General features: G+C 42.2%; 110 protein-coding genes and 1 riboswitch (1 of these 111 running past the window's edge). Of the genes, 37 read left to right on the top strand and 73 right to left on the bottom strand.

Annotated features, from left to right (window positions below):
- Positions 1 to 541: the 5' portion of a type II secretion system protein GspC gene (gspC, locus tag J8L86_RS19075; RefSeq protein ID WP_211031294.1), read on the bottom strand. 380 nt of this gene lie to the left of the window's left edge; 541 of the gene's 921 nt are visible here — the first part of the coding sequence; its start codon is at positions 539 to 541; the stop codon falls past the left edge of the window.
- Positions 542 to 789: 248 nt separating this feature from the next.
- On the opposite strand from gspC, the gene hslR reads away from it, so the two are divergent.
- The 4 genes from hslR (at position 790) to J8L86_RS19055 (ending at position 5,914) form a co-directional block, all read left to right on the top strand.
- Positions 790 to 1,188 carry a ribosome-associated heat shock protein Hsp15 gene (gene hslR, locus J8L86_RS19070; protein ID WP_065110535.1) on the top strand — a complete coding sequence of 133 codons (399 nt, stop codon included), beginning with the start codon at positions 790 to 792 and terminating at the stop codon, positions 1,186 to 1,188.
- A gap of 32 nt (positions 1,189 to 1,220) precedes the next feature.
- Positions 1,221 to 2,081: an Hsp33 family molecular chaperone HslO gene (gene hslO, locus J8L86_RS19065; protein ID WP_211031293.1), complete on the top strand. Its 861-nt coding sequence runs from the start codon at positions 1,221 to 1,223 to the stop codon at positions 2,079 to 2,081.
- 256 nt (positions 2,082 to 2,337) lie between these two features.
- The gene (locus J8L86_RS19060; RefSeq protein ID WP_055024194.1) at positions 2,338 to 3,879 is read left to right on the top strand and encodes a phosphoenolpyruvate carboxykinase; all 1,542 of its coding nucleotides are present in this window, start codon (positions 2,338 to 2,340) and stop codon (positions 3,877 to 3,879) included.
- 175 nt (positions 3,880 to 4,054) lie between these two features.
- The gene (locus J8L86_RS19055) at positions 4,055 to 5,914 is read left to right on the top strand and encodes a M14 family metallopeptidase (RefSeq protein ID WP_211031292.1); all 1,860 of its coding nucleotides are present in this window, start codon (positions 4,055 to 4,057) and stop codon (positions 5,912 to 5,914) included.
- A gap of 66 nt (positions 5,915 to 5,980) precedes the next feature.
- Here J8L86_RS19055 and J8L86_RS19050 read toward each other — a convergent pair whose 3' ends face one another.
- Positions 5,981 to 6,319 carry a GIY-YIG nuclease family protein gene (locus tag J8L86_RS19050; protein ID WP_211031291.1) on the bottom strand — a complete coding sequence of 113 codons (339 nt, stop codon included), beginning with the start codon at positions 6,317 to 6,319 and terminating at the stop codon, positions 5,981 to 5,983.
- Positions 6,320 to 6,454: 135 nt separating this feature from the next.
- Between J8L86_RS19050 and glp the strand changes: the two genes are divergently transcribed.
- The 3 genes from glp to J8L86_RS19035 all read left to right on the top strand — a co-directional run bounded on the left by glp (position 6,455) and on the right by J8L86_RS19035 (position 8,867).
- On the top strand, positions 6,455 to 7,705 hold the full coding sequence (glp, locus tag J8L86_RS19045) for a gephyrin-like molybdotransferase Glp (protein WP_065110531.1): 1,251 nt from the start codon (positions 6,455 to 6,457) through the stop codon (positions 7,703 to 7,705).
- A gap of 9 nt (positions 7,706 to 7,714) precedes the next feature.
- Positions 7,715 to 8,497 (top strand): molybdopterin-synthase adenylyltransferase MoeB, encoded by a 783-nt coding sequence (gene moeB / locus J8L86_RS19040; protein WP_065110530.1) that lies wholly within the window; start codon positions 7,715 to 7,717, stop codon positions 8,495 to 8,497.
- Positions 8,498 to 8,570: 73 nt separating this feature from the next.
- On the top strand, positions 8,571 to 8,867 hold the full coding sequence (locus tag J8L86_RS19035) for a DUF333 domain-containing protein (RefSeq protein ID WP_082972481.1): 297 nt from the start codon (positions 8,571 to 8,573) through the stop codon (positions 8,865 to 8,867).
- Between the two features lie 21 nt (positions 8,868 to 8,888).
- Here the strand turns inward: J8L86_RS19035 and J8L86_RS19030 are convergent, their stop codons facing one another.
- Complete coding sequence (locus J8L86_RS19030; protein ID WP_055024189.1) at positions 8,889 to 9,098, bottom strand: DUF2986 domain-containing protein; 210 nt, start codon at positions 9,096 to 9,098, stop codon at positions 8,889 to 8,891.
- 201 nt (positions 9,099 to 9,299) lie between these two features.
- Positions 9,300 to 9,467 (bottom strand): YqaE/Pmp3 family membrane protein, encoded by a 168-nt coding sequence (locus J8L86_RS19025; RefSeq protein WP_065110529.1) that lies wholly within the window; start codon positions 9,465 to 9,467, stop codon positions 9,300 to 9,302.
- A 153-nt stretch (positions 9,468 to 9,620) separates the two neighbouring features.
- On the opposite strand from J8L86_RS19025, the gene J8L86_RS19020 reads away from it, so the two are divergent.
- Positions 9,621 to 10,787: a GGDEF domain-containing protein gene (locus J8L86_RS19020; RefSeq protein ID WP_211031290.1), complete on the top strand. Its 1,167-nt coding sequence runs from the start codon at positions 9,621 to 9,623 to the stop codon at positions 10,785 to 10,787.
- Between the two features lie 42 nt (positions 10,788 to 10,829).
- Here the strand turns inward: J8L86_RS19020 and J8L86_RS19015 are convergent, their stop codons facing one another.
- From J8L86_RS19015 to moaA, 11 genes are all read right to left on the bottom strand, one after another.
- Complete coding sequence (locus J8L86_RS19015; RefSeq protein WP_211031289.1) at positions 10,830 to 11,525, bottom strand: TIGR01621 family pseudouridine synthase; 696 nt, start codon at positions 11,523 to 11,525, stop codon at positions 10,830 to 10,832.
- Between the two features lie 54 nt (positions 11,526 to 11,579).
- Positions 11,580 to 12,854, bottom strand: coding sequence for a HAMP domain-containing sensor histidine kinase (locus J8L86_RS19010; protein WP_225442287.1), 1,275 nt, complete (start codon positions 12,852 to 12,854; stop codon positions 11,580 to 11,582).
- A 31-nt stretch (positions 12,855 to 12,885) separates the two neighbouring features.
- Positions 12,886 to 13,563, bottom strand: coding sequence for a response regulator transcription factor (locus J8L86_RS19005; RefSeq protein ID WP_065110526.1), 678 nt, complete (start codon positions 13,561 to 13,563; stop codon positions 12,886 to 12,888).
- 42 nt (positions 13,564 to 13,605) lie between these two features.
- Entirely contained in the window at positions 13,606 to 14,130 is a 525-nt protein-coding gene (locus J8L86_RS19000) for a hypothetical protein (RefSeq protein WP_055024185.1), read from the bottom strand.
- A gap of 84 nt (positions 14,131 to 14,214) precedes the next feature.
- Entirely contained in the window at positions 14,215 to 15,321 is a 1,107-nt protein-coding gene (locus J8L86_RS18995) for an ABC transporter ATP-binding protein (protein WP_065110525.1), read from the bottom strand.
- Positions 15,302 to 15,982 carry a molybdate ABC transporter permease subunit gene (gene modB, locus J8L86_RS18990; protein ID WP_065110524.1) on the bottom strand — a complete coding sequence of 227 codons (681 nt, stop codon included), beginning with the start codon at positions 15,980 to 15,982 and terminating at the stop codon, positions 15,302 to 15,304. The genes J8L86_RS18995 and modB overlap by 20 nt, the downstream gene beginning before the upstream one ends.
- A 3-nt stretch (positions 15,983 to 15,985) precedes the next feature.
- On the bottom strand, positions 15,986 to 16,861 hold the full coding sequence (gene modA, locus J8L86_RS18985; protein ID WP_211031288.1) for a molybdate ABC transporter substrate-binding protein: 876 nt from the start codon (positions 16,859 to 16,861) through the stop codon (positions 15,986 to 15,988).
- A 17-nt stretch (positions 16,862 to 16,878) separates the two neighbouring features.
- Positions 16,879 to 17,364 carry a molybdopterin synthase catalytic subunit MoaE gene (gene moaE, locus J8L86_RS18980; protein ID WP_065110522.1) on the bottom strand — a complete coding sequence of 162 codons (486 nt, stop codon included), beginning with the start codon at positions 17,362 to 17,364 and terminating at the stop codon, positions 16,879 to 16,881.
- 1 nt (position 17,365) lies between these two features.
- Complete coding sequence (gene moaD / locus J8L86_RS18975) at positions 17,366 to 17,614, bottom strand: molybdopterin synthase sulfur carrier subunit (protein ID WP_055024180.1); 249 nt, start codon at positions 17,612 to 17,614, stop codon at positions 17,366 to 17,368.
- A gap of 39 nt (positions 17,615 to 17,653) precedes the next feature.
- On the bottom strand, positions 17,654 to 18,136 hold the full coding sequence (moaC, locus tag J8L86_RS18970; RefSeq protein ID WP_211031287.1) for a cyclic pyranopterin monophosphate synthase MoaC: 483 nt from the start codon (positions 18,134 to 18,136) through the stop codon (positions 17,654 to 17,656).
- Between the two features lie 57 nt (positions 18,137 to 18,193).
- A complete protein-coding gene (gene moaA / locus J8L86_RS18965) occupies positions 18,194 to 19,174 on the bottom strand; it encodes a GTP 3',8-cyclase MoaA (RefSeq protein WP_211031286.1) in 981 nt (326 codons plus the stop codon).
- A riboswitch (molybdenum cofactor riboswitch) is annotated at positions 19,162 to 19,295 on the bottom strand. It overlaps the preceding gene by 13 nt.
- 208 nt (positions 19,296 to 19,503) lie before the next feature.
- Here moaA and J8L86_RS18960 point away from each other — a divergent pair.
- Positions 19,504 to 21,153: an electron transfer flavoprotein-ubiquinone oxidoreductase gene (locus J8L86_RS18960; protein WP_119969476.1), complete on the top strand. Its 1,650-nt coding sequence runs from the start codon at positions 19,504 to 19,506 to the stop codon at positions 21,151 to 21,153.
- Positions 21,154 to 21,335: 182 nt separating this feature from the next.
- Positions 21,336 to 23,258 carry a methyl-accepting chemotaxis protein gene (locus J8L86_RS18955; protein ID WP_211031285.1) on the top strand — a complete coding sequence of 641 codons (1,923 nt, stop codon included), beginning with the start codon at positions 21,336 to 21,338 and terminating at the stop codon, positions 23,256 to 23,258.
- A gap of 80 nt (positions 23,259 to 23,338) precedes the next feature.
- Here the strand turns inward: J8L86_RS18955 and J8L86_RS18950 are convergent, their stop codons facing one another.
- The 16 genes from J8L86_RS18950 to J8L86_RS18875 all read right to left on the bottom strand — a co-directional run bounded on the left by J8L86_RS18950 (position 23,339) and on the right by J8L86_RS18875 (position 42,639).
- Positions 23,339 to 24,046 carry an MOSC domain-containing protein gene (locus J8L86_RS18950; protein WP_211031284.1) on the bottom strand — a complete coding sequence of 236 codons (708 nt, stop codon included), beginning with the start codon at positions 24,044 to 24,046 and terminating at the stop codon, positions 23,339 to 23,341.
- A gap of 29 nt (positions 24,047 to 24,075) precedes the next feature.
- On the bottom strand, positions 24,076 to 25,533 hold the full coding sequence (locus J8L86_RS18945) for a sensor domain-containing diguanylate cyclase (protein WP_055024222.1): 1,458 nt from the start codon (positions 25,531 to 25,533) through the stop codon (positions 24,076 to 24,078).
- A gap of 401 nt (positions 25,534 to 25,934) precedes the next feature.
- Complete coding sequence (locus J8L86_RS18940; RefSeq protein WP_211031283.1) at positions 25,935 to 26,786, bottom strand: PfkB family carbohydrate kinase; 852 nt, start codon at positions 26,784 to 26,786, stop codon at positions 25,935 to 25,937.
- 172 nt (positions 26,787 to 26,958) lie between these two features.
- Positions 26,959 to 28,296 carry a coproporphyrinogen III oxidase family protein gene (locus J8L86_RS18935; protein ID WP_055024173.1) on the bottom strand — a complete coding sequence of 446 codons (1,338 nt, stop codon included), beginning with the start codon at positions 28,294 to 28,296 and terminating at the stop codon, positions 26,959 to 26,961.
- A 306-nt stretch (positions 28,297 to 28,602) separates the two neighbouring features.
- Complete coding sequence (locus J8L86_RS18930; protein ID WP_065110516.1) at positions 28,603 to 29,592, bottom strand: formate dehydrogenase subunit gamma; 990 nt, start codon at positions 29,590 to 29,592, stop codon at positions 28,603 to 28,605.
- A gap of 74 nt (positions 29,593 to 29,666) precedes the next feature.
- Complete coding sequence (gene fdh3B, locus J8L86_RS18925) at positions 29,667 to 30,236, bottom strand: formate dehydrogenase FDH3 subunit beta (RefSeq protein WP_065110515.1); 570 nt, start codon at positions 30,234 to 30,236, stop codon at positions 29,667 to 29,669.
- Positions 30,237 to 30,264: 28 nt separating this feature from the next.
- Positions 30,265 to 33,120 (bottom strand): formate dehydrogenase subunit alpha, encoded by a 2,856-nt coding sequence (locus J8L86_RS18920; RefSeq protein WP_211031282.1) that lies wholly within the window; start codon positions 33,118 to 33,120, stop codon positions 30,265 to 30,267.
- Between the two features lie 17 nt (positions 33,121 to 33,137).
- Entirely contained in the window at positions 33,138 to 33,335 is a 198-nt protein-coding gene (locus J8L86_RS18915) for a twin-arginine translocation signal domain-containing protein (RefSeq protein WP_055024169.1), read from the bottom strand.
- Positions 33,336 to 34,135: 800 nt separating this feature from the next.
- Complete coding sequence (locus tag J8L86_RS18910) at positions 34,136 to 35,146, bottom strand: formate dehydrogenase subunit gamma (RefSeq protein WP_055024168.1); 1,011 nt, start codon at positions 35,144 to 35,146, stop codon at positions 34,136 to 34,138.
- Between the two features lie 50 nt (positions 35,147 to 35,196).
- Positions 35,197 to 35,793, bottom strand: a complete 597-nt coding sequence (gene fdh3B / locus J8L86_RS18905; RefSeq protein ID WP_055024167.1) for a formate dehydrogenase FDH3 subunit beta — start codon at positions 35,791 to 35,793, stop codon at positions 35,197 to 35,199.
- Positions 35,794 to 35,819: 26 nt separating this feature from the next.
- Positions 35,820 to 38,669, bottom strand: coding sequence for a formate dehydrogenase subunit alpha (locus J8L86_RS18900; RefSeq protein ID WP_211031281.1), 2,850 nt, complete (start codon positions 38,667 to 38,669; stop codon positions 35,820 to 35,822).
- Between the two features lie 17 nt (positions 38,670 to 38,686).
- Positions 38,687 to 38,887: a twin-arginine translocation signal domain-containing protein gene (locus J8L86_RS18895; protein WP_055024165.1), complete on the bottom strand. Its 201-nt coding sequence runs from the start codon at positions 38,885 to 38,887 to the stop codon at positions 38,687 to 38,689.
- Positions 38,888 to 39,018: 131 nt separating this feature from the next.
- Positions 39,019 to 39,708 carry a molecular chaperone TorD family protein gene (locus J8L86_RS18890; protein WP_055024164.1) on the bottom strand — a complete coding sequence of 230 codons (690 nt, stop codon included), beginning with the start codon at positions 39,706 to 39,708 and terminating at the stop codon, positions 39,019 to 39,021.
- A 10-nt stretch (positions 39,709 to 39,718) separates the two neighbouring features.
- Positions 39,719 to 41,392 (bottom strand): 4Fe-4S binding protein, encoded by a 1,674-nt coding sequence (locus tag J8L86_RS18885; protein ID WP_055024163.1) that lies wholly within the window; start codon positions 41,390 to 41,392, stop codon positions 39,719 to 39,721.
- Between the two features lie 164 nt (positions 41,393 to 41,556).
- On the bottom strand, positions 41,557 to 42,174 hold the full coding sequence (locus J8L86_RS18880; RefSeq protein ID WP_065110511.1) for a DUF3306 domain-containing protein: 618 nt from the start codon (positions 42,172 to 42,174) through the stop codon (positions 41,557 to 41,559).
- Positions 42,175 to 42,639, bottom strand: a complete 465-nt coding sequence (locus J8L86_RS18875; RefSeq protein ID WP_065110510.1) for a DUF3305 domain-containing protein — start codon at positions 42,637 to 42,639, stop codon at positions 42,175 to 42,177. It lies immediately after the preceding gene.
- A gap of 420 nt (positions 42,640 to 43,059) precedes the next feature.
- Here J8L86_RS18875 and J8L86_RS18870 point away from each other — a divergent pair, with 420 nt between their 5' ends.
- Positions 43,060 to 43,908: a formate dehydrogenase accessory sulfurtransferase FdhD gene (locus J8L86_RS18870; RefSeq protein WP_055024160.1), complete on the top strand. Its 849-nt coding sequence runs from the start codon at positions 43,060 to 43,062 to the stop codon at positions 43,906 to 43,908.
- 135 nt (positions 43,909 to 44,043) lie between these two features.
- Here the strand turns inward: J8L86_RS18870 and rlmF are convergent, their stop codons facing one another.
- On the bottom strand, positions 44,044 to 45,183 hold the full coding sequence (gene rlmF, locus J8L86_RS18865; protein WP_211031280.1) for a 23S rRNA (adenine(1618)-N(6))-methyltransferase RlmF: 1,140 nt from the start codon (positions 45,181 to 45,183) through the stop codon (positions 44,044 to 44,046).
- A gap of 16 nt (positions 45,184 to 45,199) precedes the next feature.
- Positions 45,200 to 45,556, bottom strand: coding sequence for a flagellar basal body-associated protein FliL (locus J8L86_RS18860; RefSeq protein WP_231919234.1), 357 nt, complete (start codon positions 45,554 to 45,556; stop codon positions 45,200 to 45,202).
- Positions 45,557 to 45,679: 123 nt separating this feature from the next.
- Here J8L86_RS18860 and J8L86_RS18855 point away from each other — a divergent pair, with 123 nt between their 5' ends.
- A complete protein-coding gene (locus J8L86_RS18855; RefSeq protein WP_055024157.1) occupies positions 45,680 to 46,270 on the top strand; it encodes a chorismate lyase in 591 nt (196 codons plus the stop codon).
- Positions 46,271 to 46,340: 70 nt separating this feature from the next.
- Here the strand turns inward: J8L86_RS18855 and J8L86_RS18850 are convergent, their stop codons facing one another.
- The 3 genes from J8L86_RS18850 to J8L86_RS18840 form a co-directional block, all read right to left on the bottom strand.
- Positions 46,341 to 49,205: an immune inhibitor A domain-containing protein gene (locus J8L86_RS18850; RefSeq protein WP_247663540.1), complete on the bottom strand. Its 2,865-nt coding sequence runs from the start codon at positions 49,203 to 49,205 to the stop codon at positions 46,341 to 46,343.
- On the bottom strand, positions 49,205 to 49,489 hold the full coding sequence (locus J8L86_RS18845; RefSeq protein WP_211031278.1) for a hypothetical protein: 285 nt from the start codon (positions 49,487 to 49,489) through the stop codon (positions 49,205 to 49,207). Before J8L86_RS18845 ends, J8L86_RS18850 begins: the two co-directional genes overlap by 1 nt.
- A gap of 242 nt (positions 49,490 to 49,731) precedes the next feature.
- Positions 49,732 to 50,325, bottom strand: coding sequence for a YhgN family NAAT transporter (locus tag J8L86_RS18840; protein ID WP_055024154.1), 594 nt, complete (start codon positions 50,323 to 50,325; stop codon positions 49,732 to 49,734).
- Between the two features lie 225 nt (positions 50,326 to 50,550).
- Here J8L86_RS18840 and J8L86_RS18835 point away from each other — a divergent pair, with 225 nt between their 5' ends.
- Both J8L86_RS18835 and J8L86_RS18830 read left to right on the top strand, forming a co-directional pair.
- Complete coding sequence (locus J8L86_RS18835; RefSeq protein WP_211031277.1) at positions 50,551 to 52,140, top strand: metal transporter; 1,590 nt, start codon at positions 50,551 to 50,553, stop codon at positions 52,138 to 52,140.
- A 161-nt stretch (positions 52,141 to 52,301) separates the two neighbouring features.
- Positions 52,302 to 53,063, top strand: a complete 762-nt coding sequence (locus J8L86_RS18830) for an NRDE family protein (RefSeq protein WP_065110504.1) — start codon at positions 52,302 to 52,304, stop codon at positions 53,061 to 53,063.
- A gap of 668 nt (positions 53,064 to 53,731) precedes the next feature.
- Here the strand turns inward: J8L86_RS18830 and J8L86_RS21240 are convergent.
- The gene (locus J8L86_RS21240) at positions 53,732 to 54,154 is read right to left on the bottom strand and encodes an SgcJ/EcaC family oxidoreductase (protein WP_065110551.1); all 423 of its coding nucleotides are present in this window, start codon (positions 54,152 to 54,154) and stop codon (positions 53,732 to 53,734) included.
- Positions 54,155 to 54,728: 574 nt separating this feature from the next.
- Here J8L86_RS21240 and J8L86_RS18820 point away from each other — a divergent pair.
- The gene (locus J8L86_RS18820) at positions 54,729 to 55,301 is read left to right on the top strand and encodes a lysophospholipid acyltransferase family protein (protein WP_211031276.1); all 573 of its coding nucleotides are present in this window, start codon (positions 54,729 to 54,731) and stop codon (positions 55,299 to 55,301) included.
- A gap of 27 nt (positions 55,302 to 55,328) precedes the next feature.
- Here J8L86_RS18820 and J8L86_RS18815 read toward each other — a convergent pair whose 3' ends face one another.
- Complete coding sequence (locus tag J8L86_RS18815; RefSeq protein WP_065110502.1) at positions 55,329 to 56,597, bottom strand: mechanosensitive ion channel domain-containing protein; 1,269 nt, start codon at positions 56,595 to 56,597, stop codon at positions 55,329 to 55,331.
- 227 nt (positions 56,598 to 56,824) lie between these two features.
- Here J8L86_RS18815 and J8L86_RS18810 point away from each other — a divergent pair, with 227 nt between their 5' ends.
- A complete protein-coding gene (locus tag J8L86_RS18810) occupies positions 56,825 to 57,364 on the top strand; it encodes a TonB-dependent receptor (protein ID WP_065110501.1) in 540 nt (179 codons plus the stop codon).
- A 104-nt stretch (positions 57,365 to 57,468) separates the two neighbouring features.
- Here J8L86_RS18810 and hutH read toward each other — a convergent pair whose 3' ends face one another.
- From hutH to hutC, 3 genes are all read right to left on the bottom strand, one after another.
- The gene (gene hutH / locus J8L86_RS18805) at positions 57,469 to 59,010 is read right to left on the bottom strand and encodes a histidine ammonia-lyase (protein ID WP_065110500.1); all 1,542 of its coding nucleotides are present in this window, start codon (positions 59,008 to 59,010) and stop codon (positions 57,469 to 57,471) included.
- The gene (gene hutU, locus J8L86_RS18800) at positions 59,010 to 60,683 is read right to left on the bottom strand and encodes a urocanate hydratase (RefSeq protein ID WP_065110499.1); all 1,674 of its coding nucleotides are present in this window, start codon (positions 60,681 to 60,683) and stop codon (positions 59,010 to 59,012) included. The genes hutH and hutU overlap by 1 nt, the downstream gene beginning before the upstream one ends.
- Before the next feature lie 79 nt (positions 60,684 to 60,762).
- A complete protein-coding gene (hutC, locus tag J8L86_RS18795) occupies positions 60,763 to 61,470 on the bottom strand; it encodes a histidine utilization repressor (RefSeq protein ID WP_211031301.1) in 708 nt (235 codons plus the stop codon).
- 226 nt (positions 61,471 to 61,696) lie between these two features.
- Here hutC and hutI point away from each other — a divergent pair, with 226 nt between their 5' ends.
- On the top strand, positions 61,697 to 62,923 hold the full coding sequence (gene hutI / locus J8L86_RS18790) for an imidazolonepropionase (RefSeq protein WP_211031275.1): 1,227 nt from the start codon (positions 61,697 to 61,699) through the stop codon (positions 62,921 to 62,923).
- 136 nt (positions 62,924 to 63,059) lie between these two features.
- On the opposite strand, the gene J8L86_RS18785 is transcribed toward hutI, so the two are convergent.
- Entirely contained in the window at positions 63,060 to 63,512 is a 453-nt protein-coding gene (locus J8L86_RS18785) for a cytidine/deoxycytidylate deaminase family protein (RefSeq protein WP_065110497.1), read from the bottom strand.
- A 206-nt stretch (positions 63,513 to 63,718) separates the two neighbouring features.
- On the opposite strand from J8L86_RS18785, the gene mtnC reads away from it, so the two are divergent.
- Positions 63,719 to 64,402 (top strand): acireductone synthase, encoded by a 684-nt coding sequence (gene mtnC / locus J8L86_RS18780; protein WP_055024141.1) that lies wholly within the window; start codon positions 63,719 to 63,721, stop codon positions 64,400 to 64,402.
- Between the two features lie 98 nt (positions 64,403 to 64,500).
- On the opposite strand, the gene J8L86_RS18775 is transcribed toward mtnC, so the two are convergent.
- Entirely contained in the window at positions 64,501 to 65,520 is a 1,020-nt protein-coding gene (locus J8L86_RS18775) for a Solitary outer membrane autotransporter beta-barrel domain (protein WP_211031274.1), read from the bottom strand.
- 2 nt (positions 65,521 to 65,522) lie between these two features.
- Positions 65,523 to 66,752 (bottom strand): hypothetical protein, encoded by a 1,230-nt coding sequence (locus J8L86_RS18770; protein WP_211031273.1) that lies wholly within the window; start codon positions 66,750 to 66,752, stop codon positions 65,523 to 65,525.
- 153 nt (positions 66,753 to 66,905) lie between these two features.
- On the opposite strand from J8L86_RS18770, the gene J8L86_RS18765 reads away from it, so the two are divergent.
- On the top strand, positions 66,906 to 67,340 hold the full coding sequence (locus J8L86_RS18765) for a thioesterase family protein (protein WP_055024138.1): 435 nt from the start codon (positions 66,906 to 66,908) through the stop codon (positions 67,338 to 67,340).
- Positions 67,341 to 67,582: 242 nt separating this feature from the next.
- Here J8L86_RS18765 and J8L86_RS18760 read toward each other — a convergent pair whose 3' ends face one another.
- The 7 genes from J8L86_RS18760 to J8L86_RS18730 form a co-directional block, all read right to left on the bottom strand.
- The gene (locus tag J8L86_RS18760) at positions 67,583 to 67,987 is read right to left on the bottom strand and encodes a thioesterase family protein (RefSeq protein WP_211031272.1); all 405 of its coding nucleotides are present in this window, start codon (positions 67,985 to 67,987) and stop codon (positions 67,583 to 67,585) included.
- Positions 67,988 to 68,090: 103 nt separating this feature from the next.
- Positions 68,091 to 68,879, bottom strand: a complete 789-nt coding sequence (locus tag J8L86_RS18755) for an Mbeg1-like protein (protein WP_211031271.1) — start codon at positions 68,877 to 68,879, stop codon at positions 68,091 to 68,093.
- 211 nt (positions 68,880 to 69,090) lie between these two features.
- Positions 69,091 to 69,963 (bottom strand): hypothetical protein, encoded by an 873-nt coding sequence (locus tag J8L86_RS18750; protein WP_211031270.1) that lies wholly within the window; start codon positions 69,961 to 69,963, stop codon positions 69,091 to 69,093.
- Between the two features lie 203 nt (positions 69,964 to 70,166).
- Positions 70,167 to 71,960 carry a long-chain fatty acid--CoA ligase gene (locus tag J8L86_RS18745; protein WP_211031269.1) on the bottom strand — a complete coding sequence of 598 codons (1,794 nt, stop codon included), beginning with the start codon at positions 71,958 to 71,960 and terminating at the stop codon, positions 70,167 to 70,169.
- 117 nt (positions 71,961 to 72,077) lie between these two features.
- Complete coding sequence (locus J8L86_RS18740; protein ID WP_211031268.1) at positions 72,078 to 73,403, bottom strand: hypothetical protein; 1,326 nt, start codon at positions 73,401 to 73,403, stop codon at positions 72,078 to 72,080.
- Entirely contained in the window at positions 73,400 to 74,245 is an 846-nt protein-coding gene (locus tag J8L86_RS18735) for an ABC transporter ATP-binding protein (protein ID WP_211031267.1), read from the bottom strand. The genes J8L86_RS18740 and J8L86_RS18735 overlap by 4 nt, the downstream gene beginning before the upstream one ends.
- A gap of 42 nt (positions 74,246 to 74,287) precedes the next feature.
- Entirely contained in the window at positions 74,288 to 74,662 is a 375-nt protein-coding gene (locus J8L86_RS18730) for a GntR family transcriptional regulator (RefSeq protein WP_055024132.1), read from the bottom strand.
- 110 nt (positions 74,663 to 74,772) lie between these two features.
- On the opposite strand from J8L86_RS18730, the gene J8L86_RS18725 reads away from it, so the two are divergent.
- The 4 genes from J8L86_RS18725 (at position 74,773) to J8L86_RS18710 (ending at position 78,553) form a co-directional block, all read left to right on the top strand.
- Positions 74,773 to 76,305: an alpha/beta hydrolase gene (locus J8L86_RS18725; RefSeq protein WP_211031300.1), complete on the top strand. Its 1,533-nt coding sequence runs from the start codon at positions 74,773 to 74,775 to the stop codon at positions 76,303 to 76,305.
- A 2-nt stretch (positions 76,306 to 76,307) separates the two neighbouring features.
- The gene (locus J8L86_RS18720) at positions 76,308 to 77,042 is read left to right on the top strand and encodes an ATP-binding cassette domain-containing protein (protein ID WP_055024131.1); all 735 of its coding nucleotides are present in this window, start codon (positions 76,308 to 76,310) and stop codon (positions 77,040 to 77,042) included.
- Entirely contained in the window at positions 77,042 to 78,190 is a 1,149-nt protein-coding gene (locus tag J8L86_RS18715; RefSeq protein WP_065110488.1) for an ABC transporter permease, read from the top strand. Before J8L86_RS18720 ends, J8L86_RS18715 begins: the two co-directional genes overlap by 1 nt.
- 126 nt (positions 78,191 to 78,316) lie before the next feature.
- Positions 78,317 to 78,553 carry a hypothetical protein gene (locus J8L86_RS18710; RefSeq protein WP_065110487.1) on the top strand — a complete coding sequence of 79 codons (237 nt, stop codon included), beginning with the start codon at positions 78,317 to 78,319 and terminating at the stop codon, positions 78,551 to 78,553.
- A 27-nt stretch (positions 78,554 to 78,580) separates the two neighbouring features.
- Here the strand turns inward: J8L86_RS18710 and J8L86_RS18705 are convergent, their stop codons facing one another.
- From J8L86_RS18705 to J8L86_RS18695, 3 genes are all read right to left on the bottom strand, one after another.
- Entirely contained in the window at positions 78,581 to 79,588 is a 1,008-nt protein-coding gene (locus J8L86_RS18705) for a helix-turn-helix domain-containing protein (protein ID WP_211031266.1), read from the bottom strand.
- A gap of 409 nt (positions 79,589 to 79,997) precedes the next feature.
- Positions 79,998 to 80,531 carry a molybdopterin adenylyltransferase gene (gene mog / locus J8L86_RS18700; RefSeq protein WP_055024127.1) on the bottom strand — a complete coding sequence of 178 codons (534 nt, stop codon included), beginning with the start codon at positions 80,529 to 80,531 and terminating at the stop codon, positions 79,998 to 80,000.
- Positions 80,532 to 80,662: 131 nt separating this feature from the next.
- Positions 80,663 to 81,151: an NlpC/P60 family protein gene (locus J8L86_RS18695; RefSeq protein WP_065110485.1), complete on the bottom strand. Its 489-nt coding sequence runs from the start codon at positions 81,149 to 81,151 to the stop codon at positions 80,663 to 80,665.
- Between the two features lie 368 nt (positions 81,152 to 81,519).
- Between J8L86_RS18695 and J8L86_RS18690 the strand changes: the two genes are divergently transcribed.
- A complete protein-coding gene (locus J8L86_RS18690; RefSeq protein ID WP_211031265.1) occupies positions 81,520 to 82,539 on the top strand; it encodes a LysR family transcriptional regulator in 1,020 nt (339 codons plus the stop codon).
- A 112-nt stretch (positions 82,540 to 82,651) separates the two neighbouring features.
- Here J8L86_RS18690 and J8L86_RS18685 read toward each other — a convergent pair whose 3' ends face one another.
- Positions 82,652 to 83,617, bottom strand: a complete 966-nt coding sequence (locus tag J8L86_RS18685; protein WP_211031264.1) for a LysR family transcriptional regulator — start codon at positions 83,615 to 83,617, stop codon at positions 82,652 to 82,654.
- Positions 83,618 to 84,136: 519 nt separating this feature from the next.
- Between J8L86_RS18685 and J8L86_RS18680 the strand changes: the two genes are divergently transcribed.
- The 5 genes from J8L86_RS18680 (at position 84,137) to J8L86_RS18660 (ending at position 87,146) form a co-directional block, all read left to right on the top strand.
- On the top strand, positions 84,137 to 84,634 hold the full coding sequence (locus J8L86_RS18680; protein WP_055024123.1) for a DUF2726 domain-containing protein: 498 nt from the start codon (positions 84,137 to 84,139) through the stop codon (positions 84,632 to 84,634).
- Between the two features lie 83 nt (positions 84,635 to 84,717).
- The gene (locus J8L86_RS18675) at positions 84,718 to 85,191 is read left to right on the top strand and encodes a nitrite reductase (protein ID WP_055024122.1); all 474 of its coding nucleotides are present in this window, start codon (positions 84,718 to 84,720) and stop codon (positions 85,189 to 85,191) included.
- Positions 85,192 to 85,207: 16 nt separating this feature from the next.
- The gene (locus tag J8L86_RS18670) at positions 85,208 to 85,897 is read left to right on the top strand and encodes a 4Fe-4S dicluster domain-containing protein (protein WP_065110482.1); all 690 of its coding nucleotides are present in this window, start codon (positions 85,208 to 85,210) and stop codon (positions 85,895 to 85,897) included.
- Positions 85,894 to 86,835, top strand: a complete 942-nt coding sequence (gene nrfD / locus J8L86_RS18665; RefSeq protein WP_211031263.1) for a cytochrome c nitrite reductase subunit NrfD — start codon at positions 85,894 to 85,896, stop codon at positions 86,833 to 86,835. The genes J8L86_RS18670 and nrfD overlap by 4 nt, the downstream gene beginning before the upstream one ends.
- A 20-nt stretch (positions 86,836 to 86,855) precedes the next feature.
- Positions 86,856 to 87,146 carry a cytochrome c3 family protein gene (locus J8L86_RS18660; protein ID WP_055024119.1) on the top strand — a complete coding sequence of 97 codons (291 nt, stop codon included), beginning with the start codon at positions 86,856 to 86,858 and terminating at the stop codon, positions 87,144 to 87,146.
- Between the two features lie 365 nt (positions 87,147 to 87,511).
- Here J8L86_RS18660 and J8L86_RS18655 read toward each other — a convergent pair whose 3' ends face one another.
- The 4 genes from J8L86_RS18655 to J8L86_RS18640 are packed head-to-tail and all read right to left on the bottom strand — an operon-like array spanning position 87,512 to position 91,659.
- Positions 87,512 to 88,381 carry a DUF4198 domain-containing protein gene (locus J8L86_RS18655; RefSeq protein ID WP_211031262.1) on the bottom strand — a complete coding sequence of 290 codons (870 nt, stop codon included), beginning with the start codon at positions 88,379 to 88,381 and terminating at the stop codon, positions 87,512 to 87,514.
- A gap of 10 nt (positions 88,382 to 88,391) precedes the next feature.
- Entirely contained in the window at positions 88,392 to 88,916 is a 525-nt protein-coding gene (locus J8L86_RS18650) for a DUF2271 domain-containing protein (RefSeq protein ID WP_211031261.1), read from the bottom strand.
- Positions 88,917 to 88,936: 20 nt separating this feature from the next.
- Positions 88,937 to 89,548, bottom strand: coding sequence for a PepSY-associated TM helix domain-containing protein (locus J8L86_RS18645; protein WP_211031260.1), 612 nt, complete (start codon positions 89,546 to 89,548; stop codon positions 88,937 to 88,939).
- The gene (locus tag J8L86_RS18640) at positions 89,548 to 91,659 is read right to left on the bottom strand and encodes a TonB-dependent receptor (RefSeq protein WP_065110478.1); all 2,112 of its coding nucleotides are present in this window, start codon (positions 91,657 to 91,659) and stop codon (positions 89,548 to 89,550) included. Before J8L86_RS18640 ends, J8L86_RS18645 begins: the two co-directional genes overlap by 1 nt.
- Before the next feature lie 158 nt (positions 91,660 to 91,817).
- Between J8L86_RS18640 and J8L86_RS18635 the strand changes: the two genes are divergently transcribed.
- Positions 91,818 to 92,813 carry an AraC family transcriptional regulator gene (locus tag J8L86_RS18635; protein WP_211031259.1) on the top strand — a complete coding sequence of 332 codons (996 nt, stop codon included), beginning with the start codon at positions 91,818 to 91,820 and terminating at the stop codon, positions 92,811 to 92,813.
- Between the two features lie 6 nt (positions 92,814 to 92,819).
- On the opposite strand, the gene J8L86_RS18630 is transcribed toward J8L86_RS18635, so the two are convergent.
- The 7 genes from J8L86_RS18630 to J8L86_RS18600 form a co-directional block, all read right to left on the bottom strand.
- The gene (locus J8L86_RS18630; protein ID WP_080917260.1) at positions 92,820 to 93,863 is read right to left on the bottom strand and encodes an inorganic phosphate transporter; all 1,044 of its coding nucleotides are present in this window, start codon (positions 93,861 to 93,863) and stop codon (positions 92,820 to 92,822) included.
- Positions 93,864 to 93,872: 9 nt separating this feature from the next.
- A complete protein-coding gene (locus J8L86_RS18625) occupies positions 93,873 to 94,541 on the bottom strand; it encodes a DUF47 family protein (RefSeq protein WP_055024112.1) in 669 nt (222 codons plus the stop codon).
- 107 nt (positions 94,542 to 94,648) lie between these two features.
- Positions 94,649 to 95,473: a hypothetical protein gene (locus J8L86_RS18620; protein ID WP_211031258.1), complete on the bottom strand. Its 825-nt coding sequence runs from the start codon at positions 95,471 to 95,473 to the stop codon at positions 94,649 to 94,651.
- 17 nt (positions 95,474 to 95,490) lie between these two features.
- Positions 95,491 to 96,837, bottom strand: a complete 1,347-nt coding sequence (locus J8L86_RS18615; protein ID WP_055024110.1) for a porin — start codon at positions 96,835 to 96,837, stop codon at positions 95,491 to 95,493.
- 329 nt (positions 96,838 to 97,166) lie between these two features.
- Positions 97,167 to 98,534 (bottom strand): hypothetical protein, encoded by a 1,368-nt coding sequence (locus tag J8L86_RS18610; protein ID WP_055024109.1) that lies wholly within the window; start codon positions 98,532 to 98,534, stop codon positions 97,167 to 97,169.
- Between the two features lie 10 nt (positions 98,535 to 98,544).
- Complete coding sequence (locus tag J8L86_RS18605) at positions 98,545 to 99,015, bottom strand: CYTH domain-containing protein (RefSeq protein ID WP_055024108.1); 471 nt, start codon at positions 99,013 to 99,015, stop codon at positions 98,545 to 98,547.
- Between the two features lie 67 nt (positions 99,016 to 99,082).
- Entirely contained in the window at positions 99,083 to 99,718 is a 636-nt protein-coding gene (locus J8L86_RS18600) for a hypothetical protein (protein WP_065110473.1), read from the bottom strand.
- Positions 99,719 to 100,039: 321 nt separating this feature from the next.
- On the opposite strand from J8L86_RS18600, the gene J8L86_RS18595 reads away from it, so the two are divergent.
- From J8L86_RS18595 to gltS, 3 genes are all read left to right on the top strand, one after another.
- Positions 100,040 to 101,641 carry a DASS family sodium-coupled anion symporter gene (locus tag J8L86_RS18595; protein ID WP_211031257.1) on the top strand — a complete coding sequence of 534 codons (1,602 nt, stop codon included), beginning with the start codon at positions 100,040 to 100,042 and terminating at the stop codon, positions 101,639 to 101,641.
- 41 nt (positions 101,642 to 101,682) lie between these two features.
- On the top strand, positions 101,683 to 102,699 hold the full coding sequence (locus J8L86_RS18590; RefSeq protein ID WP_055024105.1) for a helix-turn-helix domain-containing protein: 1,017 nt from the start codon (positions 101,683 to 101,685) through the stop codon (positions 102,697 to 102,699).
- A 284-nt stretch (positions 102,700 to 102,983) separates the two neighbouring features.
- Positions 102,984 to 104,213, top strand: coding sequence for a sodium/glutamate symporter (gene gltS, locus J8L86_RS18585; RefSeq protein ID WP_055024104.1), 1,230 nt, complete (start codon positions 102,984 to 102,986; stop codon positions 104,211 to 104,213).
- 146 nt (positions 104,214 to 104,359) lie between these two features.
- Here the strand turns inward: gltS and J8L86_RS18580 are convergent, their stop codons facing one another.
- From J8L86_RS18580 to J8L86_RS18560, 5 genes are all read right to left on the bottom strand, one after another.
- A complete protein-coding gene (locus J8L86_RS18580; RefSeq protein ID WP_065110470.1) occupies positions 104,360 to 105,163 on the bottom strand; it encodes a PhzF family phenazine biosynthesis protein in 804 nt (267 codons plus the stop codon).
- A gap of 572 nt (positions 105,164 to 105,735) precedes the next feature.
- The gene (locus tag J8L86_RS18575) at positions 105,736 to 106,920 is read right to left on the bottom strand and encodes an NAD(P)/FAD-dependent oxidoreductase (protein WP_080917269.1); all 1,185 of its coding nucleotides are present in this window, start codon (positions 106,918 to 106,920) and stop codon (positions 105,736 to 105,738) included.
- A 161-nt stretch (positions 106,921 to 107,081) separates the two neighbouring features.
- Complete coding sequence (gpsA, locus tag J8L86_RS18570) at positions 107,082 to 108,098, bottom strand: NAD(P)H-dependent glycerol-3-phosphate dehydrogenase (RefSeq protein WP_211031256.1); 1,017 nt, start codon at positions 108,096 to 108,098, stop codon at positions 107,082 to 107,084.
- Positions 108,099 to 108,103: 5 nt separating this feature from the next.
- The gene (gene secB / locus J8L86_RS18565; protein WP_055024080.1) at positions 108,104 to 108,589 is read right to left on the bottom strand and encodes a protein-export chaperone SecB; all 486 of its coding nucleotides are present in this window, start codon (positions 108,587 to 108,589) and stop codon (positions 108,104 to 108,106) included.
- A gap of 206 nt (positions 108,590 to 108,795) precedes the next feature.
- Positions 108,796 to 109,230: a rhodanese-like domain-containing protein gene (locus J8L86_RS18560; RefSeq protein WP_065110467.1), complete on the bottom strand. Its 435-nt coding sequence runs from the start codon at positions 109,228 to 109,230 to the stop codon at positions 108,796 to 108,798.
- Between the two features lie 369 nt (positions 109,231 to 109,599).
- On the opposite strand from J8L86_RS18560, the gene gpmM reads away from it, so the two are divergent.
- The 4 genes from gpmM to J8L86_RS18540 all read left to right on the top strand — a co-directional run bounded on the left by gpmM (position 109,600) and on the right by J8L86_RS18540 (position 114,319).
- Positions 109,600 to 111,132, top strand: a complete 1,533-nt coding sequence (gene gpmM, locus J8L86_RS18555; RefSeq protein WP_211031255.1) for a 2,3-bisphosphoglycerate-independent phosphoglycerate mutase — start codon at positions 109,600 to 109,602, stop codon at positions 111,130 to 111,132.
- A gap of 10 nt (positions 111,133 to 111,142) precedes the next feature.
- The gene (locus tag J8L86_RS18550) at positions 111,143 to 112,276 is read left to right on the top strand and encodes a peptidoglycan DD-metalloendopeptidase family protein (protein WP_055024077.1); all 1,134 of its coding nucleotides are present in this window, start codon (positions 111,143 to 111,145) and stop codon (positions 112,274 to 112,276) included.
- A 75-nt stretch (positions 112,277 to 112,351) separates the two neighbouring features.
- Positions 112,352 to 113,554 carry a S41 family peptidase gene (locus J8L86_RS18545; RefSeq protein ID WP_055024076.1) on the top strand — a complete coding sequence of 401 codons (1,203 nt, stop codon included), beginning with the start codon at positions 112,352 to 112,354 and terminating at the stop codon, positions 113,552 to 113,554.
- 12 nt (positions 113,555 to 113,566) lie between these two features.
- Positions 113,567 to 114,319, top strand: a complete 753-nt coding sequence (locus J8L86_RS18540) for a divergent polysaccharide deacetylase family protein (protein WP_211031254.1) — start codon at positions 113,567 to 113,569, stop codon at positions 114,317 to 114,319.
- Here the strand turns inward: J8L86_RS18540 and J8L86_RS18535 are convergent.
- Positions 114,294 to 114,749, bottom strand: a complete 456-nt coding sequence (locus J8L86_RS18535; RefSeq protein WP_055024074.1) for an Rrf2 family transcriptional regulator — start codon at positions 114,747 to 114,749, stop codon at positions 114,294 to 114,296. The two genes, J8L86_RS18540 and J8L86_RS18535, sit on opposite strands and share 26 nt — an antisense overlap.
- Positions 114,750 to 114,777: 28 nt before the next feature.
- Complete coding sequence (locus tag J8L86_RS18530) at positions 114,778 to 115,029, bottom strand: YkgJ family cysteine cluster protein (protein WP_211031253.1); 252 nt, start codon at positions 115,027 to 115,029, stop codon at positions 114,778 to 114,780.
- Positions 115,030 to 115,343: the final 314 nt, after the last annotated feature.

The raw sequence follows: 115,343 nt of genomic DNA, 5'->3' as shown, positions 1-115,343 counted from the left end.
ATTGGTTTGCCTGGCTTTGTGTGGTGTAGCTTAAGCCGTCTAGCATTAAGGTTTCGTAACGCCCAGCGTTAGTGATAATAATTCGGTCTGCATAGACTTCTTTTAATGAGGCCGATGTGCCTTTAATTTTATCGCCAAGACTATAGGTTTCTTGACTACCTTTCGATTCAATGACAGCAAGGCCATTGGTATCGGAAGTCGATGCAACCACACCAGTTAATAGAATAGACAGATTGGTTTTAGGGGCATCGGTAATTTGTTCGACGGGTGCAGGCTTTTTAGGACGGCCATCGTCACTGGCATCTTTCTCACCAAATAATGACAACTTCTGAACACTACTTAGCTCCACTCGCTTCGCACTCGCAACGGATGTAGGTGAAGGTTGCCAAGCAACAGCTTGGCTATTAACTGGTATTAATTTCCAAGTAATCTGTGCTGTCAGTAATAGCACAATCACTAATCCCAACCAGAATACAGCGGTGCTTAACGGCTTTTGCGGTATCGCTGAAGCCTTCGTTATAATTTTATCTAATACATCCATATTCGGCTTGGACCCTCTATGCAGGTCGCTGTTCTAATTCTGTTAATTTAGGAAATACTGCATCATGCTAACCTACCCAGCTTATTGCAACAAGCCCGTAGCATATCGATTGGCGAAATTGCACCGAATATGCTACATTTGCGCGCCTAAAAACGCTGTGAGAAACACCGTTATTTGTGCGCTTTCCTACATTTTAAATATTAAAAATGTCAACCTTGTGAACTCATACCACTTTTGGGGGTGTTTAGATGGGCCAAGCTTCATCATCAGCAACATCAGTCAGACTCGATAAATGGCTATGGGCGGCACGCTTTTATAAAACACGCTCACTTGCAAAAGAGATGATCAATGGTGGAAAAGTACACTATAACGGTCAACGTACAAAATCCAGCAAGCAAGCTGAAGTCGGTGCCAAGATTCGTTTACGACAAGGCCACGACGATAAGGAAATAATTATTGCTCAATTGTCAGAACATCGACAAGGAGCGGCTATAGCACAGACGCTATATGAAGAAACAGCCGAAAGCATGAGTAAAAGAGAATTTAATGCCGAAGCCAGACGCTTAAATATTTTGAATAATCCTGCACCAGAAACCAAGCCGGATAAAAAACAGCGTCGTCAACTTATTCGCTTTAAAGATCTATAAAGACGATTAAAGCACAACAAACGAGAGTGAACATGAGCAAAGATATTTTACATCGCTACTTATTTGATAATGCCGATGTTCGTGGTGAGATGGTACAACTTGAAAAAAGCTATCAAGAGATTCTATCTGCCAATGAATACCCATTCGCATTGCAGCAACTATTGGGTCAATTAATGGCGGCAACGTCGTTATTAACAGCCACAATCAAGTTTAGTGGTGACATTAGTGTGCAGCTTCAAGGTGATGGTCCTGTTTCGTTAGCCGTTATCAATGGCACTAATTTACAAGCGCTTCGTGGTGTTGCACGCTGGAAAGGTGAGTTAGCTGACGATGCATCCCTAACTGATCTAATGGGTAAAGGCGTAATGGTTATCACGCTGACGCCTGACGAAGGTGAGCGTTACCAAGGTATCGTTTCACTTGAAAACGAAAGCTTAGCAGCTTGCCTAGAAGAATATTTCAGCCAGTCAGAGCAATTACCTACTCGCATCACCTTATTTGCTGATGGCAAACAAGCTGCAGGTATGTTGCTACAAGTATTACCGACTCAAACCGATGAAAACGAAGACTTCAACCATTTAATGGCCCTTACTGAAACCATCAAACAAGAAGAGCTTTTCACTTTAGATGCTGAAGAGATTTTACATCGTTTATATCATCAAGAAGAGGTTCGCCTTTTCGATCCGGTTGATGTCACATTCAAGTGCACCTGCTCAAAAGAACGAAGTGCTAAGGCGCTAGCGACATTAGCACAAAACGAAGTAGAAACCATTTTGGCTGAAGAAGGTAAAATTGAAATGGGCTGTGAATATTGCCCAGCGGTTTACACTTTTGACAGCATCGATATTGCTGCAATTTTTGCAGGTAATTTTGAATCTACCACACAGCAATAACTGATCGATACAACACCAAAACTTTCACAAAAAAGCGCATTTAGCGCTTTTTTTGTGTAAAAAATCTATCTTAAAACTAAAAAAACACCCCAAATTACAAAAAAGTTACCAAACTGTTGGTTACCTGTATTGTTTATTACGTTACAATGACATCGCTAAATTAGCTTCAACCTAAGCAAGCGATAACGTAAGTCATCCTAAATATAAATCGGCAACATAGACCGATAAACGACCTATTTACGACGGAGAAGACCCGATGACAGATGGAACAAACAGCGTACACTTCAACCTGACAAGCGCTGAATTAATTGAACTTGCTTTACAACGTAACGAAGGACAATTAACAGCCAATGGCGCATTAGTCGCTAAAACCGGTGAACGTACTGGTCGCTCACCAAATGATCGCTTTATCGTTCAAGAAGCCAATACCCAAGATGATATTGATTGGGGTTCTGTTAACAAAGGTATAGCTGCCGATACTTTCGATGCCCTTTGGGGAAGAGTTGAAGCTTACCTTTCTGAAAAAGACATTTTTGTCTCAGAACTGGAAGTAGGTGCCGATGATGAGCATTATCTTCCTGTGCGTGTCACCACTGAATACGCTTGGCATCAAGTATTTGCACGTAACCTATTTATCACTCCAACACATTTCAACCGTGGTAATAAAGACGTATGGCAAATAATGAACGCCCCAGAGTTTGTCTGTGACCCCGCTCGTGACGGTACTCACTCTGATGCGGTTGTGATGATCAACTTCGCCGATAAAAAAGTATTGCTAGCAGGGCTTAAGTACGCTGGCGAAATGAAAAAGTCGATGTTCTCTGTCCAAAACTTCTTATTGCCAGCTAAAGGTGTACTGCCAATGCACTGTTCTGCCAATGTCGGCCATGATGGTGATACAACCTTATTCTTCGGCTTATCAGGCACAGGTAAAACAACCTTATCAGCCGATCCAAAACGTTTTTTAATTGGCGATGACGAACATGGCTGGGCTCCGGGTGGCGTTTTCAATATTGAGGGCGGCTGTTATGCCAAGTGCATCGACTTAAGCCAAAAAAATGAACCCGTTATTTGGGATGCGATTCGTTTTGGTACCGTACTTGAAAACGTCATGCTAGACGAAAATAGAGTGCCTGATTACACCAATACTGAACTAACCGAAAACAGTCGTGCAGCTTATCCACTTGAACATATTGCCCAACGTAAAGAAGAAAACCGCGGTGCAGAGCCTAATTCGGTCGTATTCCTAACATGCGATGTTTCAGGTGTCCTTCCGCCAGTTTCTGTGCTTACAAAAGAACAAGCAGCTTATCATTTCTTATCGGGTTATACCGCTAAGGTGGGGTCAACTGAAATGGGGTCAACATCTGCCATTCAATCGACATTCTCGACTTGTTTTGGAGCACCATTCTTCCCTCGTCCAGCAGGTGTTTATGCTGAACTATTGATGAAGCGAATCGAGTCTTTCGGTAGCCGAGTTTATCTGGTTAACACGGGCTGGACAGGTGGTCCACATGGCGTAGGTAAACGTTTTGATATTCCAACAACTCGCGCTATTGTCGACGCGATTGTCAGTGGTGAGCTTAAAGATGTGGAAACACAGCATATCGATAAGCTGAACTTAGCGGTACCCGTCGCTGTTTCTGGTGTTGATACTCAACTATTGAATCCAATTAACACTTGGGCAGATAAAGCTGAGTACAACAAATATGCACAGCAATTGGCAGAAGAGTTTACTGCTAACTTTGCCAAATATCAGGTATCTGATGCAATTAAAGCAGCAGGGCCCAATAGTTAGGTATTGCTAACTTTCATATTGTTTTATCTGCACTAAGCCTCAAATGACATTGAGGCTTTTTTATTTGTTACATTTTAAACAACAAACAAAGCAACAACCTGCCCTTAACCTCTTGTCTCAATGTTGAAATAATTTATGATAAAACAACACACTTGCTCATTTTGTAGGGATATCTATGCGCCGCGTTTTACTTGCCAGCTGCATCATAAACTCACTTATTTCTTTTTCTAGCGTGGCGACACAGATCACTCCTCCTTCAGCAGGCTCTTTGCAGCTTAGTTCGGAATTTGCCAAACCGGTTTTTATTAACGATGTTATCTTGCCTCCCATTAAGCCTTGGAGTGGTTCAAGTGAAACGTTACTGCGATCTGCTGATCAATCTTGGTCAACGCCATTTGAACAAAACGGATTAACCACCAGCCCAAACTATGATGAAACTCATCAATGGATAACTAACCTTGTCGATAATAGTGAATTACTAACACAAGTTTCGATTGGGAAAAGTCCACAAGGGCGAGATATTTGGATGGTGGTTGCCTCAGAAACGGGGGCAACAACCGCCGCAGAATTATCACAAAGTAATAAGCCTACTGTGCTAGTACAAGCTGGGATACATTCTGGAGAAATCGACGGTAAAGATGCTGGGATGATGTTACTTAGAGACATCACTCAAGGTAATAAGGAACAATTACTGGATAAAGTTAACCTTCTGTTCGTGCCTATTCTGAGTGTCGATGCCCATGAACGCAGCAGTGAGTTCAATCGTGTTAATCAGCGGGGTCCTGTTGATATGGGCTGGCGTACTAATGCACGCAACCTTAATCTTAATCGTGACTACGCAAAGTTAGACACCCTAGAACTACAGCATATGATACGAGCCATTAATATTTGGCAACCTGATTTATATATCGATGTGCATGTCACCGATGGCATAGATTATCAATACGATGTCACCTTTGGATATAACGTTAAAGAAGGCTACAGCCCAGCAAGTTTTGAATGGCTTGAAACCTATTACCGTCCTGAAATTGAGTCGGCATTATCAGCTCAAGGGCACATTCCTGGTAAGCTAATATTTGCAATTGATAATACAGATTTATCAAAAGGCCTTTCTTATTGGAACCCAAGCCCACGGTTTTCTAATGGTTACGGTGATGCCCGACATTTACCCACTATTTTAATTGAGAACCATAGTTTAAAACCCTTTAAACAGCGTGTTTTAGGCACTTATGTCATGTTAGAGCAAACCTTGAAAACGGTAGCTAAGCATGGAACTAAACTCAAAGCCGCTATATATGAAGATAAATATCAGCATCCACAACGTATCCCCTTAACATGGGAAACCGTTGAGCAGCCTGGTTGGGACTTTAAAGGAATAGGGTACTCTTTAGAACAAAGTGAGATTAGCGGTAATGAGGTTGTTCGTTGGGATGGTCAACCAAAGTTATACCCAAATTTAACTGTCATGGGGAATACGCAGCCTGCGATTAATACCCTACGCCCCAAATATTATTACGTCCCAGCACAGTGGCAACAAGTCATAGAAAGGCTATCAATCCACGGGGTGAGAATGACCACACTGACCAAGGCGAAAACAGTAAAAGTCGCGCAATATCAATTTTCCAATCCCGTATTTAATACAAAAGACTACGAGGGTCGCCAACGTGTAAATGCCACCAGCAATAAAGTTAAGTTTGAAACTACACTCCCTGTCGGCACGGTTGAGATTTCGACCAATCAACCACTGGGCGATTTAGCAATATTATTGCTTGAGCCACAATCAGCAGATTCATTTTTCCAGTGGGGATTTTTCAATAGTATCTTTACTCGAACAGAATACATTGAAGATTATGCGGTAGAGCCAATGGCAGCCAGTATGCTAGCAGAGAATGAAGCTTTAGCGAGTGAGTTTGCCCTTGCATTACAAGATGAAGACTTTGCCAACGATCCTAAAGCCAGATTACGCTGGTTTTACGAAAGAAGTCCTTACTACGACAATCAATATATGAAGTACCCAGTATTACGTTCAAATTAGTCTTGGTAGGCTAAAATAGCGATACATTGCGTGCAAAAGGTAATTGTCACAGCGCTTTGTATCGCTTTATTTCGGTTGATAGCTTGCAACTAATGCCAGCTTTTTTGTTCGAGACAGTTTTTTTACCGCAAGTTCACGTTTAGTGGCAGCACTGCGGTTGGCCACGGATTCTTGATACACTAAATGAAGTGGCCCCTTACCACGTAAAAATTTAGCACCTTTTACCCCCTTTTCATGCTCACTAAAGCGGCGAGCAACATCTGTGGTAATCCCTGTATATAACTGCCCATCTCGACATTGAATCATATAAAGATACCAATTCGCTCCTTTCGCTTGCGACTTATCTACAGGCTTAGTTAACTGTGACGTTGACCCAATTGAGTCATCAGCTTGATTACTGCTCATCGATATAAAAAACCTTCGTTCGGATCATAGTTATCTGTGGCTATCATGGCATAATGCGGTATCAAAAATAAATCTTATGTTCTAAGCCTACCTTAGACAAACCACAACATGATGAACGTCATGTGAGGAGCAACGATGTCAACAAAATCTGATGCCTGTGCACAACCAGGCTTAATGGCACCCCAAGATGCAATTAACGCGCTTTTAGCACAAGTCAGTGTCATTGAAGATAGCGAGATGGTGGGCTTAAATGATGCTGTTGGGCGGATTTTGTCTGAAGATTTAGCATCATGTATTGATTTACCACCTTTTGACAATTCTTCTATGGATGGTTATGCCTTCCGTTATGACGATTTAACAGGCGAGACAGCAACAACACTGACACAGGTCGGTACTTCTTTTGCGGGTCACCCATACACAGGGCCTATTAAACCCAACACTTGCATTCGAATCATGACTGGCGCCCCTGTGCCTGCTGGCTATGACACAGTACAGATGCAAGAAAAGACTCAAGCGGATGGTGAAAGCATCACTATCGAACACCCTAGCGCCAAAGGCAATAGTATTCGCTATCGTGGTGAAGAGTTACTGGCAGGAACCAATGTATTAAAAAGCGGTACTCAAATTCGTGCTGCCGAAATGGGCGTACTGGCGACTATCGGAATTAGCCAAGTGCGAGTAAAGCGTCGCTTAACGGTTGCCTTCTTTTCAACAGGCGATGAACTCCGCCCTGTTGGTAGCGAGTTAGCACCAGGACAAATTTATGACTCTAACCGTTATTCAATTCAAGGATTGCTAACTCAAGCAAATGTTGAATGGATAGACTTAGGTGTTATTGAGGATGATAAAGAAGCCATTCGTGGCGCTTTTAAAGAAGCGGCAGACAGAGCAGATATGGTCCTTACCTCTGGCGGCGTGTCAGTTGGCGATGCTGATTACACTAAGCAAATTTTATCAGAAGTAGGTGAAATTACCTTTTGGCGTTTAGCCATCAAACCAGGTAAACCTTTTGCATTTGGTAAACTTGGCAACGCCGTATTCTGTGGTTTACCGGGTAACCCTGTTTCTTCAATGGTAACTTTCTATAAACTCGTTTGGCCAATCATCAATAAAATGCAAGGGTTAACCCCTAAGCCAGCCTTAGTGGTCAATGCAACCCTATCAACGCCTATCCGTAAACAACCTGGCCGAGCCGAATATCAACGTGGTATTTTAAGCCGCAATGAGAACGGTGAACTTATTGTTGCTTCTACAGGTGGCCAAGGCTCAGGTATGTTGACCTCAATGAGTTTGGCAAATTGCTTTATTAACTTAGATCAAGACCAAGGGGATATTGCCGCTGGTGCAACCGTTCACGTCGAGCCATTTACCAGTGTGCTGTGCTAAGGAAATATCATGACTCAGATACCTAAAGATAATGAAGTCGATATTTTAACTGACAATGAAATGCTGCGTTATAGCCGTCAGATCTCCATTAAAGCAATGGATATTGAAGGCCAAGAAAAGCTTAAACAAGCAAAAGTGTTAGTCATTGGAGCCGGTGGTCTTGGGTGCACGGTGACACAATACCTCGCTGTCGCGGGTGTAGGTGAAATGACCATTGTCGATTTTGACACTGTAGAGTTATCCAATCTACAGCGCCAAGTCTTACATCAAGATGCCAATATTGGCCAAGCAAAAGTCGACTCTGCCAAGCAAACACTTGCTCAATTGAACCCGCTCATCACTATCAATACCATCAATCAATTTTTGGATGAGGATCGTATTGATGCGTTGGTTGCTGAACATGGGTTAGTACTCGATTGCACCGACAATGTTCAAGTCAGAGAGCAACTAAATCAAAGCTGCTTTAAACATAAAGTCAGCTTTATCTCAGCTGCCGCGATCAGAATGGAAGGCACTGTCACTGTTTTTGATTATCAAGCCAGCTCTCCTTGCTATCACTGTTACAGCAGTTTGTTTGGAGAACAGCAGTTGACCTGCGTCGAGTCTGGTATTCTAGCGCCAGTTGTTGGTCTCGTCGGCTGCATTCAAGCAACTGAAGCTATCAAAGCCATTAGCCAGTTTGGTCAAGGCTTAAATGGACGCATTTTAATGATTGATGCGATGACAATGGAGTTTCGAGAGATGAAGCTACCAAAGCAAACTAATTGCTCTGTTTGTGGTGGAGAAAAGTAACAAAAACGGCAATTTGTGGTTATCTTGTCTATAGTTAAATAATGAAAAATAGCAGCGTAATCAGGATGCTAAAATGTTCATTGATTTAAAGATAACCACTGTATTATCTTGCTTCAAAAAACACTGTGAGTTAATAAGCCCGCTTAGCTTGGCAATTTACAGTGTCATTTTAGGTAGCTTAACAGCCTGTTCAGGCGATGACATAACGCCGCTACATTCAACTAATCCTGCTTCGAATTATTGTTTAGATAACGATGGGACACTTGAAACCATAAAACACATCAATGGCGATATCTTGTTATGCACTTTACCTGACGGAGAAGTCATCGAAACTTGGGAATTATTTAGACGGGATCACCAAAAAACCTAATCAATTTATAAGTGGTTAAACTTAATTTATGCCACTTTCAGCAAGCTTTACATCCTCAACACCTTGCAAATCTGCCGTTTCAGCACTAAGTAGTGCTTTAGCTGCTTGTTCCTCTACTGCCCTATCCGCTTTTGAAATATATTTAGGTTTATTACTCGCGCCAGCCTTTTTCGCATTGGCTTTTTTAGCTTTACCTTTTAGGGTTTGATTAATTTTTTTACGTCGGTTCATCTTAGTATTACCCTAAAGTACATATGGAAAAGCGGTTTCATTACAGCTCTGTCAGTCGAGGGGGGATTTTACAATCTATACACCAAAATACCAATTCAAAATCGCTTCAACCATCGACGCAATTAAGAATTGGCCTTTCTGTTACAGCTACTCACTCATAAAAAGTGCTTGTTGCTCATCCCCGCAGTTCTCGCTAAATGCCTATTCTTGTATTACAACCCAAATGGCATGGAGCAAACCAGGAATGAAAAATAACAGGCACAAGATAACGTTAATAAGTAAGTCTTTCCCCACACCTTTTTTCAAAAAAACCGCAACCGGTGGCAATAAAATAGCAATGATAATGAGTAATAGTTTATTTGTATCCATAAGTGTTTAATCCTTTATTTGTAAGTGAATCAATTTAATTACAGCTCAACTGCAACAATTTGTTAAACAGTTCAAATATCATTATGATGATTAATAAATACAATTTATTCTTGATTTTTAATCATTTAAGCTAATTACTATGTAGAAGGTGCGATGATAGAAAACAGTAGCCTTATTCTCGTTCAAGTTATTTGCCTATTAAGCTTCGCAGCGACAATAGCTTGGACAGTTATGGTCACCCCAATGCGAGTTGCGCCTAGCGCAAGTTGGCGATTCGCATTAGCTAATTTTTCTATCTTGATAGGTATGTTGCTGTATACCCAGCGCACATTTGAACCCAGTTACCTGCATTGGCTCGTTGCAGATAATATTATTCTAGTCGGTTTTTGCTTATTGCGCTGGGGAGCCCAGCGTTTATATCATCTCAATTCCAGTTATCAGTTTGATATTGGCGTATTACTGGTCACCTGCGGCTTCATGCTCATGGTACAACCCCAAGCAGAAAATGCGTCCTATCTCATGATCATCTTATCCTTGGCCGCCTCGGTGTTATTTTTCATGTTAGCCAAAGATCATTACACCGCTTTCAAAGCTAACTTTACCGCTTTTGCCACTTACTGGCTGGTTGTCCCTATTTTCTTGATTGGTTTATTGTTCTTTATCCGCTCGGTAATTTTAATTATCTATCCAGAAAAAGTAGCCACCTATGCAGCTTTTAACACTGAACAATCCATCCCTGTTCTTTGGACTTACATCGTCCTTATTTTAGTCGTCAACATTCTCATTATTGGCAACACCATTAATCGCCTAGTCGTTAAAATAATGACGCTTGCTAACAAAGATCCTTTAACAGATCTTTGGAATCGAAATGCATTACAGAAAAAGTTAACCGCTGAACATGAGCGCTGGCTACGAGATAAAGTGATGTATAGCGTCGTGTTAATCGACATAGACCACTTCAAACAAATTAATGACACTCACGGGCATACCGCAGGGGATGAAGTATTAAAGCTGACCGCTAAACGGCTTAGTAAAGTGACCAGAAAAATAGACTTTTTGTGCCGTTTTGGCGGAGAAGAGTTTGTACTAATTTTACCTAACACCACTGAGCAACAAGTTCTTTGTGTTGCAGATAAGCTGCAACAGACGCTAGCAGAGATTGACTTTGAATGGCAAGGTACACCGATTCAAATACAAGCGAGTATTGGCTGTGTCACCATCACGGAATCACTAGCAGTAGATTCGCTATTACAGTTGGCAGATAAAGCGATGTATGAAGCAAAAGCCAGTGGTCGTAACTGTATCAAAAGTGCTAATTAGCCATACAGTCTCGGACATCAAGCTTAATTTTCCAACTCATGCCTAAATCGCTGAAGGTTTAGTTTTGGCTTTCGGCCAATCTAGTGCTGCCGGAGTCTTCCAATCACCTTGTAATTGCTTAATGACCTTTTCATTTGAAAAGATCTCACCAGAGACTGGAAGTTGGTTTATGTGATAATGCTGCCCTTTGTAATAAAAATCTAATGCCATAGCATGCAAATAACAACGATCGCTTTGTTCGGCGCCATAAAGCGTGTCTCCAACTATCGGAACGCCAATACTGACCAAGGCAACTCGTAACTGATGGGTTTTACCACTTAACGGTTTTAATAGGTACAGTCGCAAGCCGTTTTCTAGCGAGTAAGAGAAAAACTGAGTGATAGCAGGATTCTCTTTGCTGCGAAGCAATTTATACATACTGCGCCGAGATTTACTCATGTCACCGATAACCCAACCTTGCTTTTTTTTCGGTTTACCCTGAGCAATGGCGACATAGTATTTTTGAATACGATGCTCAGTAAACAACGCAGTAAACTCCGCTGCAGCTTGGGCAGATTTGGCTAAAATAAGCAGCCCCGAGGTTGGTGTATCTAAACGATGAACACTAAATAGCTTAATACCTAAATCAGCCTCAACTTGAGCAACCACTCCTGCACTGCCATCTTGGCTGTGGAAATGCACATTAGGCGATTTATTGATCACAATAAAGTCAGGGTGTTGTTCAACGATTTGATACATAGACTGATTTCTGTTGGGGAAAATGAGTAAGGTTTATCTGTTTTACCAGCTGGCTTAAAACTGAATGTCGACAATCAAACCCGGGTGATTATCTTTAAGTTCAATAGTAGCATGATGACGCGATAAAATCGCTTTCACCATTGATAAACCAAGCCCAGTCCCCTTGTGGTGACGACTTGGATCAAGCCTCACAAGACGCTCAAATACTCGCTCTTTGTCTTCGTCGCTGATCCCGGGGCCGTTATCAATAATCTGCACAGTGCGACCAGTTTGAACAATTTTAATCTCGGCATCTTCAGGCGCATATTTAATAGCGTTATCAACTAAGTTAAACAGCGCTTGGAATAACAAATATTTATCGCCTGAAATGGTCACATCATTAGCCACACTTAGTGACAAGGTTTGCTGCTTCGACTCCGCAACCACCTCTGCCATTTCAAACAAGTCTTCACATAATAACTGCAAACTCACAGGCTGTTTATCTAACGTCTGCTGGCCTTCTTCAATGCGTGTTAATGACAGCATCGCATCAAAAGTCGCTAAACAATGATCCAGTTCTTCAAGTAGCATAGCCGTGAGTTCTGGCACCTGTTCAGCTGGTTTACTCGGTAACTGCTCAATGCCTATGCGCAAATGTGATAAAGGTGTTCGTAAGTCATGGGCAATATTATCGGTCACGCCTCGCACTGACATTAAATTATGCTCAAGCGTATCTAACACTCGGTTAAATTGTCCGGCTAGCATGTCAAATTCATCTTGATTATGACTAACGGGCAAACGGGTGTCGTACTCGCCTTGTTCAATTTTCTCACTGAGTAAATTGTACTGTACCAATCGTCTTAAAATGGCCTTGGAAAACACAAAACCAACCGCAAGAGTGATGCCCAAAGTAAACGCAACCGCCCAAAAAGCAGCATTGATAAACTTCTCAATTAAGGCTGACAAATTATCGGTTCGGGTTGCAATCAGCACAGGCCCGTAATGGGTCATGACGATTCCGCCAGTGAGGATATGTAGCTTATCAGGGCCACCCGTCAAAATCGGAAAGTCACGGGTTTTAGGCAATAGCGGCATGTTGTCTGGCACAAAACTTAATGCACCAACCATATCTACACTGTTACGCCATGCTATGAGCGCAGTTTTGGGATCCGCTGCGCGTATTTGGGCTGCAAAGCTGCGACGGTCAACCGTTAAGGCTAACTGCTGATAACGTTGCATTTCTGTGGCAAGGTGCTGCTCGACTTGGTTTTCCTGTTCAATCACCAATTGCCGATAGAGCCCAAACACCAGTAACACAATGAGTAAGGTTACCAGTGTTGAGAAAATCAGCGTTATTCGCCAAGCACTACTTTGGTAGGGTTTAATTCCCTTTGCAAAGGCGATATCCAGCCCCTCGAACCGTTTCAATGATTTCAGGGTGGCCTAACTCTTCAAACTTACGACGTAATTTAGCAATGTGCACATCGATGACATTGGTGCGAGGATCAAAGTGATAATCCCATACTGCTTCAAATAACAATGTGCGACTGATAACTTGATTAGGGTGTTCCATCAGATACTTAAGCAACTGAAACTCTTTAGGTTGTAACAATAACTCATGTTCATCAAGTGTCACTTTACGAGTCAACAACTCCATTTTTAAGTTGCCCACTTCCAAGTCTGTATTGGCTGCAGACGGAGCGTTACGCTGAATAAGCTTCTCTGCACGCACTTGTAACTCAGCAAAAGCAAATGGCTTGGTCATATAGTCATCACCACCAGCACGTAAACCTTTTACACGCTCATCCACATGGCTTAGTGCCGAAAGGATTAATACTGGAGTCTGGTTACCGTTATTACGTAATGCCGTAAGTAATGTAAGTCCATCAAGCTGAGGTAACATGCGATCTAAAATGATAATGTCATATTGATTATGTTTAGCTTGGTGCAAGCCATCATGGCCGTTTGTCGCGGTATCGACTTGATATTGTTGAGCGGTAAAACCTTCAGCAACATATTGTAGCGTGGTTGCGTCATCTTCAACGATTAATACTCGCATAGTGCTATTCCTTCGTTTTACAGCATGAAATTCATTGTGAGTTTAGTCCCACTGCAATAATGGCAATGGGCGTAATTCTTCAATATCAAACGCTATCGTATGCTTACTAGAGACGTTCAGCAGTTTTAGCTCAAGATAGCTGATGGCAAGGTCGTGATCTAACTCAGCTTCAATTAAATACCCAGACTGATTTTCTTTTGCCAACTTAACTAATTCGGTAAAAGTCATGCCTTTTGAAATTAATACCTTGGCAGCCTTCACCTGATCTAAATCATCGGACTCAAGCGTCGTTAATTTCTTTTTCATCAAGGCGCCATCAACAGCAAAAAAAGACAGCTCAGTGATTTCACTGTCTTCAAGGTTGAGTACATCCACTTCATAGATTAACTGACCATTTTCCACATCCATATCAAATGAAGAAACAATACCGCGATAATCTAATTCAATTTGTTCAATCACAGTTATCGGTTGCACGTATCCACCTTCAGACAACAAAGTATGCATACTCGGGGTTGCCATCACCATTGACGGGAACACAACTAGCAACGACAAAACGATACGGAACATGAAAGCCTCAATAAAGAGAATTGGAATAGTGATACTTTACCTAAGCCCGACAAAAGACCCAAGCTTTGTAAGATTAATAATTGATCATGATTCTAGTATATGAACTTGTTCAGATTTAAGCGCGATAGTCGTCTCTAATCCCGGTTTCAAGTTCAATTTAGTGGCCAAGTGAGAAGGAACATCCATATTAAAGGTCTCTTTCACATCCCGCATAGAGGCCTTAACACGCACAGATTCTCCCATGACCAAAATCGAATCGATGACGATATCCAGTTTATTAATGCTACGACATAATCGCCCACTGGAAATGGCATTAAAGCGAATGCCTTGGTTTGGAATGACCCAACGTACCTGTTGGCCTATCGCCAACTCTGGCGCACTATCACTGGCGATGATCTGTTCGCCCATTTTAAGCCATGTGATATTGGCTTCCTCATCTCGCCCACTGACTTCGGCGTGAAATATATTACGCAGCCCCATTTGCCTTGCGACGGTTTCATTACGGGGATGGGACAATACTTCAAACGGCTCCCCTTGCTGAAGCATATTTCCCTGACTGATAAGAATCATTTTATCGGCCAGCAACAAGGCTTCATTCATATCATGGGTCACCATGATAACGGGTATAGATAATTGCGATTTGAGCCGTGCAAGCTCGATATATAATCGCTCACGGGTTTCCCTATCTACGGCAGAGAAGGGCTCATCAAGTAATAACACCGAAGGCTCACGGGCTAATGCCCTCGCTAAAGCCACACGTTGACGCTGACCACCAGATAATTGCGCAGGCAACCTAGCAGGCAGTCCATGTAAGTTAACGCGCTCAAGCCAGTCTAGAGCCCTCGCTTTACGTTCGCTCTTAGGGATATGGTCTAAACCAGAAATGACATTATCAAGGGCTGTTAAATGTGGGAACAAGCCAAAATGCTGCGGCACATAGCCGATATGACGCTGTTGAGGCGATAAATGCAACTTAGGCTCACTCGCATACCAGTCTTGTCCGCCACATTGAATGGTGCCCTTTTCAGGCGAACTCAGACCAGCAATCATCCGCAATAAGGTGGTTTTACCTCCACCAGACGGCCCTACTACAGCCAAGACTTCGCCAGCCTTACAATCGAATTTGGCCGATAAAGGAATAGGAAGTTGCTGCGAAATATCGCAATGTAAATCAGCGTTGCGGGTTGGCATGCTGCCCCCCAATACGCTTTGATAAACTGGTAGTGATTGCCAGTACACTAATGGCAAAGACAAGCAGCACTAACGACATCGTACCCGCCGCTTCAAAGTCAAAGGCTTGCACACTGTCATAAATGGCAATTGAAATGGTTTTCGTTTCACCAGCGATATTGCCGCCTAACATCAATACCACACCAAACTCACCTAATACGTGGGAAAAACATAATACCACCGCAGTTAAAATCCCGGGCCAGATCATCGGTAATTCGATTTTGAGAAATATGCGCCACCAGCTCATACCACAGCATGCTGCGGCATCTGGAATATCATGGGGGATAGTTTCAAAAGCACGTTGAATTGGCTGAACAGCGAAGGGAATATTGACCAAGATAGACGCAATAACCAATCCGGAAAAATTAAACACTAATTGTGCACCAGTAAATTGCTCAACCCATTGCCCAATAAGGCTTTGGCTGCCTAAGCCAACCAATAAGTAATAACCAATAACAGTCGGCGGCAACACAAGTGGCACCATAATCAAGGCTTCAACCCAAGACTTGCCTTTAAACTGGCGGTAAGCCAAAAAACGGCCAACAAATACCGCCATTGGGACTAAAATTAATACGGTTACACTGCTTAACTTGGCCGATAGCCACAATGACTGCCAATCCATAAATTACTCTTCCGCCACTTGCTGTCTTGGTTGTGGTGCACGAAGTTTAGGTTGATGCAAATGATGCTTGTCTGTCAGTGAGTCTGGAAAACCAAAACCGTAATTTTCTAATACGTCATGAGCCGCACTCGACTTCATGTATTCATAAAACGCTTTGGTGGTATCACCAGCTTTAGGGGTCATCACCATGCGTTGATTAATCGGTTGATATAAAGACTGCGGGATTTCAACATAGCGTCCCATTTTGCTGAACTGCGGCGCAGAAGCTAATGATAACGCCACAATACCACCTTGAGCAGAACCGCTTAGGGCAAATTGAGCCGCCTGAGAGACATTTTCACCCATAATGATGGTTGACTGCAGTGCTTCCCAAAGGCCTTTGTCTGTTAATAGCGCTTGAGCACGTTCGCCGTAGGGAGCGTGAGCCGGATTAGCAATCACAAAACGTTTAATTTCGCCTTGCTCAATTGCCGCTTCAAGACCTGCAAGTTGTGGATCAAGGTTTAAAGAAGAGTTATTAGGCGCAACAAGGGCAAGTTTACCAATGGCATAAATATCACCATCAGAGTCAGTTTTACCGACTTTATGTAACTGCTGTACATAAAACTCATCAGCGCTAAGCAGCATTTCAAAAGGCGCACCATGTTGAATCTGCGCCACAAAATTACCAGAAGAACCGTAAGACACTCTAAGCTTCAGGCCCGTTTCAGCGGTAAAGTTCGCCACAATTTCATCTAAGGCAAACTTCACATTCGATGCTGCAGCAATCGCAGGGGGGTTGGCTGCTTGTGCCGAGAATGACACTAAGGTCACCAAACCAATGACCCCACTCAACACTAAAGCTTGAATACCCTGCGACAAACGGCAACTCACGGTCATAAACTTAGTGTCCTTATTTACTTAACATCATTCCACATTGATGCAGCTTGTTCGTCCGAGTCGCGTGCTTCAACCCAGTTATTGCCTTCTTCACCGGCTTCTAATTTCCAAAATGGCGCTTTGGTTTTTAAGAAATCGATTAAGAATTCACACGCTGCAAATGCCGCTTTACGATGCATACTGGTGACACCGATAAACACGATTTGCTCGCCTAGTTCCATACGACCTACGCGGTGAATAATCGTGACATAGTTTAGCGGCCAGCGCTCATAAGCTTGCTCCGCTAATTGGACTAATACCGCTTCTGTCATACCAGGATAATGCTCAAGGGTCAGATCCGTTACCGCACTGCCATCATTAAAATCACGCACTTTACCGGCAAAGGTCACCACAGCGCCGTCACTGTTGTCAGCCGCAATAGCAGCGTATTCATCGGCGACATTAAAATCGGCCGTCTGAACACGGACGACTTGTTTTGGGTTTGTTTCTTTACTGGCCGTCATATTAACCGCCTGTCACTGGAGGGAAAAAAGCAACTTCATCACCATCAGCAACCGCAGCATCCCATGCGCTCATGGTTTGATTCACGGCAACAAGTAGTTTGTCTGAAGACAAGACTTTTGCCCATTTCTCATCAGTCGATGCCAATGCTTGGCGTAACTGCTCAGTGTTTGTGATCCCTTCAGCTGAGATTTCTGTTTTGGCTGTACCCAGTAACTCTCTAACTTGTGCAAAAAATAAAACCTGAATCATGACAATGTCTCTTTAAATATTTTGGATGCCAGCGAAAAATTAATCTTCAGCTTGGAAGTGACCTGATTTACCACCACGCTTTTCGAGTAAACGTACTTGGGAAATAATCATGTCTTTTTGAACCGCTTTACACATGTCGTAAATCGTTAACGCCGCCGTTGCTGCAGCCGTTAATGCTTCCATCTCAACACCGGTTTTACCAGAAAGTTTACATAAACTGGTAATACGAACGCGGTTGTGTTCTGGTTGAGCTTCTAAGTCCACTTCAACTTTCGTCAACATGAGTGGATGACATAGCGGGATTAAATCTGAGGTTTTTTTAGCAGCTTGAATACCTGCAATACGGGCTGTCGCAAACACATCACCTTTGTGATGGCTGCCACTCATGATCATTTCTAACGTACTTGGCGCCATCTCAATGAATGCTTCAGCACGCGCTTCACGTTCAGTAATGTTTTTCTCTGTCACATCGACCATGTGCGCATTGCCATCGGCATTGATATGGGTAAAACAATTGCTCATGCTAACTTGCCTTATAAAATCTAGATGTCAGTTAGGGATTGAATTTAGCAACCAAGATTAGCCACCAATTGATGCTAAATGTTTGGTTACGCCTGTTATCCCTTGATGTAAATAATGGGTTTCTTCTTTTTGCGCTAACTGACTGTGTAAACGCTCAATTAACTCTGCTCGTTGAGATTCGTGTTGCAATAAATCTCGTAAGTCCAAACCATTTTCTGTAAATAGACACAAGTGCAATTTACCTTTGGCTGAGACTCGCAGGCGATTACAGCTAGCGCAAAAGTTTTTGGCGTACGGCATAATCAATCCGATACGGCCTTGATAATCTGGATGACTAAAGTTTTGTGCAGGACCATCATCTACGCTAGGTAAGTCATATAACCAGCCTTCTGACTCAAGTTTTAACTTGATATCAAGGCCCGCTAAATGGTGTGCGTTAAAATAATCATGACCCAAGCCCGTTTCCATGAGTTCAATAAAGCGCAAATCAATCGGTGTGCTTTTGATCCAATGTAAAAAACGTGGCAAATCTTTGTCATTTAAGCCTTTTAACAATACGGCGTTAATTTTAATTCGCTCAAATCCAGCATCCAATGCTGCATCGATTCCGCGCATGACCTCATCAAATTTGTTTTCACCAGTAATTTGGTAAAACATCTTAGGATCAAGGCTATCAACTGAAACATTAATGCGTCGCAAGCCTGCGTCGTACCATTCTTTAGCATGTTTTTCGAGACGATAACCGTTGGTTGTCATTGCAACAGTATTAATGTTGTCATTGTCGGCAACAATACGAACGATATCGGTAAAATCTTTTCTTAGTGTCGGCTCACCACCGGTAATGCGGATTTTTTGCGTACCGACCTCGCCAAACGCTTCCACTAAATTTTCTATTTCATTTAGCGCAAGGAACTTAGGCTTGCCATCAGGCTTGTAGCCATCAGGGAGGCAATAGGTACATTTGAAATTACAAACGTCAGTGACTGACATCCGCAGATAGTGAAATCTTCGACCAAAGCTGTCTTGTAGTTGGGACATGTTAACCTTTCCAAGTGTGGGAGGTAAGCGCATTTCTTTACTCACCCCGGTGGCATTATTACCACGGCTAAATACCCGTATCTGTGGACGTAGGATATAGAGCTCGGAGAACCGTCAACCTTGATTATAGGCCTAAAATCACTCGGATCAGTACCTTTTTATGACAATTTGTCCCAGTTTGAGCAAAATCTGTAAAGATTTGCGAGCTAGCTCACGAGCTCAAAATCGCAGTTGCTACTGTGACCTAAGTCATTTTTGAGGTAAGGTGAGTAAAACAAAAAAACAACAAACCCGCCATAAACCGGGAAACGAAGATCAAAGGTGAGATGATGGAACGCGAATCTATGGAATTCGATGTAGTAATAGTCGGTGCAGGACCTGCCGGACTCGCTACTGCATGTCGATTAATGCAAATATCACAAGATGCAGATAAAGAAATGACCGTCTGTGTGGTTGAAAAAGGCTCTGAGGTTGGAGCGCACATCTTATCAGGTGCGGTTTTCGAACCTAAAGTATTGGATGAATTGTTCACAGATTGGCGAGAATCCGATATCCCTTTGAATACCAAAGTGACTCACGACGAGATTTATTTACTTAGCTCAGAGTCAAACTCCAAGTTAATGTCGAACAGCTTAGTGCCTAAAACCATGCATAATGAAGGCAACTATATTATCAGCGTCGGGAACTTAACCCGCTGGTTAGCTGAAAAAGCTGAAGGCTTAGGCGTTGAAATTTTCCCAGGATTTGCTGCAAGTGAAGTGCTGTTTAATCAAGATAACAGCGTAAAAGGCATTTTAATTGGCGATATGGGCGTCGGCGCTAACGGCGAAGAAAAAGACAGCTATATGCCAGGTATGGAATTACATGCCAAATACACCGTCTTTTCTGAAGGTTGTCGAGGCCACCTAGGTAAAGAGCTAATCGCAAAATATCACCTTGATAACGGAAAGACCCCGCAGCATTATGGTTTAGGTTTTAAAGAAATCTGGAAAATTCCTGCCGAGCAACATCAAGAAGGTAAAGTTGTCCATACTGGTGGCTGGCCATTAAACCAAGGTACTTCAGGTGGCGGATTCCTATACCACATGGAAGACAACCAAGTTGCGGTAGGTTTAATCATCGACTTAAACTACAAGAACCCTCACGTCAGTCCATTTGACGAGTTCCAACGTTATAAGCAGCACCCTGTGATCAGCCAAACACTGACAGGTGGTGAACGCTTAACCTACGGCGCGCGCGCAATCGCAAAAGGCGGCTTAAACTCACTGCCAAAAATGAGCTTCCCTGGTGGTCTTCTGATTGGCTGTGATGCTGGCACCTTGAACTTTGCCAAAATTAAAGGCACTCACACTGCAATGAAGAGCGGTATTGTGGCAGCCGAAACCTTAGGTGAAGCCTTAATGGCTGGTGTTGAAGCGGGTAAGGATCTTGATTGTTTCCAAACTCGTATCGAACAAAGCTGGTTACACGAAGAGTTATTCCAATCACGTAACTTTGGCCCTGCTCTGCATAAGTTTGGCACTTATTTGGGGGGCGCATTTAACTTTATCGATCAAAACTGGTTTGGTGGCAAGTTCCCAATCACCTTGCGAGATGAAACCCCAGATCATGCAGAAATGGGCTTAGCGAAAGACTTTACTCCTATAGAGTATCCAAAACCGGATGGTAAATTAAGCTTTGATAAACTGTCTTCTGTTTATCTTTCAAATACCTATCATGAGGAAGATCAGAAGTGTCATTTGCAACTTAAAGATGCCTCAATTCCTATCGCGGTAAACTTAATAAAATACAACGAACCAGCGCAACGATACTGCCCTGCAGGCGTGTATGAAGTCGTCGCTGAAGGTCCTGAAAACAAGTTTGTGATTAATGCGCAAAACTGTATCCACTGTAAAACCTGTGACATAAAAGACCCAAGTCAAAATATCACTTGGGTCACCCCAGAAGGCGGCGGTGGTCCAAACTATCCAAATATGTAGTTGATATCCTTAGTATCACTTAAGCAAAATTGTCACTTGAACAAAACGCACTATTAATTGGTGCGTTTTTTTATTGTATAAATAACCTATTACCGCAAAATTAGCTCAAGACCACATAAAACCTATTTAACTATTCCGCAAATTGCCGATATTAAACATATCGAACTAATTAGGTTGTCCGAATGAATCAGCTAAAACATCTATCCATTAAACAAAAAATCTTGTTCTCGATGATCTTTGGCGTGGTGTTTTCAACCATGCTAGTGGGAGTACTGAGCCAGCGTAGCGCCAAAGTCGTTGTTGAGCAGCGTATGATTGATTCAGAACTGCCGAGCTTATTGATGCAAATACGTCATAGATTAGAGCTTGATATTAACAACTTGCTCAATGCCGCAGAACAACTGGCAAAAAGCCGAATGCTACTGGACTGGGTAGAGCAAGGTCGTCCCAATGATAGAGAAGACGATGTGATTGCCCAGTTAGGTGATATACAAGCACAGTATCAGTTAGTACAAGCCTCCTACGCGGACCGTGAAACAGCAGCTTATTACACTCAAGATGGTTTTCTACGCGTTCTTAATCCGCAGCAAGATAGTTGGTTTTTCGACTATCTCAATAGCGGACAGGAGCGAATGCTGAATGTCTTTACTGAAACAACTGGCGAAGTAAAACTGTTTATCAACTATCAGCAACCTAATGGCCGAGGGTTAGTCGGTTTAGCTAAATCTCTTGATGATATGGTGCAGCAACTTGCTTCATTCAAGATTGAAGATAGTGGCTTTGTTTATCTTGTTGACGCATCAGGTAGCGTGAAACTTCACCCAGATCCGAACCAGATAGGTAAAGCCAATTTAAGTGGGTTTTATTCTGGCACCAATAGCCAATCTTTATTAGCTAAAAATGACTTTAACTTAATGCGCATTGAGGTTAATGGTGAAAGTAAAATGGTGGCAAGTAGTTATATTCCTGCTATGAACTGGTACTTAGTTGCGGAAGTGCCTGAGTCTGAGATTTTTGCCCTACTCGATAAAGCCGTGTACCAAATCATACTTGGCACCATCATTATCGCGGTGTTCTTTATTATCGTAGCAAGTGCTGTTGCTTCTTCAGTGAGTCGCCCTATTGCTAAGGTTGCCGAACTGTTTAAAGATATTGGCGAAGGTGAAGGTGATTTACGCCAACGTCTTCCAGTTGAAGGTCATGATGAACTGGCTCAGCTGGCAAAAGGATTTAATAGCTTTATCACGAAAATACAAGAATCCGTCATTGAAGTGGCTAGAACCAGTGAACAACTGAGTTTATCCGCCAAAGATGTTTCAGCCCAAGCAAACCAAACTTTAGATGACAGCCAGCAGCAAAAAGATAGAACCATTATGGTTGTCACCGCCATTAATGAAATGGGAGCAACGGTCAATGAAATTGCCAGTAATGCAGCCCAAGCAGCGGTAACGGCTAAAGAAGCAGATACCGAATCCTCTGATGGACAGCAAGTGGTAATGAGTGCAAGGAGCACCATTAATCAACTTTCAAATGACGTAGAACAGGTCGGTGAAGTGATTGAGTCGTTGGCGACTCACACTAAGTCTATTGGCGGTATCTTAGATGTGATCCGCGCTATTTCAGAGCAAACCAACTTACTGGCACTCAACGCTGCGATTGAAGCTGCACGTGCTGGAGAAGCTGGTAGAGGGTTCGCAGTGGTTGCTGATGAAGTTAGAAGCCTTGCTTCACGTACAGCGGATTCAACTAACGAAGTGCAAACCATGATTGATAAATTACAATCTGAAGCCAGCCGCGCTGTTGTTGCAATGGAAACATCTCGTAATCGTTCTCAAGAAGGCGTTAACGCTGTGGATGAAGCGAGCCAATCACTTAGCGGTATTAGCCAGCAAATTGCATCAATCAGTGATATGAACATTCAAGTGGCAGCGGCAACAGAAGAGCAATCTACCGTTGTCGAAGACATTAATCGTAATGTCACTGAAATCAACGATATTACTCAGCGCACAGCAGATACAGCCAAGGCAGCAGCCCAAGCCAGTGAATCACTGAATAGCTTAGCAAGTCGACTTGATGTGTTAGTAGCCCGATTTAAAATTGAATAAACGGATGCTTTAATCAGAGACTAAAAACGCACTATACAGTGCGTTTTTTATTGCGACTTAATTGATGAGCAAGTTAAGATTTACTCAACAGGCTCACCTTCTGGGCCATATAAACGATACTGCCAATTCTCAATGGTTTGAGTATCGATACGCTTTTGCATACTGGTAACCCAATTACTAGCCAGTCCTTCACATTGCATCAGCAGTTGATATTGCTCGGCATCGACTTCTGGTAAGAAATAGATTTTCATTGCTTGCGCAACACTGATATCAGTTTTACGCTCAATGAGGACGATGCTATCGCTAGCGTTAATCTCACCCGCTTGTAATACCCGATAAAACCAACCACACATGCGACTCTCTTGCATGGCGAGAGCAAATTTAGGATGGCCGAATTGCTGATTTAGCTTAAAGCAAGGTGAGCGTGGTTGCGTCACTTGCAACATTACTTCGCCAATTTGAATAATATCGCCAATATTAACCTGAGACTCATCGAGTCCCACGGTACTAATATTTTCACCCATCGCTGGCACGTCTTTATGATTGCTGATGAGATCCCAGCGACGATATTGCCCATAATGTTCTCGAGGGAAATGATGTAATACTCGCTCTTCGCCACCATGATGAATCGGATCCGCTTGAGCATCTCCCTCAACTTGGTGTTGATTAACCTTCAGCACTTGCATGGGCAATTTGTTGTTCATCCCACTGTCGATACTGCCTAAAGAATTAATTTTATCCCCACAAAATAATCCTGATATTTTGCTTGCTAACACATGGCCTGCCATGACTACTCTCTCATTGTAAAAGCGCTACTTTAATAAGATAAAACCACCTGATTTCGACCTTGTGCTTTCGCTTGGTAAAGGGCGATATCAGCGCGATTTACTAACTCTTCTGGTTTTTCTGTCTTGCGATGTTCAGCTACCCCACAACTTAAGGTGACACTGATTTTACTCCCATTAACCTTGATGGTTTTCGCTGCGACTGACTCTCGCATTTTTTCAGCCAACTCATTAGCTTGACTGATATTGGTATTAGCCAATAAAACTAAAAACTCTTCGCCGCCCCAGCGACATAACAAGTCGGCATCTGTTAAATGGGATTTAAGCACATTCGCTGCAGATTGAATGACAAGATCGCCAATGTTATGACCATATTGATCATTCACTTGTTTAAAGTGGTCAATATCGAGGATCAGCACTGACATAACTGTGCCATCTACCACTGAGCGAGATAGCGCCTGAGCAAAGTAATCTTCAAAGACTTGTCGATTGGCTGCACCAGTTAACTTGTCTGTGGATGCCATTAACTCTAACTTTCGCTGATATTTACCTATCGTCATATTGGCAATAAACAATATCCCTAAGGTCACAACCAAACTCAAACCAATATTAATCCAAAACGTTGTGAGTAGTTTTTTCTCTGCTTGCACTTCGTCTTGTTCTACCATCAAGTACCATTTGAACTCTTCAACTAAGCGGCTGTTTAAGTAAATCGTTCTGTTATCTCTATGGTAAGAAAATGATGCACTAGGACTGGTGAGAATACGAGTCGCCAGCTTTTCTAGCCCTGCACTACTCTGTAATGTGGTAGCACCTTCAAATCCACTGCTGTGCAGCTTAATATTGCCCTGCCTATCGGAAAAATATACTCGGCGGTTATAACGTGTTTGATACAGATCTATCAGTTTTTTAACTCGCTCAACGGCAAGTCCGACTCCAGTAACACCGATAAAGTTACCTTCAAAATCATAAACTTTGTAGTTTACATAAATCACGGTGCGATTTTTATCAGCAGTATCGGTATCAATATTAACTTCGTAGTCTTCATCTTGCGGCAAAGAGCGCACTCGAAAATACCATGCATCGTCATTAGAGACGTCTTCTATTTTTCTCAGAACCCCTGAAGAATGATAATAATTTCGGCTCGCTTCTGACACAAAAAAACTGGTCACGGTATCGTATTTGTTTTGAATTTCTCTCAGGTAGCGCACTAGCTTTTCAGGTTGCTGCTCATCATTAATCGTCCAGTCACGGACAAAGGTGTCTTGAGCCATTAAAGATGAAATAAAGATAGGGCGTAATAAATCTTGCTGAATTTCGGAATAGATATTGTCACTGGTCAGTGGCAATGTGTTGTCTTCAATCTGTTCGCTTAACGAGTCATGTGCAACTTGATAGCTAATGCTGCTTGTTACTATAAATGCAGCCAAAAGTAGAATGGATAATATCCAGATAAAACGTTTTTTATCGTTCCAAACTTTATTTCCCATAATGCCCCTAATAACTTCATCGCGCATAAATTCAGACGAACCCAGAGAACGGGTTTTGTGAATATGTTAACTCAATGTAAATACTAACTGAAAACCCTAAGTGACGCACCGATTTTCCAAATAGCTTTACAATTTGCCAACCACACTCAATTCGTCAGCGACAAAAATGAATAAAAAAAGCCCTGCAAATGGGGGAATGCAGGGCCGTAAGATCAAACAGAATAAATAGGGTTGTAATTAACTTCCAGGAAGTAGGAAGAGTACAGCTAAAACGCAATCTCCGATAAAAAAGACTAAGCTTTCAACAAATTACGGCGAAAGTATAATCTTTCAATATGACAGATTAGCGACACAAAAATGACGAAATGATGAAGCTGAATGTGTACGGCATAGGCCCGCCTCTACTCAGATTCTGGCGCGGTTAAATAGTGTTGCAAACACTGTCCTGGTACTGAACTAGGGGTCGCAACCGCGAATGCTGCCCAACGAGCCCCTTCTTCCATCGCATCTTTGATACCTCTTCGCTGACACAAGTAATGGATAAGTCCAGCAGCGTAAGCATCGCCTGCACCTGTTGTATCAACAACCTCAGCTAAGACTGCAGGCACATGCACTTGTGCGTCTTTGCTATAAGCGACTGCACCATTTTCACCGTCTGTGACCACAAAATATTGTAATGACTCACCAGCAATTTGCTCGGCAAACTCCCATTTATCTCCAATACAACGACCTTGCATATCAGTGATTGAAGCAATAAGCACATGACAAGGACGAACGCGTTCATCTTTGGCTAATTGAGAGACGACAAGGCAATCATTTAACGCCGAAGTCGTCCAACCACTAATTCCTTTTGCTGATGAATTAGTGTATAGCGCATCAAACTGCTGCCATTTCGGCGGAGAGGGTAATTCAAAAACTGGCCGTTGGGGGCGAATGATCGTGCGCTCACCATCAGGCGTCATGACCAACAACATTTCACATGTGGTTCCTTCAAAACGCTCGACAAGCCGACAATCCAACCCCTGAGTACTGGCTTGCGCCAATATCCAGTTGCCCACCTTATCATTACCCACTTGGCTCACTAAAGACACCGAATGCCCTGCCCATACCAAGCCGATGCCAGTATTGGCACCGCCGCCGCCCAAACGTGAGCCGCCGTCTTGATAATGAAAGCGACCACCTGTTTGCAGTGGCTTATCAAGCTGCAGAAGTCGGTCACAATTGATATTGGCAAGGAGTAATATATTAGCCATAGCGCTCTCTGTCTGAATTATTCAACCGCAATAAAACCATCTCAATGGAACCACAGTCATTTGAGTGATATCAAAATCAGTATACTGCAAAAACAAAAAAGGCAGTGAGGATTATCACTGCCTTTAATTTCACGATATTTGCTAGACGATATCATCTGATTATAGCGAAAGCTTACATGTCTTCTGGTCTGAGTGGTTTGCGTAATTGTGCACGGACATTGTCCATACCAGAGTAAAACTCTTTCATCATCAGCAAGCCCATCATTTTACCATTATCGGTCCAAATCAAATTATCTGGATCGTTCGGGTCATTTTTAATTGCGCCAATCGCTTTCATTGAAGCCATTTCTTTAAACAAGGCAGTGTCTAAATTCACACCAAAGGTTTCACGGAAATATTTACGTGATAAACGGCCTGAGAACATACCTAATAAGAAGCGATATTGCATGACTTCTTTTTTGCCGTATTGCTTTTGTTGCTCAACGCCCATCAAGCCGTTCTCAACACGCTCTTGATACTTTTTCAGCGAGAAAGTATTCACGTATAAGGTGTCATCCAAGAAGCTGAAAGAGCCTGAACCAACCCCTAAGTACTCATCATAATCAATAACATACTCATCAAAGCCTTCGTTGTTGGCTTTACCAAATGCCCAACCTGAAAGTTGCGTATATTGACCGTTTAAGCTGTTAAGGATTTGACGATATTGACGGGCCATATCACCGTGCGGCGCAGCCAGTTTACCCTTGACGCTTTTACGTGTTTGGTGAGTAATCATCAATGGATAAGTAGTAATTTGGCGTGGGTCTAATTTAGATGCCATATCCAAATCATGCTGGATGATTTCATCTGTTTGACCACGGAAACCGAAAATCAAATCGACATTAATGATAGGGAATAGCTCTTTAGCCGCCATGATTTTATCGAACGTCTGCTGACCAGTACCAAACTTTTCAATTCGATCTGTCATGGTCAAGATATCATCATTAAAGCTTTGTACACCAATAGACATACGGTCGACTAAGCCTTCTAACTGCTTGAAGCCTTCGCTATCGAGATGCTGAGGATCGGATTCACACGATACCTCTTTAATATTTGGGAATAAGGTTTTTGCATGTTCAATGGTACGTGCTAACTCATCTTCTAATACCGTGGTAGTTCCACCACCGATATACATAGATTCGAAGTCATAACCTAAGTTTTTCACCATATCCATTTCTTTACGTAAAGAAACAAAATAGCGACGGGCTTTGTCTTCTTTAAATAGGAAACGGTGGAAAGTACAGTAAGAACACAAGGTATGACAAAAAGGCACATGCGCATAGAGCATGTACTTTTTACCTTCAACTGGCTTTGGCATCATTTCAGCAGATACAGTGTCCAATCGTAAATTACGATCAACATAAAACTGCATCACTTTCTCCATCGCACTGATCATCCAGTCTGGCGTGGTAATGTTCGCTTGATAAGGCGACTGAATAATGGTGTCTGATGGTTTAATTATTGATGACATAGCATTTCCTACCTTAAGAATGAGCAGACTCGCAGCTCATAGCTGCAGTGTGAGCAGAATACTCTTAAATCACTGACCTTTGTGTGAACTATCTATAACTTAACGTTGAATAACAAGCCAAGGAGTTAATTTTTACCAAGGAGATCACAGATTAGCACCTGTTAAATAATTAATCACTAATAAACAATATCACTATGTTAATTATAAGAAATATCTATGTTTAAATTTTGATCTATCAAAGTTAGATACAAAAATACCCTCAAAAGCGATGCCATTGAGGGTATTTTTACTTAAATTCCAAGACGACTAGTCTCTGTATTTAAGCTCGCCTTTTTCTTTGATTTCATCATACCAAAGGTTGTGATGCTGCTTAGCCCACTGCTCATCACAGTAACCAGACACCATACAATCCATACCACCTTCAGACATAGCTGTTGCCATGAAGATGTGAACGATAGAGAAAGCACAAATAATAATAGCACTCACTGAGTGAACAACAAGAGCAAGTAAGCTTAGGTTACGGCTTGGTTCAAATAAGTTCGGGAACAGTAATAACATTCCTGATACTGAGATGAATAGACCGAATAGAGCAAATGCCCAGAACCATAGTTTTTCACCTGCGTTAGCAAAGCCAGCGTCAGGGTGCTTACCTTTAAATGGACCGAAGTTAATGTAACCACCAACAACCATCATCCACTTAAGATCGTACATCTTAGGCATTTGGTTTTTAGCCCAAAGTACCGTCATTAACGCCCAACCCAACATGAATGGGATAGCCATATAATCGTGAACTTCTTTAGAAATGTAGACTAAGTTAGACCACACTCCTTCACCAATGTATGGCTGCAGAAAGTAACGACCAGCAAGCAATACTAAGCCTGTTAGGATCAATAACATACATGGAATTGCGCCTAACCAGTGAATCGATACGTCGAATTTAGACCAGCGATATACCATCTTACCGGTGAAACCACCGTGTAATTTCGAAATACCGTTAATTTTCATAAACAGTACGAAAATGATGATCATGCCAAATAGCGATAATGCTAAGGCAGGAGCAAGCCAGTCACTACGTAAATCAAATACACGTAAATCATAAGTATTGATTGGTTGTGCATGGAACTCACTTGTCGAAGTAGTACGTCCCTCTGCACCGTCTTTAAGCTGTGCCCATAATTGCGCATTGCCATCTTGAACGGTAAGAGATTCTTCACCACTTCCACTAGCGTGAGCGAATGTCATTACACTGAACATCAGTGCGATAACAACGCCAATTTGTTTGAACCACTTGTTCATAATACATCCTCTACGCTACTCGATGCCTGAGTAACCTCAGGCATCATAGCTAAGCTGACTAACAAGTTTGGAGATTAACCCCAAACACCTTTGTTAGAACCGCGATAAGCAACACGCTCACGGAAGATGGCAGAAACGATTTCTGCATCACCAGCAAGTAATGCTTTGGTTGAACAAAGTTCAGCACACATAGGAAGTTTGCCTTCTGCAAGACGGTTAGCACCGTACTTCTCACGCTCTTCATGAGAGTGATCAGCTTCAGGGCCACCGGCACAGAAAGTACACTTGTCCATCTTGCCACGGCTGCCGAAAGCGCCTGACTGAGGGAACTGTGGAGCACCGAAAGGACATGCATATAAACAGTACCCACAACCGATACAAGTATCTTTGTCGTGAAGTACAATGCCGTCTTCTGTTTTGTAGAAACAGTTTGCAGGACATACAGCCATACAAGGTGCATCGCTACAGTGCATACATGCAACTGAGATTGACGCTTCGCCTTTCATACCATCATTGATAGTTACTACACGACGACGTTGAATGCCCCACTCAAGAGCAGAGTCATTTTCGTTTTTACAAGCAGTGACACAACCATTACATTCAATGCAGCGCTTGGTATCACATAAAAATTTCATTGTAGCCATTTGGCAATTCTCCTAGCTTAGACTGCAGTTATGCTTTCTCAATTTGACAAAGCGACGCTTTGGTTTCCTGCATTTGTGTTACAGGGTCATAACCATAGGTCATTGCAGTATTACAAGACTCACCGATAACGTAAGGAACAGTTCCTTCCGGATAGTTAGGCTCAAGACTTTCACCACTCATCACACCAGCGAAGTGGTAAGGCATCCAAGTAACACCAGGCTTAACGCGTGGAGTAACCATAGCTTTAATCTTAATGCGGCCGCCTTCAGCACCTTCTAACCAAACATTGTCACCGTCACGAAGACCGCGATCGGCTGCATCAGCAGGGTTCATTTCAACAAACATCTGTTGTTGAAGTTCTGCTAACCAAGGGTTAGAACGAGACTCTTCACCACCACCTTCATACTCAACCAGACGACCAGAAGTCATTACTAGTGGGTACTTAGCACTGTTGTCATTATCTTGAATAGTCTTGTACAACGTAGGTAGACGATGAACTTGCATATCGTCATGCGTTGGGTACTTAGATACAAGGTCACGACGAGACGTGTATAACGGCTCACGGTGAACAGGTACAACATCAGGGAAGTTCCAAACAATACAACGCGCTTTAGCGTTACCGAATGGGATACAGCCGTGCTTAATAGCAACACGAACGATACCGCCTGAAATATCAGTCTTCCAGTTCTTACCTTCTGCGTGAACTTTCTCTTCAGCAGTTAGCTCGTCAAACCAGCCAAGCTGTTTAAGCATGTCTGCTGTGAACTCTGGGTAACCGTCAGTGATTTCAGCGCCTTTAGAGAAGCTACCTTCAGCAAGTAGGTTTTCACCTTTGTATTCCACACCGTAACGTGCACGGAAGTTACCACCACCGTCTTTAACGTGTTTGCTTGTGTTATACAGAATTTGAGTACCAGGATGCTTATGCTCTGGAGTACCCCAACAAGGCCAAGGTAAGCCGTAAGTTTCGCCTTTAGCAGGTCCGCCAGCAGCTTCAAGAGTCTTGTTGCTGAACGTGCCCCAATTTTGAGTGTGTTGTTTGATACGCTCAGGGCTTTGACCTGTCATACCAATTGTCCACATACCGCGGTTGATTTCGCGAGTGATATCTTCAATCACTAATACATCATTGGCATCTTTTTCGATACGTTTGGTGTATTGCTCTGCAAAACCAAGTTTTTGAGATAAGCGGTACATAATCTCAAGGTCAGTTTTTGATTCAAATAAAGGCTCAACAACTTTTTCACGCCATTGCTGTGAACGACCTGAGTTAGAAACAGAACCTTCAGTTTCGAACTGAGTACAAGCTGGTAGTAAGTAAACACCATTTTGACGACGGTGCATAACACCTGCCATAGTTGGGAAAGGATCCACAACCACTACAGTGTCCATCTTGTCTAGTGCATCACGGATGTCATTTTGACGAACACCAGTGTTAACTGATTGTCCCCAGAAGAATGCCATACGGATGTTATCTTTCTGAGCTAGCTTGCTCTTGTCTTCTAACACACCATCATGCCAGCGAGAACAAGGCATACCAGGAGTCGTCATTGGCTCACGACCTAAGTAAGTGCCATGATCGAAACGACCATTAACCCACTCTCTGTCTAGATCCCAAACGTTTGTCCAGTGATCCCATGCAGCAGAAGTCAGACCGTAGTAACCAGGAAGGTTATCAAACAGTAGACCTAAGTCAGTTGCACCTTGAACGTTATCGTGACCACGGAAAATGTTAGTACCGCCACCAGAAACACCCATGTTACCTAGGGCTAGTTGAAGTAGACAGTATGCACGAGTGTTAGCATTACCGACGTGATGCTGAGTACCACCCATACACCAAATAACAGTACCAGGACGGTTATCTGCCATTAATTTAGCAGCTTGGTAAACTTCTTCTTCAGTACAACCAGTTACGTTAGCAACTTCTTTTGGTGGGAATTTTTTCGCTTCAGCGCGAATTGATTCCATTTCGAAAACACGTTCTTTGATGAACGTCTTATCTTCCCAACCATTTTCAAAGATGTGCCAAAGCATACCGTAGATGAATGGGATATCAGTACCAGGACGTAGACCACAATGTAGGTCAGCGTGCGCTGCAGTACGTGAGAAACGAGGGTCAACAACGATAATTTTTGCGTTGTTTTTCTCTTTCGCTAGTAAGATATGCTGCATTGCAACTGGATGCGCTTCAGCCGGGTTTGAACCGATGAAGAAGATTGCATTTGCATTTTGAATATCGTTGAAAGAGTTAGTTTGCGCACCGTAACCCCAAGTGTTAGCAACACCGGCTACCGTGGTAGAGTGACAAATACGTGCTGAGTGATCGACGTTGTTCGTGCCCCACATAGCCGCAAACTTACGGTACATGTAACAGCCTTCGTTCGAGAACTTGGCACTACCCATGAAGTAAACTGAATCAGGACCTGACTCTTCACGGATATCTAGCATCTTGTCGCCGACTTCGTTGTAAGCCTGCTCCCAAGATAATTTCTTCCACTTGCCATCAACAAGTTTCATTGGGTACTTAAGACGCTTCTCACCATGACCATGTTCACGGATTGCTGCACCTTTAGCACAGTGACCGCCAGCATTGAATGGGTGATCGAAAGCAGGCTCTTGACCTGTCCAAACGCCATTTTGTACTTCTGCGTATAAACCACAACCAACAGCACATGCAGAACATACAGTACGTTTGATTTCAGTTGGCGCATCATGAGGTACATCATGAGCTTCTGCTCTACGCATCATGCCAGTGCCCATTAGTGAAGCAGCGGCGATACCACCAGTAGCAATACCTGCATTCTTCATAAATTGACGACGGTTGATACCGAGCGACTTGGTAGCAGCTTTAGGAGCTGCGGTAGACTTGCGAGTTAACTTCATCGCTTATTTCTCCTGAATTAGCCGCGTAAGCTATCGTAGTAGCTACGAATATGCGCAGTTTCTTTGTAACCGTTAGAATCTTTCTTGCTAACGTTACTCTCGGTTGCTTGAGCCACACTCACACCAGTTACGGCGATGGCTGCTGATGCAGCGCTACCTACGGTGATGGCTTTCAGCAAAGATCTGCGATTCAGATCAGGCTGTTGCTTCTTCATCTTTACTCCCGGTTTAAATCACACCAACTCTGTGGTTGATGCCCTTGTAGGCCTTTACGGTCACTAAACACCATTTGTAAACAAATAGTTAACTAAGTAGGCCAGAAAGGTAAAAACACTTCTAAATGAATAATATCCACAAATTTACGTGGCTAATATATAGAGAGATAACGAAGAAAAAATTGATCTAGCGCCTGTTCATATTCCAAAAAAAGACACGGAAAGTACAAAGCGTTAACTAGGTCAAATTTTTATCATGAGCATTATGGAAGACATCTAGAACGGGGTAAAAATCAGCTAACAACAAATGTTAAAAAAATTAACATAGTGACTGATTTATATAGAAATAATCTCACTTTGGTATTGAGAATTCTTATTATTTACTTATAGCTATTTGAGCTTAAAACCTTATTCAATAGTCTTTTTAGCTATGAAGGAATATGACCAGGTGGAATTGATAAATGTTGATGACATCATTAACAATCACATCACCTACTCTCTTATTACAACCGATTTTACCGGTGTGATAAACAAGTGGCTGACAACCAATTAATCCACTATCTTCATCGTCCAGCCAAAACGGTAAACAGGAGTTCCAACACGATGCAGCAACAAGGTAATCAGACTGATTTTTTACAAACAGAAATTGGCAAAATTATTGAGTGAATGACAGGAATAACGACTGACATTATTTACAATTTTGATACGTCAGCAGCGTATTTTATATCAATCCAATAAAAACGCCCCAAAGCAATGTGTCTTTGAGGCGTTTTACTCGCTTAACTATTTACTAATGAGCTTTAGTCTTGATATTTCAACGTACCGTTGGCTTTAATCTCATCGTACCAAAGGTTGTGATGCTGGATTGCCCAGTTTTCATCACAGTAGCCTGAAATCATAGATTCCAAACCGCCTTCACTTAATGCCGTTGCCATCCAAATATGCACAATCGTAAATGCAATTAAGATCGCCGCGCTCACTCCGTGAACCAGTAACGCAACCATAGACGCTTCACGTGGTAAGTCTAAACCAGGTAGCACTAACATCATGCCAGAAACACTGATAAATAGACCAAAGAAGACTAATGTCCAAAACCACATTTTTTCACCCGCGTTAGCAAAACCACTGTCTGGATGCTTACCTTTAAATGGACCGAAGTTGATATAACCACCTACAACTAAGAACCATTTGATGTCATACATCTTGATGGTTTGTAGTGGCATCCACTTAACGATACACATAAGCCAAGACACGATAAATACTGGACCAACCCAATCATGCACTAGCTTACAAAAGGCAATAATACCTGCCCAAATGCTATTACTTACGTACGGTTGAATCGCAAATTTACCCAGTAAAATCACTAAGCCTGTCAGCATTAAGATTAAACACGCAATGGCCATAATCCAATGCAGCCAAATGTCTGCCTTCGACCAGCGCTCGACCATTTTGCCAGAGAAACCTTTGCTTAATCTTGCTGGACCATTAACAAAGTAAAAGATTAAGAAAGCACCAAATACACCCACCAACGCAAGCGCTACTGCTGGTGTAATATACTTATCTCTTAGTAATCTTCCTTCGTTGCCGCCAACATTAATTAGCACCCCAGGTTCGATACCTTGAGCAGTGGTAAAGCCTGAGTCACCGGCCTTAACTGCTCGCCATAAATCTGCTGGGTTTTCTTTCCCTGCCTGCTGCTTACTTGATTGTTCATCTGCCGCTAACGTTGTGGTCGCAAAACCCAACCCCATCACCAGAACTAACAGAGCAAATAAGCTACGCAGTGATTTGTTTAACTGATTGTTTAACATTGTCACTCCTTGCTTGGTTACGGACCACAGTCCGTAACCATTTGCACTGCCTAAACCATATCACCCGTTTTAGGATCGTAGCCCCAAATAGTATTTGGGTTGCCACGTTTTGCCATACGTTCACGGTAAATGGTAGATACAATTTCAGCATCACCAGCAAGCAAGGCTTTGGTTGAACAAAGCTCCGCACACATAGGTAATTTGCCTTCAGCAATACGGTTTGCACCATACTTCTTGCGTTCAGCTTCTGAATGGTTCTCTTCTGGGCCACCGGCACAGAAAGTACACTTATCCATTTTGCCTCGGCTGCCGTATGCAGTCTTTTTAGGGAACTGCGGCGCACCGAAAGGACAAGCATAGAAGCAATAGCCACAACCAATACACGTATCTTTGTCGTGCAAAATTAGACCGTCTTCGGTTTGATAGAAACAATCCGCCGGACAAACGGCCATACAAGGTGCATCAGTACAGTGCATACATGCCACTGAGATTGATGCTTCGCCTGGTTCACCATCATTGATAGTGACCACGCGGCGACGTTGAATTCCCCACTCTAGAGCGGAATCGTTTTCGTTCTTACAAGCTGTGACGCAACCGTTACACTCGATGCAGCGTTTGGTGTCACACAAAAATTTCATGACTGCCATAATGGCTTATCTCCTCATCAAGTTAATTAGGCTTTGCTGATCTGACACAAGCTAGACTTAGTCTCTTGCATCTGAGTCACAACATCATAACCATAGGTCATTACGGTATTAGCTGCTTCACCAATTACGTATGGAACCGTTCCTTCTGGGTAATTCTTCTCTAGGCTCTTACCTTCGAATACACCCGCAAAGTGGTATGGCATGAAACACTCACCAGCAATGACTCGTGGAGTCACCATTGCTTTAACTGTGATCTTAGCGCCTTCTGGACTGTGAACGAATACGTCATCACCATCACGTAAGCCGCGATCTGCAGCATCTGCAGGGTTAATCTCAATAAACATTTCTTGCTGTAATTCTGCAAGCCACGGATTTGAGCGGGTTTCTTCACCACCACCTTCATACTCAACTAAACGACCCGTCGTCACTGCTAATGGGAAGTCTTTTGAGAAATCTTTGTCTTGAATTGTCTTATACAAGGTTGGAAGGCGTGCAACCATACGGTCTTCGTAAGTTGGATACTTAGACACTAAGTCACGACGAGGGGTATATAATGGCTCACGGTGAACCGGGATATCATCTGGGAAGTTCCAAACAATACAACGGGCTTTCGCATTACCGTAAGGGATACAACCATGCTTAATAGCCACACGTTGAATACCACCAGAAATATCAGTTTTCCAGTTTTTACCTTCAGCGTGAACTTTCTCTTCGGCGGTTAAATCATCCCACCAGCCAAGCTGTTTAAGCATGTCAGCGGTAAATTCAGGATAACCGTCTTGAATTTCGCTTCCTTTAGAGTATGAGCCTTCAGCAAGAATGTTGTTACCTTCATGCTCAACACCGTAACGTGCTCGGAAGTTACCACCACCGTCTTTCACTTCACGGCCCGTGCGGTACAAAATTTGTGTACCAGGATGTTTGTTTTCTGGTGTGCCCCAACATGGCCAAGGTAATCCGTAAGTTTCACCTTTAGCTGGGCCACCTGGCGCTTCTAAGCTTTCGATATCGAAGGTGCCCCAGTTTTCTTGGTGCATTTTCAAACGCTCAGGGCTTTGGCCTGTGTAACCAATGGTCCACATACCTTTGTTGAACTCGCGTGTCATATCTTCAATCAATGGTTCATCGCCATTCACTTTAATATGCTTACAAAATTCAGCTTCGATTCCCCATTTTTTCGCCAGCTTGTACATAATAATGTGGTCAGCTTTTGACTCAAATAATGGTTCAATAACTTGTGTACGCCACTGTAGTGAACGGTTTGAAGCCGATACAGAACCGTAGGTTTCAAACTGAGTTGCTGCAGGTAATAAATACACGCCATCAGAACGTTCGTGCATGACACCTGCCATTGTTGGGAAAGGATCCACAACAACTACCGTGTCCATTTTGTTCAATGCTTCACGCACTTCACGACCACGAGTTTCAGTGTTAACTGATTGGCCCCAGAAGAATGACATACGAATGTTGTCGTTCTGAGCAATCTTAGATTTGTCTTCAAGTACACCATCATGCCAACGAGAACATGGGATACCCGTTGAGGTCATTGGATCTTGGCCTAAATGCTGAGCTTGGTCGAAACGGTTTTTAACCCAATCGAAATCCAGATCCCAAACATTACACCAATGTTTCCATGAACCCGTTTTCAGGCCATAGTAACCAGGTAATGTGTCAAACAATAAACCAAAGTCAGTTGCACCTTGAACGTTATCGTGACCACGGAAAATGTTAGTACCACCACCTTCAACACCCATATTACCTAGGGCCAATTGGAGAATACAGTATGCACGAGTGTTAGCATTACCTACGTGATGCTGAGTACCACCCATACACCAAACCACTGTACCTGGTTTAGTTTCTGCTAGTAATTTAGCAACGCGGTACATTTGTTTTTCAGGCACACCAGCAACATTTTCAACTTCTGCAGGGTTCCACTTCTTCACTTCCTCACGGATACGTTCCATACCGTATACACGTTGGTCAATGAAAGTTTGGTCTTCCCAGCCGTTTTCAAAAATGTGCCACAACAAACCATAAATGTAAGGAATATCCGTACCAGGACGGATATGCACGAACTCGTCAGCTTTTGCTGCAGTTCGGGTGAAACGAGGGTCGACTACGATAATTTTCGCGCCGCGCTCTTTACCTTCAAGGATGTGTTGCATTGAAACTGGGTGAGCTTCACAAGGGTTCGAACCGATAAACATCATCGCTTTCGATTTACGAATGTCATTAAATGAGTTCGTTTGCGCACCGTAACCCCAAGTGTTTGCAACACCGGCTACAGTGGTAGAGTGACAAATACGTGCAGAGTGGTCGACGTTGTTCGTGCCCCACATTGCCGCTAATTTGCGGTACATATAAGCTTGTTCGTTCGAGAACTTCGCACTACCCATGAAAAATACTGAATCAGGACCTGACTCTTGACGAATATCTAAGGCTTTTTGGCCTACTTCTTCAATCGCTTGTTCCCAAGAAAGTTTTTTCCACTTACCGCCTTCAAGTTTCATTGGATACTTAAGACGCTTTTCACCATGACCATGTTCACGCAGTGCAGCACCTTTAGCACAGTGGCCACCAGCGTTAAATGGATGATCAAATGCAGGCTCTTGACCTGTCCATACACCATTTTGAACTTCAGCATAAATACCACAGCCCACTGAACAGTGAGAACAAATAGTACGTTTTACTTCGGTAGGTGCATCATAAGGTACATCTTTCGCTTCAGCTTTACGCATCATGCCAGCGCCCAGCATTGAGGCTGCAGCAATACCACCTGTTGCCAATGTGGCTGATTTCAAAAACTGGCGACGATTGAGTCCAAGTGCAGGTTTATCTGCGACTTCAACTGTCTCTGTTTTGCGGGTTAATCGCATCACATATTCTCCTTTAATTACTTACTACGTAAGGTGGCGTAGTAACTACGTACATGGTCTGTTTCTCTATAACCATCACTTTTATCCACACTTGATGTGGCTTCTGGTGAGGCAGCTAGAGCTTGTCCGCTAACAGTAGCAACTGCGCCAGCGGCACTACCGACAGCCAATGCTTTAAGCATTTGACGACGATCCATGACGGAAGCTTGCTTCTTCATAGTCTCTCCTTAATGTAACGCTAAAATAAAAGGGTCTTGTTTACCCTAGATTAAGTGGGAGTCTCCTCCCGTTTCTGTCTACGCCACTGACAATGTCAGTGGCGTAAATCTTTGCCCCATCAATCACGAAATTAAGATGCTAATTCGTTTGTTGAAGGTTCAATTTTCTCTGCTGACTCAGCGGCTTTAGCTTCAGCCTCACTGCCTGGGCAGTTCACTGGAATATCTAAGCTAAGCTGTTCAAACTCATTAGCTTCAATTTCAAAAAAGGCTTTTGCCAGTTTTGCCACTGGTGCGTAAAAGGCTGCACTGGGAGTTTGTTCTAATGTGTCGCAAAAACGCGCAATCCAACTGCCAATATGGCGTTGGTAGAAAGCTAACTGACGGTAACCAGGAGCCTCTAAAATTAATGTACCCATGACTTCACATAATGCAGCCACATGATCTTCTGGCTCTTTTACTTCGTCTTCACGAGCAAAACCTAATTGCAGTAAATCTTGACGTAAAAGGGCTAATGGCTTGTCCATTAGTGAGCCTGTCATAAACCAGCTTGCGTATGGCAATACTTCACCACGACCCACGCCGTAGAAAATATTGAAATATTCTTGCTCAAGCTCTTCAGCGGTATACTTGGTCGCAGCTTCTTTCAAGCCAAGCCAAGCCGCTGTCATGTCATTGTCTTCTTCAGCATCAACTTCAAGCTCAGCTAAAAATGCCAGCAACTCGGCGTTAGGCTCGCGACGTAACAAGGCTGCCAATATTTGGTAAATATCTGCCCGTAGCTGATCGTTTTCTGAAATTTCTCTAACTAATTCGGTCATATCTGATCTCTTATCGAAGTTGCTTCTCTGGGTCTTCAAGAATGTCTTCAAACATATCTTTTACGCGGCAATCACCACACATTTTTAAACGCTCAACATTGGCATTAAATGCAGAGTGTCCACCAATCATATCTATCATTCTGTGTACCATTGACTGTGTGGCAAATGCGGTACCGCAGCGAATACACTCAAATGGTGGTTCTTCTTTTAATGTTTGGCGTTGCTGACGTGAGGCTTGGTCTAAGTTGATTTGCGAAGTAATGCTAATCACATTTTCAGGACAAGATGTTTCACATAAACCACATTGAACACAGTCTTGCTCAACGAAATGTAATGCAGGTTTATCACCACCATCCGTTAAAGCTTGAGTTGGACATGTCGCCACACAAGACATACACAAGGTACATTTGTCAGCATTCACTTCCACTTTGCCGTATGGCACATTACTCATTGAAATACAGGTATCGCTTGCTGCAGCTTGCTGATTCAAATGATCCACTGCGGCGTATAACGTTTCACGCTTAGTTGTTGGCGTAAATGCTGCTGGTACCGTTAGTGGCCAGTCTAAGCTAATCGCTAATTTATCATTCAGCGCAGAAAGCATACTCGGGTCAATTAAGCTGATGCGTTGAGGCTGGCCCATTTCATCTAAGATGGTATTAGCAAGCGACAATTCACCGTTTAGCATTTGCGTTAATGTTGGTGCAGTTGCGTCAGTGTTAAGAATCAAGACTTGGCGAGCGCCCCAAGCAAGTGATGACATCCAATGGTCGATGCTAGCAACTGTAATTTCTTCTAACTCAACAGGGATAATGTCCCCGACTAAATCAGCTGTAATCAGCTCAGCACCAACACCACTGTCATGGAATAAAATCACTGGAGCAGCTTGGGCTTGCTCAAGGTAGCGGCTGATCAGTTTTTGAATGTAACTATGAAGCGCTTGTGGCGTAGGTAAATCAAAAGCGATAGCCCCTGTAGGACATGCGTTAGTACAACTACCCGCACCATGACACAAGTAAGGGTCAATTTCGATTTTGTCTTCAATGCTACTAATAGCATCTGCTGGGCAGAAGTTTAAACAGCGATTACAGCCATTAACGCCATTGCGATTGTGGGCACAAATATCACTGTTAACTTTGACATAGCGTGGCTTATCAAACTCACCAACTAAATCAGGAATTTGTGTTAATGCATCAGCAAGCTTCTCTGCATCCTGACCTACGTAAAAATAACCTGGTGGCAGCATTTCAAGGTTCAAACATGGCGTCATGCTTAAATCTAAAACGATATCAAAATGTGGTTTACGAATAGCAACAAGGCTAAGTTCAGCAGCTTTGCTGTCTTGGCCTTCGCTTTCTACCGTCACTTGGAATTGGCCTAAAAAGCCTTTTACTGAGATAAGTTTGTTGTAATAGCTTTCACTATTAACTGCTGCATTCATTACCGCTTCAAGATGTGCTTCATCTTGGCTAGTAATGGCTTCATTTGCCAAAATGACGACATTCGCCATATTGGACAATTTGTCTGCAGCTAATCGAGCCAGATCTTCTGGGCCGATAACCAGCACATTTCCTTCAGTAGTATAACTGACGGTAGGTGGAATCAAGTTTTGAATAACTTGAGTCTGTGCTAATACCTGCTGGCGAACTTGTTGCAGTTCAAGCGGGGTTTGACTATTGCTCACATTGCATTCCTGAACAGTTTTCAACGTTCGATGGACTTACTTAGCACTGTAATCCTTTCATCATTAACTCTTTCATCAGCGAGTTAATCACTTCTGCTAAAAACAATAAGTACGACATCTACCACGTTAAAATAGTGGACATTAAATTATCGACGTTTTCTGACCTAAACTTGGCGCTGAGGCGATATCTCTGCCTCTGAAGCCATAACCAGATCATCACTCTGGTTAGTCGGGTCAGTCTTCGCAACTAATTCACTCTTTTCACTTAATACTTCTTGCGGGGCATCAGTTGCATCACCAACTGTGTCATCTCCCTCGCTTGCTAGTAACGCTTCATCTTCAGCTTTGTCTTCATCTTTCATGACGTTGCGGAAAACTTTTTTCGCCAACTCAGCTGAAACCTCAGGGCTCAACTTAGGTTGGTTACTGTAATCAAGGGCATACTCAAGTAGGCCATCAATTTCGTTATACTGTGGTTGTTTCCATAAAGCCTTTAAGGCTGCAGATTTTGCAGCAGGAGAAACATTCGCTCCCATAAACGATGCAAAACTACCACCAACCTCGATTTTTTCTGGATCAGGTAAATCTTCAGCTTCAAGAATTTTTTCTGGATCAGCCGTCTCAACAGTGTGCGCATCAACTGTTTCAGTGTCACCTTCAGGGCTTACCTGCTCTGTTTCAGTTGCCTGTGCTTTTGCTGCTAAATCAGCAGCAGCTTCAGCTTCAACCTGCTCACGACGCTCAGTCCAGCGAGAAAAAAATCCTCTTGGTTTATCGCTCATTTAGTGGCTCCGAAGGTGATCTGTGCTTGGGCCTTGATCCTTGCGGCGATTCACATGTTTACGGCGCTTAGCTGAAATCTCAACTTCTCCATGACGCGTTATAAAAGCTTCAACCCAACAAGCCAGCGCTTCTGGCATTGGAATATTGAGCACTGGCGTTTCAGATTCTAAACAGCCTGCTGCGACATTTTGGTCGCAAGAGATAGCTGCAGGAACCCAGGTTCCATCACTAAGCTCATCACATACGATGTAAAGCATAGTGTTATCCATATCGAGATTGATGCGGTAACTACCACGCTCATCTTTGTGCAGCTCAAATAACACCAGCGTTGCGCCTTCTGGTGCCTGATGAGAAGCAGGGACGATTTGATCGACCTCCCACGTAACCGACGGCCAGCGACCAACCATTTTTTCCACTTTTTTCAGTGAAACGTAAATAGGCCAAACATTTTCAGTATGTTGCATAAAAGCTTTGCCTTATGAAATCAGAAAACAACAAGAAACAAACAAATAACCAATAAATACATAATGTTATTTAACAACCTTATGACTTTGAATACTGGGGTTATTAGGTTTTGTTTCCTTTATGCGTATAGTTCTGCAAAAATAGTGCCAGAAGGATTGATTACTAAAGTTTGACCTAGATCGCTAATTCCACTTTAAGAGTAGGACAATTTGTCCATATTGCTAATTTTAATAGGACATAAGGCTACGTTAATTAGCTATCACTGATAAACATTGGTGTTAGATCACGCATTTACAATCTACTTACTATTGGAGGTATAAAAGTTGCTATGCTGATAGGCAGTTAGTTTTAATCACGATTTTCGTCTTAAATACCGACATTATTGGTATCAGATGACACAGTCAGAGGCCGCTACGTAAATGACCCAAACCAATGCCACAGCAAAAGCCCCACTTAAACTTGTTAAAACCCAAGCCGAAGTCCCACTGACTTTGCCAGTAAAAGCAATCAATGAATTGGGCGAAAGTATTGATAAGTTTGTCGCCTGTGAAAGACCCTTAACTGTGTACCTCAACTGGCAACCCATTGTGACCTTAATGACACTGGGAGCTAAGCCTGAATCATTAGCATTGGGATACTTAAAAAACCAAGGTTTTGTTAGCGATGCCAGCTTGTTAGAGTCAATTATTGTTGATTGGGACGTCAATTCAGCGGCTATTTTAACCGCTGAAAAAACAGCAGATTTAGAAGAAAAGCTATCAGAAAAAACCGTCACATCTGGGTGTGGTCAAGGCACGGTTTATGGTGGCTTTATGCAAGGGCTTGATGATATTAATTTGCCGACACCTCAGCTTAAACAGTCAGTATTGTATAGCTTACTTAAAAACATTAACGCCTATAACGAGACTTACAAAAATGCCGGTGCTGTTCATGGCTGCGGTATTTGCCAAGATGACCAAATTCAAGCATTTATCGAAGATGTAGGCCGTCATAATGCGGTTGATACACTCGCTGGCGATATGTGGTTAGCAGGTGAAAATGGCAACGATAAGATTTTTTATACCACTGGCCGTTTAACTTCAGAAATGGTGATCAAAGTGGCTAAGATGGGGATTCCGGTTCTGCTTTCTCGCAGTGGGGTTACACAGATGGGACTCGAATTAGCACAAAAAATGGGTATTACCATTATCGCACGTGCTAAAGGTCGTCATTTCTTGGTCTACCATGGCGCGGAAAACATCGAATTTGATGCCAATAAAGCCAAGTAATTCGCTGTGATGAGATAGGCCTGTATTTGACTGTTATTAGCCTAGCTCTTTTAAGCATTTCTATTAACCAGCTCTGTTAAAGAGTGGCCCTTATTGATAACAAGCTCGCAATGGGCTTGTTATCGATTAAACAACTCACTTCATATCGCGAAATTTAGCCCACTGCTCACGCTGCTTCTCGGTTAAAAAACTCCATGCAAGTACGCGAGTAATCTTGTTTCCTTGCTGCATCTCAATGGTTTTAACCGTATCTACAGACAATTTATCGAGTAAGGCATAACACGGTTTTAAGTTTTCAGATTTAGAAATTAGCGAACTAAACCATAAACATTGAGTTCCAAATTGTTGGCTTTCTTTAATCATATTAGCCAAAAACTGTTGCTCGCCACCTTCGCACCATAACTCCGCTTTTTGTCCGCCAAAGTTCAGCTTAGGGTCTGTTTTAGATGACTCAACACCAGTTTTACCTTGATGAAGGTTCGATTTCATTCTCTTGGCGCGATTTGCTGCGAGGTTAGCATTTTTCTTGATGCTGCCCTTAGTCGCGTCTTCAAGTGAGCGATGAAACGGCGGGTTACACATAGTCAGATCAAACCGTTCATCAGCTTTGATAATGCCTGAAAAAATGGCACTCGGGTTAGCTTGTAAACGTAATGATAACTTTGAGGTTAGTGACTTATTTTGTTCAGCAATTTTAGCCACATTACTAATGGAGATAGGGTCTATGTCACTGGCAACAAACTGCCAGCCATATGACTGGATACCTAGTAACGGATAAATACCATTGGCGCCCGTTCCAATATCTAACGCTGTCACCTTGGCACCTTTTGGCACCTTGCCGTTGACACTTAATAAATCCGCAATGTAATGCAAATAATCAACACGACCTGGCACAGGTGGACACAAAAAACCTTCAGGAATATCCCAGTGTTCAATGTCATAATCCAGCTTTAATATCGCGGCATTGAGACTCTTTACTGCTTCAGGATCAGCAAAGTCTATTGATAGATTTCCATAAGGATTAGTTTTAACAAAGTGGGACAATTTGGGACACTTTTTAATAAGTGTTTCAAAATCATAACCTTGCAAATGCTTATTTCGAGGGTGTAATGCTTTAGGTGGTAATTGCCCAGTGGTGAGCTTCTGCTGCGGTTTTTTGCTGTGCTTATTGATCGATTTGGTCTGTCGGCGTTGACTCTTGACTGGCTTGTTATCAAGTTTAGCGTTTTTCGAATGCTTTGCTGCGCCTTTAGAAGGCGCCTTAGGTGCTGTCACAGATTCAGTGCTCTATTTAATCGTACAAATACTTGGTAAACAGTAAATTCACTACTAATTCACTACCCGTTTCTTCTGCGAGAAGCCTATTAACCGTTTCATAGCACTCACGGCGAATGTCTTCACGACCAGTGAGTGACTTCACTTTATCTTCGGCTTGATTACCTAACACTTCAACAATGGCTGAGCGTAATAAAGGGTCATGATGTTCAATTAGCAATAAATGGTCAGGATCTTTCACCATCAATTCGACACCGATTTTAACAAAACCTAACTTCTTACGATTAGAAATATAGTTAGTGACAATATCAGGTTCAAAACCATAATAAGCAAAATTTTCTAAGGCCTTTTCATCTGCGCTTTGCACATTCATTGAAAATATCAGTGAAAGAAAAATTGCGTATATGTACTTTGCCATCGTTAATCAAACTCCATTATTGATATAAGCGTTGTCGTGATAAACTGCACCCGTTTTGTAAATTTTAACGAGTAATGAATGACAGTAACCAGCTTAAGCTTTCCATACGGTGAATCTATTCAATGGTTTTCACCTGAGAACTTCCATTCTATGCCAAAAACAGCTTTAAAAGAATGGTTACTTGCCACTGGCAGTTTAACCCAAAAATTAAAAAGCTGTTGCCAAGATTTTGAAGTAAAGGTGTTAGGCGAACACCTGACGACCCCTTTAGCAGGTGAATGCCCTAATCAAAGCCGAGTATGGGTCAGAGAAGTGCTACTTTGCCTTGATGGTAAACCTTGGGTATTTGCACGCACGTTAATTCCAGAGAGCCTTACAGAACATCAGCAACATAACTTTAAACGTTTAGGCTCTAGGCCGCTTGGTGAGTTACTTTTTTCGAGTAATGATATTGTGCCAGGCAAAATCGAAGTGGCAGAATTCGAAAGCTGTAGTAAGTTAGCACAACTCGCGACGAGTTTATCTCAAGCTGTATCGGAGCCATTATGGGGACGCCGTCGCTACTTTACTTTGGCGGATCAGCAAATCATTGTGAGCGAAATATTTCTCCCTGCCGCAGTAAAAATTATCAATAGTGAATTAGCACCTTCAATGGCTGGCACGGACTGATAAATCGTTTTATTTACAATTAAAAAAGGCATGGTAAACACCATGCCTTTTATTATTTTGCATCAGTTTATTATCTACGGCTCTGCCTTTTTCGCATCAATAAACTCAGCATGAACAGTGATAACCAACCTAGGCTACCTCCACTACTCTCACCACTATTATCGGGTACATCTTCAACAACTGCAGGTAAGAAAAATGTCCAGGCACTTTTTTCTACATTGCCCTTTTCATCAGTAACAGTGAGTATAATCTGATATTCACCTTCAGTTGTATAAGTGTAATTAGCAGGGTTTTCACCCGTTAATGTCGTGCCATCACCCATGTCCCATGAATAATCTAATGTACCAAAGCCACCAGTTGTATTATTGGTCATTTTGACGGTCATATTATTACTGCCCACAATGGCAATAGAAAAATCAGCTGAAAGTTCAATCACCACTTCAACTATACGACTATAACTGGCACTGATACCTGTTGAGTCTGTCACGGTTAGCGTCACAACAAACCCGTTAGAGCTACTATAGATATGTGTAGGATTAGCTAAATCACTGCTAGCACCAGCTTCACCAAAGTCCCAAACATAACTGTAGTCACCATCACCTCCCTGCACTGATGCGGTAAAAGCAGCCTCAAAATCAGTCACAACAACATCAAAATCCACTGTGATTTCTGGATCGTCTGGATCTGAGACAACAATATTTCTGCTGAACTCGACAGTCGCAGTTTGGCTACTGGTCGACTGAGCGGTGACATCCATACTCAAGCCTAATTGTTGTAATACCATGCCAGATTGCGGCTGAAGCGGTGCACTAAAGTCGTTACTATCGTCAAACTGACTTTGATTACTTAAATGATTATCTGAACCATAAGCCGTTTGCGGATACAGGCTAAAACTTGCATCGCGCACTTGCACATCACTACTGCCATTCATGATCAAGTTTTGGTCAGCATCGACAACACCGATTAAACTATAACCTGCATGCTCACTGACATTATTGTCTTCGTAATTGCTGTTTTCTAGCCATAACAATACGCCTGGCTCATAGCCAATATTTTCTAACCCTTCGTCAAGGCCTTGATAATTGCGAAGCTGTGCAATATAGCGCTGCGGTAAGCCTGGGACGGTATCATCAATGCGAGCATAACCATCTACATTAACCGATGACACGGTTTCGGCGTCATCACTGAAGATCTCACTACCCTCAGCCGTGAGTGAAATATTGTCGACTAACATCCCAAAGCCACCTACGGCTTGATCTGTGATGTAATTAATTTGCAGTTCCACGCTTTGACCTGCATATGCTGATAAATCATATGTCAGCTCAACCCACGCATCACTGCCGCTTCCACTACTGATGTCGGATGATTTCCCTGATATATAGTGATTAACGTTGTTATATAGCGGATTATTAGCAATTGTATGATTACCTGCGATTGCAACATTGTTAATCAGCACCTGGCTATAATCATAATCAACTTCGATATCCCACAATGCATAAAAACTCAGCATTAAGGGAGATTGCGCAGGCAAATCAAGATCAATCGTCATGGTATTGGTCATCATGTGCCCTTTACCTGAGTAGTATTGATATTCGCCAGCATAAGGCGCTTTAAAAGCAATGTTACTTACTGGTAGCGGAATCGATAATTGATTCACTTCTTCGGCATTCACCGCACTGACAAGATCAGCACTTAAGCCTGTTTCACCAATTTCTGCCCAATTAATAGTGCGCTCATTGACCCACTTCCCCTTATAACGCGCTTGCAGGTATGAACGTGCATATGGGCTAAAACCTGACGGTTTGGTGCCAGGAATATATGTCCCACCAGCAGCTTGCCCTACCCAAGTACCTCCAGCCATTAGCGACCAGCTCCCTACTGGTGAGCCATCACCGCCGTAGCTTGTATCATATTCGTCTGGCAGACCTAGATCATGGCCAAACTCGTGAGTAATCACCCCTGAGGCTGAGTCGATAGGCTGCACGGTATAACCATAGACCTTCATTGATGTGCCAGGAATCGTGGAGCCAAATGTACTTGCGCCAACAAAAAATCGATGCGACCAAATAGCATCAGTGCCTAGCACGCCACCACCGACTTCCTCACCTAAGCTAGAATGAAAAATAACGATGTGATCGATCATGCCGTCGGCTTCATCGAGATTGCCGTTATTATTTAAATCATAAGGATCTTCAATATCAAATTGCGCAAGCTCCGCCGACGTCATACCTGCAACCGCTTTCGTAACAGCTTCCATCACCAGTTCAGGCACTGCAACATCATTGTCATTATTATTAGCATCATTACCGCCATAGTAAGCAGCATTGTTATCAGCGGTTACCCAGCCTTTAACTTCTCCGTTGAATGAGAAGGTTCCGCCAGATGCTTGATCAAAGTATTGATAAGCCGTTTGTAGGTTTTCACCGTTTGGTCCTGCAAAGCCGCTAGATGAAAATAAAATGTCTTCATAATGCGCTACAGCATAATCGCTGTAATACATTGCAGTGTCAGATGGGGTTAATTGATTATCGTTGTAAGGTAAGTCCGGAAAATCAACTAAAACAGCCAAGACATTCACAGCTTTTTCAACATCACTATCGGCCAATGTTGATACTGCTGCGACATTTTGTTGCTGTTTTTTATTCGCTAAAACCTGATTAATTCGTTTTGTTTGATTTAAAGGAACCGCTAAGTTATTTGCCCGTGCTTTACGGGTAAACTCTGCAACAGCTTGCTGTTTTTGCAGCTCGGTAGCATCAGGGCTTAACTCACCACGTTTGGTTAGCCAGTAAATAATTTGCGGTTCATTGATAACACCGGCATCGGCAGGTGACGTGTATTTAACAGGCGCAGCGATTGAAGAAGCACTCAATGCTAATGACAAAGTCAGTGCTAACGGAGTAAAACCTAATTGAGAATACTTAAAACTAACCATTATAACGACTTCCCTTTGTGACATTTTTTATAGGCATCATTGCGTTTAGCAATATATTCATTAATAACAGCTTGCTGTTCTGCCTCTGTCATTTCAGGCGTGATATCACCTCGGTTTAGCAAGTTGTTTCTAATCCCTTGAGTATTTAATGGAGGTGGCGTTGCACCGCATTGTATTGTTGGTATAGGGGCAGTCTGTTGTTGCGAGGCCGATTCAGGCATTGCAGCTTGATGACTACAAGCCAACAAATTTGCGCTCAAAAGTACCAATAAAGTCCGTTTCATAATTCAACTTATAACAGTGTAGATTAACTGAACATTAACAGTTATTACCCAGCGATTACAAACAGGCAGATAAGGTTTTTTGTCTCCGCTCCAACGCCAATGTTCATACAGGTAGACTGCTGAGGTAACAGACTAATTATTAAGTTAAATTACAGCCTATTATCGTCAAACAGTAAAAACAAAAAAGGCCGCTATTGCGGCCTAATAATACGAAGTTATCCTAAAACAAGATCATTTGCTGTTTATGCAGTGCTCTTCATGTAGCTCGACACACCATCTAAGAACATTTGTACAGATATCATCACTAGCACCATTCCCATTAAACGCTCTACCGCTGTCAGGCCTTTCTCGCCTAAAATACGGGTAAAGACTTTATAGAAGAGTAATATCACTGCACTCACACCCCAAGCAGCGACTAACGCAATAGTCCAATCTGTCATTCGTGAGCTGTCACTATGAGCAAGCAATATCAATGCTGCTAGCACTGACGGCCCCGCCATCAAAGGAATCGCCATTGGCACAATAAAAGGTTCTTCACCCGCAGCTAAACCGACAACCCCACCAGGCTGCGGAAAAATCATTTTAATCGCAATTAAAAATAAGATAATACCACCAGCAATACTGACGGATTCTTGGCGTAAATTAAGGAAGTTGAGAATCGCCTCACCAGCAAATAAAAACAACAACATAATCGCTAGAGCAATGAGTAACTCACGTATCAATACACGGCGACGCTTTTTAGGCTCTATGTGACGCAAAATTGATGCAAAAATTGGTAAATTCCCTAACGGGTCCATGATTAAAAACAGCATCACAGCGGCTGAAAATATGTCCATTACATTTATTCTATTAATAATTAACAAAGAATCGCCATTGTATACTTAATACTGCGATTTTGGAGGTATGAGCAGTAGATTTGTTTATATACTCACGATTTTGGCTATGCTTTACCGTGTAAATTCTAATGATGATGAATAATCAAGCACCACAAGTATTAAGTTAATCCAAATACTAGGATATACTTGATTGTTTTTTCCGTTTCTTAGATTCTTTTGGATTCCATGCTCTATCTAGTTGCCAGCTGTATCGCACTTTTATTCGGTCCGCTTTTTTATCGTTATTTCTCTTCAGGAAGTGGCTTACAAAAAGGCCTGGATGGATTTATTTTCGTCTCGTTAGGCGGATTAGTGCTAATCCACATTTTGCCTGAACTCCTCGAACATGGCGGTATCATTACCCTGTTGTTTGTCGTGTTCGGTTTATGGGGACCAACTGCCAGTGAGCGCTTATTTCATCGTTATTCTGAAATCACCCACAATGTCACACTTACATTAGGTATTGCCGGCCTTTTGCTGCATACCATTACCGATGGCGGCGCGATGGTTTTAGCCCAGCAGGAAGGTAATTCCATATTGCTCGCCTTGGGCGTGATCATGCATCGTTTGCCTGTGGGGCTCGCTATTTGGTGGTTATTGAAACCGCAAGTTGGCACGCAATGGGCCAGCGTCGTTCTTGCTGCAATGATGGTATTAACGGGAGTTGGCTATTTTGCCGGAGAACAACTGCTACAACATTTGAGTATCGAAAATACCGTGTACCTGCAAGCATTTGTTACAGGTTCTATTTTGCATGTTGTATTACATCAACCACATGGCAATCAAAATGATGATCGTCACGGACGTTACCAATATCAAGCAGGCATTGGCAGCCTATTAGGCGTAGCCTTACTAGCAGTATTGTTGCTAGTGGATACGGGTGGCGACGCTCATAGCCACCACAGTCACGGCTCAGGGCAATTTTTAAATTGGATTCTGACCATTTCGCCTATTTTGATATTAAGCTACCTTATTGCTAGCCTGCGCTTTAAGGCTGGATTAACACCGCAAAATGAGCGCCTTTCTAGCCGTTGGCTGCAACGTCTTGCTGGCCCAGAGGCCTTAATTATTACTTTGCTGTTATTGGGCCCTTGGTTTGCGATATATCAAGCAATTGGGTTACTAATCATTGGCGCATTACTCAGTCTAGGCAAGGTTGAGTTAACCGATCCACACGAAAATCTTCCGCAATCCAGTTGGCGCTTTGGTTTTGCTCATTTAGTGGATAGAAGCGCACCTTGGATTGCATTAAGTCTGATATTGGCTAATTTAATTGGTCACCCATCAGTACACCTTGAGCACCCAGCACTGCAAGTTTTCTTACTACTTGTTGTATTCCTACCTATGCGCTTTTGTAACCTAGGCGCTGCAGTATTGGCTTTATCGCTTGCGTATAGTGGTTGGCATAATGTGGCTGTGGCTTTTGCCTTAATCGCAGCGCCAGTGCTGAGTATCAGTCAACTTAAACTGATGAGTTGGACAATGCGTATCGCTCTAGCCTCTGTTATCGCTTTAGCATTATTATTCGCCAATAATTACTTGGTTGATTGGCATCAAATGCTCACCTTACCCGATACCGTAAATGTGGCTGCGGTGATCATTGTCGGGCTGATTTTTAGTGCTTGCTTGTTACGTTTAGGCCCAAGGAAGTTTCTCAGCCGTTTAATGATTCAGTTCAATGCTCATAATCATGACCATGCGCACGGCCATACACACAGTCATCAACATGATGATAGTCAACACACTGGCCATCAACACAAAGAGCATAAGCACTAACAACCAGCTGCGCTCTCGAGATCATCGAGAGCGCTTGTCTGTTGCAAATCAATTGCCTCTTGCTATTAACTTAATAGTGAACTTGCTCCTCAAATAAGCAAAACTTGTCCACTACGGCTTTTAGGTTATGATGAATTATCATCCTTAAAAAAGTCGAATCCATGTGCATCCTATTCATTGCTGTCGACATGCATCCTAAATGGCCACTTATCGTATGTGCCAATCGAGATGAATTCCATCACCGACCTACCGAGCCTGCTCACTTTTGGCCGCAAGATGCCACAACACAAATTCTGGCAGGTAAAGATCTTCAAGCAGGTGGAACCTGGCTTGGGGTAAATCAATTAGGCAATTTTGCAGCACTAACTAATATTCGCCTTCAAACCAGTGAAGATGGAATGCGCAGTCGAGGCGAATTAGTACTAAAAGCGCTCGCTGATGACAACACCTTCAACCCGCAATGGCTTGCCCAACATGCTGATAACTACAGCCCTTTTAATTTGGTCTATCAATACGACAAACACCTATGGTGCTTCAATAGCGTCACGGCAGAAAATACACAACTCAAAAAAGGGTTTCATGCCATCAGTAACGGCGCATTAGATGATGTGTGGCCAAAAATGGCTAAAGGACAAATGGCACTTGAACAACATGTACTAAAACATGCCGCTCCCGACATTCCCCACATGCTTAAGCTAATGCGAGATCAAACACAAGCGCAAGACAGCAATTTACCCGATACTGGCATTGGACTTGAGTGGGAGCGGTTACTGTCGGCTATTTTCATCAAACATCCTGAATACGGTACTCGTTCCACCAGCGTAGTACTTCAAGATTGTCGCGGAAACATAGAATTGACAGAAGTGCGTTATGACGGCAAAGGAAGAAATTTAGGCCAACAGCAATTCACTATTAGCCTCTAAGCTGAAGATAACCCTTCTGACTAAAGCCGTGACAAAAATTAGCTCCTGTACATTAAAAACGGGGGCTATTTAGTGATCCAAATAACAGGCGATCAGTCTGAAAACTTCCCTTCTGATTAAAGCCGTGACAAAAGTTAGCTTCTGTACATTAAAAACAGGAGCTATTTAGTGGTGCAAATAACATGCGATCAGTCTGAAGACTTCCCTTCTGACTAAAGTCGTGAAAAAAATAGCTCCTGTGCACTAGAGACGAGAGCTATTTAATGGTGCATGTAACACGCGATCAGTCTGAAGACTTCCCTTCTGACTAAAGCCGTGACAAAAGTTAGCTCCTGTACATTAAAAACGGGAGCTATTTAATGGTGCATGTAACACGCGATCAGTCTGAAGACTTCCCTTCTGACTAAAGCCGTGACAAAAGTTAGCTCCTGTACATTAAAAACGGGAGTTATTTAATGGTGCATGTAACACGCGATCAGTCTGAAGACTTCCCTTCTGACTAAAGCCGTGACAAAAGTTAGCTCCTGTACATTAAAAACGGGAGCTATTTAATGGTGCATGTAACACGCGATCAGTCTGAAGACTTCCCTTCTGACTAAAGTCGCGAAAAAATTAGCTCCTGTACACTAAAGACGGGAGCTATTTAATGGTGCAATTAAAACAGACGATCAGTCTGAAGAATGATCATGGGTAATGACCCATTTATCATCAATACGCTCGATTAATAAGGTGAATACACCACTGGGTTTATCTTTCGCACGCTCAAGTGTCCAACGTCCAACTACGAGTGCGGCATAATTACTGAGCATTTTGATTTCACGTACATTAAAGCTCAATTTCCCCATACGTTCTTGTGTCGGATAACTGCGTTTGTAGCTACTTAATATTGAGTCCCAGCCATAATTGTATTTGCCATTAGACACAAATCGCAACTTATCGCTTTTCCAATAACCTTGCATATAGGCATCAATATCACCACTGTTCCATGCTTTTTCTTGATTCGAAATAACCGCACGGATCCTATCGGTTGGAATGGCACTATTCGCATTCACCTCATCAAGGGAAATCGAGGCAGCATCTTCAGGGTTAATATCCACTGCAGCGACGGGGGTTGTCGGCGTATAGATGTCAGGTTGCTTTTCTGCCTCGCTTTTGAGTTCATTAACAGCATCATCTTTCGCTGCAGTTGCTACTTTGTCAGGCGCAGTTTCGCTTTCGACAGGCGAAATTGCCCCCGTTTCTACAACCTGATCTGTCACCGGCTTTAACGGAACCGTTTTCAGCACTTGTTCGGTTTGCTCCGCCAAAACAACATCATTGTCAGATTTAGCTGCAGTCACTTGAGTATCATCGATAACCTTAGCGTCATTCGCGACAGCCAGTACTAGCGGCGACATACAGTATGCTATTACACTAAGGCAAAAAATTGTAAGGTGCTTCACACACTCTCCTTGTCATGACTAAGTGTTGATATTCCATTTAAGGCATGCCAACTTAGTACTTTTGTATGATTATTCTCGGCCAAATAAGCACGTTCATTATCTGACTTTCTATGAGTGACAAACTAATATCATTCACTAGCACTGCAGAATTAATCATAAAATATTTCATTATCTTATCGTTAGATTCTAACGTAAATAGTAACAATAAACTGGAAAATACCCCATGTTTCGCAAATTTTGTTTATGGCTTCTCAAAATAAATCACTGGCAATTTGAAGGGAGCGCACCACATCAAGGGCAGTTCATTATGGTCGTTGGCCCACATACCAGTAATTGGGATTTCATCATTGGTATTATTGCCCGTTTCGCCTTAGGTATTAAAATTCACTTTCTAGGCAAACATCAATTGTTTTTACCCCCTTGGGGCTGGTTCTTTAAATTATTAGGTGGCAGTCCAGTAGACCGAAGGAAAAATAACAATATGGTTGATGCCGCTGTGGCATTGTTTGCAGCAGATCCACAATATAAATTGGCATTAGCTCCTGAAGGGACTCGAAGCCCTGTCACACGTTGGAAAACTGGCTTTTATCATATTGCCGCAAAAGCCAAAGTTCCGATAATAACTGTCGGCCTCGACTTTGCTCGTAAAACCATTGTGATTAATCAACCGATGAATACCAGTGGCGATATGACCGAAGATATGAATCAAATTTTAGATTTTTTTCGAGGAATTTCAGGTCAGCACCCTAAAGTTATTCCAGAATACATACCTGCAAAAACAAAAAAGTCGAGCTAGTTAAGCTCGACTTTATGCGTAATGAGATTAATGTGCAGCGCTTTCAGGCTTGATGCTGCGAATATCTTCACCTGTCGGATTTTGGAATGCTTTCAAGCCAAACTCTGGCAGAATAGCAAAAATATGATCAAATATATCCGCTTGTATTCCCTCATAAAATGCCCAACGAGTATCATTGGTAAACACATACAGCTCAATCGGTAAACCTTGAGTCGTTGGCGCTAATTGGCGCACCATTAAGGTCATATCCTTGTGAAGTTTATTATTATTTTTAAGATAAGCATCTAAATAAGCACGAAAAGTCCCGACATTGGTTAATCGTCTGCCATTCACTGGCATTTCAATATCGCTCACTTGTTCATTCGCATGGTTAATTTCAGACACCATTTTCGGGAAATAATCTTTTAAGTAGTTCACCTTAGATAACCGTGTCATATCTTCTTCGGTTAAAAAGTGAATACTATTAACATCGATATTGAGTGAGCGCTTGATTCTGCGTCCGCCCTTTTCTGACATTCCACGCCAATTTTTAAACGCATCAGACACCAATGCATAAGCTGGGATCATCGTGATCGTGTTATCCCAATTACGCACCTTCACGGTATTTAAAGAGACCTCGTCAACAGCACCGTCGGCGCCGTATTTATCCATTTGGATCCAGTCACCTTTACTCACCATGCGGTTAGCTGCAAGCTGAATACCTGCAACAAACCCTAAAATGGTATCTCTAAATACCAACATCACTAAACCTGTCGCAACACCTAAACCACTCAAGAAATAGATTGGTGACTGATCCGCAATAACAGAGATTGAAATGATAAAACCAATAAAGAAGAGAAACAGTTTAAATAGCTGCACGAAACTTTTAACCGGTAGTCGGCGACTAATATGTCTGACATCGGCAATTTCATTCACTGCATCAAGGCATGAATAAATAGCTCGGATAACAAAAATAACCACGAGAACACTCATGGCTCGGTCAATAATAGTGCCAAGCAAGTCTTGGTGAGTCAGAATAATGGGTATCAACAAATCTAATACCATTATGGGGATCAATAGCGCTAACTTCTCCAATACGCCGTAGCGCATAAAGATATCATCCCAAGTCACTGCTGACTTACGGATCATGGCATTGACCGCTTTCACAAACACCTTGCGAGTAATGTAATAAGCAATCGCTGCAATCAGTAGACTGGCAAACAATAAAATTGAGGTTGCGAGGCCATCTGACGGCTGGCTATTTACCCCAACTTCTAATAACCATGCGGCGATATCTGAACGTAACTCGTTATCCACTATTGATTCCTTTAGCACTTGAAAACACTGACTAACATAGCATATTTCTCGCAAGAGCAATGATAATCAATTATATGACACTGACACATAAAACCACTCACTGACATGAAACAAGTCGCTAACAATTAACCCAAAATCAACGACAATGTCGTGAAAAATACGCGCAATTATTGACCTCCAGCCTCTAGCAACTAACAATAGCGCCATCTAATCAGGTAGAGGTTTACATGAAAAAAATTTGGCTCACTTTACTATTCACTTTTAGCTTAGTCACATATAGCCAACACGCCCAAGCAAGCACAGAGGAACCTCAACAGTTCAAGCCTTCTGTTGCCCTATTAGTCGACTATATTGATACTCGTGGTGACATGTTTGGTGTCACTATTGCAGCCAAACACTTTGACCCTGATTATGCGGATTGGGGATACTATATCGGCTATGCATGGGGCAGTGAGTACGATATTGATGTTCCAGAACCTGGCGAAGGCTATGCTAAAGAGTACATGTGGCGTTTTGGTTTGAGCTATAGCTTAACTCAAGATTTGAGTGTGTACGCTGGCGCCACGGCGTTTATCTACGAAGAAAACACCACAGATAATATCGTCCCACTGATTGTTGGTGCTGAACCTGTTTGGGAGCGTGAACGTCAAAAGGACTGGGGAGCGGAAGTCGGCCTCAGATACACCATTATGAATGGCTTTGTGATTGGCGCAGGTTACGATACCAACTCAGAAGCAGCGGTCATATCCATTGGTGTCACCATGTAATATTTTCCCAATAAAAATCCCTAATAAAAATCCCTAATAAAAAAGGACCTTGCGGTCCTTTTTGTTATCACTCTCACTTAGTCAACGCACTACATCATCGACATTTAAAAGCTCGCCAATAAACCCGCAGGAAGATAACGGTTAAAACTCGCGCTGTATAGCAAGTCTGTTGCATTATCGATATCAGGCGCAAAGAAACGGTCTTTATCATAATACTCAACAACTTCTCGTAACTGCGCTTTCGCACTCGCTACAGCTTTACTTGGCTGTAATGGCTTACGGAAATCAAGCCCTTGCGCCGCAGCAAGTAATTCAACCGCCAATACACCTCGTGTATTTTCAGACATATCACGCAAACGTCGAGCAGCAAATGTGGCCATTGAGACATGATCTTCTTGGTTGGCAGACGTCGGCAGACTGTCTACTGATGCTGGGTGAGCATAAGTTTTGTTCTCTGATGCCAGCGCCGCAGCTGTCACTTGAGCAATCATAAAGCCAGAGTTAACCCCACCATTTTCCACCAAAAATGGCGGTAGTTTTGACAAGCTAGAGTCAATCAGTAGCGCAATACGACGCTCAGCTATCGATCCCAGTTCGGCGATGGCAATAGCAAGGTTATCGGCCGCCATAGCAACAGGCTCTGCATGGAAGTTACCACCAGAGATAATATCGCCAGTATCTTGGAATACTAATGGGTTGTCAGTCACACCATTAGATTCAACCGCTAACACCTCAGCCGCGTGACGTATTTGGGTTAAGCATGCCCCTAATACCTGTGGCTGGCAGCGCAGTGAATAGGGATCTTGTACTTTTTCACAATCAACATGGCTTTGGCTAATCTCAGACTCATCGCCTAGCAAATGACGGAAAATAGCTGCTGAGTCAATTTGACCTTTTTGGCCTCTTGCTGCATGAATACGTGCATCAAATGGACTGCGACTGCCCATCGCAGCCTCGACACTCATTGCACCAATCACGGAACTGGCAGCAAAGAGGTCTTCAGCGTGGAATAATCCTTCAAGCGCCAATGCTGTTGATGCTTGGGTGCCATTTAATAAAGCTAAACCTTCTTTAGCGGCGAGCTCAATTGGCTCAAGCCCAGCAATTTCAAGTCCTTCTGTCGCTGTGATGATTTGACCTTGGTAGCTCATTTCACCTTCACCAAGTAACGGCAGACACATATGTGACAAGGGGGCTAAGTCACCTGATGCACCAACTGAGCCTTTTTCAGGAATACATGGATAAACACCCGCATTGACCAACTGAATAAGAAAGTTAATCACTTCTAAACGAATACCTGAAAAACCACGGCTCAGAGAGTTAATCTTCAATACCATCATCAATCGCACAGTGGCATCTTGCATATATTGCCCAGTACCAGCAGCATGAGAAAGCACGATAGAGCGCTGCAGTAATTGCAAATCTTCTGGCGCGATTTTAGTGTTGGCTAATAAGCCAAAGCCCGTATTAATGCCATAAACCGTGCGGCCTTCATCTAAGACTTGTTGCACTAACCCAGCACTGGTATTGATGTCTGCAATCGCTTCATCTGCTAAGGTGATGTTCACTGAAGCACGGCTAATTTTACGTAACTGAGCCAGTGATAGCGTACCTGGGTTCAGTAATAATCTATGTTGTACCGTCATTACTTCACTCCTTGCATTGGTAAATCTAGACCTTGCTCTTTCGCGCAACCAATGGCGATATCGTAACCAGCATCAGCATGTCGCATAACACCTGTTGCTGGGTCATTCCATAACACGCGTCCTAAACGCGCAGCAGCGTCATCACTGCCATCTGCCACAATCACAACACCAGAATGTTGACTAAAGCCCATACCAACGCCACCTCCATGGTGCAGCGACACCCAAGTTGCGCCGCTAGCAGTATTTAATAAGGCATTCATTAGTGGCCAGTCTGATACAGCATCAGAGCCATCAAGCATCGATTCCGTTTCACGGTTTGGACTAGCAACAGAGCCAGAATCAAGGTGATCACGTCCAATCACAATCGGCGCAGATAATTCACCATTTTTCACCATTTCGTTAAATGCTAAAGCTAAACGTGCACGGTCTTTTAGCCCTACCCAGCAAATTCGCGCCGGTAACCCTTGAAACTCAATACGCTCACGGGCCATATCTAACCAATTATGCAAATGCGGGTTATCAGGAATTAACTCTTTTACCTTGGCATCGGTTTTATAAATATCTTCAGGATCACCAGATAAAGCGACCCAACGGAAAGGGCCAATGCCTTCACAGAATAACGGACGCACATATGCAGGAACAAAACCTGGGAAATCAAAGGCATTTTCAACGCCTTCTTCAAATGCCATCTGACGAATATTATTACCGTAATCGGTGGTAGCCGCCCCTGCGGCTTGTAGCGCTAGCATCGCGTTAACTTGAACAGCCATCGATTGTTTAGCTGCTTTAACTACAGCAGATTCGTCAGTTTTACGCATTTCAGCAGCGTGCTCTAACGTCCAGCCTTGAGGCAAATAACCATTTAATGGATCGTGCGCAGATGTTTGGTCAGTGACCACATCTGGCGTCACACCGCGCTCAACTAATTCCGCAAAAATGTCAGCAGCATTCGCGAGTAATCCGACAGAAACAGGTTTGCCAATGGCATTAGCTTCATCAATCATGGCCAAAGCCTCATCTAATGAGGTCGCTTTCTTATCCACATAACGAGTGCGCAGACGGAAATCAATACGCGTTTCATCAACTTCACATGCCAATACTGAATAACCCGCCATGGTGCCAGCAAGGGGTTGTGCGCCGCCCATACCACCCAGTCCGCCAGTTAAAATCCACTTACCTGCTGCATTGCCATCAAAGTGCTGTTTTGCCATCGCGACAAAGGTCTCGTAAGTGCCTTGAACAATTCCTTGAGTACCAATATAAATCCACGAGCCTGCGGTCATTTGGCCGTACATGGCCAAGCCTTTTTTATCCAGCTCGTTGAAGTGCTCCCAATTAGCCCAGTGCGGAACCAAGTTTGAGTTGGCAATAATCACTCTCGGAGCATTGTCATGGGTTTTAAATACGCCAACAGGTTTACCAGACTGAACAAGTAAGGTTTCATCGTCTTCAAGACGTTGAAGCACTTCAATAATTTTGTCATAGCATTGCCAATCACGAGCTGCGCGGCCAATACCGCCATAAACCACTAAGTCTTCTGGTCGCTCAGCAACATCTGGGTGTAAGTTATTCATTAACATCCGCATTGCAGCTTCAGTTAACCAGCTTTTGCAGGCGAGTGTCGTGCCGTGAGGTGCGATAATATTACGGCTAGGGTCGTGTCTATTACTCATTATATTTCCTTCAATTATCTTCAACTGTTAACACTCAAAGGTGCTAAAGCCTGACTTTTTTGTTTTTATAAATGACAATCTATCGGTTAAACGTTAAATGACCACCTAGTCTGAATTGACTGCCGGGGTGAGTTAATCGAGCAAAACTCACCACCCCTTTTCGAGACCAAGTGCGACGTAAAATTTGTAAGCATGGTTCTGAAGGCTCAATGGCTAAACGCTGTTGGGTTTGCTCATTGGCAATAACGGCTTCAATGGTATGGCGAGCTTCGGTTAAGGGAGCGACTTTAGATAAATACTCATGAGGCGTAAGCAAATTGAAATCTTGTTTTAAATAATCGGGGATCATTTGCGGATTCACATAACGCTCTTCCACTTGCAAAGGTTTATCTTGTTCGCAATGCACCAAAACTGAATAAAATACTGGGCTGCCTTCTTCAAGCCCTAACGAGATAGCCACTGCACTGGGTGCACTTACTTGTGCCAATTCAAGTTGCTTAACACTGTAGCCATGCCCCCTGTCTTTAATCTCATCGGCAATATTGCGAATGGCTAATAGCGAAGACTGCGATTTAAGCCCCGCAACAAAAGTACCTAATCCTTGACTGCGCTCTAACACTCCAGATTCCACCAATTCTGTTAATGCACGACGTGCGGTCATTCGACTACAATCAAACAACTCAGTTAACTGGTTTTCAGAAGGCACGCGATCATTCTCTTGCCATTCACCCGCTTCAATGCGCGCTAAAATGTACTGCTTAATTTGTGCAAATTTTGCTAGTGCCATCGTCTTATCCATTTGAGTAAAATGTGTTGTAGTTGCACGCGCTAGAGGGTTATTAGTGGCAAGCGATAGGGTTTTCATGAATAGAACTGCCTAAAACTTGCTTATTTTGGTGAATTAACCCACGTTACGATTAAAAACTCGGCGTTAACCTTACCTTGTATATACAAGTTAAAACAAGTATTGTTTTGCCTTAATCGAATAATTAATTTTACGCTCAGGAGTTGCCATGTCGTGGGACCACGTTTGGATTGACGTTAATATTGCTACTATGGATCCAGATAATTCAGCAGCTTATGGCGCTATCACTGATGCCGCTATTGCAGTTAAAGACGGCAAAATTGCTTGGCTTGGACCACGCAAAGAATTACCTGACTTTGATGTATTTGATATGCCCGTGTATCGTGGTCGTGGTGGATGGATAACCCCTGGCCTTATTGATGCCCATACTCATTTAGTGTTCGCAGGCAACCGTGCCAACGAGTTTGAAATGCGACTTGAAGGCGCAAGCTATGAAGATATTGCTCGTGCTGGAGGAGGTATCATTTCGACAGTAAATGCTTGCCGTGAAGCGGAAGAAGCTGAATTATTCGATCTCGGTCGTCAACGCCTCAATGCCCTAGCCAAAGAAGGGGTGACGACAGTTGAGATTAAATCAGGCTACGGATTAAATACCGAGACTGAAGTGAAATTACTCAAGGTTGCACGTGAACTAGGGCGCAATCATCATGTCGATGTAAAAACAACTTTTCTTGGCGCTCATGCTATTCCACCAGAATATAAACATGATACAGAGGCCTATGTGGATCTCGTCATTAACGCGATGTTACCTGCCGTTATTGAACAAAATCTTGCTGATGCTGCTGATGTTTTTTGTGAAAATATTGCCTTCAACCTTGACCAAACAGAGCGAGTATTAACTGCCGCAAAAACGGCAGGCCTCGAAATAAAACTTCATGCCGAGCAACTGTCTAATATGGGCGGTTCGACGATGGCCGCTAAGTTGGGCGCAAAATCAGTCGATCATATTGAATACCTTGATGAAGCTGGCGTTAAAGCACTTGCAGAAAGTGGCACCTGCGCCACCTTACTACCTGGAGCGTTTTATTTTCTGCGTGAAACGAAAATGCCACCGATTGAACTATTACGTCAATATAACGTGCCGATTGTGGTTGCTAGCGACTTTAACCCTGGCTCATCGCCTATTTGTTCTACCTTATTGATGTTGAACATGGCTTGCACTTTATTCAAACTCACCCCAGAAGAAGCATTAAAAGGAATAACGGTAAACGCAGCCAAAGCGTTAGGAATAGAACAAAATGTTGGCATGCTTGCACAAGGTATGCAGGCCGATTTCTGTCTTTGGGATATTGCCACACCAGCTCAATTGGCCTACGCCTATGGAGTGAATCCATGTAAAGATGTCGTCAAAAATGGTGTGCTAGTTCATCAATAGTTTATTCATTTAGTCACTAAAGACTTTTCTCTGTTACTAGTTTGAAAAGTAATCTATAGCCAAGAGAATATCTCGCTTATTAAAATGCCGACATTTGTCGGCATTTATTATATCTGTGTACTGTCTGTCTATCTGATCACTCGTCGTCTTTCAGTGCATCAACAGGTAACCAATTCACTTTAACACCGGCTTGCAAAAACATATCTTGGCTAATTTTGATTTTATCGCCCCAGCGAGATAAGAAATCTTGGCTTTGCTCTGGGCAATATACCCCAGTAATCCCTGTTTGAATAATCTTTGCAGCACAATTAGGACACGGGAAATGGGTCACCCAAATATCGCAGCCATCAAGATCACGCTTAGCAAATAAAATCGCATTCTCTTCTGCGTGCAAGGTCTTGAGTAACTTCATATCACGATCATCAGTTTCAGCGCTGTCAGAAATCCCATGGGGATAACCATTAAAACCGACAGAAACAATCCGATTATGCTTAGTGATCACCGCACCCACTTGAGTTGACGGATCTTTACTCCATGAACCGACAAGCTCAGCCATCTGAAAAAATCGTTTTGCCCATTTTGAAATCATAGCGGCTCCCCTTTTGCTTGCTGAGTGTGAACTTGGCTTTTATCTATTCATAATACCTAAAGTTAGCAACATTGGCAGCAAATAACAGTGCAATATCATTGATTTGAGTAATCCTCATCTTTGTTGTTCAAATTGACTAGCCATCAGACCTAATAAAGCTTAGGATCTTGAGCAAGCACATTTAAGGATTGGAGTACGTAGACACTATGGGTATTAGAGCGATTATCGTAGATACAGCTGGCACCACGACTGATCTAGATTTTATTCACGATGTACTATTCCCTTATTCAAAAAAAGCCATGGGCGATTTTCTGAGTAAGAATCAACATAACCCATTGGTTGAATACTGTATTAGTGACGTACGTGATCTTGCTTTAGAACAAGACGCCTCTATCGAACGTGTTACAGAAATCCTGTCACAGTGGATTGATGAAGACCGTAAAGCGACACCACTTAAGACCCTTCAAGGGCTAATTTGGAAACAGGGTTACGCTAGTGGTGAATTTACCGGTCATATTTACCCAGATTTTATCGATGCGATTCCACGTATTGAAGCGGCAAACATCCGTATTTACAGTTTCTCTTCTGGCTCAGCTGAAGCGCAAAAAATGCTATTCAGTCACAGCGATGCAGGTGATTTAACACCTAAATTCAGCGGTCATTTTGATACCCGTACGGGTAACAAGTTAGATAAACAAGCTTACTGTAATATTCTCAATACCGTGAGCTTAAGTCCTAAACAAGTCTTGTTTATCTCTGATGTGATTGAAGAGTTAAAAGCGGCTGACGCAGCAGGGTTACATACTTGCCAAATGGTGCGTTTTGACAATCAAAAAACCGCTAAGTTTGCACAAATTAGCGATTTCTCGGCTTTACCTATTGATTGCTAAGCCTGCAAATTTAGCGTTGTAACCCATACGCGCTTAACGCCCTAATAAAAAACGACCCAAAGGTCGTTTTTTATTATCTGGCACATAACGCTAGTGGGTTAAATCTCTTCATTAAAAAGTAACACCACACTGCCGCCACTTAATACGCTATCAATATTCACCGTCACACCAATACCAATGTTGGTTAACCATGATGATAAAGACGGCGTTTCAACGAGCCAACCTAAACCCGTTTCATAATAATGATTGGTTCCCATGCTATCGACTGCATCACCGGTTAAGTCTATTCGCTTAAATAAAAAGCGCATTTCATTGCGATAACTCATCAGCTCAGGCAGTGGGTAATGATAAATAAATGTATTACTAAAACGGCCAACATGGGGAGTACCTGTTTGTTCAGGTGAGTCTGCATTGACGATATTGCCAAAAGCGTAATTAACTCGACTTATAAACTGCCACTTATTTTCCCAAAGCGTGCCTTGATAATGTAACTCAAACGTAGGATCTACCATCCAGGCATCGTAAGAAGTATTAAATACCTCACCATCAAAGTCTTGACGCAGTCCCTCAAGTGCTGGGCTATAATCAAAATGATTTCGATACCAAATATAATGACCACCTAAGCCAAGCTGCAACCACCAATTCGAAGATAACTCATACCGCCAGCGCTGCTCAGCAGATAATAGATAACTCTTTTCATCGAGCTTTTCAGTCATGTTCGCTTGATCAGAGAGTTGTAAAGATTGTTTCGAATTAATAAATGAAAACTTCACAGAGCTGGCCGTTTGCCAATCAGGTGATAGCTCAAGCCAATTGCTTTCCCAAGGGATTGAGTAAACACTTAATTCCTTGCGGCGTTGAATGGATTCTTTAGACCCAGTATCGATATTATCCAGATCCACAATGTTACTGGGATCAAAATTGACAACCCCTAAGGTCACTAAGCCCGCATCCGACAACACAATCGCAGTTGCAATGTTGCCTTTAGTGATATCACTTAAACTTTGATCCACTGTGATATCCGTATTGGCAAAAGCTAAATGACTTATGAGTGCAAGAATGCAACTAAAGCCCCAGCGAATAACCATAGGCGAATTACCGATGCTGAACATTTTCATGGCTAACCCTTTGCTGGAAATGCGGGTGAAACACAAGCTTTAACCAAAAACTCGTAACCATAACGACTAGCTTTTGCGTCAGTGGGGGTAATTTCTAAAATCTCATAGTCATTTAACTCAATCACTTTACTATTCAATTGAGACTCACAGCGAGAAAATTGATTGCCCTCAAAATAATAAATAAAATTGGCAATCGTCATTCTTACCATCAAGCGATAACTCTCTCGAATAATATCGTAACGTCGCTCAGCCGCTTCATCTGCTCCAACACTCAAACGCTTCACTTCGTTTTGCTGCACTTGTTTAATTGATTGTTGTACCGCATCCTCAATCACCTTTTGAGTGCTCGATGCGATATCAGAAGGAATATCTTCGTTAGAAGTTGCAGTCACAGAATCAGGAACAGAAACAGGTGCAGGCTCAGTAGAGCTAAGGTTTTCTGTGTCATTATTCTCAGCAGCTAAAGTTGTTTCAGCCTCTCCCTCAGCCTTACCTTCGACAATTTTCGCACCAACGGCTGAGAGCTTTTGCAACCCCGCATCAATATCTTCAGGTTTTTCACCTGTTTCCTCTTCTAACAATTTGATCATTTTTGCTCTGGGATCACTACTTTCAAAGGTGTTTTCAATATCACTTAATAAATACAGGTTAGCTAACACCACATACGCCAATATCATTCGTAGCAATATCGTGCGTTTTCGATAATGCTCACTATTAGTAAAACGTATTGATTTAACGCCAAGCAAGCTAAGTACTGGCATCAATACAAAATAAATTGGGATGACAGCTTGCAGCAGCATTAAGGCGACACCACTCACCAATACGAACCATACAGGCATATACAACAAAATCACTAAGTTGTGGGTATAGGTTAAATGATCCGCATCAACACCTGAAACTTCATTAACGACAGAGGCTGCCCACACTAACGAAAAATTGGCAATAATGGCGTAAAACAATAGCAAAAAGGCTTTACCCGCCAAGCTATGCCAAGTCTTAGAGAACAAGGGCCAAAACTCAATCATCATTGCAATCATGGCAATGATCCCCACCATAGTCACACCTTCAGTGGTAAACATTAATATGAAGGCAATGAAGTACAGCTTTTGCGCCACTGTTAATTTATTGATGATGGATTTGAGATAGCCCAATATTGCGCTTGGCAAACTTGCTAATGTGATTCCCGGTTTATACAAAAGCTGCATAAGGCGAGGATAATTTATTGATTTCAATCGATGCATTCCATAGCAAAACATTGTTTAACATCATCAAAACATATTGCTCTTTTGATAGCAAAATATTCCCAGCTTGTTGAAGCCTTCATTGCCTGTTACTCTGAATAAAAATCAAACAAGCGTTTAACTTTAAAAGGGACAGCCAATACAATGGAACAGTTTATTCAGCAGCATTCAATTATCACTGAAATTCCAGTGGCATGGGGCGAAATGGACGCATTAAACCATGTCAATAACGTGGTGTATTTTCGTTACTTTGAAACCGCAAGAATCGATTTTTTCAGCCAAATTAATATGATGGACGATCTTGCTAAGACATCCATAGGCCCAGTACTCAGCGAGACTCATGCTCGCTATAAACGCCCAGTCACCTTTCCAGACACCTTGCTAGTCAGTGTCAGCATCAGTGATATTCAACAAGATCGTTTTGTCATGCATTACCGTATTTTCAGTAAAGCGCAACAAGCAGTGACAACAACAGGAACGGCTAACGTAGTGATGTTTAACTTTAAAACAGGTCAAAAAGCCACTTTAACGCCTGAGCTATTAGATGCCCTCAAGCAGCACGCTGAACCGAGCGAATAGCTATTGGGTGGTTATTAGATGGTTATTAGATAGTTATTGAGTAATCATCGAGTAAGGCTTCAATCGTCACCGAATAAATTGCGAAGAAAAGCCGCATAACATCACTGTTAATGCGGCTCTTTAAATTTGATTCAACTTGCTTTAGCTATAACAACCCAACACTGTAATTGCTCAAGCTTTGTGCTGCCACGATATTGACCAGTGACACATGATAACCAGAAATCAAATCTACAATTGCGTTATCACTCGCCCGTTAAGGCTGCAAGCTGCGCCTTAACCTCATCCGACATTGGTTGACTCTTTTCCGTCTGATAGTTGTAATGCACCATAGTGGTTTTCGCTTCTGCTGTTTGGCGGCCATTTTGCCAACAGCTTTGTGCAATTTCAAAACTACTGTTACCCACTCGGCTAATGTGAGTCTTGACTGTCACGTCAGCGCCATAAAAAGTCGGCGCATTAAAGACAATATTAAACCCCGCAATAATCATGTTCCATTTAGATAAATTTTGCCCCGGGTTAACAATATCAAACACAGGATCTCGTGCGGCCTCAAACCACACTGGAATGACGGTATTATTGATATGCCCTAAGGCATCGGTTTCACAAAATCGTGGGGTAAGATTTAGGCTAAACTGGGTGTCTGACACAGAGGAAGTCCTTTTATTATTGTTATTTTCTCGCCAGCAATATCGCTAAAGTTGGCGTCTACGATCAGCAATAGCTTAAGCTACCACACCTGCAGAGTCACCCTTAAATATCATCAAAAAAATCTTTATTACGAATGTACTTATGCATGTAATGAAAGGCAAACGGCGACACTATCCAGCTTACAAAGCTCATCAAAAAGCGTTTTATCGGCGGCGTATTTTCATAGATACGTTCGTTATGCAGCCAGAGCATTTTACCCACATGAAAGAAAATACCCGGAAGAGGCGGCAAAAAAGTCACTACGTCAATATCACAGCAAATACGATAAGTACGCCGTTGTAATAAATACGCTTTTTGGAAACTCTTAAAACCAGGAGAAGGCTGGCCAAAGGTCACCACACGTTTAATTGAGTTCGGGTATAAGCGCTCTAATCTGTCAGCGGCTAAAATTGCCATTGAGCCGCCTGAAGAGTGCCCTGTCAGGGATATTCTTTTACCCGCTACAATCAATGGGTATAACACCATCTGCAGTTGAGAAAACAAACTGATATTGGGATCGTAATGCGGCGGGATCGGATTGGTTTTTTGCTCTAATAAATAATCATATCCAGCATGGACATTATACTTAGTATCAACAAACTGTTTGGCTTTAGGCCAGCACTGGCAGTTTATCAGCCACTCATTCATGGTTTGAGAACCGCGAAATACCACCAGCACTTCTTTTTTATCTTCACGCCACAAAATACGTGCGCAAACGTTACCCCAGCGATTGGCAATTTCACGATAATGCTCATGAGAAAAACCTAGCTTTTCAGGCGAAAAGTCATCTCGATAAGTGACTTTGCATAGCACAGCATAACGTTCGTATTGATAGCGTTTCAGTTTTTTCAAAGTAGCAAGTTCAGTTAGGCAAACTGAGTTGAGAATATCGGGCTTTTATGACACTACTGTGATGTTATCTTCTGCTTTTTGATTATCGCAGGTAAGGCGACCGAATGAAGACAGCTCCTATTAAAGAGTTTTTAGCGTTCAAAAACACCTTTGATCCTGAGCAAATAGACTGCTCTGTTTACCCAAGACCATTGGTGTGTGAAATGCAGAACTAATTTGCGCCTTGGTAATGCTTGTTTACCCAAGGATCGGTCTGCTTTAATGCTTCAATCGTCAAAAAAGCTTCTTGATTATCGGTTGTCGGTTTTATGAAGAGGTGCACATTTTTGTCGTTAGACACGAATGGAAATTTTGTTCTTTTGCTAATAACAGGCGAGAAAACATAATATTTCTCATCTAAATCTAAAGAAAGATAGGTCGCTGTGTAGAACTTTTCTATTCCAATTACTGCAAATAACCCTTTTTCACCAGATGGTGTTATTGTAGAGTATTTCAATAACTTAGCAGGTTTGTAATGCATAAATCGACATGTTGCTGATTTTTTAAATTCAAATAAAGCATTATGAATATCACAGTCTGTTCCCGAAAATATGATTCCTTTTTTTCCATTGCCGTAATCATTAAACGTACTTTCAACGTAAGTTAAATCTCTATATTTGACAGCACTATCGATAAGCTCCTGATCTATATTGTCAAAAACTTCTTGTATGCTTTCTTTGGATTTGGTTTCAACAGGGTAATAAACAAGTCCATAGTAAGTATTTAATGGTGCATTACCTTGGTTAGTCCCTAACATACTCAAGAACGCACCGCCAATACCACCAGCACCAAAACCAATAATACCATCAGCCATGTAATCCATTGTGCCTGGAGTTGTGTCAGCATCTTTAGGGCGGTTAGCGTCACGTAGGCCGTTGTGAAAGCCCAAACTGCCATCAACTACATTCATTGCAAAGCTCATGTCATTGTCGTACACGAAGTCTTTATCGCTTTCTGGCGTGTAAGGGTCGGTTGATGCACAACCAGCCAGTAAGCTGGTGGCTAATAATGTTGTAGTGAGTGTTTTCAGGGTAATTTTCATCATTTTTTCTCGTTATTAATTAAGCTGGTTACTTATTGTCAAGATTCAACACTTATGCGACTACCTGTTTTTATTACATATTTAGCAATACCATCGTACCCTATGCGCAATAGTTTTTTTGTCTAAAAATACCCCATAAAAAAGGACACCCTAAGGTGTCCTTTGAATATTTGCTTCACAACTCACGTAATGACTAAGCTTGCTCGCTATTTTGCATACATAGCATCAATTTCACTGATGTATTTAGAGTAAATCTTCTTACGGCGCAGTTTCATGGTTGGGGTAATTAAACCTGACTCCATAGAAAATGCTTCTGGTAACAAGGTGAACTTCTTAATCTTCTCAAAGCCTGCAAGTTCGTGTTGCATCTCTTTTAGACGTTGTTCGAAATGCTCAATCACTTGGCTATGGCGTAAAAGTTCTATTGGGTTTTCAAACTTAATCTCATGCTCTTTAGCCCAAGACTCCAGTGATTCAAATGCAGGTACAATTAACGCTGATACATAGTTACGAGCGTCAGCCACAATCGCCACTTGCTCGATAAACGGGCAACAACTGACTTTACCTTCAACACGTTGCGGTGCGATGTATTTACCGTTTGAGGTTTTCATTAACTCTTTAATACGGTCAGTAATGTATAAGTTGCCTTCGGCATCTAACATGCCTGCATCACCGGTTTTTAACCAGCCATCTTCAAACGCTTCTTCAGTATCTTGTGGGCGGTTAAAGTAACCACGCATCACGGTGTCACCACGTACTAAAATTTCGTTATTAGCACCGATTTTCACTTCCATAGCGCTAAGTGGTTTACCGTTTGAACCTGACACACGATTATCTAAGGTATTACAGGTCACTGTGGCACAGGTTTCAGTCATGCCGTAACCACAAAGAATCGGTACACCAATGCTGTGGAAAAAGCCGCCAACATTTACATCAAGTGCAGCGCCGCCAACAGGCATAAACTTAAGGCGTCCACCGAGTACGTTTTGCAACTTACTGAATACGAGTTTATTTGCCAGTTTCCATTGCAAAGACAAACGCATACTTGCACGTTTACGGCCTTGGCCGACTTCAAACTGACGCGAGCCCACACCAATTGCCCAATTAAATAACTTTTGGCGTATTGCTGGTGCACTATTCACTTTGTCATGTACTGCGCTATACACTTTTTCTAAAAAGCGCGGCACAACACATAAAGTGTGTGGACGAACTTCAGCAATCGCTTCTTTCACGCGATTTGTATCGCTGAGGTAGACATTATGACCACCGCGACACAATACATAAAAACTCCAACCACGTTCAAATACATGACTCAGCGGTAAGAAAGCTAAAGAAACATCGCCAGCTTTAAATGCAATTTCAGTGTCGTGTTGTTCAACCATTGACGCGATATTGCGATAGTCGAGCATCACGCCTTTTGGATCGCCAGTCGTGCCAGAGGTATAAATAAGGGTTAATAAGTCATCAAGACTGGTTTGCGATAAACGAAGCTCAAGCTCAGCTTCACTTGCTGGTGTCGTCTCAGCAATAAGAATATCGTCAAAATGAAAGTGCTCATCTGAAGCCAGTTTTACTTGGTTATCAAACACAATCACATGCTCAACGGTAGGACATTGGGCTTGAATTTTACAGGCGGTAGCATATTGGCCTTCATCACCGGCAAAAATGACTTTGGCACGGGCATCATTCACGATGAAAACCGCTTGCTCCATTGGGCTCGTTGGGTAAACAGGCACGACAACCGTTCGGGCTTTAAGCGCACCAATATCAGCACAGCTCCATTGCGGGCTATTTTGCGCCACAATAACCACTTTGTCTTGGGCTTGCAGACCGAAATCAATTAACAGCTGTGCCACTTTATTAGTAATAGTATCAAATTGGCTCCATGAAACTTTGTTCCAAGGGGCTGCCATCTCAAATCCTTCGAGTGCGATGTTATCTTCTAATGCTGTGCTTTGCTGCTGTAGAAGTCTGACTAAATGAAATTGTTCGAGAGACATTAATAATTACCTTTTAGCTTACAAGTGTTCCGCTTTTTGGCATTCTACTTTAAGCCATACAGAAAAATAAGAGTTTTTAGTCTAAATTAGCGTCAATTCACAGATTATCGCTACATTTTACAAACTGGCAACACCATTTTTCCATAGTTTGCGTTTGCTGATAACGAGCAAAAGGCCCATTAACAGCAGTAACCCGAGATCTCCCCAGTAATAGCTGGCAGTTATCATGCCTTGTTCTCGCAAGTCCACTAACGAGGTCGAAAGCCAAACTGAATGAACAATCACAATCAGCATGGTTAAACTAATTTGTAATACTGAGCGGCTCATAGCGCCCAATGCTAATGCCATACCTGAAGCCCAAATCGTGCTGGCGACGATATGTAAGCCTGCCAATAAGGTCATCTGTGCATTAAATAATGCCGACACGAATGTGATGACAGTAATAATACTCAGCACAATGGCCAATAAATGAAGCTGTGATTTAAAAAATTGATCAACTAATCCACGTTTTCCGCTAAAGGTCGGTAGCATAAATAAGGTTTCAGCTGCGCGCCAACGTTGCACACGTGTCCAGTGAATTAAACTGCACACCATAATCAACATTTGCGATAACACCATAATCACAGGGACTTCTGCATCAAAATAAGCTGACAGTAAAATAGCGATAATGCTTAATATCGGTAATACCAGCAGTAACATCCCTAGCATAGGACCAATAAAATAACTGGCGGGGTGCAAAAACTGGGTTAATTTTATAAACCAGCGATTCTGCCCTGCAATAGGGCCGATCATCCAACCGGTTTCTAACCCATTTAAGTAAATACTGCGGGCATGAGGGTTCCAACTAAAGCGTTGCAGTTTTCTATAAATTAATGCCCCTAATACCACTGGCAATAACGCTAAGAAGTGGCCAACCTCAACAGGTAAAGAGGCTACTACTTCAGGTAAGATAGGCAGAAAAAGAAAAACAAAAACGGAAAAGTTAAAGCGTTGAGGTCGATTCAAACACGCAAGAATAAAACCCATTCCAACGCTAAAATAAGCTAACAAAAAGCCAATATTGAGTGGCTGCGGGCTAAGCAATAAAACACTGGTACAAGTTAACATCATCACGATAAACACGAGTGCGGCTTGCTGTTTTACTCGTTGGTAATATCCCGGAATTAACACGCCTTGCTCATTGGCCGACAGTTTGATGAACTGCCAGGCAATTGCCACTGAAATAGACAAAATACACATGCCTAGAGCAATACTAATTACGTCAACTTGTTCAGGTTTACTAATGATTGCCAGCACAGCAAGTCCGATCCCCAATAGCGCTACCAGCAAAAAGCTTACACTACCAAAATCACGACACCACAATGAATAAAATCCATTAAGGCACTGTTTTACGCCGATGGATTCAGGTGATCGTTTTGTCGGGTTCACATGGGAATGATTCATCGATGTAATTCCATGAATAATTGATCCAAATTTAATGAGCTAACTTGAGTTGAACCGGGTATTTCAAGTTGATTTTCATTATCCACCAGCACCTGTTGTTGATGACGGTTTAATACTTTAACCCCTTGCGGCAGCGTTTGGTTTTCGCCTAGCTGGACTAAACTCACCTCTTCACGCAACGCATCAATTTCTTTAAATAGCACCAACTCACCGCGTTTAATCAATGCAACATGACTTGCCACTCGCTCTAAATCTGAAGTAATGTGTGAAGAAAACAACACGGCAGAACCTGACTCTAAGGCCAATTCGAATAAATCCCCCATGAATTGACGACGTACAATGGGATCTAAACTGGCAACGGGTTCATCAAGGATAAGCAATTGCGGGCGGTAGGCCATGGCCATGATAAGTGCTAAGGATTGGCGTTGGCCCACTGATAATTTTTGTACTTGTTGCTTGGGTTCAAGACCAAAACGTTCAAGCCATTCTGTTTCTAGGCTTTTATCCCATTGTGGATAAAAGCTGCAGTGTAGTTCTAACGCACTGGCAATCGTGAAGCCTTCATAACCAAAAGGTTGTTGCGGCACATAGCCAATTTTGGCTTTCGCGGCCATAGACAACTCTATTGCAGGCTCCCCTAAGGTCGAAATATCACCAGAATCTATATCTAGAATACCCAGTGCAGCACGCATTAACGTCGATTTACCCGCACCATTTTGACCTAATAAGCCTACGACCATGCCAGCTGACAAGCTAAAACTTAACTGTTTAAGCACCACATTATCGTCAAAACACTTGTCGACTTGGTTGAACTCTAAAATTGCCTCAGTACTGATATCCATTTAACGTATTCCTTGTTAACTTACTGCTGTTATGGCTTTTTATTATTGTTTCCACTGAGTTGCCACTAACGCTTGCAACTCCTCAAGGCTGATACCTAATTGCTTTGCTTGATTGATTAGATCAAGTGCTTGGGGGACAAGTAATTGCGGACCCGACGTGTCATCGTTAGATTGCCTATTCGCGACTCGAGTAGGTTGCCCACGACGACGCTCGAGCCAACCTTGCTCTACTAATTGTTGAATCGCTCGTGACACTGTCATTGGATTAACCGCTAGGTGCTCAGCAAGTTGTCTCACCGAAGGCAACACTTGGTCCACTTGTAATTGGCCACCCACAATTAACCGTACAATTTGCTCATGCAATTGTCGGTAAATGGGTTCGCCACTACTGGGGTTGACTTTTATTAGTTCTAGCATTAGCCTTTACTTACTGTATTAATACATTGATACACCGATACACTAATGTTAAGTTACCACAATCATCCTGAAATGCAAAAAGGAAAGATGTAATGAACATCGGAAAAGTTATGTTGCAAGGAACCTATAACAAGGTAAGCAATGCCCGTTGGCTGACAACAAAATCAAAGCTGATAAGCGCCGTTCAAGTTGGTTTACTGTCTATGATGAGCTTATCTGCTGCGGCAGATGAAAGCACTGTTGCTATTGAACAAGCACCACTTTCAGCGTGTTATGTTGATGGTTTATCAGAGCAAGTGCAGTGCGGCTCATTATTAGTGGCTGAAAATCCAGCCAAGCCTGATGGCAAGAAAATCACCGTTCATTACGCTGTATTACCAGCGATTAAACCCAGCTTTAAAAAACAAGCCATGCTTGCCATTGCTGGCGGACCAGGACAATCAGCCATTGAAAATGCCGCAGGGTTTGACCGCGTACTGGCTAAAGTCCGTCAAGATCGCGACATTTTATTGATTGACCAACGTGGGACTGGGCAATCTAATATCTTGGCCTGTGATGATGACGATATGTCAGTGCTATCGTTTAATGATGACGATATGGACTATGTGAAAGACACTCAAGCCTGCTTAGATGAAATAGATGCTGATGTCACGCAATATGGCAGCTTAACGGCGTTAACTGACTTTGAAGCTATTCGCCAACACTTAGGTTATGAAAAACTGCATTTATATGGTGTATCGTACGGTACCCGTATGGCGCAGCTATATATGCGTGAACATCCAAATGCGATCGCCACCGTGACTTTAGATGGTGTTGTACCAATGCAGCAAAGTGTTATCGCTATTGGTGAAGCCATCGATAGAGGCTACGGCCTTCTCTTTAAAGACTGCCAGCAAAACAGTTTATGCGGTCAGCAATTTCCGGATCTTGAACAAGATTTTATCTCTGTCGATAACCAGTTAGCCAAATCCCCAGTCAAGACACAAGTACGCGATCCACAAACTGATGAGCTAACCAGCTTTTTGCTGACTCGAGGTAAATTTAACGGTGCGATTAGAATGGCACTCTACATGCCCAACATTCGTTCGTTAACGCCCCATGCAATTCATCAAGCCGCTTTGGGGAACTACCAACCCATATTAGGCATTTACACCTTAACCTCAGATAGCACAGGTATCGCCATGGGAATGCACGCCTCTGTGGTTTGTGGCGAAGATATTCATCGCATCACAACAAGCATGCGCGAACAAGCACAAGACTCTTACATGGGACGCACCATGATAGAAGGACTAGAGGCAACGTGCAGCGTGTGGAATATGCCGCAAGTCGATAACAGCTTTAGCGATGCTATCGCAAGTGACATTCCTACCCTCTTGCTTTCAGGCGAGCTAGATCCTGCAACGCCACCAAGCTGGGGCGATATGGCCACAGAAAAACTCACTAATGCAAAACATTTTGTCTCTGAATTTGCTACCCATGGCGTGGCTTATCAAAGCTGCGGTAACGATCTCATCGCAGATTTAGTGAGCAGTGGCTCGATAGATAACATTGACGGTAAATGCTTAGAAAAGGATGTTCGTAGAAGTTTTTACTTAAATGCCAACTCAGTTGAAACCCTTTCAGCTGCCGCTGAGGAAGAATAATCATGATTACTGTATCAAATTTATCGAAAAAAATTGGCGACGTACAAGCACTGGATAACCTCAGCTTTAGTGCTCATGACGGTCATATTACTGGACTACTTGGCCCAAATGGCGCGGGTAAAACCACCTGTCTACGAACAGTGTTTGGGTTATTAGCGGCAGATGAAGGCCACGCCGAAATCGATGGTATTGATGTTGCCAAAGAGCCAACAAAAGCAAAAGCACAATTAGGCTTATTCCCAGACCCATTTGGTTTATATGAGCGATTATCGCCAAGAGAATACATTAGCTACTTTGCCGAACTCAGCGGCATGTCAAAGGCTGATGCTAAACAAGCAACAGCCAATGTCATCGCGCAATTAAAACTCGAAGATATTGCCGACCGTCGATGTAAAGGTTTCTCACAAGGGCAACGCATGAAAACTGCATTAGCCCAAGCGATAGTGCACCAGCCAACCAACATCATTTTGGACGAGCCAACACGTGGCTTAGATGTCATGAGTACCAGGTTACTGCGAGATATTTTGATTGAGCTTAAAAAAGCAGGCCATTGCGTGTTGTTTTCAAGCCATGTGATGCAAGAAGTGGCCGCTTTATGTGACCAAGTCATCGTGATGGCTAACGGTAAAGTGGTTGCCACAGGCAGCCCAGAGGAGCTTTGCCAACAAACGGGTGAAACCTCACTGGAAGAAGCCTTTATTAAACTCATCGGTACTGACGAAGGAATCGCAGCCTAATGAAAACAGTTATAGCAATGGTTCGCAAAGAACTCATCGACGCAATGCGTGACAAACGCTCAGTAATGGCAGGTCTATATTATGCCATCGGTACCCCGCTGTTAATGTGCGGCATGTTTATGGTGTTGATTGGGCAACTATCGACCCCTGAAGATCTTAATATCAAGATCACCAATGCCGACAACGCGCCTGATCTAGTCCGATTCTTAAATAATCGCGGCATTAACGCTTCAACTGACGAAGGGGTTGCAGCTAAAGATGTCAAAGATATCGAGCTTATCATCAGTGATGATTATGCAGCGCACATGGCTAAAGCTAAGCCTGCTGAAATCACCTTAATCGCCGATAACTCAAATGAAAAGCTACAGCAATCCATTCGCAGAGTTGAAAACCAACTTCAAGCCTACAGCGGTGAAATGGGCAGCTTACGCCTTATCGCACGTGGGATTAACCCTGCTGTTGTGCAGCCAATTAAAGTGGTAGTAGAAGATCAAGCAACGCCAGACTCTAAAGGCGGCTTTATTTTAGGCATTGCCATTTTCACCATGATTTATTCGGTGTTTATCTCAGGTATGAACTTGGCTATTGATACCAGTGCGGGCGAACGTGAGCGTAATTCATTAGCACTGCTGTTAAGCCACCCTATTAGTACGCGCCAATTAGTACTAGGTAAAATCATTGCAGTCACCTGCTTTGCATTGCTGGGCTTATTGCTGATTTTAATCGTGTCTAAATTTGCCTACACCTTTGTGCCTTGGCAAGAGCTTGGCTTTAGCGTAAATATTTCGCCAGACTTTATGGGGCTAATGCTATTTATTGGCATTCCACTCGCCATTATGGCGGCAACATTACAATTGTTTGTGTCATTTATGGCCAAAACATTTAAAGAGGCTCAGTCCTATCTCACCATGGTACTGTTTGTGCCGCTCGCCTTATCAATGGCAGCGAGCTACAACATTGCCCCTGATGTACTGGAATGGTTACCTGTTTCAGGCCAGCAGCAAGCCCTAATGGCCTTTATTAAAGGTCGTGAAATCCCAATGCTGCAATTACTGGTGTCATCTGCAGCCACACTGGTACTGTCAATTGCACTTGCATTAGGACTAGAAAAACTGCTGAAAAGCGAGAAAGTAGTATTTGGTTTGTAAACGTTAATGGCATGCATGGGCAAGGTTGAATACCAAGCATGCTCATCATGCTAATACCTATCGGGATAAATAAGTGATCATTCTTATGCTGATTGGTATAAACCCTCATATAGGAAGGAGTCTGTTATGGAACAAGAATACGCCATTGTAGCTTTAGTCATTGTGATTACTGTTGGCACCACAGCGACTGAGATTTTTAAGCAGTATATGAAATCAAAAAGCGCTAATAAGTCAGGTCATCAGGCTGAAGAAATGAAGTTACTGCGACAACAAAACAATGAACTCAAGCAGCGAATTGCCACTCTTGAGAAAATTGTCACTGAGCCAGAGTATGATTTAAAGCAGCAAATTAACTCACTTTAATTAGCACTTAAAGCCCAAAAAGTATCGCTAGCAGCAGGTATGAGTATTAAATTTTTGTCGATAAGCACGCGGGCTTAACGTGGTGAGTTGGATGAATAGTTTTCTAAATGAGCTAACATCCTCATACCCGACCCGCTCGACAATTTGCTCAATGGCCAATTCTGTTGTTTCTAGTAATCTTTTTGCTTCATCTACTCGAAGGCGCTGCATATAGCTCGCTGGCGTTTCATTCACGGCTTTTTTAAAGCGCCTAATCAACGTGCGTTTGCCTACGGCAAATTTATCTGCAATATCATCTAGCAGCCAATGCCGGCTCAAATCAGCCTGCATCCAACGCTGTACGTTATGTATTAATTCGTCTTTATGCTGTTCAGGATTAATAGCCATTGTCATAAAGGGTTGTTGAGAGCAGCGATTAGGATCAATCAGCAATATTTTCGCTATCTGCTGCGCCATTTGTTCACCTGCTAAAATCGAAATAAGATGCAGCGCTAAGCTTAAATTGGAAGTTGTCGCACCTGCGGTATGTATATGGCCATCAGACACCACCAATGAATCCATACATAACTGCACATCTTTAAAGTTGCGCTCAAACATCTCGCTAAGCCACCAAACCGTTGTTGCGCGCCTTTGGTTTAATAAGCCAGATGCAGCAAGCAATAATGTTGCTGAACAATAAGCAGCAACGGGCTTTTCAGCAGCCGAAAAGCGCGATAGTGGTGCTATTAAAGGTTCAAAATCGGTTAAAAATGCTTGAAATTCAGTTCGGTTAGTCACAAATGCAGAGGCGAGTATGACGGCATCAGCCTGCAAAATATCATCAGGATGCGCTAGCCCTTTGGCGGGCACTTCAAAACCTTGATTGGTTTTTACATTATGACCGTCAGCTGAGATGACATGACAGTGAAATAAGTCTTGTTTGGCATCTTGATTTATACGGTGCCAATAACTATTACAAAAACTAAATACATCAAGAAAGCTCACCAGGCCACTCGCCACTACGTTACCCGCCGCTAAAATATAAATTGTTTTCATTACGCCCCCAGAATGTCACTTTTGACTTTATATTTGTCAATAATGACACTTAAAATCGAATTGTCTAGTTTTTATACTGTTAATCACAGTGAGTCATTAGCAGTAAGGACACAAGTCATGAAAAAAATCAGCCAGCATATAATTATTAGTCTCAGTTATCTCGCTGTCAGTTGGGGGTTATTACTGTCATTGAACTTCAATACGGCGCCCAATGTATTTACCCATCTGATAGCGATTCCCTTTCTCACCATATTTACTGGCTATAGCGCCCACTTAATCTTTAGGAAAGGGCTGTAATCGTTATTGAAAGCCCATAAAAAAGCGCATTGCAGGCTAACATCCCGCAATACGCTTAATAATGATGACTACAAGATGAGTAATCTAGATAAGCTGAAATCGGCTTAAAAAGTTATTTTGCTTTCGGTCTGAATGGCTTAATCACAGACTCGTCACACTCTAAGAATGGACCATCCATTAAATCAATGCAGTATGGAATGGCTGGGAATACCGCATCTAAACATTCACGAATTGATTTTGGCTTGCCAGGTAAGTTAACAATCAGCGAGTCTCCACGTAAACCTGCTGTTTGACGCGATAAAATAGCTGTAGGCACAAACTTTAATGATTCAGCGCGCATTAGCTCGCCAAAGCCTGGCATCATGCGATCACATACTGCTTCTGTCGCTTCAGGTGTCACATCACGCTTCGCAGGACCTGTTCCGCCGGTGGTCACAATCAGACTACAATTTTGTTCGTCAGCCATTTCAATCAATGTGGCTTCAATCACTGCAGTTTCGTCAGGAATAACCTTATAAACAGGTTCCCACTCTGATGTTAAATATTCATTTAGCACATCAATAATGGCTTTTCCCGATAAATCTTCATACACACCTGCACTTGCACGGTCACTTACCGTAACAATACCGATTTTAGCTTTGGTCATGACGAGGTCCTTAAACTTGATCATTAAAATTACTGTAAGACTAAATGGATTTTTAGACTTTAGATGCGGCTAAAATACCACAATTTTATCGCTGAAGCGGAGAGATTGATCAAGAGTTACAGCGATGAAAGCTATAAACGGCTGGCAAACCAATATCTGGGTTTCCAATACACATTATCCATACTCGAGATCATCACGCCTTTTTTAGTCGAAACATGCAAAAAACGATGTCCACTTAAATACACACCAACATGGCGACCTGAACCTGTGGTTTTAAAAAAGACTAAGTCACCGCTTTGAAGATCACGCTTATTAATGCGTGTACCAAGGTGAGTTTGCCCTTGCACTGTGCGTGGCAAACTTGGGCCGACGAGATCTTGATAAGCCACGTACACTAACCCTGAACAATCTAACCCTTTTTTAGTCAGCCCACCTAAACGATAAGGTGTCCCTTGCCATTGCTGATGAAACTGCAGCAGTCGTGCTTCATTCCATAAGCGTTCATCAGCTTTGGGAATGTCAGTTGATGCTTGAGTGCCTGACGGCAAAGGCGAATCGACTTGAGCAGCACATGCGGTCAGGAAAAAGCATACAAATGTGATAACGGCTCTTAATACCATACATTCATTTCCATCTCGTTTATCGCCTTATATCAGCATAACTATTTGTACAAACCATTTAGGTTAGTCTAATTGTAATTGATTCAAATGAAATCTTATAAAACTCGCTACGAATATCTCGCACCTAAACACTACAGCTGAACAAAAAAACAGCAAAATTAACGCACAAACTGTCAACAACATGGTTACAACAATACATACAACAATCTCAATTGTATTCCCTATCTTGCTGAATAATATAGTATTTAAGTATTATATTTAGCTAATAATACCCCTAAAGAGGTAAACTGTGAGTTGCATTCGATTTAGCACCATAGTGATGTGATAACTTCGCAAAAGATGAATAACTCAAACGCTTGGTAAAACTCATGGAAAAACAATTATCAAGGCTAGATTACTTTACGCTTAAAGTTCTGATTGGCCTATTTGAATATAAAAATGGTAGCGTTGTAGCTGAAAAACTCAACAGCACCCAGCCAAAGGTGAGCCGTGCACTCAGCACAATGCGAGAAGTTATTCATAATGAATTGTTTATTCGCCAGCAATACGGTCTTCAACCAAACGCCATGGCTGAACGTTTATACCCTTTAGCCAAAAATATCATCAGTGCATATGATGATATGGCTACGGCCGCAAAGACCCAGCCTGAAAATGATCTCGTACTCCATATCAGCGCTCCCGAGCAAATGTCGATGTTTCTTTTAGAATCGATTGATAAAACCAGCGAGATGTTAGGCGTTAGCCATATCGTTGATATCCACCCATGGACAGAAAGTGCTGAACAAAAAATTACACAAGGAAAAATAGACTATGCTATTTCTTCTTTTCCTTTTAGCCATGACAATATAATCAATAATAAGTTGGGTGATATTGAGTTCTGGTTTTTAGCGGTACGTAAAGGGCATCCAATCCTACAGCAGCCAATAACCCTTGAAAGTATTCTTAAGAATCGCCTAGTATTCATCCACAATGGCCCCACATCAGCGCTTACTGAAATCGTGAGTCGTTGTAGTGAAATCACTCACTTGAAAGCAGACATCAGTTTGATCACATCAAGCCTTGTCATGGCATTTGAACGTGTCGTTAACTCAGATGATATTTGCTGGGCTCCTTCGGTCTTCCCATTTGAATTAAGTAAACAAAGAGATGACATTGAGCTCATTGATATGACCGAGTTCTACTATACTCACCTTCAAACCTCCGCAAATATCGTTGCCCCCAGTCATTACTTACAATGTCATGAAGCTAGAACATCAGAGTTCACTGCGTTATTAATAGAAAACATGACCGATAATTTGAAAAAATATCAACAAGCGTATCGAAATATGAATAACAGTGATATTAATAATGATGAAGCGACAAGTAATGAAATAATTGCTGCGGAATAAAAACAAATAAGAATCAATAACAATTAGATTCTATTAATTTTTATAAAGTTAAAAATAATAAAGCCACTCAAGATTAATTGAGTGGCTTTATTATTCAGTTTTATATGAACAATTAGTGAAGCGCTGAATGTACCAAACCTTGAATTTTTTCAGTTAACCATTGCAAGTTAGCTTCATGATTATTTTTATTATAAATCATATATAGCGTCGGTACTTTTACTTCCATATATAATCTATCAGATTCAACTTCAGCTAAACGACATGCGTGTAAACCTGGCGTTGTATTGATCATGTTATATATCGAGCTATATGGTAGTAAAGCAACCGCATTAGTTTGTCTTAAATACTCAAATAAACTGGAAACACCATTTAAATCCATTTCAGTATTAAGCGGTATTTTTCTACGATAACAATACTCTTGAAAAGCACTCATTCTCTGTTCTGCATCACCAACATTACTATTAACGTAAGGGTATTTCGCAATTGACTCTAACGTTATTTCTTCTTTTAGAATTGGGTGTTTCTCATCACAAATTAAAAATAGCTTATTCAATTTCTTTAAAGGTAATACTGCTAAATTATCATCTATGTTTTCCAAATTATCTATTGCTTTACTACAACAGATACCAATATCAATATCCCCAGAGACAATATGATTAAGTGAAGACTTATTCCACGCAGAGATATTAAAATTGACATCTTTCCCTGCATCTCTAATGGACGTAAGCAACATCTTAGGAAAAGGAAAAGAAACAAGATCTGGCGCAACAATCTCAAAGTTATGAATATTTTCAGCTATCGCCTCACCATTCAGCTGCTGTAGGCTGTTTGAACATTCAAGTATTTGCTTAGCAATCGGATAAACTTTGCCTGCAAACTCATTAGGCACCAAGCCATATTTTTTGCGAATAAAAAGCTCATTACCAAAAATTTCTCGTGCATGCTTAAGGCAACGACTTATCTTGGGTGCTGGCACATTCAATTTATTAGATACAAATGTCGCAGACTTGTTCTCATACAGGTTAACTAGAATATTGATACTCAATAAATCTAGGTCACTATAACTAATATCTCTCATCTAAATACCTCCCAATGATAAGTTCATTTTAATAATACCCAATGTAAATTTATTTTTGTTATTTTATTTTAATTGTTTTATGAAAATGTTTGCCATGTCACTTATTTGGTTATACAGAAAATGGATAATAAATATTTAAATATCGGAATACTAAAAAACATAACGCCTTTTATATATAAAAACCTATAAATAGTGAAATAAAAACTTCACAAAAGCCACCAACCCCTTGTGGCTGCTACTTTTTAATAAAGTAAAATCTCAACAAACAGAATAATAAACAAGCTAATTTCGAAAATCAAAATATCACATTTAAATATTAAAAAATCGCAATTCAAAATATACCTTTTAAAATTTGTAAATTCTAAATAATAACAAACAAACTCAAATTTGATATTTAAATATAAAAATAATCATCCAATTATTTAATTGATTTAAATCAATGTTTATAAACCCTCACAAGGAAATACTGAATGTGCTTTAAAAATAAATTTAATAATCAATGAAAGTTTGGAGGCGTTTATGAACACATCAGTCATATTAAGCTATGCTTTTGTCTACTTTGTGTTATTCCTTGTTGTTCCTTTTGTTCTAGTAACATTTACAATGACATGTATAAAGTTTTTCAAAACCAGCAATGTAGAGAATGTGGGCGTTAATATTAAATTGAATCCTGAAAAAATTGCGAATAAACCCGTTGGTTTTTTCAATAAGCTCAATTCAATTGCTAAAGGTAAATATAATATTTTATACGGTACTACGATGGATAATATTGTAGATATTGATAAAACAGACAAGCCAGAAGATGCTCACAAGCATCTACAACATTGTCACCTAGATTATGTTGTCGTCGATGATAACTCAGCAGTCAAACTGGTGATTACAGATCCTCAACACAACACACCTGAAAATAATGAGTTCATCGACCATTCATTAGCAGAGGTTGGTATTAAAGTGATTCACTTAGCTAAAAACCAACAATGTGATGAATCATTAATTCGCAACTCTCTCGCAGCTTAGTGCTATCGAGTGCTGAAGCTAGGCTTCAGCACTCAAATCCCTATTAGACGTTACTGTATCACTGAATTATGTGAGGGCTCATTATGTCCAGAATTTCAAAAATCACCCTACCCTTGTTGACCTCTATTTTGATGGTGGTACTCGGTTTTACCGCGCCTGTCGCCAAGGCTGACACCCCTGAATTTAAAATGAATCAAAATCGCCAATGCATCATGTGCCATAAGAAAAACGGCAACATGTATGGCATGCATGCTAATGACGCATTAGGTCAAACCTGCCAGGACTGTCATGGCGAGAAAGGTAAGCATCCACGAGGCGAATCAGAACTCATTGGTTTTGGTGAAAACTCCCCCGCTACAGCAGCACAACAAACAGCTGCCTGTATGGCTTGTCACGGTCAAGAAGAATTAGCCGCTGCAGATTGGACCCACAATGTCCATTCTAACAAGGTTAACTGCGCCGACTGTCACCAACTGCATCCAGAAGTTGATCCAATTATTGGCATAACTGAAAGCAAGCGCATCGCATCATGTGTTAGCTGTCATGAAAGCAAATAATTAGGAGGATAAAACGATGAAAAAAGAAAGAAGACTATTTTTAAAAGGAGCATGTGTTGCAGCCGTTGGCGCTGCAGGCGCATCTGGCCTAAGTATCGCCCACTCTGGCGGTCAAAAAGAAGATAACAGCACAAATTGCAAATATGCCCTTATTCATGATGAAAACAAATGTATTGGTTGCGACGCTTGTTCCGTCGCTTGTCGTGAAACCAACAATGTACCAGAAGGGGTTAGCCGTTTAGATATTGAGCGCGAAGGGCCTTTTGGTGAATATCCCAATCAATTTTATCGTTTCACCCGTAAGTCCTGTCAGCAATGTGAAGGCAAACCATGCGTTAACGTTTGCCCAACGGGCGCTGCCTACCATGATCCTAAAACTGGCATTGTCAGCGTTGATGAATGGAAATGTGTTGGTTGCTTGTATTGCATCGCTGCTTGTCCATATCAAATTCGCTTTATTAACCCCGTCACTAAAGCCGCTGATAAATGTGACTTCTGTAAGGAGACCCGCTTAAAAGAAGGTCGCCTACCAGCATGTGTTGAAGCTTGCCCAACAAAAGCGCTCACCTTTGGTGACCTTAAAGATCCACATTCACAAGTGGTTGAAGTCCTTAAAACGACGCCTAACTACCGAAGTAAAACCGAACTGGGTACACGCCCTAAAGTGTTCCGTATTGCTTCCCAAGAGGGAGAAATCAAGTTATGAGCCCATTCCATTTTGACAGCCTCATTTGGCACTGGCCAATCGCCATTTACTTATTTTTAGCAGGGATCTCTGCTGGGGCAATTTGTTTTGCAGTATTACTAAAGCACTTCAAATTGGGTAAAAACGCTTATAAGTCTAGCTTTGTAAGAGCTGCATGTCTTATTGCTCCTCTTGCAGTATTTGCTGGCCTTGGGATCCTGGTCGTTGACTTAACCAAGCCGTTTGATTTCTGGAAAATTTTGGTTTTCTACAACCCAACTTCAGTGATGTCAGTGGGCGTTGCTGTACTGATGGTTTATCAAGTGGCTTTATTCTCATGGTTGGCTTGTTTATTCCAAGAGCCTATCCGTCATTGGTGTAATAACCGTTGGCCTATCGTCGATAAAGTGCTGGATATTTTGTTAAAGATGGAAGCAACGATTACAGGGTTACTTGTCATCTTGGCACTATCATTAGGCGCCTACACAGGCTTCTTACTGTCAGCATTAACCACATTCCCAATGCTGAATAACCCTGTACTACCAATGCTGTTCTTAATCTCGGGTATCTCTTCTGGCGCGGCAGGCACATTGCTAGGTGGCGTATTAATGAAAGGCAACCCTGATGGTAAAGAAGTGCACTTTATCCATAACATTGAGATCCCACTTATCCTGCTTGAACTCGCTTTATTATTTACCTTCTTCGTAGGGTTAATTTTAACCGGTGGTCAAAGTCAGGTTGCTGCACTCAATGCCATTGGTGAAGGTTTTTGGGGCTGGGTGTTCTGGGCAGGGATTGTCGTTGTCGGTCTAGCTATGCCGCTTGCATTTAACCTATTTATGACAGCATCAGCAAAACGCAAATTCTCTTATGTCGCCATCACAGCAAGTTGTAGCCTATTCGGTGTCCTCTTGCTTCGTAATTTCATTCTTTATACCGGTCAAATGACCGTAGCTTAATCATTATTTAGGAGTTAACCATGCTTAAAGTTTTAGGACTATCGATTTTACTGAGCTTCTCTGGTGCTGCATTTGCTGAATCAATTGCAGACACTCATACGGACATGGCTGGATGTGAAGCTTGCCACATGGATGGTGAACCATCAGCAGATATGGCGTATGAAAACCAAACCTGTATCGATTGTCACGGTGGATTAGATAGTATTGATGGTGAAATTCATCAACAACATGATGGCGTTTTAGATTGTGGAACCTGTCATATCGTGCATGAAGTTCAAGATCCAAACGATACTTGTGCTGACTGTCATTAGCATATAAAGCGCTTCGTCGAACCATTCACGAAGCGCATTAATTAAACCACCAGCAAACAATGTCACTGTTAAGAAATCGTATCATTAAGCTTTTTAAAAGTGACTGTTCAGTCTTACCCAAAGCACTGAAAGTGATTAATAGCCATGTAATTGGCTAATCCATCGAAGAAATGACTTTAGCCATTTCGTCGTATTAACAAGGAAGTCATTGGGCAGGATGCCATTTTACTTGTATCTATTGCACGTTAACTAAGTACTTTGCCGAAAGGTATTGCCCCTTATGCAAAGTGAGTGCACCCAACCTCCAAATGGGTTCGCCACCCTTTAAAGGGTGGCTTTTTTAGCGATTGGCCTATATTTCCCTATTATTCTGGAAACACTTCTAAGGTCAAATAAAGGCTAAAGTGCTTCACATCTATATCTGCTGCATCTGGAGCATCAACATGGGTTTCTGCAATTAATAAGTAAAAACCTGCTTGGCTTGGGGTAAAACTAATATCACCATTTTGGCTCACATCCAAAATTTGCTCATCTCGGTCATTACGGTGACGTGTTCCGGCTTTAATCAATTTCACTTTAGTGTTTGTCGTTAAAGGTTTTCCATTGAAAAGCAATTGAAACTGTGCAGTTTCATTAGCAAATAAATCATTCGGGTGGTTTTTTTTACTCACGATTTCAACGCCAGTCCCAGTAGGCGCAATCGCCTGTTGAGTCGCACTGTTTAACGTCACAAACGTTTCTACCCTTGATGCTGTTGTTCGACGAACCACCTTTGTTGCTCCGGCAGGAATTTCAGGTGACGGCCCCCATAAACGAGCAGGCTGACCTTCAGCGTTAACAAAGGTAGTCATAAACACATCCGGTTGTACCAAGCCGACACGATACGTCCCCTCATGAGCTAAGGTCACATCAGCAACAGACATACGTGAATACGCCGCCCATTGTGTGTCTAATGACACCTTGCCATCTGGCGCAATCACCGTGTATTCAAGGTTTGCAAAATATTCTTTTAGCTCACCGACATCTCGTCCTGAACCACTGTCGCCCAATGGTCTATCAGGGTGAAAAATATCATTAGAAATACTCGCCAATACGGTAATAGATTGAGGTGCTTCACCTGATAACAAGGTATGAGACGGCAGAATAAACCGTTCGTGTGCCGTGCTAGTAAATACGGCAAATACACTTGCTATCACCACGACTGCACGTGAAATAAGCTTAACGTTAACTGACATATTGATCTTCCTATTTGATAAGTAATGTAACTGTGCCTAGCTCTTGTTTTCCTTCAAGAACCAACTGCTCTTGTTTGTTACTGGGGTATGAAAACGTTTGGCGTAAATATTCGCGACTCCCTTGCTCTCTGACTGACTCAACGTGTAATACATAATCGCCTGCTGGCAGCATTGCTCCTGTTCCCAATCGACCATCCCAATGAATGCTATACACTCCCGGCTTACGCGTAGCGCCACTCACGGCTTGATAATCAGGTGAATCACTACGACCTATTTTTCGCCACCACTGGCGTAAGTCTTTAAACCAGTCAGCTTGTTGTCGCCAAAAAGCCAATGTATGCACTCCCTGACGCTGCGGAGTTTCAATCCAGATCGCCACATACGGTTTATGGTATGGCGCAGCTTTTATATCTGGAATCTCAACCGACACCGTAAACTCCTGAGCTTGCAGCCAAGTGGGTGTCATTAATAAACCGATAAGTAACAACAACGCGATCTGTAGCCGCACCATGAGTTTTGTTGCATTATTTTTCATTGAATTTCTCCTTGTTGCGATTACCTTGGCACCGCTATCAAATACACCACTAAAGGTGTAATGCTGCCCAATGCCACCACCATTAATCCCATGCGGCGGTGTTTGGCGTTTTGAAGCAAAATAATCAACCCTGTAATCGAAAACAGTAAAATCAGCCCTGCGGACACATCAATCACCACAGACCACACATTGCCGCTATGCCTGCCTTTATGCAGGTCATTCACTAACCCCAGTAAGCCTTGGCTACTGTGTTCAATTTCAATGAGTTGGTCATCAAGTAACACGGTGACAAAGGCATAACCTGCAGGCAAAGGGTAGTCAAAGGTGATTTCGCCCATGTCCACCAGCACATCAATACTGCGTGGAGAAGCCAGTGCCGTTTTTTGTTCGATATAGGCTTGCAGCGCGTTAAGCGGATACTCTCCTTCAAACTGAGCAAATCGCACAGGTAAAGGTAAGCTTTGGATTTCGCTTGTGGCTTGAGCAGTCCAAGAGGGGTGATTAAGGGTAATCCCCGTAAGGCTAAAAAAGACTAACAGGGAAAATAAAGTGCATGACACATAAATGTGTAACCAGCGGCAAAAGCTAAAAAAGCGTTTTGCTTTTGCCGTACGTAGCCATGAAGTTGCCATTAGAATTGATATGACACCGTGGCCTTAATATTACGGCCAGGTTCAAAATCTTGCAGATACAACTCGCCAAATCGAGGATGGAAAGACACCCCTGTACGAGAAGATTGCGAAGCATAATATTCATCAAATAAGTTATCGACACCTGCAATAATGGTTAACCCTTCAACCGCTGCAATATCCCATCTGGCATTGATGTTATGCACGGTATAACCTTGCTTACTGTTATCAAGACTTGCACCGTCTAAATCAAGTCCAGCAGGCACGTCATCGGCATAAAGCAGTTCCCAATTAAACGACAATCCCATGTCATCCAATGCATAACCTAAGGTTGCACTGACAGTATCACCTTGTTGTCTATCTAATCGTGCTCCGTCTAATTCACTATATTGTTCAAATGCCTGTAATTCACTTTCAGCACTTGAGTAGGTTACCGAGCCTGAAAAACCACCATTGAGATAATTAATGTAGGCCTCATAACCTTCAATATCCATATCGCCGATATTGTCTTTCCAATAACGACCTCCAGAAGTAGCAGGTGCTGTAGCATAATCGTAGATGTAGTCATTGATTTCGGTTTTAAATACGGTTGCCCCTAGGGAAATATTATCATCACCAAATGCTTCAAATTGATATGCAAAAGCTAGCTCATAGTTAACCCCAGTTTCGGCTTCAATGTCTTGATTGGTGGTGTCATATAAACCTGCGCCGACAAACACTTCACCAATTTCAGGCCCCTTAAATAACTCTGTAGCACTGACATTAAACACTAAATCATCAGTAGGCTGAATGGCTAACGCTAACGCCCATGCAGTATTATCAAAGTCGTTATCAACGACCTTAGAATCCACTGAATATTGGTCATAACGTAAGCCAGGGATCAAACTGATGTAATCGTTAAAGGCAATTCGATCTTGAACAAAAATAGCAATGTTTGACGATTCTTCAGCAGACTCATCCGTGCTAGCAGTGTATCGAGCAGAGTAATCTGTATCATGTTTCACATAATCAAAACCATAAGTAAAGTCATGCTCCCACAGAGCTGTCAGCGTGGTTTCACCTAATAAGTTTATGCCTTGATTCTTTGCCTCTCCGGTGACAATCGCAGCCCACCCTGCGTAATCAGGATTATCCGCATAGCCCGTTTCATCACGCCACAGCTCGCTGGTATTGGAGTATGCTGCCGCTTTTATCAAGCTTGACGCCAAACTTAGCTCGTAATTAAGCGCCAAGGTGTCACGCGTAAATTTCGTCGGCCAAAGCAGTGGCACATTTAATGACTCGGTAATAGCGATATCAGTTGCAAGCCCCATATCAGGGCGGTAGCTGTAGTCACCTTCGTCGGTGTACTTTTCATAACTAAGTTGAATACGCTGATTATCGCTCGGCTCCCAGCCGAACTTAATTAGTGCATCATCAAGTTCGCCCTCAAGCCCTCTTACCGTGCCGTCGGTACCTTCAATGACATCGCCATTTGAATCGGTAATTTCTCCGCCACCCACTTCGTAATTTTCACGATTGACCAAATTGTAATAGCCAAGAAAATCAACACTGTCAGTCATCAAACCATAAGCTGTGGCTGAGTAGGTTTGTCCAGAGTTATCGCCAGCCCCCACTTGCACGCGTCCACCAAATCGTTCACCCGATTGCAATAAGTCACGTGCTTGTTTGGTTTCAAATCTTACCGAACCACCTAAGCCACCGTTAATGACTGAATTGTTACCCACATCGATATCAACTGACTTCAAAATATCAGCGTGAATTTGCAAGTTACCCATGTGGTGATACATGTAGTTATTTTGCTTAGCACCATCAATCGATATGTCTAAGTCTTTATCATCCATGCTACGAATCGTAATACGCTGATTTAATGAATGTGCTCCGCCAACATCCACACCAGGAATGCTGCGTAATAAGTCACTGATATGATCAGCCTGTTTACTGGCAATGGCTTCTTCTTTTAAATACATAGAAGAGGCATTTACAGTGGTACTCCATACTGTCACACGTTCTATTTCAGTGTCTTCAGACTCAGCCGAAAATACCGCTGAAGAAGTAAGCACTGTAACAACAGCTAAGCTTGTCGAACTTATTTTAAAGCGCTTGGGTAACATAACGATTCCTTGTGGATGAAATTTATTCCGAACAACTGTAATGAGAATTATTATCATTATGTTATCACTGTGTTATGGTGTTTGTTTCACTCATTGTTATGCGAAATCGCCAAGCTGTTATGCGCAATCGCCATTTACTATGAAAAGGCAACTTAGGTATGAATACACGCTTATCAAAGGTTGAGTTATCAAGAAAAATCAAAGATGCAGGCTATGAAGATGCTTTTATTGAAGCAAAAGATATTGCTTCAAAGGAGCTGATTACCGGTAAGGTGTATTTTAAAAAACTGCCCAGTGGTATTGATGTTCACTGCGTTAATATGACAGAGCATACTGAGGGTTATAGCAACTCGCAGATTGATGCCTGCATTAGCATTAATGTATTACTCGCCGGTAAGGTTAGCTTTGCACTGGAACATCAACGCTATGATATTCAAGCGCAAAGTTCGCCTGTATTATTCATCAACATTATCAATTCACAGCAGATATTTACTCGGTTTTTTACTCAGCAACAGCAGGTAAAAAAAGTCAATTTAAGCATTACCAAGCAATGGTTATTAACCCGCTGTGGCAGCATGGCTGACAGGCTGCATATTGAGAAAATATTTGCCTCGGCTCAGTCTGTTTTTCAGTGGCCATGCACTGAAAAACAACTAACATTAGCCGCTGAGCTGTATCAAAAAAGCCTCGATGAAACACTTAACTTCCAATGGGAATTAGAGCAACTGGCATTACAATTTTTTTGTGACAGTTTTACGCTACTGAGTGACAACCTCGATCGAGATGCGATTCCCCCAAAAGAGCCTGACGTTAACAACTCCCCTATACCAGTAAGTCAGTTTGATTTTGAGGCAAAAATTGAATCCTTACTATTTGAATCATTATCTCTCAAACAAATCGCTGACAAACTTGGCGCGAGTGTTAGTACCTTACAACGTTATTTTAAGTCCCATCATCAACTGACACTCAAAGAGTACATCCGCAATCAGATCCTTGAGCATGCCAGAAGACGCCTTATTTTTGACAATCAATCAGTGGGGGAAGTGGCATACCACTCAGGATACAACCATGTTTCTAACTTTTCTTCAGCATTCAAAAAGTACTTTTCGATGACGCCAATTGAAATGCAAAACCAATACAGAAACCTTGATTAACTAGGCTTACACCACCACTTGCTTAAACAAGTTTTGCACGATAAACAAACCAATAAAGCACGCTACGGCCGATAATATTGGTGTGATAACCCAGCCCACTAATATCTTACCTAATACAGGCCATTGAATTGGCAATCGCTTTAAAAAAGCAATGCCTATCACGGCACCAATCACGGCTTGCGAGCTCGATACCGGCACCAATGGAATCGCTGGTAAGCCCATATTTACAAAGCCATTTGACAATGACTGCGACGAGAAAATAAATAGCACGATGGAATGCGCCATTACCACGACCCATGCGGTTACAGGTGTCATTGAAATCAAGTTACCACCCACAGTCATCATCACTTTTTTAGAGTAAGTAAATACCCCAATACTGATAGCAACAGCCCCTAAGAAAAACAACTGCATCGCCCCGGTAAACTCTATTCCTGCCAGCTCGATGGTATCGATAGGCGCGCTTAATACAAACACCCCCATCACATTAGCAATGTTATTCGCTCCTAAACTGTAGGCACCAAAAGCGCCAGCTAAAATCAAACCGACTCGAGTCCATTGGTCAAGCTGGAATAACCCAGGACGCCACCAGTTAATTGCTTTGGTCACTGCCTTATACAACAAAACTGCTGTAATTGCCGCTAAGATTGGACACATCACCCATGTGCTTAAAATTTTAGTGAGCACTTCGGGATCAGTTGCCATGCCACTGAATAGGTTCCAGCCAATAATCGCCCCCACAATGGCTTGCCCTGTGGATACTGGTAAACCTGATTTTGTCATTAAGTACACGGTTGTCGCTGCAGATAAAGCCACTGTGAAAGCACCACCAATAGCTGACACTTTACCCAGCGCACCTAACGTATGTGACGCACCAGCACCACTTATCACAGCGCCTAAAATGACCATCACCGAACAAATCATCGCGGCAGTAGAGAACTTCACCATCCTTGAGCCAACAGCGGTACCAAAGACATTCGCAGCATCATTTGCACCCAGTGACCAACCTAAAAACAAGCCACTTGAAAGAAACACCCAAATCGCAATATCCATTTGCACTCCTTACTGAACGCGTTTTAACGTGAAAATGGCTACCCTGTCACTGATGTCTTCGGCTAAATTAGCCACTTGATCAATTCGGTCAAAGAAATAACGCAGCTGCACTTTGTTAATAAGTGGCAAGTCTGTATCAAATAAAATCGTTTTAGCTCGAGTACAGGCTTTATCTGCATCAGACTCAAACATGATCACTTTTTGATGATATTCCTGCACCCGCTGTAAATCGGTAAAAAAGCTTTTGGCGCACAATAAAGTGTGGTCAATGGTATTGCCTACAGCCTTAAGTAACACCATCAAATCAGCCTCAACCGCCTGAGGGATTAATGGCTTTTCAATTTGCAGGTGCAAACCTATAGTCTCTTGGCGATTGATTAGGCGGTCAGTTAAATCGATAAGTGACGCTACATCACCCCGTAAATCTGGAATAAGCGTCTTTCGATATAAGGTTTGTTCAATTTCTCGCTTGAGCACATCGGCTTCATGTTCAATAGCTTGTAATTCAGCTAACGCATTGGAAAACTCATCACTATTAGCGCCATGGGTGAGATACATTTGCCACATATAAACAAACTTATGTTGCGCTAAGGTCACTTGATCTAGAAATAAAAAAACATTGGTTTCGGTAGACTGACTCTGAGAAAGAAGCGTAGAAATCCGAGAAAAGCCAAACATTGGCATCTCCTTGTAGTATTGATAATGGAAGGTAAAGCGAAAACATGACCGGGCACTACCAATGGGAGTGAGGGTGATAATACCCAGTCATGGGTGAGTGCGGGAAACTAGTTGAATCCTTTACTCATTTTAAAAGTGGAACTTGTTTTCGAACCACTATGACCCTGCTCATAACCGACAGATTCAACTTGTTGGTATAAGTATTGGTACATTTTTTCTAATTGCGCTTTGTCTTTAACATGCCCTTTAAACGAGAACTCATTAAAGCTGATACGTGGCTTACGGTAGTATGGAGTCCATACTTGAAAGTCCACTTCTACATTATCAAAACGCTTATCTTTTACCGCCCCTTCCCAGCCATGGGTGCGCATGACCATTGTTTGAATAACCTCATCTTGATGAGCTTCATAGATGTCGCCAACGATGTCCCACAACACAGAATGGCGCTTTAACACCTTAAATACCGAATCGATATCCACGTTTCTGACATCAATATCTGCTGGAGAATATGGCACGTCATAACTCACACTGTATGCCGCTTTACCATCGGTATAGTCAATTTCCGCTTTACGGTAATTAGACAGTTCACCAAAACTTTCTGGGTCAGCTGCACGTAGTTTCACGGTAATTTTACTTTTGCGAGGCTTACTCACATCTTCACGCACACGGATATTGATATCCTTGGCTTTGAAAGCGCGATTTGGCGTATCTAAGTAAGTCACCAATTTGACTTTAAGGCGCTCTTCTAAATCGATAAAATTAAATGCTTCTTTAAATTCATCGGTTTGCTTAGTCGCTGCATAAGGCATCGTTTTAGCTGTACCCGTATTCACGTGATACTCAAGTGAAGTAAACGCATCTGGCGATAATGCATAGGCACTAGAGCTTAAACACACATTCACCAAGCCAATTAAAAATAGATTATTTCGCATCAACATATCCCCTTAAATTAGAATGCAAATTGCAATCTGGCTTGGAAAATATTGCCATCTTGATCGTACATTTCGACACCGTTAATGTCGGTATATGGCTGCTTATAATCCGACTGACTGCGAACATAGTTAAACTGCGCTTTTAGGTTATTTTCTAAGTACCAGTTTACCCCCACGATGTAATCGGTTTTTTCTCCGCCATAGATATCGGCATCGGTATCATCGAAGTTAGCAACATCCACACGTGCAGCGATTTCCCAAGCACCATAGCCACCAGCAGAAATCGCATTTTCAGGTTTTACTGATTTAAAGGTGCCTTTCTTACTACCATAGTTCCATTGCTCGCCCGTTAAGGTATACACAGCTTGTAAGTAATAGGCATCAACGCTTACCGACTCATCGTCAACTTGATCCGCTTTTGACGTTACATATTCACCTTGGATCAGTAAATTACGGTGCTGATAAGCCAACTCTAAGCCATAACTTTGCACTGATTCAGCATCAAACTTGCCAGTATCAATAGTGCGGCTAACGGGTTTACTGCTAGGTCTTGCACGGTAACGCATTTCTTCAGCTTCACTATTATTGTTGGTGTACATACCACTCACACCAATATGCAATAAATGATCACTGGTATTAATCGGCGCCATAGTAAAGCGGCCGTTGTAGACATCTTGTTTGAAGTTTAAATCATCATCATTGATGTTAGCGGTTGTACCTAAGCCCAGCATCAAGTTGTAATCATTACCTTTATACAACCATTGCACACCCACATTACGATCTGGTGAGAAGGTATCTGTGCTCGCACGCTCTAAAAAAGCAAGGTGAGCAGAACTGCCTGTCGCCTCTAAGCCGAAGCCAAATTTTTGAAAACCAATTTCAAGCTCTTGGTTCTCCCAGCCACGGTAACTCACATTGGCATCTTTGACTTCTACTTCTGATTCCCCATCAAAATCAAATTCTAACGAGTACTTCCAAACATTTGAAAAGTAACCTTCTACACCAAAGCGGACTCGTCGGAAGTCGACCGTGTTTGCTCCGCCTTCAAATTCACGTTTACTGCCAGTGTAGAAATCATCAGAGTTCACATAGTCCAATTGAATACGGCCAGAAAACTCCATGGTCGACTTGCCGTCTTTCGATATAAACTCTGGTGACGGGCTGCTGCTTGAGAACGTTAATCGGTCAGTTTGATTAGCGGCATCTTTTGCTTCAATTAATTCCATTTCTAGTGCATCTAAGCGTTCTTCTAGTTCTGTCACACGGTCGCTATCAGCTGCCATTGCAGCACCTGAAAAACAAAATAACGATATCGCGACAGCCTTAGCTACGCCCGAAACTGAAAACACATTTTCTTTGCTCATCTTTCTCTTCCTTAGATTTATTTTAAGACTAATGTGGAACAAAAATGTTTCTATCCTGTTAGGCATAGAGTAGATCTACAGCAGAAGAAAAAACATGATCAACATCAACTAATTACAACTTAATCTGACAATTATTAACTAATGAGATCTGAGTGCAACTTGTTCATTGTCGGGTGTTTTTTTATATTAGGCAGCCGAATCCCGCATTAGAATTGTCTCAATTCAAACGCAACGATTCCCGGTCTTTTAGGTTAAATTACCTGTATGGTTTTAGGCTTTATATGAGAAGCGATTTGAGCGCCGTACCAGCCGATAAAATCAGAAAGTAATTATTTAACCTGTTCTAATCTATGGATCCCTTTACGGCTGGTCGTGAGTTTATAGCGTTGATAAACGCTATCAGCATCGGTTTTAATTTCTACAATAACGTTTATGGGATACACACTGTGCACATTGTATTGTTTTATGTTGTTATCTGTTTCTTGCCAGTGACAACGAATGGTTCTTGGTAAAAAACGTAAACGCTTACTTAAATTAAGTGTCAGTTTGTCTCTAAACTTAAATAAAGGTTCTTCGCCATTTTTTAAATGTGATTGATATAAGCGTTTATATACCAACGCTTCTTGGGAGCTATGACTATCTGCACGGTAGAATCGTTTACGAAGCTGATTAATTTTGGCAGGTAAGGCCTCAGCCTTTTGTCGATACAAGGTTTCTTTGGCATCAAAAACAAGTTGACCAGAGTCGGCTTGATGAAAACGATAATGATGCTGAGAGTATTTAGAAAAATACTTCTCCATAAAATAGTTACGCCCCAATTCCTTGATGCGGTCTTTAAAAATATATGACAACACCAATGAAAAGAAAAAAGGGGTCGAGAAATTGCCAAAAGCCCTTTGGGTTGCAAAAGCCACTCCCGTGGCAAACGCCATTGCTAATGCCGCAGCAAAACCAAAAATAAGTTGCTCTGCCACTTCGCCGTTTTTAAGTCGCTTACGAGATAATTGATAAGGTCTATGAATGACTCGTTTTGCAATATGTAAGCGGTTAAGTAACTTTTCTCTGCCAGCTTCTGATTTAGGCATTAACGTCAGATTACGCAGTTCAGCCTCTTCGGTTAACCGATGAATGTGAGTATTCAGCCAAGCTTTTTCTTCTTTAGATGCCTTATGTTTCGCTTCTAGTAAACACTGGTGATAGTGGTAGCTAATGACATGCAATGCCAATTTAAATAATTTACTTTGGGTAACACCCGCTTCATTGTCATGAACCTGTGAGAACTGCTCTATTCTGTCCCCCATAAACCGTAATCGCCGAGCACTGCCAATGGTAAGATCTTGCTCTGTCATTTGATGGGAAGGTAAAAAGTCTTCAGGTTGTAAATCGAGTAACCCGCAAACAAATTCAGATAAGGCCAACACATAACGACGTTGGTTGGCCTTAGCTGTAGCATAAGCAGTTTGCTTAATGATCAATAAATCACGATCAATAGTATTACAGCTGATGGGGTCAACTTTAATAAGCTGCTGTTGCTGTAGGAGATTATGATAAAAACTACTTTTATTCATGACGTCGCTATTGTCAGCCAACTTAGCAGGATAGAAGAAATACACCTGCAATTGCACTCGACTTAACTCAGGTGGAATTTCCAGCTGAATCGTTAAGTGGTACTCATCGGCTATCGATAGCGACAACATGACATTCACCCTACCATTGAGTGAAAGGTTGCTTCATTAGCATCGAGTTATAGTAACGCGCATCACCAGTGACTTCTTCTGCTAACCAACTTGGTTTATGAACGGTTTGCGCTTCATCTGTCAATTCAACCTCTGCGACAGTCAGCCCTTGGTTGCTGCCGTAGAACTCATCAACCTCGAAGATGTGTCCTTCGAAATCGACAAGATAACGAGTTTTGTCGATGACGCCTGGTTCACAGATTTTCAGTAGTTCTTGCGCCTCTTCAACAGTGATTTCTTTTTCCCATTCATAACGCGACGCACCTGACTCATTACCAATTCCCTTAATGGTTAAAAACCCTTTATCGCCTTTTACCCGAACTCGCACAGTACGTTGTGGCACACTACTTAAATAACCTTGAATAATGCGCACAGACTTAGCTGCTTGAGCTTTAAATTCGTCACTTGAGACTAAATATTTACGTTCAATTTCTTGTGCCATGATAGCTATTCCCTAAAAATGAATTTGTCGCTGTTACCACTTTTGCCTATTAAGTCGGCCAAGTGAATTAATTCGCTAATGGCAAGTTTTTCATGCCGATAACACGCTTAATAGCTTGAAGGTAGTTAATGTTTTCAACCCCTTCTAAACGCAAATCTTTTACTGTTGTTTGGATATCATCAAGCTCGGTAGATTCACTGTTTACACTGACTAAGCGCGCACCGTTCACTAATACATTGGCGACCTCACAAATGGTGTTATTGACCATGTAACCAAAACGTTCTTTGTGAATTTTTACTGCTTGAAGATCTGGGTGGGCATCGATGATATCGATAAACTCTTCAAAGCTATAGGTTTCTTTCGCTAATGCAGGTTGTTCTACCATAAATGCAGGGAAAATCTCTTCTACAAGCTGAGATTTAGCAATCGGGAATTCTGCTTTTAACTTAGGATCCCACTGCTCTAGACCATCTACCGTTTGCACATAACTTTTAACATCCATTTTGCCATCGCGAATTTTGGTGTTATTCAAATCATTGGTGCGAGACATAATGTAAATCTCATCACTTTCACGACGCCATACCTTTTCTGGAACCGGTACAGATAAACGCGCCATACGTTCTGCAGCTTCAGTAAAGTCCTGCCCAAACGTACGGAACTCAAAGCGTGGTTTCGAAATTTCACCAATTGTTAATTCAGACATACTGTTTCCTTTCATATCAAGTCGTTGTTATTGAGTACCCTTTTACAGTACTCCTGTGATTGACAAAAAAAACAGATCTAGATCAACTTTTATTAATTTTAGTCTCAACCTAATCTTACAAACATAAATCAAAAGAACATATTCAAATAAATATAATCTATAAAAATCAACAAATTAAACAAACCACAAAGTTAACATAAACAAAAGTAAAAAATATTAATTGAAAACTAATTGGTTATTTTATTGATCTTGATCCAGTTTTATCCTCACGTTAAGGGGTATGGTTAGCCCATAAGGATTTCAGCTAAAGGTCATAAGAAAATGAGCAAAGAAGTTACGGAACGGATAGACCCCCTTGACATGAATCAATATCGAATGGAAAGGTTGCCTGTCAGATCAAAATCAAACTTTGAGTTGTGGCTAGCACGAAGCGGTATATGGATTGCCTTGGTGGTTTTTGTTGCGATATTAACCGGTGCTCCAGCCTCATTTTTAACTCAATTTGATCCCGCCATGCTAAGTCATTCGGCAGCAGAACACTTTCATGAAGTGGGCTTAACGGAGTTTAGTTGGCACGGCCAAGCCATGTTAGCTATCTTTTGTGCGGCGGTGATTCTATGGATTACCGAGCCTATTCCTAACTACCTTACTTCGCTAATGGTCATTATCGCCTTAGTGTTAACTGGCGTTCTGCCCGAGCGTCAAGCATACGCTCAATTAGGCCACCCTATTATGTGGCTTAACATTCTCTCTTTCATCTTGGCATCTATGTTGGTGTCCTCAGGCGCAGCCAAGCGTTTCGCCTTATGGTTTATATGCCGCTTTGGCACAAGCGCTACACCCATTTTTTATAGTTTTATGGTGATCAACCTAGTGCTATCTGCATTCATTTCAGCCACCACAGCAAAAGCCGCCATCTTGATGCCCATTTTTATGGTAATCGCTGCGGTGTATGGTGCCAGAGGCGGTGACAATAAGAATAATTTTGGCCGTAACTTAGTGCTGCAAAACTTACTACAAATCAACTTATGTGCAGGTGCATTTGTTACTGGCTCAGGAGCAAACTTATTAGCAGCAAGTTTAATTGCTGGCGCGATAGGGGGAAGTTTTTTCTTTGCTGACTGGATGATTGTCGCATTACCCATTGTGGTTTGTATGATTGTTATTGGCTGGCTGCTAGCAACAAAAATATTCTTTCCGTTGGCACCAGAAGAACGCTTACCGCAAATTGAAGGCGGTATGGAGCGCTTAAAAGAAGAACTAGAAAAAATGGGGAAAGTCTCATTCCGTGAGATAAAATCGATCGTCATTTTCGTCACCATTTTGGTTTTTTGGGCAACGGATAAATATCATGGCGTGAGCGCAACAGCGATAGCATTTATTGGTGCCATCGTCGCCTTATGCCCACGTATTGGAGTGGTGAACTGGAACCAAGTCGATGTCCCTTGGCATTTACTCCTATTCTCTGCAGGTGCTTACACCTTAGGCGCAGGTTTTAAACAAACTGACTTACCTAATCTGGCAGTAAATTTTAGCCTAGAATATTTTGGCATGGATGAATCAACCCCATTCAGTGTGTTTTACATTGCCCTCACTGGCGCCATGTTACTGAGCTCGCTAGTATTTCAGTCTAAAACGATGCGAACCATGTTGTTTGTGCCTATCGCAATTGGGATTGCACAGCGATTTGATTTCCCAATCATGAGCTTGGCATTGCCTGTCGCGTTATTGATTGAGCATGTGTATGTGCTTCCCTTTAACAGTAAACCAGCCTTGTTACTTTACTCAACAGATCATTACAGTCTGAGCGATAGCTTTAAGTTTGGCTTTACGATGTTAATGATAGGCTGGGCCACCAGCATTCTAATGGGTGAAACCTGGTTTAGGTGGTTAGGTTATACCCCTAACGGCGTTTTTTGGTAAGATGTTTTTAGATGGTAAATACTTAATGATAATAAGCAGATATGAATTCAAATAAAAATGAAATTCGCAGTAAACTTGCTCTGCTTCAGCTAGCAACTGAACTTGGCAGTATCAGTAAAGCCTGCGATATTATGGGTTATAGCCGTGATAGCTATTACCGCTTTAAAAAACAATACGAAGAGGCTGGTGAGCGAGGGTTAAAAAACCTCTCTCGTAAAAAACCAGCCCTTAAAAATCGAGTCTCTCAAGAAGTTGAAGATCAAGTGATTGAGATTGCACTCGATTACCCTAATTACGGCCAAGCAAAAGCCGCTGAGCTGCTAACTGCTCGAGGGTGTACGATTTCAGCCAGTGGCGTTCGCACTATTTGGGTTAGGCATAATCTTGAAACCAAAAAAAATCGCTTAGTTGCTTTAAACAGCCACCTACGACAACAAAACCAGCTTAGCTTCAAAAGCCAGCATGATATGGAGCAGCTCTACAAGCTTGAACAAAATGAAACGGCTTTAGACTGTAAATATCCTGGCGATGTGTGTGTACAAGATACGTTTAGTATCGGAGTTGTTGAGCCTATCGGTCAGCTATTTCAGCACACCTTTATCGATGCCTACAGCCAATATGCCATTGCAATTGTGACTGATAATAAAGAGTCTGCGACTGCGGCTGAATTTTTATCAACCACGGTTATGCCTTGGTATCAAGAACACAAGATCCCCATCAATAGTCTACTGACCGATAGAGGGGCGGAGTTTTCAGGCAAACAGTCGGCGGCGCCGTTTAAGCAGCTGCTTGAACAAACCGAGATAAACCATATTCAAATGCGTGCATATAACGGACCTGTAGTTAATGGTTTAGCGGCACGTTTTCAACAGCTCGCTTACGATGAATTTTATGCGCCTTTTTTAAAAAATCATCGCATTACCGATATCGAAGAGCTCAATACCCAACTGCAAAAATGGCTCAACCGCTATAACCATCAATATGCGATTGCTGGTCGTTATACCTTGGGTAAAACAGCTGTTGAAGTCTTAGCTCTCAGTAAGCATTTGCTAACGTAAACAACAGCCTCATGGGTTGTCATTAATATACAAACCTTTGAGGTGTCACCCTTTTGAGCTTCACCCTTACAAAGCTTCATTTTATTGAAAGCTTGTAAGGGTGAAGCTTTTTTATTGATTAATAATCAATCGTGGTATCAATTGATTACCAAGGTATGTAAAAATATTGTTTCACCTTACTGGCTGTAATTCAGGATTGAGCAACTGAGCCAGAATTACATTGAGTATTGGTGCTGTTATACGTTAGGCACTGACACACCACACATAAATCACAAGGAAGTTATATGGACTTTTCTGACGGCATTTTACAGCTGAATTCATTTTTTACCGTCACTATCGGTATTATCGTGCTGTTTGTTGGCAGACGCTTAAATCAGGTCGTAGGTTTTTTAAAAGAGTTCAGTATTCCGGAGCCTGTTTCTGGCGGTATTGTTTTCTCGATAATGTTTACCCTCATTTACGCCATCGCCAGTGTTGAGGTGACTTTTGATTTAATGGCTCGAGATATTCTCTTGGTGTACTTTTTTACCACGATTGGGATTAATGCAAGCTTAGGGGATTTAAAGAAAGGTGGAAAACCCTTAGCCATTTTACTGGTAGTGACCATTGGCTACATGATTTTGCAAAACTTAACAGGTATTGGCGTTGCCACATTGTTTAACCAAGAACCAGTTGTTGGCTTATTAGGAGGCAGTGTCTCGTTAATTGGTGGTCACGGCACCGCTATCGCCTGGGCGCCCAAAATTCAAGAACAGTTCGGCCTAACCAGCGCAATGGAAATCGGTATCGCTAGTGCAACATTTGGCCTAATATTAGCCAGTTTAATGGGTGGTCCGATTGCTAAATACCTAATTAATAAGCACCAATTAAAACCTTCGGTTGATTTAGATGCATCAAACACGCAAGGTAAAGAAACCGAAACACCAGTCAAAATGACATCTTTTGATTTTTTAGACGCCCTGCTTGCTATTCATATTTGTGTCATCCTCGGCTTTATTCTTAATGAAGTCGTCAGTAATTTTGGTTTAGATTTACCTTTATTTGTTACCTGCTTATTTGCAGGTATTGTGGTCACCAACTTAACCCCAAAAAGTTACCCAAGACTAACAGGTACAGCTTGGCCTACACGTACTGCGGCTGTCGATTTAATCGCAGATATGGCATTGGGTACTTTCTTAGCTATGTCATTAATGAGTATGCAATTGTGGACGCTTGTTGATTTAGCAGGCCCTATCTTCGCCATTCTAGGTATGCAGTTTATTGTCGCTATATTAGTGAATCTATTTGTCGTATTTCCTGCAATGGGTAAAAACTACGACGCTGCCGTTATTTGTTCTGGCTTTGGCGGTATTTCATTAGGTTCTACTCCTACCGCAATGGCAAACATGTCAGCCGTATCTATGCGTTACGGCTATTCAGCTCAAGCCTTTATTATTGTGCCACTGGTTTGTGCATTCTTTATCGATCTCGCTAATGCGTTAATCATTCCTTATTTTATCGGCTTGATGCAATAACGCTATACAATCAAAAAAGGCCATCTTGTGATGGCCTTTTTAATATCAATTCAATCAACTGATGTAGAGCCCACACCTTACTGCCACCAGCATTGGCCTCATATAATTACGGCGACACTCAATATCAATTCATCGCCAAGCTCATACTAAACATAAATGGTACCTAACAGGTATAACACCCCGTAACCTGATACCAATACTCGCTGACCTTCAAGCTGACAATAAAGCACTCCTCCTCGTGCAGAGGCTTGTCTTGCGACTAAGGTTTGCTTCTCTAAAATAGCGCCCCAATATGGAACTAAACCAGCGTGAATAGACCCTGTGACAGGATCTTCATCACCGCCGTTTGCAGGCCAAAAGTAACGAGAAACAAAGTCATACTCGGACTCAGCAACATCGACTTGTGCTGTTACCACAACATCTAAGGGCGCAAGCGTTTTTAGAATGTCAGATTGATATTGCAGCCGCTCTACCTCATCAACTGATGACATGATCGCAAAATAAGCCTGTCCGCTTTTTAACACAGCTCGCGGCGTAATAGACAAACCAGCAATTAATGCTTCAGGGACTTTATTAAGCGGTGCGGGCGCCCTGTTAGGAAAGCTCATTTGAATTCGACCATCAGCCAATTGCGTCACGGATAAACTGCCAGCATGGGTCGTCATAAACTGCAGCTCGCCTTCACAGCCTAAATGGTCAAATAAAACAAAGGAGGCAGCCAAAGTAGCATGACCGCAGAAGTCTATTTCTGTTAATGGAGAAAACCAGCGGATCTCATAGCGATTGTGAGAAAAGAATTTAATAAAAGCCGTTTCTGATAAGTTATTTTCTGCTGCAATATGTTGCATTAACTCATCATCAAGCCAATCGGTTAAAGGGACGACCGCGGCTGAATTACCTTTAAATTGTTTGTCAGTGAAAGCATCTACGACATATATTTCTAATTCCATGACCACGCTCCAAATCCTTTTGCGGCAGCAGTAACTTAATTCAGACTACAGCCAGTATCTTTGTCAATTTCAATGCATAAAGCGTACATATCAGCTAACCAGCTCATACACCATAAAGATTAATAGCGAGTTAACCGACTATTCATTAAAACCAATTTTCGAGATGATAGCTACGACTAAACACTCTTCATACCAGTCATTGACACAGGTTCGATTGAGTAATCACGATCAATTTCAATAACTTTTCTTCCACATCACCCATGTTATTTTTTAATCATTAATATTAAAACCAATCCATATTGAGCGATTAGCAAAGTTTGATTAATCACTTAACGATTCAATTTTATTCATGACACTTAGCTGTATTAACGCACTTGAGTCCATCAAATGTCGATATTAAAAACCAAGGAAATAACGATGAATCAAACTATAATGTTATGGAAATAAATCCCCATAATCTTAAAACCAGCATCATAAAAGGAATAATGAGCTATTGCTTAATGTCTGTCACCTAAGCAATAGCTGTTTAGTCATTACTCATTGAAATAATGGTGACTTTTCGATTGAAATGACTAAACAGCCATTCCAGCTGCAACACCAGATGACCAAGCCCATTGAAAGTTGAACCCTCCGAGCCAGCCACTGACATCCATGACTTCACCGATAAAATACAAACCAGCAACCGATTTCGCTTCCATGGTTTTCGATGACAATTCATTCGTATCAACGCCACCTAACGTCACTTCTGCAGTACGATAACCTTCTGTGCCATTCATCACAATTGACCACTCATTTAAGTCTTTAGCTATTTGATCTCGCTCGCCATGACCTAATTGATTTAGGGCTTTATCAAGTTGTGCGGCATCAAATAACGCCTCAACCAAACGCTTTGGTAACCATTGGCTAATGGTATTGCGTAAGCTTTGCTTAGGGCTATTAGCTAAAGCAATTTCAAGCTTTTCAGCCGCGCTTTCATTAGGCAATAAATCAATACTAATAGCTTGACCCGCTTGCCAATAATTTGAAATTTGTAAAATAGCTGGCCCTGATAAACCACGATGGGTAAACAACAAGGCTTCACTAAACTGCGTGCCGTCTTCTGCTGTAATCGTTGACGGTACAGCAATACCTGATAGCGGCTCAAAACGTGCCTTTTGATCACTATGCCATGTAAAAGGGACTAAACCCGCTTGCGTTGGCAGCACCGATAATCCAAATTGTTCAGCAAGCTTATAGCCATATGGCGACGCACCAAGTTTCGGCATAGATAACCCACCCGTTGCGATAACCAGTGAGTCACAGCTAAAGTCACCATTTGACGTCAGCACTTCAAATTGGCCTTGAGCATTCTTGCTCACTTTGGTCATTTCTGTACGTAGTTGCACTTTTGCGCCAGCCCATTCACATTCCGTCATCAGCATATTGACGATGTCTTTCGCTGAGTCATTACAAAACAGTTGACCATGATCTCGCTCGTGATAATCAATACCATGACGTTCCACAAGTTCGATAAAATCTGAAGAACGATACCTTGCCAGTGCAGACTTTACAAAGTGGCTGTTACCACAGATAAAATTGTGCGGTTCAACTTTTTGGTTGGTAAAATTACAACGCCCACCACCACTAATCAGAATTTTTTTACCCGCTTGTTTGGCATTATCCAATACCAGTACGTCACGACCTCGATAGCCTGCAGTTGCCGCACACATTAAGCCCGCAGCTCCTGCACCAATAATAATTACGTCATGATGTATCACTTGTTTACTCTCTCACTTTGGGTGGTGCTAATAAGACATTGGCCAACAAGCCGGGTTAACTATCTGCCGAAAATAAAGCGCTATTCATAACAGACTACTTTATCATCAGACACAAAAAAGGGCGCTATATTAGCACCCTTTCAGTCGTATTCACACTCACGCTACTCAGAGATGGTCTCAGACTTTTGGTCTCGCCCTAGTAGCTCTTTAGCCGCTTCAACTGGCGTTTTACCTTGATAAAGCACTTGGTAAATTTGCTCAGTTATCGGCATTTCAACACCAAGTCGTTTCGCTAATGTGTAAACTTCTTTGGTATTACGATAACCTTCAACCACTTGGCCAATTTCTGTTTGCGCAGTATCGACATCACTGCCTTTACCTAACGCTAAACCAAAACGGCGGTTACGTGATTGGTTATCGGTACAGGTCAACACTAGGTCACCTAAACCTGCCATTCCCATAAAGGTGTTACTGTCGGCACCCAGTGCCACACCAAGACGAGTCAATTCAACCAAACCACGAGTGATTAATGCTGTACGCGCATTGGCACCAAAGCCAATACCATCAGACATGCCAGCACCAATTGCGATAACGTTTTTAACCGCGCCACCTAATTGTAAACCGGTAAAGTCATCATTTGCATAAACACGTAAGCGTTTAGGACTATGCAATAACTCTACTAAATCACTGGTAAAGTCGGCACAGGTACCTGCAACTGAGATTGCTGTAGGCATTCCAGCAGCAAGCTCTTTAGCGAATGTTGGCCCAGATAACACAGCGAGAGGAATATCATCCCCTAATTGTTCTCGAGCAACATCTTGCAATAATCGACCTGTTTCTGGCTCTAAACCTTTAGTTGCCCAGACAATGCGAGCATCATCTCGAAGCAATGGTTTAGCTTGACTGAGAACTAAGCCAAATACATGGCTTGGTACCACAACCAACACATTTTTACTCGCTGCTAATGCTTTACCTAAGTCAGACTCTAGCTCAAGCGTATCAGGGAAAGCGATCCCTGGTAAAAATGCGCTGTTTGCTCTGTCTTTAGCAAGGGCTTCCATGTGCTCAGGCTCATGACCCCATAGCAAGGTCTTATGACCACTGCTGGCGAGAGAAATGGCAAGGGCGGTGCCATAAGACCCCGCCCCTAATACCGTAATTTCGGTAGCGTTACTCATAAATATTAAGCGTTTTCTTCAGCAGCTGGTGCTGCAGCAGCTTCTTGCTGGCGCTGTTGAACGTATTGAGCGAATAACGCGTCAAAGTTCACTGGAGCAAGGTTAAGCTGTGGGAACGTACCACGAGAAACTAAGTTACCTACTGTTTCACGTGCGTATGGGAATAAAACGTTAGGGCAGTATGCACCTAAAGAGTGAGCCAATTGCTGCTCAGTTAAACCAGTGATAGAGAAAATACCAGCTTGTTGTACTTCACATAAGAAAGCGGTTTCGTCGCCATTTTGTGCAGTGACGGTTAACGAAAGAACAACTTCATACACGTCGTCAGAAAGTTTGTTGCTACGAGTATCAAGATCTAGCTTAACTTCTGGGTTCCATTCTTTTTGGAAAACAGCTGGGCTGTTTGGCGTTTCAAATGAAACATCTTTAGTGAATACGCGTTGAATGTTGAATTGTGGTGCTTGTTCTTCGTTGTTTGCTACTTCAGCCATGATTTCCTACCTTCAAATGTGTTTTAGCTCTTCTGTGAGGCTAATTTTAAATTTGGGCTTTTATTCCTAAAACCTAGCCAAAGCCTAGATATTAGTCCATCCCGATTAAAGTTGATCTAACTAGTTAACAAAACGCCTTAAAGCCCTTTATACAAGTAGGATCTTGTTGGACCCGCTAACATTCATTAGCAAGTCGCTGGATATATTTACTTCTTACCTTTTACTGTTGGTAAGTTTGCAGCAGTCCAGTCGCCCATTCCGCCTTTTAAGTTGCTGACATTTTCAAAGCCTTGTGTAACAAGAAGTTGAGCTGCTTGCGCAGATGTCATTCCAGCATTACATACAGTAATAATGGGACTGCTTTTATACTTTTCAAGGGCCGTGGCTTTATTATTTTTAATTTCAGACAAAGGCACGTTTAACGCATCTACGATATGCCCTTTACGGAACTCTTCTTGCGAACGAACATCAATCACTTTACCGCCTTGCTTGTTCATCAGCATGGTCAATTCTTGTGTGTTGACGTTGATAACTTTAGATGTTGCTGTCTTAATTGTCGTTACAATTACAGCGATGAACAAACCAACCCAAGCGATACTTAAAACTGGGTTCGCCTGAAAAAATTCAATATATTCTTGCATCTTCTCTGCCTACTTTTAGATTGGCTAAAATTAATAAGCCACAGAGTATACCGACTGCGTCTTTATAATGCAGCAAGTTCACGCTTAATCATCACCGATGGGAGCTTATTAGTGACACTTTACACATTAAAGGTTGCATAAAATTAACAAGCCAGCGCCAAAATCATGATGATTTCGCTTTCATTGCAAAAAATTCATCTTGGCTAACCGGTATACCAGCTCCGATATTGCTATATAAATCGGCATGAAGAACAGGCTATATAAGGTAAATATCTTTTTCAGCGCCAGCATAAGTAGTAATATCCATATCAATTAAATTTTACTTTCTCATAAACTTTACACTTTAACTTTAAAAATAGAGGTACTTCCATGGCGACTCAAAAGCGTCCACTGGCATTACTTATCTTAGATGGCTGGGGCTACCGTGAAAATACGCATAATAATGCGATTTATCATGCCAACACCCCTGTTCTAGATAAACTTAATGCTACTTACCCCCATAGCCTGATTTCTGGTTCAGGTATGGATGTTGGCCTACCTGACGGCCAAATGGGTAATTCAGAAGTCGGCCATATCAATATTGGTTCTGGCCGCATTGTCTATCAAGAGCTGACTCGTATCAGTAAGTCTATTGCTGACAATGAGTTTGCACAAAACACTGCACTGTGCGAATCCATTGATAAAGCCATCAGTAAAGATGGCGCTGTGCATATCATGGGGTTAATGTCGCCAGGTGGTGTACATAGCCATGAAGAGCATATTGAAGCTATGTGTCGTATGGCTGTAGAGCGTGGTGCCACAAAAGTGTACTTGCATGCATTTTTAGATGGCCGTGATACGCCTCCACGCAGCGCTAAAGGCTCATTAGAGCACTTTGACGAACTGTTTAAATCACTAGGTCACGGTAAAATAGCCTCACTACTTGGTCGCTATTATGCAATGGACCGTGATAACCGCTGGGATCGTGTTGAAAAGGCTTATAACCTTATCACCCAAGGCCAAGCTGAATTTAACTTCTCAAGTGCTGTCGATGCATTAGAGGCGGCATATGCGCGTGATGAAAACGATGAGTTTGTAGCTGCTACGACCATCGGTGATACGGTGTCATTAGAAGACAATGACGCACTGATATTTATGAATTTCCGTGCTGACCGAGCTCGCCAAATCACTCGCAGTTTTGTTAATGCCGATTTTGACGGTTTTAAGCGCCAGGTCACGCCTAGTGTGAACTTTGTCATGTTGACGAACTATGCCAACGACATTAAAGTTCCCGTCGCTTTCCCATCTACTGACTTAGTAAATACCTTAGGTGAAACATTACAAAACCTAGGCAAGACTCAGTTACGTATCTCTGAAACCGAAAAATATGCTCACGTAACATTTTTCTTTAATGGCGGTAAAGAGCAGCCGTTTGAAGGCGAAAGCCGCGAGTTAATTAAGTCTCCTGACGTAGCAACTTACGATCTTCAACCAGAGATGAACTCAACTGAATTAACCGATAAATTGGTTGCTGCAATTGAGTCTAACGAGTTTGATGTCATCATATGTAACTACCCTAATGGCGATATGGTTGGTCATACTGGCAACTTCGATGCTGCAGTAAAAGCATGTGAAGCGGTTGATGCTTGTATTGGCCGAGTTGTTGATGCATTACAAAAAGTTGGCGGCGAATGCTTAATTACAGCCGATCATGGTAATGCTGAGCAAATGACTGATGAAACCACAGGCCAAGCACATACTGCTCACACAAGTGAGTTAGTGCCATTTATCTACGTCGGTCGTGACGCGACAATTGAAGATGGTGGCCGATTGAGCGATATCGCGCCAACTATGTTAACCTTGATGGAACAAGACGTGCCATCAGAAATGACAGGCCGCTCAATTATTAATCTCAAAGAGTAAATAGCCACTCGTGAATAGACGACAACTGTTCAAAGCCAGCATATTTGCTGGCTTTCTGATAATTTCATCATCAGTTCAAAGTGCCGATCTGAATAAGCGTCAGTCAGAGCTTAAAGCCATTCAAGCGCAGATCAATCAACAACAAAACTCTTTGAAAGACACCAGTCGTCAACGAGAAAAGCTCATCTCGCTGCTTAAGCGTGATGAGCAAGCTATTTCAAATGCAGCTCAAAAAGTCAATCAAACCCAATCTTCACTAACTCAAGTTAACAGTAAACTTAGTGAGTTAGAGACTGAAACGATTCAATTAGACAAGCGCCGAACTACGCAACAAAAAACCTTATCAAAGCAATTATCTAGTGCCTATTTGGCTGGTAATCATGACTACTCAAAAATGATGTTAAACCAGCAGAATCCAGCGACTGTTGAACGTATGTTGGCTTACTATCAGTACCTTAATAATGCTCGAATTAAAGCCATTACAGATTTAAAGGCGACCATAGAGCAATTAGACACAGTCAAGCAGCAGCAAGTCACTGAACAACAAAAGCTTAATGCACTTATTATTGAGCAAAAGCAACAAGCTGAACAACTGAGTAAAGAGCAAAGCCAACGTAAACAAACGTTAGCACAAATTCAGCGAACCTTAACGAGTAAAGGGGCTGAACTTGAGCAAATGCAAATCGAAGAAGCCAGCTTAAAGCGGCTTATCGAGCAAGCGTTACTTGCAGCTAAAGACAATCCTGAAATGGACGGGCTTGCTAAACGACGAGGCAAATTAAACTGGCCTACTAAAGGGCATTTAGCCTCTAAATTTGGCAGTCGCCGCTCAGGGCAAATACGCTGGAAAGGCGTCGTTATCGCTGCACCAGAAGGACGGAGTATTACCGCTGTTGCGCCAGGTACCGTCATTTATGCTGATTGGCTACGTGGTTTTGGTATGGTCATGGTTGTCGATCATGGTGAAGGCTACATGAGCCTGTACGGTCACGCTCAGGCACTGTTAATTCAGCCAGGAGAAACTGTACAGAAAGGAGAATCTATTGCTCTTGTCGGGAGTTCAGGCGGACAGACAGAATCTGGCCTATACTTTGAAATACGACACAAAGGGCAAGCCGTTAACCCAGCGAAATATTGTCGATAAACAACTGGCTAGGAAGCCTAACTCGCTGAACTAACCGAAGCCCTGTATGTACCTTGACGGTATTAAGGGGCTGTTATGATGCAATTTGCACGCTATTTATTATGTTTTTTCTTGGGTATTTCAGTTGCACTTTCGATGAGCTTGTCTAGCTCTGAGCAACATTATAAATCAGATTCTGAGTACAGCTACAGCCTGCTACTTGATGTGATAGATACCATCCACACTTATTACTTTAATGACGTCAATCGCGAACAACTGATCGAGTTTGCCATTGATGGCATTTTTACAAATCTCGACCCATATTCAGGCTTTTTAGACGCTAACGATTACCAAAGCATCAATGACAATAATAGTGGCCAATACTTTGGATACGGTTTCGAAGTAGCCACCGATGATGACCAAATCACGATTATTACTCCTTACCCTAACTCTCCTGCAGCTAGAGCCAACTTGCAGCCTGGTGATAAAGTACTTCAGCTAAACGATACTGTCATAGACAGTGCGAATTTAACTGATGTGTTAATGGATATTAAACAGAACAGCAACGCCAAACAAACCATTAATTTAACCATCGAGCGTGAAGAAAATGCGCCGTTCGAGTTGTCACTTAACCCTGAACTTATTCATATAGAATCGATCAATGCCAAAATACTCAAAGGTAATATTGGTTATATCCAATTGAATTCATTTCAAGAAGATGCAACAAGCGCCATCATTAGACAATCTAAACTTTGGAAGGACATTGAGTTAACAGGGCTTATTCTGGATGTGCGTAATAATCCTGGTGGGTTATTAGGACAGGCCATCAGTATCGCTGACTTGTTTTTACAAAATGGGCTCATTGTTTCTACCGAAGGAAGATTTTTTGATGCCAACGAAGTGTATTACGCATCCCAGCCAGCCATTTTTAAGCACGTTCCTATGGTGGTATTAATTAATAAGGGTTCTGCATCTGCATCAGAAGTGCTTGCTGCGGCACTACAAGAAAATAACCGCGCAACTTTAGTCGGTGAAACAAGTTTTGGTAAAGGCACAGTACAAAGCCTGATCCCTATGTTAGAAATGGGCAATGCCATTAAACTCACCATCGCCAAATATAGTACGCCAGATGGTAATGATATCCACAGCAAAGGAATTGAACCTGACATCAAAATTTCTAACGAAGCTATTCTAAATTCTGAATATCTGGATATAATTGAGCAATCAACTGCGCAATATGATGAGCCACAGGATGGCCAGATTTCTTCAGCTATTGCATGGATAACAACACATAACTAAAAAGCAGATTCAGTGCGCTACTTATTTTTTTTATTAACGTTACTTTTTATTGGTCCAGTTCAAGCAGTCAACATAGCAATCATCATTGACGATATCGGTTATCGTCAATCAGATGAGGCTGTGTTGTCACTTCCAAATAGCGTGACACTGTCAGTATTACCTCATACACCATTAGGCCAAAAACTGGCCGAGCAAGGACATCATCAAGGAAATGAAATCATGCTGCATATTCCGATGCAGGCCTTGAACGGTAAAAAACTGGGTAATGGTGGACTGACTAATCAAATGAGCGAACAACAACTCAAACAAGAGTTAACGGCATCGCTTGCCAATATCCCATATGCCAAAGGTGCAAATAACCATATGGGCAGCTTGCTAACTCAGTTAGACAACCCGATGAACTGGTTAATGGAAAGCCTAAAGCAGAAACAGCTTTATTTTGTCGATAGTGTGACTACACGTTACAGCAAAGCCAGTAGTAAGGCAGAGAAACACGGTGTACCACTGCTACGTAGAGAGATATTCTTAGATAACGATGTCAGTGAAGTTGCACTTGAAAAGCAATTTTCACAAATCATTGAGAAAGCAAAACAGCAAGGAAGTCTAGTTGTTATAGCGCACCCTTACCCTGAAACGGTACGCTTTTTAAATCAAAACTTATATCGATTAGAGGCAAAAGGCATTAACCTAGTTCATACATCGACATTACTGCCTGTCACAATGGCAAAAAGCGAGGGGGCTAGCTCAACTCAAGTACTGAGATAGAGAGATCAGGTAACGTCTCTAGTAATTCATCTGCATTTGCGACAATATCAGCCAACGTTGATTCAGCAAGCACCGCCATATAAGCCGCTACCGCTTTAGCCAATATACCTTTTAAGCTACATGCTGGTGTAAATCGGCAATAAGGCTCAGTGCAATTAACTGGCGCTAATGATGGCTCTAGTTCACCGACCAACTTAGCCAAGTTAATGTCAGCTGGCGCCACTGCCAGTTTAAATCCGCCACTCTTACCACGTATGGTTTGTATGTAGCCAAGCTTGCCTAAATGATGAATAATCTTCGCAACATGGTTTGAAGATAACTCAAACACCGTAGTCACTTCCGCAATACGAAATAATGTCTCTCTTTTTGGCTGTGCAGCAAGGTACATTAGAATACGAATGCCATAATCAGTATAGCGAGTTAGTTGCATGAGTTAGTTCCAACATTTAAATACATAATCAACAAGTGGATGATTCAAGAACAGTAATCAACCAAAGCGCTTGTTCATTTGACGTACTACACACATCGATTGTGGCAGTAAAATCCGAGCATACTTTAGGTCTAGAGGGATCGCCGAACAGTTTACAAAGGTTGTCATCATTTAACTGAGTACAACGTTCTCCAGCAGGTTTACCATTTGGCATTCCTGGAATTGGGCTTGTAATAGAAGGTGCGATGCAGCAAGCACCACAACCAAGACGGCAGTCCATAAAAGTACCTAAGTGTTAAAGCAGCAATATATCTTACTAATGGCTAATATAGAATCATCTTTTCTATAAAACGCACTCAAAATACATCTTTAAGTAAAAAATGAGAGTTACGTAGAAATTATAACCTGATATTCAATGCATTGTGATGGCGCTATATGGCGTTAACTATCAATGATATTTCTGTTAGTTAAGCTATATGCAAAAAAAGTGGCACGACACAATAGCCCGTTTTTAAGCTAACAAGAACAAACGATGACAGCGTTCAATTAAAGCGTAATAGAATTTAAGTTTAACGCAGCACGTAAATTTCGACT

Origin of the sequence: Shewanella sp. MMG014, from assembly GCF_018100775.1 — a bacterium.
Lineage (GTDB): Bacteria > Pseudomonadota > Gammaproteobacteria > Enterobacterales > Shewanellaceae > Shewanella > Shewanella japonica.
The sequence above is the reverse complement of the archived record's forward strand: the minus strand, read 5'-3'. Positions and strand labels throughout refer to the sequence as shown.

Excerpts from the sequence above, each read along its gene's own strand:
- J8L86_RS18810 (WP_065110501.1), top strand. The coding sequence starts at position 56,825 with ATGAAAAAAATTTGGCTCACTTTACTATTCACTTTTAGCTTAGTCACA.
- J8L86_RS18635 (WP_211031259.1), top strand. The coding sequence starts at position 91,818 with ATGAATACACGCTTATCAAAGGTTGAGTTATCAAGAAAAATCAAAGAT.
- J8L86_RS18830 (WP_065110504.1), top strand. The coding sequence starts at position 52,302 with ATGTGCATCCTATTCATTGCTGTCGACATGCATCCTAAATGGCCACTT.
- hslR (WP_065110535.1), top strand. The coding sequence starts at position 790 with ATGGGCCAAGCTTCATCATCAGCAACATCAGTCAGACTCGATAAATGG.
- hutC (WP_211031301.1), bottom strand. The coding sequence starts at position 61,470 with ATGGCACTAGCAAAATTTGCACAAATTAAGCAGTACATTTTAGCGCGC.
- J8L86_RS18725 (WP_211031300.1), top strand. The coding sequence starts at position 74,773 with ATGTTGCAAGGAACCTATAACAAGGTAAGCAATGCCCGTTGGCTGACA.
- J8L86_RS18920 (WP_211031282.1), bottom strand. The coding sequence starts at position 33,120 with ATGAAGTTAACTCGCAAGTCTACCGCAGCTCCTAAAGCTGCTACCAAG.
- J8L86_RS18880 (WP_065110511.1), bottom strand. The coding sequence starts at position 42,174 with ATGAGCGATAAACCAAGAGGATTTTTTTCTCGCTGGACTGAGCGTCGT.
- J8L86_RS18870 (WP_055024160.1), top strand. The coding sequence starts at position 43,060 with ATGACCCAAACCAATGCCACAGCAAAAGCCCCACTTAAACTTGTTAAA.
- J8L86_RS18590 (WP_055024105.1), top strand. The coding sequence starts at position 101,683 with ATGAATTCAAATAAAAATGAAATTCGCAGTAAACTTGCTCTGCTTCAG.
- nrfD (WP_211031263.1), top strand. The coding sequence starts at position 85,894 with ATGAGCCCATTCCATTTTGACAGCCTCATTTGGCACTGGCCAATCGCC.
- modB (WP_065110524.1), bottom strand. The coding sequence starts at position 15,982 with ATGGATTGGCAGTCATTGTGGCTATCGGCCAAGTTAAGCAGTGTAACC.
- J8L86_RS18715 (WP_065110488.1), top strand. The coding sequence starts at position 77,042 with ATGAAAACAGTTATAGCAATGGTTCGCAAAGAACTCATCGACGCAATG.
- J8L86_RS18600 (WP_065110473.1), bottom strand. The coding sequence starts at position 99,718 with ATGTCTGAATTAACAATTGGTGAAATTTCGAAACCACGCTTTGAGTTC.
- J8L86_RS18820 (WP_211031276.1), top strand. The coding sequence starts at position 54,729 with ATGTTTCGCAAATTTTGTTTATGGCTTCTCAAAATAAATCACTGGCAA.
- J8L86_RS18630 (WP_080917260.1), bottom strand. The coding sequence starts at position 93,863 with ATGGATATTGCGATTTGGGTGTTTCTTTCAAGTGGCTTGTTTTTAGGT.
- J8L86_RS18750 (WP_211031270.1), bottom strand. The coding sequence starts at position 69,963 with ATGATGAAAATTACCCTGAAAACACTCACTACAACATTATTAGCCACC.
- J8L86_RS18890 (WP_055024164.1), bottom strand. The coding sequence starts at position 39,708 with ATGACCGAATTAGTTAGAGAAATTTCAGAAAACGATCAGCTACGGGCA.
- hutH (WP_065110500.1), bottom strand. The coding sequence starts at position 59,010 with ATGACGGTACAACATAGATTATTACTGAACCCAGGTACGCTATCACTG.
- hutU (WP_065110499.1), bottom strand. The coding sequence starts at position 60,683 with ATGAGTAATAGACACGACCCTAGCCGTAATATTATCGCACCTCACGGC.
- J8L86_RS18605 (WP_055024108.1), bottom strand. The coding sequence starts at position 99,015 with ATGGCACAAGAAATTGAACGTAAATATTTAGTCTCAAGTGACGAATTT.
- J8L86_RS19035 (WP_082972481.1), top strand. The coding sequence starts at position 8,571 with ATGTTCATTGATTTAAAGATAACCACTGTATTATCTTGCTTCAAAAAA.
- J8L86_RS18935 (WP_055024173.1), bottom strand. The coding sequence starts at position 28,296 with ATGTCATCAATAATTAAACCATCAGACACCATTATTCAGTCGCCTTAT.
- fdh3B (WP_055024167.1), bottom strand. The coding sequence starts at position 35,793 with ATGGCAGTCATGAAATTTTTGTGTGACACCAAACGCTGCATCGAGTGT.
- J8L86_RS18670 (WP_065110482.1), top strand. The coding sequence starts at position 85,208 with ATGAAAAAAGAAAGAAGACTATTTTTAAAAGGAGCATGTGTTGCAGCC.
- J8L86_RS18535 (WP_055024074.1), bottom strand. The coding sequence starts at position 114,749 with ATGCAACTAACTCGCTATACTGATTATGGCATTCGTATTCTAATGTAC.
- gltS (WP_055024104.1), top strand. The coding sequence starts at position 102,984 with ATGGACTTTTCTGACGGCATTTTACAGCTGAATTCATTTTTTACCGTC.
- J8L86_RS18560 (WP_065110467.1), bottom strand. The coding sequence starts at position 109,230 with ATGCAAGAATATATTGAATTTTTTCAGGCGAACCCAGTTTTAAGTATC.
- J8L86_RS18645 (WP_211031260.1), bottom strand. The coding sequence starts at position 89,548 with ATGGCAACTTCATGGCTACGTACGGCAAAAGCAAAACGCTTTTTTAGC.
- moeB (WP_065110530.1), top strand. The coding sequence starts at position 7,715 with ATGACTCAGATACCTAAAGATAATGAAGTCGATATTTTAACTGACAAT.
- J8L86_RS18995 (WP_065110525.1), bottom strand. The coding sequence starts at position 15,321 with ATGCCAACCCGCAACGCTGATTTACATTGCGATATTTCGCAGCAACTT.
- moaC (WP_211031287.1), bottom strand. The coding sequence starts at position 18,136 with ATGAGCAATTGTTTTACCCATATCAATGCCGATGGCAATGCGCACATG.
- J8L86_RS18785 (WP_065110497.1), bottom strand. The coding sequence starts at position 63,512 with ATGATTTCAAAATGGGCAAAACGATTTTTTCAGATGGCTGAGCTTGTC.
- J8L86_RS19015 (WP_211031289.1), bottom strand. The coding sequence starts at position 11,525 with ATGTATCAAATCGTTGAACAACACCCTGACTTTATTGTGATCAATAAA.
- J8L86_RS18710 (WP_065110487.1), top strand. The coding sequence starts at position 78,317 with ATGGAACAAGAATACGCCATTGTAGCTTTAGTCATTGTGATTACTGTT.
- glp (WP_065110531.1), top strand. The coding sequence starts at position 6,455 with ATGTCAACAAAATCTGATGCCTGTGCACAACCAGGCTTAATGGCACCC.
- moaE (WP_065110522.1), bottom strand. The coding sequence starts at position 17,364 with ATGACGGCCAGTAAAGAAACAAACCCAAAACAAGTCGTCCGTGTTCAG.
- J8L86_RS18695 (WP_065110485.1), bottom strand. The coding sequence starts at position 81,151 with ATGGTATTAAGAGCCGTTATCACATTTGTATGCTTTTTCCTGACCGCA.
- J8L86_RS18735 (WP_211031267.1), bottom strand. The coding sequence starts at position 74,245 with ATGGATATCAGTACTGAGGCAATTTTAGAGTTCAACCAAGTCGACAAG.
- J8L86_RS18685 (WP_211031264.1), bottom strand. The coding sequence starts at position 83,617 with ATGAGAGATATTAGTTATAGTGACCTAGATTTATTGAGTATCAATATT.
- J8L86_RS19005 (WP_065110526.1), bottom strand. The coding sequence starts at position 13,563 with ATGCGAGTATTAATCGTTGAAGATGACGCAACCACGCTACAATATGTT.
- J8L86_RS18625 (WP_055024112.1), bottom strand. The coding sequence starts at position 94,541 with ATGTTTGGCTTTTCTCGGATTTCTACGCTTCTTTCTCAGAGTCAGTCT.
- J8L86_RS18950 (WP_211031284.1), bottom strand. The coding sequence starts at position 24,046 with ATGGCAGGCCATGTGTTAGCAAGCAAAATATCAGGATTATTTTGTGGG.
- J8L86_RS19055 (WP_211031292.1), top strand. The coding sequence starts at position 4,055 with ATGCGCCGCGTTTTACTTGCCAGCTGCATCATAAACTCACTTATTTCT.
- J8L86_RS18930 (WP_065110516.1), bottom strand. The coding sequence starts at position 29,592 with ATGAACAAGTGGTTCAAACAAATTGGCGTTGTTATCGCACTGATGTTC.
- J8L86_RS18530 (WP_211031253.1), bottom strand. The coding sequence starts at position 115,029 with ATGGACTGCCGTCTTGGTTGTGGTGCTTGCTGCATCGCACCTTCTATT.
- mog (WP_055024127.1), bottom strand. The coding sequence starts at position 80,531 with ATGACCAAAGCTAAAATCGGTATTGTTACGGTAAGTGACCGTGCAAGT.
- J8L86_RS18840 (WP_055024154.1), bottom strand. The coding sequence starts at position 50,325 with ATGGACATATTTTCAGCCGCTGTGATGCTGTTTTTAATCATGGACCCG.
- J8L86_RS18960 (WP_119969476.1), top strand. The coding sequence starts at position 19,504 with ATGGAACGCGAATCTATGGAATTCGATGTAGTAATAGTCGGTGCAGGA.
- J8L86_RS18675 (WP_055024122.1), top strand. The coding sequence starts at position 84,718 with ATGTCCAGAATTTCAAAAATCACCCTACCCTTGTTGACCTCTATTTTG.
- J8L86_RS18610 (WP_055024109.1), bottom strand. The coding sequence starts at position 98,534 with ATGTTGTCGCTATCGATAGCCGATGAGTACCACTTAACGATTCAGCTG.
- J8L86_RS18595 (WP_211031257.1), top strand. The coding sequence starts at position 100,040 with ATGAGCAAAGAAGTTACGGAACGGATAGACCCCCTTGACATGAATCAA.
- J8L86_RS18680 (WP_055024123.1), top strand. The coding sequence starts at position 84,137 with ATGAACACATCAGTCATATTAAGCTATGCTTTTGTCTACTTTGTGTTA.
- hutI (WP_211031275.1), top strand. The coding sequence starts at position 61,697 with ATGTCGTGGGACCACGTTTGGATTGACGTTAATATTGCTACTATGGAT.
- J8L86_RS18705 (WP_211031266.1), bottom strand. The coding sequence starts at position 79,588 with ATGAAAACAATTTATATTTTAGCGGCGGGTAACGTAGTGGCGAGTGGC.
- J8L86_RS18730 (WP_055024132.1), bottom strand. The coding sequence starts at position 74,662 with ATGCTAGAACTAATAAAAGTCAACCCCAGTAGTGGCGAACCCATTTAC.
- J8L86_RS18640 (WP_065110478.1), bottom strand. The coding sequence starts at position 91,659 with ATGTTACCCAAGCGCTTTAAAATAAGTTCGACAAGCTTAGCTGTTGTT.
- J8L86_RS18720 (WP_055024131.1), top strand. The coding sequence starts at position 76,308 with ATGATTACTGTATCAAATTTATCGAAAAAAATTGGCGACGTACAAGCA.
- gpmM (WP_211031255.1), top strand. The coding sequence starts at position 109,600 with ATGGCGACTCAAAAGCGTCCACTGGCATTACTTATCTTAGATGGCTGG.
- modA (WP_211031288.1), bottom strand. The coding sequence starts at position 16,861 with ATGACCGTGAGTTGCCGTTTGTCGCAGGGTATTCAAGCTTTAGTGTTG.
- J8L86_RS18615 (WP_055024110.1), bottom strand. The coding sequence starts at position 96,837 with ATGAGCAAAGAAAATGTGTTTTCAGTTTCGGGCGTAGCTAAGGCTGTC.
- J8L86_RS18580 (WP_065110470.1), bottom strand. The coding sequence starts at position 105,163 with ATGGAATTAGAAATATATGTCGTAGATGCTTTCACTGACAAACAATTT.
- J8L86_RS18765 (WP_055024138.1), top strand. The coding sequence starts at position 66,906 with ATGGAACAGTTTATTCAGCAGCATTCAATTATCACTGAAATTCCAGTG.
- J8L86_RS18545 (WP_055024076.1), top strand. The coding sequence starts at position 112,352 with ATGATGCAATTTGCACGCTATTTATTATGTTTTTTCTTGGGTATTTCA.
- J8L86_RS18855 (WP_055024157.1), top strand. The coding sequence starts at position 45,680 with ATGACAGTAACCAGCTTAAGCTTTCCATACGGTGAATCTATTCAATGG.
- J8L86_RS19050 (WP_211031291.1), bottom strand. The coding sequence starts at position 6,319 with ATGAGCAGTAATCAAGCTGATGACTCAATTGGGTCAACGTCACAGTTA.
- fdh3B (WP_065110515.1), bottom strand. The coding sequence starts at position 30,236 with ATGGCTACAATGAAATTTTTATGTGATACCAAGCGCTGCATTGAATGT.
- J8L86_RS18875 (WP_065110510.1), bottom strand. The coding sequence starts at position 42,639 with ATGCAACATACTGAAAATGTTTGGCCTATTTACGTTTCACTGAAAAAA.
- secB (WP_055024080.1), bottom strand. The coding sequence starts at position 108,589 with ATGGCTGAAGTAGCAAACAACGAAGAACAAGCACCACAATTCAACATT.
- J8L86_RS18940 (WP_211031283.1), bottom strand. The coding sequence starts at position 26,786 with ATGGCTAATATATTACTCCTTGCCAATATCAATTGTGACCGACTTCTG.
- J8L86_RS18690 (WP_211031265.1), top strand. The coding sequence starts at position 81,520 with ATGGAAAAACAATTATCAAGGCTAGATTACTTTACGCTTAAAGTTCTG.
- J8L86_RS18895 (WP_055024165.1), bottom strand. The coding sequence starts at position 38,887 with ATGAAGAAGCAAGCTTCCGTCATGGATCGTCGTCAAATGCTTAAAGCA.
- J8L86_RS18860 (WP_231919234.1), bottom strand. The coding sequence starts at position 45,556 with ATGAATGTGCAAAGCGCAGATGAAAAGGCCTTAGAAAATTTTGCTTAT.
- J8L86_RS19020 (WP_211031290.1), top strand. The coding sequence starts at position 9,621 with ATGATAGAAAACAGTAGCCTTATTCTCGTTCAAGTTATTTGCCTATTA.
- gpsA (WP_211031256.1), bottom strand. The coding sequence starts at position 108,098 with ATGAGTAACGCTACCGAAATTACGGTATTAGGGGCGGGGTCTTATGGC.
- J8L86_RS18745 (WP_211031269.1), bottom strand. The coding sequence starts at position 71,960 with ATGTCTCTCGAACAATTTCATTTAGTCAGACTTCTACAGCAGCAAAGC.
- J8L86_RS19000 (WP_055024185.1), bottom strand. The coding sequence starts at position 14,130 with ATGTTCCGTATCGTTTTGTCGTTGCTAGTTGTGTTCCCGTCAATGGTG.
- J8L86_RS18845 (WP_211031278.1), bottom strand. The coding sequence starts at position 49,489 with ATGAAACGGACTTTATTGGTACTTTTGAGCGCAAATTTGTTGGCTTGT.
- hslO (WP_211031293.1), top strand. The coding sequence starts at position 1,221 with ATGAGCAAAGATATTTTACATCGCTACTTATTTGATAATGCCGATGTT.
- J8L86_RS18900 (WP_211031281.1), bottom strand. The coding sequence starts at position 38,669 with ATGCGATTAACCCGCAAAACAGAGACAGTTGAAGTCGCAGATAAACCT.
- J8L86_RS18945 (WP_055024222.1), bottom strand. The coding sequence starts at position 25,533 with ATGGGAAATAAAGTTTGGAACGATAAAAAACGTTTTATCTGGATATTA.
- J8L86_RS18835 (WP_211031277.1), top strand. The coding sequence starts at position 50,551 with ATGCTCTATCTAGTTGCCAGCTGTATCGCACTTTTATTCGGTCCGCTT.
- moaA (WP_211031286.1), bottom strand. The coding sequence starts at position 19,174 with ATGTCCCAACTACAAGACAGCTTTGGTCGAAGATTTCACTATCTGCGG.
- J8L86_RS18655 (WP_211031262.1), bottom strand. The coding sequence starts at position 88,381 with ATGTCAGTTAACGTTAAGCTTATTTCACGTGCAGTCGTGGTGATAGCA.
- J8L86_RS18740 (WP_211031268.1), bottom strand. The coding sequence starts at position 73,403 with ATGAATCATTCCCATGTGAACCCGACAAAACGATCACCTGAATCCATC.
- J8L86_RS19060 (WP_055024194.1), top strand. The coding sequence starts at position 2,338 with ATGACAGATGGAACAAACAGCGTACACTTCAACCTGACAAGCGCTGAA.
- J8L86_RS18850 (WP_247663540.1), bottom strand. The coding sequence starts at position 49,205 with ATGGTTAGTTTTAAGTATTCTCAATTAGGTTTTACTCCGTTAGCACTG.
- J8L86_RS19030 (WP_055024189.1), bottom strand. The coding sequence starts at position 9,098 with ATGAACCGACGTAAAAAAATTAATCAAACCCTAAAAGGTAAAGCTAAA.
- J8L86_RS18660 (WP_055024119.1), top strand. The coding sequence starts at position 86,856 with ATGCTTAAAGTTTTAGGACTATCGATTTTACTGAGCTTCTCTGGTGCT.
- J8L86_RS19025 (WP_065110529.1), bottom strand. The coding sequence starts at position 9,467 with ATGGATACAAATAAACTATTACTCATTATCATTGCTATTTTATTGCCA.
- mtnC (WP_055024141.1), top strand. The coding sequence starts at position 63,719 with ATGGGTATTAGAGCGATTATCGTAGATACAGCTGGCACCACGACTGAT.
- J8L86_RS18910 (WP_055024168.1), bottom strand. The coding sequence starts at position 35,146 with ATGTTAAACAATCAGTTAAACAAATCACTGCGTAGCTTATTTGCTCTG.
- moaD (WP_055024180.1), bottom strand. The coding sequence starts at position 17,614 with ATGATTCAGGTTTTATTTTTTGCACAAGTTAGAGAGTTACTGGGTACA.
- J8L86_RS18620 (WP_211031258.1), bottom strand. The coding sequence starts at position 95,473 with ATGCGAAATAATCTATTTTTAATTGGCTTGGTGAATGTGTGTTTAAGC.
- J8L86_RS18915 (WP_055024169.1), bottom strand. The coding sequence starts at position 33,335 with ATGAAGAAGCAACAGCCTGATCTGAATCGCAGATCTTTGCTGAAAGCC.
- J8L86_RS18955 (WP_211031285.1), top strand. The coding sequence starts at position 21,336 with ATGAATCAGCTAAAACATCTATCCATTAAACAAAAAATCTTGTTCTCG.
- J8L86_RS18650 (WP_211031261.1), bottom strand. The coding sequence starts at position 88,916 with ATGAAAAATAATGCAACAAAACTCATGGTGCGGCTACAGATCGCGTTG.
- J8L86_RS18775 (WP_211031274.1), bottom strand. The coding sequence starts at position 65,520 with ATGAAAATGTTCAGCATCGGTAATTCGCCTATGGTTATTCGCTGGGGC.